The sequence below is a fragment of the Microbacterium aurum genome (assembly GCF_016907815.1).
In the GTDB taxonomy this organism is placed as follows: Bacteria; Actinomycetota; Actinomycetes; order Actinomycetales; family Microbacteriaceae; genus Microbacterium; species Microbacterium aurum.
This window is the reverse complement of record NZ_JAFBCQ010000001.1, coordinates 2,307,827-2,423,169: the sequence shown is the minus strand read 5'-3', so window position 1 is coordinate 2,423,169 and position 115,343 is coordinate 2,307,827. Positions and strand designations below refer to the sequence as shown.

The window sequence follows — 115,343 nt, the reverse complement described above, 5'->3', positions numbered from 1 at the left end:
GGGGCGATCGAATGGTGCCCACGCAGGGAACTGGAGGCGTGATTCGCATGGAGCAGCTCAGAGTCATCGGGATCGAGGAGGGAGTCCTCGTCCTCGCGACCGAATCGGGCGACCGCTTCGCTCTCGCCGTCGACGAGACGCTGCGCTCGCAGCTGCGTCGGGTCGAGCGCGACAGCGAGCCGCGCGGTGCACGCCCGAGCCCCCGCGACATCCAGGCGCACATCCGGTCCGGGCTGTCCGCCGAGGAGGTGGCCGAGCTGCTCGGTGCGCGCCTCGAAGACGTGCAGCGGTTCGAGCGCCCCGTCCTCGCCGAGCGCGAGCACATCGTCGGTCAGGCCCTTGCCGTGCCGGTGCTCGTCGCCGGGGAGATCGACGGCGACGCCCAGCCGACGTTCGGCGTCGCGGTGCGAGCCAAGCTCGCCGAAGCGGGCGCCGTGGGCGAACGCTGGACGAGCTGGAAAGAGGAGTCCGGCTGGGTCGTCAAGCTGGAGTTCACCGCGAACGACGTGGACCACGACGCGCGCTGGAGCTTCGACCCGCGGCGCAGCAGCCTTGCGCCGCAGAACGCGGACGCCACCCAGCTCTCTCGTCAGGGGTCGTTGCCCGAGGGGCTCATCCCCCGCCTGCGTGCCCTCGACGCCTCGCCGCTGAAGGATTCGTCGCGCTTCGACTCCGGAGCCTTCGGACCTCGCCGCCTTGACGTCGAGACCGAGGCGGGCGCTCCCGAGGCCGACATCGTTCGTCCCGAGATGCGCGCGCCGGTCACGGCGGCGGTGCAGGATGCCGCGATCAAGCGCGCGCCGGACCACGCGGTCACCTCCGCCGAGACCGCCGACCTGCTGGAGGCCCTGCGCCGCCGCCGCGGTCAGCGCGAGCCGATGCCCGCCGAAGAGGCCGACGACCGTCCGCACTCCCCCGTGGCGCTGTTCGATGCCCTCGAGCCGGGGTACGACGAAGCTCCCGCCGACGGAGAGGCGGACGAAGAGCCGCTGGAGGACACCGTCATCAGCGAGGCCTCGCGGCGCAAGGGACGCACCTCCATGCCCTCCTGGGACGAGATCGTCTTCGGCGCCCGCACCGAGGATGGTTCCTGAGCCTGTGACCCCCGGTCGTTGAGCGAGCGAGGAACGAGCGAGACGAAACGCGGCTAGCCTCCTGCGAACGCGCCGAGTCGGATGAGGGGCACGATCCGCTCCTGATCGGTGAGCGAGCCGTGCTGGCCGATCATGCGCTGCGGCTTCTTGTCGGCGAGACGATCGTCGTAGTACGCGACGACTCCGCGCGCGGCCACGAGCACATCGCCGATCCGCGGGATCACCTCGGCATCCACCGTCGATCCGTACAGGCCGGCCGCGATCGCCTCGTCGCGCGTCAGCACCCAGGAACGACCGTCCTCCGACGCGTGCCACCGTGCGGCCACGTCGCGGGTCGCACCGTCGCGGACGTACAGCTGCAGCAGCCGCGGCTCGCCGGCGACGAGCTCGACGTCGCGCAACAGGTCGTCGCCGTCCCGCAGCAGCACCTGGCTGTGGGACGGGACGTCGATCATGCCGTGATCGGCGGTGACGACGGCGCCGGTGCCGGAATCCAGCTGGTCTTCGAACGACGACAGCGCGGCATCGAGCCCTTCGAGCGCGGCGATCCAGCCGTCGGACTCCCAGCCGCGCGCGTGTCCGATCGTGTCCAATTCGGGGAGGTAGACGTAGACGAGGGACCCGGGATGCCGCGACGCGAGGTCCGCGGCGATCTCCAGGCGCTCGCGAGGCGATCCCCCGGGAACGAACTCGGCGCCGCGCTGGATGGCACGGGTGAATCCCGTCCCCGCGTAGCTCGCCTTGGAGACCACGAAGCAACGGCGACCGGCCGCGGACTCCCGTTCCAGCAGCGGCTGCGCGCGCTGCCAGGTCAACGGATCCAGGCCGTCGGTCTCCCAGCCCTTCAACTGGTTGGGCGCGGTCCGCGTACCCGGCACCCGCGCACGGTATCCCACGATGCCGTGGACGCCGGCGTCGGTGCCGGTGAGCAGGCTCGTGAGCGCCGTCGCCGTGGTCGCGGGGAACGTGGTGCGGGCGGCATCCTTCTTTCCCATCCGCGACGTGAGGAACCGCGCGTGGCCGGAGCGCGCCGTGAGGTTGCCGCGGCCGAGGCCGTCCACCAGCACGACGATCGCCGACCGCGCGACGGGAAACCAGCCGGGGCGGCCCGTCAGCGCGTCGATCAGTTGCGGCACGACACCGGTGAGGCTCCGGGCCGAAGGAGGGTCCACGGGTAGGCTGAGGGACATCGGGGCCAGTCTCGCACACGGCGGACGAGGCCCTTTCCCGTCGCCGTTACGGCACCCGCCCGACCACAGGGAGCCACGCAGATCCATGGCAGCTTCGCGTACCTCGCCCATCCCCGAGGATCACGGCCGCATCGAGGACGTCGACGTCTCGGCGGAGATGCAGGACTCGTTCCTGGAGTACGCATACTCGGTCATCTACTCGCGCGCCCTCCCCGACGCCCGTGACGGGCTCAAGCCAGTGCAGCGGCGCATCCTGTACCAGATGGCCGACATGGGACTGCGGCCCGACCGCGGACACGTCAAGAGCGCCCGCGTCGTCGGCGAGGTGATGGGAAAGCTGCACCCGCACGGCGACTCCGCCATCTACGACGCCCTCGTGCGGCTGGCGCAGCCGTGGGCGCTGCGTGTGCCCCTCGTCGACGGGCACGGCAACTTCGGCTCGCTCGATGACGGCCCCGCCGCCGCCCGGTACACCGAGGCGCGCCTCGCGCCGGCTGCCCTCGCCCTCACCGAGAACCTCGACGAGGACGTCGTCGACTTCATCCCGAATTACGACGGCCAGTTCATGCAGCCCGAGGTGCTGCCGGCCGCCTTCCCGAACCTGCTGGTCAACGGCGCCTCCGGCATCGCGGTCGGCATGGCGACGAACATGGCTCCGCACAACCTCATCGAGGTCGTCGCGGCGGCGGTGCACCTGCTGGAGAACCCCGACGCCACGACGCGGGAGCTGATGGAGTTCGTCCCCGGCCCCGACCTCCCCGGCGGTGGCATCATCGTGGGTCTCGACGGCATCGCCGACGCGTACGAGACCGGTCGCGGCACGTTCCGCACCCGCGCCAAGGTGGCGATCGAATCGCTCGGCCCGCGCCGCACCGGCCTCGTCGTGACGGAGCTGCCGTACATGGTGGGCGCGGAGCGGGTCATCGAGAAGATCAAGGATGCGGTGAGCTCGAAGAAGCTCACCGGCATCGCGGACGTCAACGACCTGACCGACCGCAACCACGGTCTGCGACTCGTGATCGGCATCAAGACGGGGTTCGACCCGGCCGCCGTCCTCGAGCAGCTGTATCGGCTGACGCCGCTGGAGGACTCCTTCGGCATCAACAACGTCGCGCTCGTGGACGGTCAGCCGCAGACGCTGGGGCTGAAGCCGCTGCTGCGCGTCTATCTCGACCACCGCATCCAGGTCGTGACGCGGCGCAGCCGCTATCGCCTGGCGCGCAAGCAGGAACGGCTGCACCTCGTCGAGGGCCTCCTCATCGCGATCCTCGACATCGACGAGGTGATCCAGGTCATCCGCGGCTCGGACGACACCGAGCAGGCGCGCACGAAGCTGATGAGCGTCTTCGACCTCTCGGAGGCGCAGGCGGAGTACATCCTCGAGCTGCGGCTGCGGCGCCTCACGCGCTTCTCGCGGATCGAGCTGGAGTCCGAGCGCGACACCCTGAAGGCGGAGATCGCGCACCTCGAGGAGCTGCTCGGCAGCGAAGTGCTGCTGCGTGCTCAGGTGGCGCGCGAACTGGATGCCGCCGCGGAGACCTTCGGCACGCCTCGCCGCACCCTGCTGCTCAACGGCGGCCCCGTGGCGCCCCGGTCGCGCAGCGCCTCCCCGGCCGACCTGCAGATCGCGGATGCGCCGTGCCGGGTGTTCCTCTCGGCCACGGGCCGCATGGTGCGCGCCGAGCTCTCCGACGAGGGCGGCGTCGTCGCGCCGACGCGACGCGCGAAGCACGACGGCATCCGCGGCGCGGTCGACGCCACGACGCGCGGTGACGTGGGCGCGATCACGACCGCGGGACGCCTCGTCCGCTTCTCTCCCGTCGATCTGCCGTCTGTTCCCGCCAATGCGGTGCAGCTCGCGGCGGGGATCCGTGCCGACCAGTACCTGGGCTTGAGCGGAGGCGAGCACGTCGTCGCCATCGTGCCCCTCGGCGACCACATCGTGGCGCTGGGGACGGCGCAGGGCGTCGTCAAGCGCGTCGCCACCTCGGAGCTGCCCCCCGGCAAGCACGACGTCGAGATCGTCGCCCTGAAGCCCGGCGACCGCGTCGTGGGTGCGGCGCTCGCTCCAGACGGCGTCGAGCTCGTCTTCGTCGCCGCCGACGCACAGCTGCTCCGCTTCGACGCCGCGAGCGTCCGGCCGCAGGGGCGCGCGGCCGGCGGCATGGCCGGCATCCGCCTCGCGCCGGGCACTGAGGCGATCGCCTTCACCGCGGTGCCGGCCGAGGCGGATGCCGTCGTCGTCACGATCGCGGGGTCGACGCAGGCGATCGCGGGCACCGACGCCGGCAGCGCGAAGGTGTCGGCGTTCGACGAGTTCCCCGCGAAGGGCCGTGCCACCGGCGGCGTGCGCGCGCAGCGGTTCCTGAAGGGCGAGGACGCGCTGACGCTGGCGTGGGTGGGTGTGCACCCGCGGGCGCTGGGGGCGGACGGCTCCGTGCGCCAGCTGCCGGATGTCGGCGCGAAGCGCGACGCCTCCGGTCAGCCGCTCGATGCCGTGGTCGCCGCCGTCGGCACCGTCATCGCCTGACCGGCCTCGCCGGCGTGGCTCGACGCCTCAGGAGAGGGTGACGAGCCCGAGCTGCGCGGCGCGGATGAGCACCTGGATGCGGTCGCGCACGCCCCACTTCGCGGTGATGCGGCTGAGGTGCGACTTCACCGTGGCCTCGGACAGGAACAGTGCGGCGCCGATCTCGGCGTTCGACATGCCCTGCGCCAGCAGCGACACGACTTCGAGCTCACGCTCGGACAGAACCTCCGCGGGGGTCAGGTCGCGCGGCGCGCGTGCGTCGGACTGCTGCACCGAGGCCACGAGCTCCTTCGCGACGCGCGGCGAGAGGACGTATCCGCCCTCGTGAGCGAGACGCGCGGCGTCGAGGATGCGGTCGGGAGAGGTGTCCTTCACGAGGAAGCCTGATGCGCCCGCGCTCAGCATCGGAACGATCACGCGTTCGGTCGAGAACGTGGTGAGCGCGACGATCTTGATGCCGGGGAACTCCTGCGTCATCCGCCGCGTCGCCTCGATGCCGTCCATCTTCGGCATCTGCACGTCCATCAGGACGACGTCGGGCCGCTCGGATCGCACCAGCGCGACGGCGTCGGCGCCGTTCTCCGCCTCCCCGACCAGTTCGAATCCGTCCGCCGACTCCAGAAACACGCGCAGCGCGGCGCGCACCAGCCACTCGTCGTCGACGATGATCACTCTGATCGGGTCACTCACATCGCCATCTTACGGAGCCACCGGATCCGCCCTTGCCGACGCCGCTCGACCGATATAGACGAAAGTCGCAACGCGACTATCCGATAGTCGCTCGTGCGGGATCACCTCTGTCTGAAGAATCGATTCGAGACATTGCAGGAGGTGAATCATATGTGGTACTGGCTTGGACAGGTTCTTCGCATCTGGAAGTGAAAGGGCTCGCGAGATAATCGCGACGTGACTTCTTTACGCGCAACTCTTACGAGATACATGCGCACCCCATTCTGGGAGTATCGACCGCTGAGCCCGTGGGCTCGACGAGCACTCATCGTTCTCATCGCGGTCACTCTCATCCTCGACTCCCTCTTCAGAGCAACCAACGGCGGGGCGACAAGTGTCGTTTCTGCGGTCGTGACGACAAGTGCGACCGTCGCGGTCGCGCTGTTTGCCTGGCGACCGACCATCGCAACGCTGGCGGTGATGGCCGCCAGCATCGCTGCCGCGATCACTGGAGTCTCCGACAGCCTGCTTGCAGGCGCCGCGATCGTGGGACTCGTCGCCTTCACATGCAGTCCCGCACTGACAGCGGTCTATGCCGCTGTATGGGTGGTCTGGCTCATCGTGGTGGTTGCCGGCCATGACGCGACGTTCCAGCCGCTCGGTGCGATCGTCATCGCGGTCCTGAGTCTCGTCAGTCTTCTGATCGGCGTGGCGATCAGACAGCAGTCCGAGAGAGCGAAGACACTGGCTACACAACTCGAAGCGTCAGAACGCGAGGTCGCGGAGCAGCTGCGGCACGAGCGCGACCTCATCGCCGACGAGTTGCACGACATCGTCGCCCATGAGATCACCATCGTCGCGCTGCACGCCGCGGTTCTGGAGCGCACGGAGGACTCGAGCACGCGGACCCAATCGCAGACCGCGATCCGCGAGGCCGCCGTGCAGGCCCTCACCGACATCCGCCGCGTGCTGGGGATGGTGCGCGGCGAGGAGAATCTCTCCCCCGAACGCGTCCCCGCTCCGGACAGCCTCGAAGGCGCGCTGGCCGCGTCGGTCAAGGAACTGCGCAACGCCGGCATCGACGTTCAGGTGGACGTCCCGGAGGAGGTGCGGCTGCCCAACGCTCCGCTGCTGGCGCTGATCCGTGTCATCCGGGAGAGCGCGACCAACGTCCTCAAGCACGCCACGGGCGCCCGACACGTCAGCATCTCGCTGCGCGTCGAGCACGACTGGGTGCATCTGCGCATCACCGACGACTCACCGCCCGCGCACACGGCCGGCCTCCCCTCGTCGGGCTATGGCATCGTCCGTCTGCGAGAACGCTTCCGCGTCTTCGGCGGCTCCTTCGACGCGCGGCGCGAGCCGGAGGGGTGGGTGGTCAGCGCGGCACTGCCGCTGACGGCGTGAGACGGGGACGACGGCGCATATAGACGAAAGTCGCAAGCGAATCATCCGTTCGTCCACGTTGACGCGCCCGTCTCCCGCATATGCTGGGTGCAGCCGAAGAACTGGTCCCCAGTCGGTTCTTCTCTGAGCACGACGCACGATCTCCGTGATTTCGGGGACGAAGGCCGCCATCGCGCGCCGTCGTCATCCGGAGATCATGCGTGCGATGCCGCGGCGATGGCCCGAAATCGAATCCCCCCAGATCGGTTTCGGGCCCCGCGCATTTCTGGGCCTGTTACGCGTCGCCGCGCGGCTCACGCATCGATCGACTCGCGGTCCAGGCGATCGCTGGAAGTGACGATGAAGTCCCGGCGCGGTGCGACGTCGCTGCCCATGAGCAGTTCGAACACACCCGACACCGCCTCCGCATCCTGCACCCGCACGCGGCGGAGCAAGCGTCCTGACCGGTCCATCGTCGTCTCGGCGAGCTGGTCGGCATCCATCTCGCCGAGCCCCTTGTAGCGCTGCACCGGCTCCTGCCAGCGGCGCCCCGACTTCTGCACCTTCGCCAGCAGCGCGTGCAGTTCCTGCTCCGAGTAGGTGTAGATGGTCTCGTTCGGTTTCGACCCCGGATTCACGACGATGACGCGATGCAGCGGCGGGACGGCCGCGTACACGCGTCCGGCTTCGATGAGCGGGCGCATGTATCGGAAGAAGAGCGTCAGCAGAAGGGTGCGGATGTGGGCGCCGTCGACGTCGGCGTCGCTCATCAGGATGATCTTGCCGTAGCGCGCGGCGTCGAGGTCGAAGCTGCGGCCGGAGCCGGCGCCGATCGTCTGGATGATCGCCGCGCACTCGGCATTGCCCAGCATGTCGCTGATCGACGCCTTCTGGACGTTGAGGATCTTGCCGCGGATCGGCAGCAGCGCCTGATACTCGCTGTTGCGGGCGAGCTTGGCGGTGCCCAGAGCGGAGTCCCCCTCGACGATGAACAGCTCCGACTGCTCCACGTCGTTCGTGCGGCAGTCGGCGAGCTTGACCGGCAGTGACGAGGACTCCAGCGCGTTCTTGCGGCGCTGGGTCTCCTTGTGCGTGCGGGCGGAGATGCGCGCCTTCATCTCCGAGACGACCTTGTCGAGCAGCAGTGCCGTCTGCGACTTGTCGTCACGCTTGGTCGACGAGAACCGCGCGCCGAGCTCCTTCGCCACGACCGCGGCGACGATGTTGCGCACCGCGGGCGTGCCGAGGATCTCCTTCGTCTGCCCTTCGAACTGCGGCTCGGGCAGTCGCACCGTCAGCACGGCGCTGAGCCCCGCCATGATGTCGTCCTTCTCGAGCTTCTCGCCCGCACCGACCTTGAGCCGGCGCGCGTTCTGCTCCACCTGGCTGCGCAGCACCTTCATGAGACCCTGCTCGAAGCCGGCCTGGTGGGTGCCGCCCTTGGGGGTCGCGATGATGTTGACGAAGGAGCGGCTGACGGTCTCGTAGCCGGTGCCCCAGCGCAGGGCGATGTCGACGGCGCACTCGCGCTCGACGTCGGTGGGAACCATCGCGCCGCCGGGCTGGAGCACCGGGACGGTCTCGGTGAAGGTCCCGGTCCCGGCGAGGCGCCACGTGTCGGTGATCGCGGCATCCGGCGCGAGGAAGTCGGCGAACTCCGAGATGCCGCCGTCGAACCGGTAGCTGGTGGTGCTCGGCTCCTCACCGCGCTCGTCGGAGATCGCGATCTCCAGGCCCGGGATGAGGAACGCTGTCTGGCGGGCGCGCTGCTCGAGCTCGTCGAGGTGGAAGGCAGCATCCTTCGTGAAGATCTGCCGATCGGCCCAGTACCGGATGCGGGTGCCCGTGACGCCTTTCGGAGCCTTGCCGACCACGCGCAGCTGCGACGAGCGCTCGAAGGGAGTGAAGGGCGAGTCGGGACTGGGCCCGGCGAACTCGCCCGGCTCGCCGCGGTGGAACGACATCGCATACGTCTTGCCGCCGCGGTCGACCTCGACGTCCAAGCGCTCCGACAGGGCGTTGACGACCGAGGCGCCGACGCCGTGGAGTCCCCCGGACGCGGCGTACGAGCCGCCGCCGAACTTGCCGCCGGCGTGCAGCTTCGTGAAGACGACCTCGACTCCGGTCAGGCCCGTCCGTGGCTCGACGTCGACGGGAATGCCCCGGGCGCGGTCGCGCACCTCGACACTGCCGTCGGCGTGGAGCACGATGTCGATGCGACTGCCGAACCCGGCGAGGGCCTCGTCGACCGAGTTGTCGATGATCTCCCACACGCAGTGCATGAGGCCGCGGGAGTCCGTGGACCCGATGTACATGCCGGGCCGCTTGCGGACGGCCTCGAGTCCTTCGAGCACCTGGAGGTGATGGGCGGAATACTCGGCGGTCACAATCTCCAAGCATATGCCGGGCCTGCGACGTCGCGGCGTCGACACACGCGGTCGTCCTCAGCTCGGTATTCCCGAGCCTCCGTCATCGTACGCGCACAGCGAAATGTGACCGGATCGCGGCATTCCACCGGCTTCCGCGTGGTTGTATGTGAAGGACCCGCACCACAGCCGACGCATCGAGGAGGAACCTGAAATGAGCATGTCGACCACTGCAGAGCCCGTCCTCGAGTACCGCCTGACCGCCACCGATCGGTGCGACTCGTGCGGTGCGCAGGCGTACATCGCCGCCGAGGTCAACGGCAGCGAGCTGCTGTTCTGCGCTCACCACGGCCGCAAGTACGAGGAGAAGCTGCGCGAGGTCGCGACCTCGTGGCACGACGAGACGGCACGTCTGGCCGAAGCCCGCTGACCGGGCTCTCCTAGACTGGAGGGGATTCGTCTCCCCTCGGTCCGGAAGGACGCCCCATGTCTTCGCGCGGCCTCGCTGTCACCGATCGCCTCCGCTTCCTCTGGCAGCGAGCCCGCGGCTTCGACGTCGCCTCCGTCACCGAGCGCGCACGCAAGACGGCGCGGATTCACGGTAAGAGCTACCCGCTCGTCCTCACCGACATGCTGTGGTCGGCGGCGCGCCACCGCGTCGGATTCAACGACTACCTCGAGTTCGACTTCGCGATCCTCAGCCGCGCCGAGCGCGCCACCTGGGTCACCAGTCCCCTCGCGCTGGAACTGTCCAAGAAGTACGACGATCCGGCATTCGTGCATCACTTCCACCACAAGACCGAGTTCAACCGGCTCTTCGACCGTTTCCTCGGCCGCGAGTGGCTCGATCTCGAGACGGCGGATGCCGGTGAGTTGCGTGCCTTCGCCGAGCGGCATCCGGTGCTCATCGGCAAGGAGCCGGTCAGCAAATCGGGCTTCGGCGTCAGTCGCTACTACGCCGCCGAGGTGACCGACTGGGAGGCATTCCACGCCGAGCTCGTCCGCAAGGGACAGGTGCTCGTCGAGGAGGCGATCGTCCAGCATCCGGTCCTCGAGGCGATCGCGCCGGGCACGGCGAACACGACCCGCGTCACCACCTTCGTGACCGACGACGGCACGGTCGAGATCATCAACATGGCGCAGAAGTTCGGTCGCGGCCAGGTGAGTGACCAAGGCTCCTTCGGCGGCTTCTACACGGCGCTGCACGAGGACGGTCGCGCGATGGGGATGGGCTACGACATCCACGGCGAGGTGTACGAGGCGCACCCCGACACGGGCGCGCGCATCGCTGATTTCCAGTTGCCTGATATGGACGCGGTGCGCGCGCTCATCACGGAGGTCGCGCTCGTCGTGCCGCAGGTGCGCTACGTCGGCTGGGACATCGTCGCCACGGCATCCGGCCCCGTGCTCGTCGAGGGCAACTGGGGCGCCGGCGTGTTCGAGAACAAGCCCAGCGCCACCGGCATCCGGCACGGGCACCTGCCGCGCTACCGCGCGGCGATGGGGTTCTGACTACGCCGCGCGGATGACGCCGAGCGGCGTGGACTGGTGTCCCTGCCCGAGCGGGTTGTCGCTCAGGATGCGGACCAGACGCTGCTCCCCCGGCTTGTCGAGGGTCGACCCGAGGATGTTGCCGCCGATGTCGTTGATGTCGACGACCGCGACCTCGGCGTCGACGCCCAGGAGTGTCTTCAGGTGGGCGGCGACCTCGGTCGGACGCTCCGGCCCCAGCACGACCGCCTTGTTGTAGGGAGGGATCGTGCCGCTCGTCGGCCCGTCGATGGCGCGGGCCTTGTCGCCCGCGATCCGGTAGAAGTCGCCGCGGCGTCCGAACAGCTTCGTCACGGCGCTGACGGCCGCGGCGAACAGGATGCGGGGCGTCCCGCACTCGCGCAGCGCCATCTCCATGGTCTCGGGCATGCCGAGGCCGATGCCGTAGGACGTACGCGTGACGTACTTCGAGAGGAAGCGCGCGAGCGCGCGCGGCTGGATCTCGTCGAGCGTGTAGGAGCGTCCCTGGGTGATCGCGACGATCTTCTCCGTCACGAACAGGATGTCGCCGTCGCGGACGACCGGTCCGGCGTACTCCGTGATGAACGGATCGAGCTGGTCACCGGGCAGGACGACGCGCGTGCGGATGGGGATCCGCGCGAACGTCGCCCCGTCGACGGTGACCGTGAGGGCCTTGCCGTCGTTCGGGACGTCCGCGCTCATTCGAGGTAGTCCCGCAGCGACTGCGACCGCGACGGGTGACGAAGCTTGGCCATCGTCTTCGACTCGATCTGGCGGATGCGCTCGCGCGTGACGCCGAACGTGTCGCCGATCTGGTCGAGGGTCTTCGGCTGGCCGTCGCCGAGACCGAAGCGCATGCGGATGACGCCCGCCTCACGCTCGCTGAGCGAGTCGAGGAGGGATTCGAGCTGACGCTGCAGCATGGTGAAGCCGACCGCGTCGGCCGGGACGACGGCCTCGGTGTCCTCGATGAGGTCGCCGAACTCGCTGTCGCCGTCCTCGCCGAGGGGCGTGTGCAGGGAGATCGGCTCGCGGCCGTACTTCTGCACCTCGATGACCTTCTCCGGGGTCATGTCGAGTTCGCGGGAGAGCTCTTCGGGCGTGGGCTCGCGGCCCAGGTCCTGCAGCATCTGACGCTGCACGCGGGCGAGCTTGTTGATGACCTCGACCATATGAACGGGGATGCGGATGGTGCGCGCCTGGTCGGCCATGGCGCGGGTGATCGCCTGACGGATCCACCACGTCGCGTACGTCGAGAACTTGAAGCCCTTGGTGTAGTCGAACTTCTCGACCGCGCGGATGAGACCGAGGTTGCCCTCCTGGATGAGGTCCAGGAACTGCATTCCGCGGCCGGTGTAGCGCTTGGCGAGGGAGACCACGAGGCGGAGGTTCGCGCCGAGCAGATGGCTCTTGGCGCGCTGGCCGTCGCGGGCGACCCACTGCAGGTCCAGTCCCAGCTGCGAGGACTTCTCCGCCGCCGACATGTGCGACAGCTTCTCCTCGGCGAACAGGCCCGCCTCGATACGCATCGCGAGCTCGACCTCTTCGGCCGCGTTCAGCAGCGGCACCTTGCCGATCTGCTTGAGGTAGTCCTTGACGGGGTCTGCCGTCGCACCGGTGATCTGCGTCGAGTACACCGGGACGTCGTCCTCGTCGCTCGAGGAGATGACGATCGCGCCAGTGGGCAGCGGTTCGGTGAAGGCGGGCTTGGTCGTGCCCTCCTCGTCCTCGTCGTCGTCCTCTTCGGCGTCGGCCTTCTTCGCGCCCTTCGCGGCGGCCGGGGTCTCCTCGGCGTCGTCGCTGTCGTCCGCGTCGATGTCGGTCTCATCGAGTTCGACGTCGTCGTCGATCTCCTCGTCGTCCTCGTCGGACGCCGTGGCCTTGGAAGCCTTCTTGGGGGCTGCCTTCGCCTTGGCCGGAGCCTTGGCCTTCGCGGGTGCCTTCGCCGCGGTGCGTGCCGTCTTGGCACCCGTGGCGGGCTTCACCGTCGCCTGTTCCGTGGCGGGCTCCGCAGCTTCGGTCTCGTCGACCTTGCGAGTGCGGGTGGTCTTCGTGCCTGAGGTCACGTCTTGCCTTTCACCGGCGGGAGCCGCCGGGTTTTCGGACAGGAGTAAGACCCTTGTCAAGTCCCCAGAGTCTCCCGCGAGGGGGATCTCCTGGTGCTGACAACGGGTCGGACGTCCATTGTCGCATACATGATGGTCCCGACCATGCGCAATAGCTCCGTGCGTCGGACCGTCTGAAGATCCAACGCCGCGGAGCCACCGGGCATTCCGTCAGCGGCGGCCCCACTTGTCGTCCCCGCGCTTGTCGTCGCTGCGGCGGTCGTCGTCGGGACGACGATCGGCGAGGAAGCGCTCGAGCTCGGCCGCGAGCTCGTCGGCGCTCGGCAGGTCGCCGGTGTGGATGATCGGCTGCCCCAGATTGGAGCCGGCCATATAGGAGTCGTACCGTTCCTCGAGCGTGCGCAGCATCGCGGTCAGCTCGGCGTTGCCCTCGACCTGGTCGTCGACCTTGGCCAGATACTCCCGATTCTCCTCGCGCACGCCGTCGGCATCGAAGACGAGACCGGTGGCGACGGACAGGCTGTCCAGGCCCGCCAGGGCGGCCGCCGGATAGTCCGTGTCGGCGAGGTAGTGCGGCACCAGGAGCACGAACCCCGAGACGGCCGCTCCACTCTGCGCGAATCGGTGCTCGAGCAGATGACCGACCGTCGCGGGGACCTGCGTGTGCGGCTGCCACACCGAGTGCGCCTGCGTCAGTTCGCTGCGCGTGCCGCTGACGGTCGTGCCGATGGGGCGGGTGTGCGGGACCGGCATGGGAATGGCGTGCACCCATGTCACGGTGGCGACCTCAAGCCCCTCCGCGAGGCCGACGACGGTCTCGGTGAAGGCATCCCACGCGAAGTCCGGCTCGAAGCCGGCCAGCAGCACGAAGGGCTGGCCGATCGCATCGTGCACGAGGGAGAGCTCCAGCCGCGGCGGACGGTAGTCGGTGAGATGGTCGGCGTCGAAGGTGATGACGGGCCGGCGGGCACGGTAATCGAGGAGCACGTCCGCCGAGAAGGACACCACCGGCGAAGGCGACAGGTCCTCCCGGAACAGTTCGATCATCTGCGACACGGCACCGCCGGCATCCGTGAAACCGGTAAGCACGACCACCATCGGCAGACCGGCCGGAACCGGCGGTGCCGACGCGACACGTTCGTACAGGGGACCGCTCAAGGGCATGGATCAACTGTACGAGCCCGCGGCGACGCCGGCGCCGGGTCGCGCTGACAGCGAACAGCCGCGGTCTCCGGGGGCCGCCGGGGGCGCGTCCGTAGGATGGGACGCATGGCGTTCCCCGAGCTGTCGCACTCCCCTGTTCCCCTGCGCGGGGCCGAAGCCGATGCGCTGATCCTCGCGCTCCCGCCGCTCGCCGACGCCGGAGACATCCTCGCGGACTGGCCGGGACTGCAGGCCGCTCTGGAGGCGGTCGGGTTCACGGGTGCCGCCGGCGCGACCGTGCGCGCGTACGCCCCGGACGCGACCGGCACGCCGCTTGTCGTCGTGGGGACGGGCAGTGACCCGGATGCCGCGACGCTCCGCGACGCCGTGGGCGCCGCCGTGCGGACCACCACTGGGTTCGACGTCGTCGCCATCGGCGCCCCGGCCGTCGCCGGCACCGCCGGTGCCGCGCGCGCCCTCGCCGAGGGGGCCGTCATCGGCGGCTACCGCTTCGACGGCTACAAGACCGCGCCGGGACCGGCGCGCGCCTCCCGCGTCGTTCTGCACGCCGAGGACGCGGCCGACGAACTGGATCGTGCCCGCACGATCGGGGCGGCCACGGCGCTCGTCAAGGACCTCGTCAACACCCCCGCCGAATGGCTGGGACCCCAGGACGTCGCCGACGCGGCCACCGCGGCGGTCGCCGAACTGCCCATCACCGTGACGGTGCTCGACGAGCGCGAGCTCGCCGAGGGCGGATACGGCGGCATCCTCGGCGTGGGACAGGGATCCGACCGGCCGCCGCGTCTCGTCCGCCTCGACTACGCCCCCGACGGCGCCCAGCGTCACGTCGCGCTGGTCGGCAAGGGCATCACGTTCGACACCGGCGGCCTCTCGCTCAAGCCCGCGGCCAGCATGGTCGGTATGAAGTACGACATGTGCGGCGCGGCGACCGTGCTCGCCGTCGTCCGCGCCGCCGCCGAGCGCGCGCTGCCCGTCCGGGTGACGGGCTGGATGTGCCTCGCGGACAACATGCCCTCCGGTCGCGCGATCCGCCCCGGCGACGTGCTGCGGATGCTGGACGGCACGAGCGTCGAGGTGCTCAACACCGACGCGGAGGGCCGGCTGGTGCTCGCCGACGGACTGGTCGCCGCGAGCCGCACCCAGCCCGACGTCATCATCGACGTCGCCACGCTCACCGGTGCGATCTCGGTCGCGCTCGGTTCGCGGCACACCGGCGTCATGGGCGACGAGGAGGCCGTCGCCGAGTACCTCGCCGCCGCGGATGAGGCCGGCGAGCTCGCCTGGCCGCTGCCCCTGCCCGCACACATGGCGGAGGAGCTGGAGTCGCCCATCGCCGACCTGCAGAACGCGAAGATCGGCGACCCCACCGGCGGCGCGCTGTTCGCGGGCCTGTTCCTGCAGCGGTTCGTCGGTCGCGTCTCCGACGACGCCGACGCTCCCCGCATCCCCTGGGTGCATCTCGACATCGCCGGGAGCGGGACCGCGAAGGCGGCCGCCGGTGCGAACGACAAGGGACCCACCGCGGCGGCCGTCCGGTCGCTGCTCGCTTTCGTCGAAGGAGACGCGCGATGACCGACCATGTCAGCGACCTCGTGATCCTGGGCGGCGGGTCCGCCGGCTATGCCGCGGCACTGCGCGCAGCCGAGCTCGGGCGCTCCGTCGTGCTCGTCGAGCAGGATCGGCTGGGCGGCACGTGCCTGCATCGCGGGTGCATTCCGACGAAGGCACTCCTGCACTCCGCGGAGGTCGCCGATCAGGTGCGCGCGGCGGCGTCGGTGGGCATCGGCGCGACGCTCGAGGGGGTCGACGCCGAGGCGGTCGCCGCGTTCCGAGAGCGGATCGTCGCGAAGAAGTTCGCGGGTCTCGAAGGCCTCGTCCGGGCTCGCGGCATCACGGTCGTCGCCGGTGTCGGCCGGCTTGTCGTCGACGCCGACGGGCCGGCGGTCGCCGTCGGAGACGACCGGTACCGCGGCGCCGACGTCCTGCTCGCGACCGGCTCGTACACCCGCACCCTGCCGGGCCTCGAGCTCGCCGGTCGCGTCATCGGCAGCGAGCAGGCCCTCGCGTTGCGGGAGGTCCCGGCATCCGTCATCGTGCTCGGCGGCGGGGTCATCGGCGTCGAGTTCGCCAGCGCGTGGCGCTCGCTGGGCGCCGAGGTCACGATCCTCGAAGCCCTCGACCACCTCGTGCCCGTGGAGGATGTGGCCGCCAGCAAGGCGCTCGAACGCGCCTTCCGCAAGCGCGGCATCACGGCGCGGCTCGGCGCGCGGTTCGCCTCGGTGTCGCAGACGGATGCCGGGGTCACGGTCACGCTGGAAGACGGTGGACAGCTGTCGGCGGACTACCTGCTGGTCGCGGTCGGACGCGGTCCCGCGACCGCCGGAATGGGGTTCGAGGAAGCGGGCATCGCCCTCGACCGCGGCTTCGTCACCGTGGACGCGCGGCTGCAGACCAGCGTGCCGCATGTCTGGGCCGCCGGCGACATCGTCCCCGGCCTCCAGCTCGCGCATCGCGGATTCCAGCAGGGCATCTTCGTCGCGGAGGAGATCGCCGGATTGAACCCGGTGGCGGTGGCCGAGCACACGATCCCGCGCATCACGTACTCGCACCCGGAGGTCGCCTCGGTCGGCGTGACCGAGGAGGCGGCCCGCGCCGAGCACGGCGATGCCGTCGTCGCATACGAGTACAACCTCGCCGGCAACGGGCGCAGCGAGATCATTGGCACCTCCGGCATCGCGAAAGTCGTCCGCGTCGCGGACGGGCCGGTGCTCGGGGTCCATCTGGTGGGCGATCGGGTCGGCGAGCTCATCACCGAAGGGCAGCTGGCCGTCGCCTGGGAAGCGCACCCGGAGGACATCGCCCCGCTGCTGCACGCCCACCCAACGCAGAGCGAGGCGCTCGGCGAGGCATTCCTGGCGCTGGCGGGCAAGCCGCTGCACGCACTGTGAACCGTGCGCTCCGCGTGCCGCCACCGGCGGTCCGGAGGGTCACTAAGCTAGATCAGGACATCGAACTTCTGAAGGAGACACAGTCATGAGCACATCCGTGGTCCTCCCCGCGCTCGGCGAGAGCGTCACCGAGGGAACGGTCACCCGCTGGCTCAAGAAGGTCGGTGACACGATCCAGGCCGACGAGGGCCTGCTCGAGATCTCGACCGACAAGGTCGACACGGAGATCCCCTCCCCCGTCAGCGGCGTCATCGAAGAGATCCTCGTCCAGGAGGACGAGACCGTCGAGGTCGGCGCCGTCCTCGCCAAGATCGGCGACGGATCGGGCCAGCCCACGGGCGACGAGGCTCCCGCCGCGGAGCAGGCCGCGCCCGCCGAGGCCCCCGCCGCTCCGACGCAGGAGGCGGCCCCGGCTCAGGAGGCCGCTCCGGCCGAGGCCCCCGCGGCGCCGGCTCAGGAAGCCGCTCCGGCTCAGGATGCCGTGCCGGCTGCCTCCGGCGATGCCAAGGACGTCGTGCTCCCCGAACTCGGTGAGAGCGTCACCGAGGGAACGGTCACCCGCTGGCTCAAGCAGGTCGGCGACGACGTCGCCGTCGACGAGCCGCTGCTGGAGATCTCCACCGACAAGGTCGACACCGAGATCCCCTCGCCCGTCGCCGGCACGCTCCAGGAGATCCTGGTGGCCGAGGACGAGACCGTCGCCGTCGGTGCGACCCTGGCTCGCATCGGCTCGGGCGCTCCCGCCGCGGCGGCGCCCGCCGCTCCGGCCCCGGCGGCGGAGGCGCCCGCTCCCGCTGAGGCGCCCGCTCCCGCTGAGGCTCCTGCGGCTGCTGAGGCGCCTGCTCCCGCGGAGGCTCCTGCCGCTGCTGAGGCGCCTGCCCCCACTCCCGCTCCGGCTCCGGCCGCTGCTCCGGCCCCGGCCGCAGCGCCTGCCCCGGCGGCGGAGGCGCCCGCCGCGGCTGCGGCAGATGACGACGTCACGACCTACGTGACTCCGCTCGTGCGGCGCCTCGCTCAGCAGCAGGGCGTCGACCTCGCGTCGGTCACGGGCACTGGCGTCGGTGGGCGCATCCGCAAGGAAGACGTCCTGAAGGCCGCCGAGGCGGCGCAGGGTGGCGCGACGCCCGCGGCCGCACCGGCCGCCGCCGCACCGGCACCGGTCGAGGTGTCCCCGCTGCGCGGCACCACGCAGCCGATGTCGCGCCTGCGCAAGGTGCTCGCCGAGCGGGCCGTCGCGTCGATGCAGCAGACCGCGCAGTTGACGACGGTGGTGAAGGTCGACGTCACGAAGGTCGCCGCCTACCGCAGTGCCGTCCAGGCGGACTTCGTCGCCAAGACCGGTGGCAAGCTCTCGTTCCTGCCGTTCTTCGTCCTTGCGGCCGCCGAGGCGCTGCAGGCCTACCCCGTCATCAACGCGACCGTCAACGGCACGGACATCGTCTACCCGCCGACGGAGAACATCTCCATCGCCGTGGACACCGAGCGCGGTCTGCTGACGCCGGTGCTGCGCGACGCGGGCGGCAAGACGCTGGCCGACATCTCCACCGAGATCGCCGACCTCGCCGCGCGGACGCGCGACAACAAGCTGAAGCCCGACGAGCTCGCCGGCGGCACCTTCACGGTGACCAACACCGGTTCGCGCGGTGCCCTCTTCGACACGCCGGTGGTCTTCCTGCCCCAGTCGGCGATCCTCGGCACCGGCGCGGTCGTCAAGGAGCCGGGCGTGGTGAAGGTCGACGGTGTGGAAGCCATCGGCATCCGCTCCTACGTGTACCTGGCGCTGTCGTACGATCACCGCATCGTCGACGGGGCGGACGCGGCTCGGTTCCTGGGTGCGGTGAAGTCGCGCCTGGAGACGGCTGACTTCGAGGGCAACCTCGGCATCTGAGCTGCACCGGTCCACCCGGTCTCAGGGCTGGTCTGCGACGTCATAGACGTCGCGGACCAGCCCTTGCCCGTTCACGGAGACGATGACGAGCACCTGTGAGGGACGGCCGGGGCCGTCCACCCGGTAGACCGCGACGCCGCCGTACTCGTCGAGGAGTGTGACGGTGCGGTCGGCGGTGCCGTCGCTGACGACGCCGACGGGGACCTCGGCCGCGGGATCCTCCAGGATCGGGCAGGCGGACGAGGGATTCTCTGCGCAGGCGGAGAGGGCGGTCAGAACGTCGGCGACGGGGTCCGCGGCGCCGCTGGGCGCAGACTCCGCCGCCGGCGTTTCGGCCGTCGCGGCCGGAACCGCTGTGGGCGTGGCCGATGCCGGAGTGCCGGAGGCGATCACCGCCTCGGCCGGCGACTCCTCCTGCGGCCACGCCATCCCGCCCGCGACGACGACGGCTCCCACCGCCGCAGCGACCAGCAGCGGAGCCCGCCGCCGAGGCGGTCGCGCCGCCGCGTCCGTCGCCACATCCGCTCGGGTCGGTGTGCGGGGGCGGCGCTCCTTCACGGTCGTCCGCCGGTGCGCCACCGACCTCGCGACGTGGCCGGGGAGCGCCGTGAGCGTGCGGATGCCGGCGCCCACCCGCTCCGCGACGTCATCGCCGGTGAACCTCGCGAGCCACGAAGCGGCGGCCTCGTGCGCCTCGGACGTGTCTCGTCGCAGCGTCGCCGCCCGCAACGGGGCAGGTTCGACGGTCGCGACGCTCAGCGCACCGGGACCGCGCAGCGGCGTGCGCACGGCGAGCGGGGCGGGGTCGGCGGCGTCGAAGAGTCCGTCTTCGCAGGCCTCGGCGTCCCTCGGTGTGAGCTCGGCCGCGCAGAGCGCGGCGCTCGTGGCGTCGACGGCCCGCCGCAACGGTCCGGACGACGACGCCGCCATGCGCTCCAGAAGCGCGACCGTGTCGTCGAGCCAGCCGCCGTGGCCGCCCGCGGCGAGAACGGGTCTGCCCTCGGCATCCACCCACCACCGCCCCGCGTCGATCGCGAGAGCGCGCGCCTGCACGGCTCCCCGCAGCAGGCTGACCGCGACGGTGACGACTTCGCCCGCCGACAGGCTCCGCTCGTCCAGGCGGCGGGCGAGGGTCTCGACGCAGTGCGGCAGGATCGCGACGTGGCCGTCCGCGGTCCGCGCGATGTCGCGTGGCGCGAGCACGTGCCCGTCCGGCTCGGCGCGCCAGATCTCCTCGGGAAGGTCCCCGATCTCCACCCAGACGGACGGCGGGTCGTCGGCGCGCAGCGTTCCGGGGTACGGCGCCTCGTCGGCGCGCAGCCGGCGCAGTGCGGGCGGCGGGTCGAGCAGCGGGAGCGGGGTCATGCCCCGAGTGTGGCGCCCCGGAGCGCGGCACGGTGCGTCGATCCCCCGATCTGTGGACAGTCCCGCCGACCGGTCGGTTGTGCAGGAGGCGATGGATGCCGACGCATGGCGCCGCGCGTACGCCGGTAGGCTGGATGCCATGTCCTCCCGCGGTCCCGCCACCGAGAAGCGTCCCGGCTTCTTCTCGCAGCTTCGTTCCCTGTTCACCTTCACGAAGGCCGAGTTCGGCTGGCTGCCGTGGGTGCTCATCGCCGTGCTGGTCGTCGGCATCGGCATCGGCGTGCTCGTCGGGTTCCTCATTCCGCCGGTCGCGGTGTGGAGCATCATCCTGTGGGGCGTCACGGGTCTGATGTTCGGTCTGCTGGGCGCGATGATCTTGCTCACGCGCCTGTCGACACGCGCGATGTACATCAAGCTCGATGGCGTGCCCGGCGCCGCGGGACACGTGCTCTCGACGTCGCTCGGCCGCAACTGGGTCGCCTCGGACATGCCGGTCGGGGTGAACCCGAAGTCGCAGGACGCCGTCTACCGCGTCATCGGTCGCGGGGGTGTCGTCGTCGTGGGCGAGGGGGCCCGCGGGCGCCTGACCCGCCTCATCAACGACGAGAAGATGAAGGTGCAGCGCGTCGCGTCGGGCGTGCCCATCACCGTGCTCTACATCGGGCATGGCGAGGGCGACGTGCCGATCTCCAAGCTCTCCGCCACCATCAAGGCGCTCCCCAAGAAGGTGGACCGCACCACGATGGCCGCCGTCGTGAAGCGTGTCGATTCGGTGTCCCAGTCGGTGACCTCGTTGCCGATCCCGAAGGGGATCGACCCGCTGCGCGCCCGCGCCCCGCGCCCGCGGTAATCCCCCGCATCCGCTGCCGGGTCCCCGCATCCGCTGCCGGAGTCCCCCGCATCCGCTCAGCTGCGGACGAGCACCGTTCCGGCGGCCTTGTCGTGGAGGCCGCGCTGATCGGCGTCCCAGATGACGGCGGGGATGACGAGCACCAGCAGCGCGGTGCGCACGATCGGGCGCCACAGCCCCACCCATCCCCCGCCGACCAGCTGCAGGCGCAGCCCGACGAGGCGGTGCCCCGGGCTGCCGCCGAGCGTCGGCAGAAACAGGATCTGCACGGCGGCGAACACCACGAGCGTGGCGAACGAGTCGTAGGCGAAGAACGCGATGGAGATGATCACGGCCGCGGCCCAGTCGATCGCCAGCGCCGCGATGCGGCGGCCGGGCCGCGCGACGCTGCCGGATCCGACAGCCGGCATCCCCAGACGCTCGCCGGGATAGCTATTGTCGAGAGGGTCCGCCGTCACCGAATCAGCCTATCCGGGCCGCCGTAACATCCCCGAAACATGGGTGATACTGCCGGGCAACCGGCTCCGGATAGCGTCGAGGCGAGCCTGATCCCGTCAGGCGTGTTCCACACCCGATCTTGGAGACTCCATGTTCAAAGATTCATCCGAGGTGCTCAAGTACATCAAGGACGAGGACATCAAGTTCCTCGACATCCGTTTCACGGATCTGCCTGGTGTGCAGCAGCACTTCAACATCCCCGCCTCGACGGTCGACGAGGAGTTCTTCACGGTCGGTCAGCTGTTCGACGGTTCGTCGATCCGCGGCTTCGCGAACATCCACGAGTCCGACATGCAGCTCATCCCGGATGTCTCCACCGCCTACCTCGACCCGTTCCGCGAGGCGAAGACGCTGGTCATGCTGTTCGACATCTACAACCCGCGCAACGGCGAGATCTACGCCAAGGACCCGCGCCAGGTCGCCAAGAAGGCCGAGAAGTACCTCGCCTCCACCGGCATCGCCGACACCGCGTTCTTCGCCCCCGAGGCGGAGTTCTACATCTTCGACGACGTGCGCTACGAGGTGAAGCAGAACTCCTCGTTCTACTCGGTCGACTCCGAGGAGGGCGCCTGGAACACCGGCCGCGTCGAAGAGGGCGGAAACCTCGCCAACAAGACTCCCTTCAAGGGCGGCTACTTCCCCGTCTCCCCCGTCGACAAGACGGCCGACCTCCGCGACGACATCTCGCTGCACCTGATCGAGGCCGGTCTCATCCTCGAGCGCGCGCACCACGAGGTGGGCACCGGCGGTCAGCAGGAGATCAACTACCGCTTCGACACCATGGTGCACGCGGCCGACGACATCCTGAAGTTCAAGTACATCGTCAAGAACGTCGCCGAGCAGTGGGGCAAGGTCGCGACCTTCATGCCCAAGCCCCTCTTCGGTGACAACGGCTCGGGCATGCACACGCACCAGTCGCTGTGGCTCGAGGGCAAGCCCCTCTTCTACGACGAGAAGGGCTACGGCGGCCTGTCGGACGTCGCCCGCTGGTACATCGGCGGTCTGCTCGCGCACGCCCCGGCGGTGCTCGCCTTCACCAACCCGACGCTGAACTCGTACAAGCGCCTGGTCAAGGGCTACGAGGCGCCCGTCAACCTGGTCTACTCGGCGGGCAACCGCTCCGCGGCCATCCGCATCCCGATCACGGGCTCGAACCCCAAGGCCAAGCGCATCGAGTTCCGCGCGCCGGACGCTTCGGGCAACCCGTACCTCGCCTTCGCGGCGCAGATGATGGCGGGCCTGGACGGCATCAAGAACCGCATCGAGCCGCACGAGCCGGTCGACAAGGACCTCTACGAGCTGCCGCCCGAGGAGGCCAAGAACATCCCGCAGGTGCCGAACTCGTTGCTCGACTCGCTCGAGGCGCTGCGCGCCGACCACGAGTTCCTGCTCGCCGGTGGCGTGTTCACGCCCGAGCTGATCGAGACCTGGATCGAGTACAAGATCGAGAACGAGATCAAGCCGCTCGCGGCGCGCCCGCACCCCTTCGAGTACGAGCTCTACTTCGGCGTCTGAGCACCCGGCCCACGGTTCGAAGCCCCGGCATCCTGCATCGGATGCCGGGGCTTCGCCGTGTGTGCCTCACGGAGACAGGAAAAATCACCGAGACAGGACGTGGTGACGTCACCACGTCCTGTGTGCGTGATTTCTCCTGTGCCGGTGATATCCGGCGGGACGGATGCCGGGGTCAGCCGTAGAAGAGCTTCTCGAACGCCCGGCGGGCGCGGCGGGCCGTGCGCAGCCACTCCTCCTCGACGAGCGTCGCCGACCGCGGCGGGTACTCCAGCAGACGGCCGATCCCGTCGAGCTTGCCCCGATCGACCGGCAGCACGTCGCTCGTCTTCCCGGACAGCAGCGTGTTGGCCGAGCGCAGCCGGCTCGCCAGACGCCACGCGTCGCGGAGACGCTCGGCCGCGGCATCCGGAACCAGGCCCGCCTCCCGTGCCGCCTCGAGCGCGTCAAGGGTGGATGTCGTCCGCAGCGCGGGGATGCGGTGCGCATGTGCGTGCTGCAGCAGCTGCACCAGCCATTCGACGTCGCTGAGACCGCCCGGCCCGAGCTTCAGATGCCGCGTGCGGTCGGCGCCCTGCGGCAGCCGCTCGTTCTCGACGCGCGCCTTGATGCGCTTGATCTCGCGAAGATCCTGCAGCTTCACCTCGGCGGGGTAGCGCACGTCGTCGGCGAGGGCGATGAAGCGATCGATCAGCTTCACGCTGCCCGCGACGCCCCGCGCACGCAGCAGCGCCTGCGCCTCCCACGACAGTGACCAGCGGCGGTAGTACTCCGCGTACGAATCCAGCGACCGCACGAGCGGACCGTTGCGCCCCTCGGGCCGGAGGTCGGCGTCGAGGTCGAACGGCACACGGTGATCCTCGGAGTAGGTCCGGATGCCGGCGACCAGCTGCAGGGCGAGTTCGTGGGCGCGCTGCGGGTCCACGCCGTTGGGTTCGTAGACGTAGAGCACGTCGGCGTCGGAGCCGAAGCCGAGCTCGCCACCGCCGAAGCGCCCCATCGCGATCACCGAGAAGTCCAGCGCCGCATCCTCGGGCGGCACGATCTCGCGGCGCACGGCGCGCAGCGTCGCCTGGATGGTGACCTCGCTGACCGTCGTCAGCCCCGCGGCGAGCTCGTCGATCGTGAGGGTGCCGACCACCGCCCCGAACGCGAGGCGCAGCAGTTCGCGCCGACGCAGCGCTCGCACGGCGCGCATCGCCTCCACGACGGTGCCGTGACGCGCCTGGATTGCGCGGGCCTCCTCCTGCAGCAGCACCCCGCCGCGCGGACGCAGCAGCTCATCGGAGTCGAGCCACGCGACCGACTCGGGGATCCACTCCATGAGCTCACCGATGTAGCGCGAACCGGAGAGCACGCGGGTCAGCCGTTCCGCCGCGCCCGAGGAGTCCCGCAGCATCCTCAGGAACCACGGCGTGTCCCCCAGCCGTTCGCTGATGCGACGGAAGGCGAGCAGCCCGTAGTCGGGGTCGACGCCGTCGGCGAACCATCGGATCATCACCGGCATGAGGTGGCGCTGGATCGTCGCCTTGCGGCTGAGGCCGCCGGTCAGCGCGCCGATGTGGCGCAAAGCGCCGGCCGGGTCGCGGAACCCGATCGCCGCGAGCCGGTCGTGCGCCTGCTCGGTGGACAGCTGGTGCTCGTCGGACGACAGCGACGCGACTGCCGAGAGCAGCGGCCGGTAGAACAGCCGGACGTGGATCTCGCGGACCTCCCGTTTGATCCCCTCCCACAGCTCCCACACGCCCGGCCCGCTGTCGGCGAGCCCCGAGGCGCGCGCGAGGACACGGAGACCGTCGGGCTGGGACGGCATGAGGTGCGTGCGGCGCAGATCCCGCAGCTGCACGCGATGCTCGAGCACGCGCAGCACGCGGTAGTCGTGCGCGAACGTGGCGGCGTCGCCGCGACCGATGTAGCCCTCGGCGACGAGCGCGTCGAGCGCGTCGAGGGTCCCCGGCTGGCGGATCGCGTCGTCGCTCAGCCCGTGGACGAGCTGCAGCAGCTGCACGGTGAACTCGATATCGCGGATGCCGCCGGGACCGAGCTTCAGCTGGTACGGGACGTCGGCGGCGGGAATATGCTCGGTGACCCGCTCCCGCATCCGCTGCACGCTATCGACGAAGTTCTCGCGCGCACCGCTCGTCCACACCTTCGGCTGCACCGCCGCGACATATGCCTCACCGAGCATGCGGTCGCCGGCGAGCGGCCGAGCCTTCAGCAACGCCTGGAACTCCCAGCTCTTCGCCCAGCGCTCGTAGTACGACAGGTGCGAGTCCAGGCTTCGCACGAGGGCGCCCTGCTTGCCCTCGGGGCGCAGATTCGCGTCCACCTCCCACAGGGGCGGCTCGATCTCCATCCCCGAGATCCCGCGCATCGTCTGGACGGCGAGTCGCGTGGCGATGTCGATGACGCGGCTCTCGCCGATCTCATCGACGAGCGCGTCGGTGCCGCCGCCGACGAAGATGACGTCGACGTCGCTGACGTAGTTGAGCTCTCGGGCGCCGGTCTTGCCCATGCCGATGATCGCGAGACGCGCTTGCGCCACCTGGTCCCGCGGGAACAGACCGGTGCCGGCTCCCCCGGACGCGACGCGGGTGCGGGCGACGCACAGCGACGCCTCCAGCGCCGCGCCGGCGGCATCCGCCAGGGCGGCCGCGACGTCGGCGAGCACCGCGACGGCGTCGGTCGCGCCCAGGTCGTAGGCCGCGATGCGCGCCAGCAGGCGCCGGTAGCGCACGCGGAGCGCGACCCAGGCCCGCTCCTCGCCGGTGGCGGCGAAACCCTCGGCATCCGCCTCGACGGCCTCGAGAAGCTCCGCGCGCAACTCGTCGGCGGTGGGGAGCGCCTCCCCGGCGCGGACGTGGGCGAGTTCGGCGGGATGCCGCAGGTAGAAGTCACCGAACCCGCTCGAGGCTCCGAGCAGCAGCCAGAGCGTGGCGCCGACGCGTCGCAGTGCCGACCCCACCGCCGCCGGATCGCGTCGCGCGACGCGCACCAGCGACTCCAGTGCCGCATCGGGGTCGGCGGCGCGGTCGGCTCCGACGAGCAGGTCCTCGCGGGCGATGCCGACGAGGTCGGCGAGCTCGGTGAGCAGCCGGTCGGCGTCGCCGAGCTCACTGAAGCCGTCGCGCGCCAGCAGCGTCCGTACCGAGGTGCGCTCGCTGGAGCTCATCGGGCTAGAGCATCTCCAGGTTGCTCTTCAGCTCGAACGGGGTGACCTGGGCGCGGTACTCCTGCCATTCGCGGCGCTTGTTCAGCAGCACGTAGTTGAAGACCTGCTCCCCCAGCGTCTCGGCGACGAGCTCCGAGTCCTCCATGTACTCCAGGGCGTGATCGAGGCTCGCCGGCAGCTGCGCGTAGCCGAGCGCGCGGCGCTCGGAGTCGGTGAGCGACCAGACGTTGTCCTCGGCCTCCGGGGGCAGCTCGTAGCCCTCCTCGATCCCCTTCAGGCCCGCCGCGAGCATGAGCGCGAACGCGAGATAGGGGTTGGCCGCCGAATCCAGCGCGCGGTACTCGACGCGGGTGGACTGGCCTTTGTTGGGCTTGTACATCGGAACCCGGACGAGCGCGGAACGGTTGTTGTGACCCCAGCAGATGAAGCTCGGCGCCTCATCGCCGCCCCACAGCCGCTTGTAGGAGTTCACGAACTGGTTCGTCACGGCGGCGATCTCGTTGGCGTGCGTCAGCAGCCCCGCGATGAACTGGCGTCCCGTCTGGGACAGCTGGTACTGCGCGCCCTCCTCGTAGAAGGCGTTCCGGTCGCCCTCGAACAGCGACATGTGCGTGTGCATGCCGCTGCCCGGCTTGCCCGACAGGGGCTTCGGCATGAACGTCGCGTACACGCCCTGCTCGATCGCCACCTCCTTGACGACGGTGCGGAACGTCATGATGTTGTCCGCCGTGGCGAGGGCGTCGGCGTAGCGCAGGTCGATCTCGTTCTGACCGGGGCCGCCCTCGTGATGGCTGTACTCGACCGAGATGCCGAGGTCTTCCAGCATCCGCACACTGCGGCGACGGAAGTCGTGCGCCGTCCCGCCCGGCACGTTGTCGAAGTAGCCGGCCGAGTCGACCGGTTCGGGACCGTCGGGGCCGAACGACGAGGACTTCAGCAGGTAGAACTCGATTTCAGGGTGCGTGTAGAACGTGAAACCGGCATCGGCCGCCTTCGCCAAGGTGCGCTTGAGCACGTGCCGCGGATCGGCCACGGCGGGCTGTCCGTCGGGCGTGGTGATGTCGCAGAACATCCGACCGGTCGGGTCGATCTCTCCGCGCCAGGGCAGCGTCTGGAACGTCGTGGGGTCGGGGTGTGCCAGCAGGTCCGACTCGTAAGAGCGGGTGAGGCCTTCGATGGCCGAGCCGTCGAAGCCGAGTCCCTCCGTGAAGGCGCCCTCGACTTCGGCGGGCGCGATGGCGACCGACTTGAGCGTGCCGATGACGTCGGTGAACCAGAGGCGGACGAACTTCACGCCCCGCTCTTCGATCGTGCGCAGTACGAAGTCACGCTGCTTGTCCATCGCGTCCTCTCACAAGCGACCGCGCGGGCGCGGCCGGGCCGAAGGCCAGACTATCGGTCCTCTTCGGCTTCCTCTTCCGCCCACGCGCGCGACCGTTCGGCGATCACCTGCGGCGCCTTGGCGGCCTCCTCCGCGGTGTCGAACGGTCCGGCGCGGTCCGGCGCGGGCGACTCGAATCCGCGCTCGACCTCACCGGTTTTGAGGTTGTACCAGTACTTGTCTTCGCCACGGGACATCGCGTGCTCCTTTCCAGAGCGGTCGGTCCGATCCTAGCGAGCCGGGCTGCCGCGCTGGATAGGCTGGGAGCATGACGACGAAGGCGACCCGTGCGGTCGGAGTGGACATCGGCGGCACCGGCATCAAGGGGGCGCTCGTCGACCTCGAAGCCGGGCAGCTTCTCAGCGACCGCGTGAAGGTCGCGACCCCGGCCGGCGCGGAGCCCGACGACGTGCTCGCGGCCGTCCGCAGCGTCCTCGACACCCTCGGCGTGACCGACGCCGACATCCCGCTCGGCGTCGCCTTCCCCGCGATCGTCAAGAACGGACGCACCATGTCGGCGGCGAACGTCGCCGACACGTGGATCGGATTCGATGCCGAGCGCTTCTTCGAGGACGGCCTCGGTCGCGAGATCCACTTCGCCAACGACGCCGACGTCGCCGGCGTCGCCGAGGCGCGCTACGGCGCCGCGCGCGGCGTGAAGGGACTCGCGCTGCTGACGACGCTCGGCACGGGCATCGGCACCGCCATGCTGCACAACGGCGTCCTCATCCCCAACTCTGAACTCGGGCACCTGCAGCGTGCGAATCACGAATCGGATGCCGAGGCGTGGGCCGCCTACTCGGCGATGGAGCGCGAGCAGCTCAGCTGGAAGAGGTGGGCCAAGCGCCTGCAGTGGTACTACGACTACCTGGAGTTCCTGCTCAGCCCCGACCTGTTCATCGTGGGCGGTGGTGTGTCCAAGTACGCCGACGAGTTCCTGCCGCTGCTGACGCTGAAGACCCCGATCGTCCCCGCCGTGCACCGCAACAACGCGGGGATCATCGGCGCCGCGGCGCTCGCCCTCGCGCAGGAGACCGGCACCGACGCGCAGGGGGCCGCACAGAACCTCGTCGACACCACGACCTGACCGGTCGCCCGGTCGTGTCGGCGGTCGAGCAGGCGAATGGGCCGGCCTGTACGCCGGGTTCTGTCCGGGAGCGGAAGCTCCGTGGACGGTCATCTCTCTCGGCGACACGTTGCCGTGCCGCTCCAGCGGTCTACCCGGGGACTCGGCGGGCCGCGTCCACATCCCCTGTCTGACCTTGCTCCGGGCGAGGTTTACCGTGCGGGCCGTGTCACCACGACCCCGGTGGTCTCTTACGCCACCCTTTCACCCTTACCCCGGCTGACGCCGAGGCGGTCTGCTCTCTGTGGCACTGTCTCGCGGATCACTCCGGGTGGGTGTTACCCACCGCCCTGCCCTGTGGAGCCCGGACGTTCCTCGGTGCGGGTGAACCCGCCACGCGACCGTCCAGCCGACCCATTCGCAACGCAATCGTACCAATCGGGGGTGCGGAGCCGCGGCCCGTGGTACCGTGTGCGCAACGGGCCCCTTGGGGAAGAGGCCCGGTAGGGGCTGGGGGGCCCGCATCATGCGCAACATGATTCTGTCGTTCATTGCCGCAGCTGTCCTCGTCGTGGGGGCGCCACTGGCGGCATCCGCCGTCGACGAGCCACCGGGTGCGACCGATTCCGCCGGCACCGGCGACGACGCGCTCGGCTACACGCCGCGCACGCCGCAGCAGCCGACGCTGGCGGGGACGACGGTCGCGCCGTCGTGCTCGGCCGACGCCCCGTGGATCGAGTACTCCGTGCTCCTGGTGGATCCGCAGAACCTCTCCTCCGGTCACACCGCGACGCTCGTCCTCAGCGACGGCACGCACTCGACCACGCTCACGCTCGGCACGGTGACGGCCGGCGTGCCGCTGACCGGTCGCGTGCTGTGGCCCGGGGCATCGGTGGGCGCGGACGGGCGCGGCAACGGGTGGCCGGGCTGGACGTACGCCGGAGGGCAGTGGACCGCCTCCGACGACAACTTCGGGTGGACGCGCGGCGCCATCACCGCCACGGTCGAGGTGAACCCCTCGCTGGCGGTCGCGCTGTCGTATCCGCCGTCGTCGCCGGCCTGCCGCACCGCACCGGCGGAGATCCGCGCCGCCGCGGCCGGAGCCGCACTGCCGGCGACCGGTGGCGACATCGCGCTGGCCGCAGGCGTCGGGGTCGCCGGGGCCGGACTGATCGCCATGGGCGGTGCGCTCGTCGTGCGCCGCCGGCGGTCGTGACCCGGACGGCTCCCCGCACCGATCGCACCCTCTCCACCGTCGTCCTGGCCGCTGTGCTGCTGGGCGTGGCGCTGCTCGTCGCGCTCGGCTGGGCCGCGTCGCGGGTGTGGGTGGCCGCGACCGCGCTTCAGGCGGCGGCCGGCGATGCGCGCGCCGCCGTCGCGGCGGCCGCCGGCGGGGCGCTGCCCGAGGTGAGCGCGAGCCTGGCGCGGCTGGGGACCGCGGGCGAGCGCGCGGGCGGGGCCGCCGCCGACCCGACCTGGTCGGTTGCGGCATCCCTCCCCTTCTTCGGCGACGACATCGCTGCGATCGGGACCGTCGCACGCGCCGCGGCGACGCTCGGGACCGCCGTGGGCGACCCGGCGACGCGTGCGCTGGCGGCGGACGGCGACGGCGTCGGTGACCTGACCCGGCTGGCGCCCGTGCTGGACGAGGCGGTGACCGGCATCCGCTCGGCGCAGGCCGAGCTGGACGCGATCGACACGTCGCGGCTGGTGGCGCCGGTCGCCCAGGCCGTGACGCAGGCGCGTGACGCGCTGGATCAGGCGGCTCCGGCGATGGCGGCCGCTCGCGGAGCCGCCGCGTTCTGGTCATCGGTCGGGACCGGCGACGTGCGCGTGCTCGTGGCCATGCAGAACGGGGCGGAGCTTCGCACCGGCGGCGGCATCACCGGTTCGTTCATCGAGCTGCAGGTCACCGACGGGCGGGTGAGCCTGGGAGCGCAGGCCGATTCGTCCGTCTTCCCGCACCTGTCGACACCGATCCTCCCCGAGACCCCGGCGCAGCAGGCGCTGTACGGCGGCGTGCTGGGCAGGTACGTCCAGAACGCGTCGATGGCGACCGACTTCGCCCAGACTGCTGCCCTCGCCTCGGCGTGGTGGCAGCACATCGGCCATGCTCCCCCGGACGCGGTGATCTCGCTCGATGTCCCGACGATCGGCGCGCTGCTGCAGGTGACGGGGCCGATCGACCTGCCCGACGGCTCGCAGCTGACGAGCGAGAACATCACGCAGAGGCTGCTCATCGACCCCTACCTGAGCCTCGACAGCGCCGCGCAGACCCAGTTCATGCAGTCCGCGGTGACGGCCGCCGCGGCCGAGCTCACGGCGGCGCCGCTGGATCCGCTGCGGCTGCTCGTCGCACTCGCGACGCCCATCGGCGACGGTCGCGTCTCGGTCTGGAGCGCGGAGCCGACGGTGCAGGCCGCACTCGCGGACTCGTTGCTGGGCGGCCCGGCGGCGCGACTGGCCGCGGCCCCGGACACCTTCGGCGTGTTCTTCAACGACGCGACCGGCGGCAAGATGGACCCGTTCCTGCACGTCGACATCCGGACGACCTCGACCGTCTGCCGCGCCGACGGCAGGTCCGACGTCGTCGTCAGCCTGACGATGCGCAGCGACGCTCCGGCGGATGCCGCCGACGCCCTCCCCGGCGACGTGACCGGCCGTGGCCTGTTCGGCACCGGAGTCGGCGACATCGGCACGAGCGTGTCGGTGTCGGCCCCGCCGGGCAGCTTCGCGGGTGGTGTCACCAAGGACGGCGCCCCCGCGCTCTCGGTCGACGTGGCGGACGACGGCCGATTCGTGAGCCTGGTGCGCGTCAACCTGTCGCCGGGCGAGGTCAACGTCGTCGACTTCCATTTCACGATGGCCGCGCCCGGTGCGATCTCACCGGTGATCGTGACGACGCCGATGCTGAACGCGCCGGGGATCACCGTCGATTCCGGCGTGTGCGGTTGACGCCGGCTCAGGCCTTGCCCGCGTCGGCGGTGATGCGCAGATCCAGGGGGAAGTCGATCGGGAACGCGCCGAACAGCAGCCGCGTGGCGCGGTCGGCGCTGCGGCGGACGGCGGCCGCGACGGCGTCGGCGTGGACCGCCGGGGTGTGCACGATGATCTCGTCGTGCAGGAAGAACGCGAGATGCGCGCGACGCCCGAACACCGGCCCGGATGCCGGTGCGCCGGCGACCGGGTCGACCGACGGCAGCGCCGCGAGCTCACCGCGGAGGTCCGCCAGCCATGCCAGCGCCCACTCCGCGGCCGTCCCCTGCACGACGAAGTTTCGGGTGAACCGCCCGCGATCCCGCGCCGATCGGCGCGCATGGGCGCGGTCGGCCTCTGCCGCCTCCGGCGCGGCCGCCACGCCCTGCACGTCGCGCCAGCCGGCACCGGCCGCGGGGCTGGACCGCCCGAGCCAGGTCGTGACGACACCGCCCTGCTCCCCGACGGTCGCGGCCTCGTCGACGAGGGCCATCGCCCGCGGATAGGCGCGCCGCAGCGCCGGGACGAGACGTCCGCTGTCACCGGTGGTGGCGCCGTACATCGCGCCCAGGAGCGCGATCTTGGCCTCCTGTCGTGTCGCGACGACCCCGCTGTCGACGATCCCCTCGTAGAGGTCGCGGCCGCGGGCGGCCTGCGCAAGTGCGGCGTCCCCGGACATGGCGGCGAGCACGCGGGGCTCGAGCTGGGCGACGTCGGCGACGACCAGCATCCACCCGTCGTCCGCGCGCACGGCGGGGCGCAGCTGCCGGGGCAGCTGCAGCGCGCCGCCGCCCGAAGATGCCCACCGCCCGGTGACGACGCCGCCCGGCACGTAGACCGGGCGGAACCGCCCGTCGGGTGCCCATTCGTCGAGCCATGCCCAGCCGTTGGCGCTCAGCAGCCGGGTCAGCTTCTTGTACGCCAGCAGCGGCGCGATGGCGGGGTGGTCGTACTCGGCCAGTTCCCATCGGCTGGTGGAGCGGGCGAGCACGCCCACCCGGTGCAGGCTGCGCAGCAGCTTCGGCTGCGAGTCCAGGCTCGCGGCGGGGTCTCCGAGCGCGGTGCGGACGATGCCGGCGAGCTCCTGCACGCGCGCCGGCGCCGTGCCGGGCGCCGGCCGCGGGCCGAGAGCCTCCTCGAGCAGCGCCTCATGGACGCCGCGGTTCCACGGCAGCCCTGCCGCGTGCAACTCCACCGCGAGCAGCGCACCGGCCGACTCCGCGGCCAGCAGCAGTCGGAGACGGCTGCCTTCGGCAGCGGTGGCGACGGCGCGCTGCTGCCGGGTGAACTCGGCGAGGACCGCGTCGACGTCGTCGGGCACCCCGGCCGGTGCGGCCTCGAGGTCGAATAGGGCGGGGGCGGATGCCGGGGCGGGGTCGGCGACCGCGGCGTCCCAGGGCGCGGCGTCGCGTAGGGCCGTGGCGTCAGGACCGGCGACGAGTTCGCTGCGGCGGAGGATGGCGTGGCTGAGCCGCAGGTCACGGCATCGGGCGACCACGTGACCGGCCGCGAGGATCGCCGGGTACCAGCGGGTCGTGTCACTCCACACCCAGCGAGCGCTCGCCCCGGCATCCGCGACGATCCGTGGCACGTCGTCGATCGCGCAGCGGTCGCGCGCGAGCACGGCGGCATCATCTGTCAACGTCAGGACGACAGCCGTATCTGATTGGCTGGGGTCACGGGCCAGCAGCCGCCAGCGCGACGGACCCGAGGGCGCCGCGCCGGGTGCGGTCACAGCCCGGATTCGTCGGTGCGCACGAGGATGCAGCCGCACTCCGGGCACATCACGACGTCGTCCTCAGCCGCTTGGCGGAGCGCCCCGAGGTCCGTGCCGGAGAGGACCATGTGGCAACCTTCGCACGTGCGGCGGCGGAGGAGACCTGCGCCGACGCCGCGCGCGGCCAGCCGTTCGTACAGCCCCAGCAGATCGGCGGGCACACGGCCTGCGACGGCGGCGCGGTCGCGCGTCGCGGCCTCCCACGTCGCGGTGGCGGCGGCCACGGCCTCCTTGCCCTCCGCGCTCAGGCGGGCGCCCTCGGCGTTGGTGGCGGCGATGAGTGCCTCCTGCGCGGCGACGGCGGCGTCGGCGTCCTCCAGGCGCTCCATGATCTGCAGTTCCGCGTCTTCCAGATCGCTCTTGCGCTTGGCGAGCGAGGCGAGCTCGTGCTCCAGCCCCTGCGCCTCCTTGACGTTCGACGTCGCGGCGAGCCGCTCGGTGTCTCGGGCGGCTCGGGCATCGACCAGAGCGACATCGGACTCGAGGCGCGCCAGTTCCGCGCGGGCATCGTCACGCACTCCCAGGAGTGTCGTGAGCTCGGCCGACTGCGCCTGCCGCTGCGCGATCAGCTCCTGCACGCGCGCGGTCTGCTCGGGGTGACGGCGGGCGTTGTCGGCGTGGCGGATGGTGGCGTCGAGGCTCGCGAGTTCGAGCAGGAGCAGCTGATCGGCGGGTCGGGACTTCACGCTCCCAACCTACCGCGGTGCGGCGCCGACCACTCCCGGCGGGCTCGCGACGCCGCTACCATGTGGTGCCTGACGCCGGGCGTCTCGCTCCGGTGGACCGCGAAGGAGCTGTCATGAGCGTCATGCGAACGAAGTCCGTCGAACAGTCGATCGCCGACACCGAGGAGCCGGAGTTCCGGCTGCGCAAGTCGTTGTCGGCGCTGGATCTCACCGTCTTCGGCGTGGGCGTCGTCATCGGCGCCGGCATCTTCACGCTCACGGGACGCGCCGCGCACGACGTGGCCGGCCCGGCCGTCGTGATGAGCTTCGTCGTGGCCGCCATCGCGTGCGGGCTGGCCGCGATGTGCTACGCCGAGTTCGCCTCCACGGTGCCGGTGTCGGGATCGGCCTACACCTTCTCATACGCGTCGCTGGGCGAGCTGTTCGCCTGGATCATCGGGTGGGATCTCATCCTGGAGATGTTCCTCGGCGCGAGCGTGGTCGCGCAGGGGTGGAGCGCGTACCTCGGCGTGCTGCTGGAGCAGCTCGGCATGCCGATCCCCGCCGCGATCGGCTACGGCGGCACGGTCGATCTCATGGCGATCCTGCTCGTCGTCGTCCTCGGGGGCCTCATGACCCTCGGCATCCGCGAGTCGATGCGCGTGAACCTTGTGCTCGTCGGCGTGAAGCTCTTCATCGTGCTGTTCGTCATCGTCGCCGGCATCCTCTTCATCAACCCCGCCAACTACTCGCCGTTCGTTCCGGATGCCGCGCCGCGCGAGGCTGCGACCGGGCTCACGCAGCCGCTGCTGCAGTTCCTGTCGGGCTCAGCGCCGATGGCGTTCGGCGTCGGCGGCATCTTCGCGGGGGCGGCGCTGGTGTTCTTCGCCTACATCGGGTTCGACGTCGTGGCCACGACCGCGGAGGAGACGAAGAACCCGCAGCGGGATCTGCCCATCGGCATCATCGCCTCGCTCATCATCTGCACCGTCCTCTACTGCGCGGTGGCGTTCGTCGTCACGGGAATGGTCCGCTACGACGAACTCGACCCGGCGGCGGCGCTCGCGAACGCCTTCGCCTATCACGGGCAGGCGTGGATGGCGACGGTCATCTCCGCCGGCGCCGTGGCGGGGCTGACGACCGTCGTCCTGACGCTGATGATCGGGGCGACGCGCATCATCTTCGCCATGTCGCGTGACGCCCTGCTGCCGCACCGACTGGCGAAGGTGCACCCGACGTGGCGGACGCCGTGGGTCATCTCCATCGTCGTCACCGTCATCGTCGCCGTGGTCGCCGGGCTCACGCCGATCGGCGTGCTGGAGGAGATGGTCAACATCGGCACGCTCTCGGCATTCGTGCTCGTGTCGGTAGGGGTTGTCGTGCTGCGGCGCTCGCGCCCCGACCTCAAGCGCGGCTTCCGCGTGCCGTGGAGCCCGGTGCTGCCCATCCTCTCGGCCCTCATCTGCGTGTACCTCATGCTGAACCTGACGGTGGAGACGTGGCTGCGGTTCCTCGTGTGGCTGGTCGTCGGCTTCGTGATCTACTTCGCCTACTCCCGGCGTCACTCCCGGCTGGGGAAGGATGCCGGCACCTATCTCAACCCCGCCGAGCCGAAGGTCGTGGGGCGAGACTCCTAGACTGGAGGCTCCAGGGCCTTTAGCTCAGCTGGTAGAGCGCCACGTTTACACCGTGGATGTCGTCGGTTCGATCCCGGCAGGGCCCACCGTCTGCGAGCTCCGAGCCGTCCGGATGTGACTAGGCTGATCGATGGTGCGTTGTCGCTGCTGAACAAAAGCCGACCGCATCCGAAGCCCCGTCCTGGCACGATCTGCCAGATGAAGAAAGGTCTCCCGTGACTGTCAACGATCAGGATCCGTACTCGCAGGGCCCGCAGGACAGCGATCCTGAAGAGACCAGTGAGTGGGCGGAGTCGCTGCAGCAGCTGGTCGACGCGAAGGGCGCCGGCCGTGGCCGCGAGATCATGCTGAGCCTGCTGAACAAGTCGCACGAGCTGCAGCTGAACGTGCCGCAGGTGCCGGTCACCGACTACATCAACACCATCGCGCCGGAGAACGAGCCCGAGTTCCCCGGTGACGAGGAGCTCGAGCGCCGCTACCGCCGCTGGATCCGCTGGAACGCCGCGCTCACGGTGCACCGGGCGCAGCGCCCCGGCATCGGCGTCGGCGGACACATCTCCACCTACGCGTCGTCGGCGTCCCTCTACGAAGTCGGCTTCAACCACTTCTTCCGGGGCCTCGACGACCCGAGTGGCGGCGACCAGATCTTCATCCAGGGTCACGCCTCCCCCGGCATCTACGCCCGCTCGTTCCTCGAGGGACGCCTCTCGGCCGACCAGCTCGACGGGTTCCGCCAGGAGAAGTCGCGGGCTCCCCTCGGCATCCCCTCCTACCCGCACCCGCGCCTGATGCCGGAGTACTGGCAGTTCCCGACCGTGTCGATGGGCCTCGGACCGATCAACGCGATCTACCAGGCCATGACCAACAAGTACCTCACCAACCGTGGGATCAAGGACCTCTCGAACTCGCGGGTGTGGGCGTTCCTCGGCGACGGCGAGATGGACGAGGTCGAATCGCGCGGTCAGCTGCAGGTCGCCGCCAACGAGGGACTGGACAACCTGACTTTCGTCGTCAACTGCAACCTGCAGCGTCTTGACGGTCCGGTGCGCGGCAACGGCAAGATCATCCAGGAGCTCGAGGCGTTCTTCCGCGGTGCGGGCTGGAACGTCATCAAGGTCGTGTGGGGTCGCGGCTGGGACGACCTGCTGAAGGTCGACGTGGACGGCGCGCTCGTGAAGCTCATGAACACGACGCCCGACGGCGACTTCCAGACCTACCGCGCCGAGGACGGAAAGTTCATCCGCGACCACTTCTTCGGTCGCGACGAGCGCACCGCCGCGATGGTCAAAGACCTCTCGGACGACTACATCTGGGGCGGCCTGCGCCGCGGCGGCCTGGACTACCAGAAGCTCTACGCGGCCTACAAGGCGGCGACCGAGCACAAGGGCCAGCCGACGGTCATCCTCGCCAAGACCATCAAGGGCTATGGACTCGGGCACCACTTCGAGGGCCGCAACGCGACCCACCAGATGAAGAAGATGACGCTCGACGACCTGAAGCACTTCCGCGACTCGATGCGCATTCCGATCACCGACGCGCAGCTCGAGGAGAACCCGTACCTGCCGCCGTACTACAACCCGGGACTCGAGGACGAGACGATCCAGTACATGGTCGAGCGCCGCCGCGCGCTCGGCGGGTTCCTTCCGGAGCGCCGTACTCACCACTTGCCGATCACCCTCCCCGACGACAGCGCCTACGCGCTGCCGAAGAAGGGGTCGGGCACGCAGGAGGTCGCCACCACGATGGCGTTCGTGCGACTGCTGAAGGACCTGCTGCGCTCGAAGGACTTCGGGCACCGCATCGTGCCGATCATCCCCGACGAGGCGCGCACCTTCGGCCTGGACGCGTTCTTCCCGACCGCGAAGATCTACAACCCGAACGGACAGAACTACACGTCCGTCGACCGCGAGCTGCTCCTGGCCTACAAGGAGAGCCCGCAGGGCCAGATCATGCACGTCGGCATCAACGAGGCCGGTGCCGTCGCCGCCTTCACCGGCACCGCCACGTCGTACTCCACGCACGGCGAGCCGCTGATCCCGGTCTACATCTTCTACTCGATGTTCGGCTTCCAGCGCACCGGCGACGCCCAGTGGGCGGCGGGCGACCAGATGGCGCGCGGCTTCATCATGGGCGCCACGGCCGGTCGCACGACGCTGACCGGTGAGGGCCTGCAGCACGCCGACGGCCACTCGCACCTGCTGGCCTCGACCAACCCGGCCACCGTCTCCTACGATCCCGCCTACGGGTACGAGATCGCGCACATCGTGCGCTCGGGCCTGGAGCGGATGTACGGCGGCAACCACCCCGACCCGAACGTCATGTACTACATCACGCTCTACAACGAGCCGCTCGTGCAGCCCGCGGAGCCGGAGAACGTGGATGTGGACGGCATCGTCCGCGGCATCCACCGCATCTCGGAGGGCTCCGGCGACGGGCACCGCGCGCAGCTGCTCGCCTCCGGCGTGGGTGTGCCGTGGGCCCTCGAGGCCCAGCAGCTCCTCAAGGACGACTGGGGCATCGTCGCGGATGTCTGGTCGGTGACGAGCTGGACAGAGCTCCGCCGCGACGGCCTCGCCGCCGACGAGCACAACTTCCTCAACCCGCTCGCCGAGCCGCGCACCGCGTACGTCACGCACAAGCTGCAGGACACCGCCGGTCCGGTCATCGCCGTCAGCGATTACATGCACGCCGTGCAGGACCAGATCCGCCCGTGGATCCCGCGTCGCTACGCGACCCTGGGCGCCGACGGCTTCGGGTTCTCCGACACCCGCGCCGCCGCGCGCCGCTTCTTCAAGATCGACGGCCCGTCGATCGTGGTGCGCACGCTCCAGGCGCTGGCCGAGGAGGGGCTCGTCGACCGGGCCCTTTCGGCGCAGGCGATCGAGCGCTACCGTCTGCACGACGTGACGGCGGGGACGACCGGCAACGCCGGCGGCGAAAGCTGATCCGCTCGATGCCGGCCCGGCCCACGCCGCAGGAGAAGGCGGAGACGCTCGCGTGGCTCCGCCGCATCTCCGGCGACCTGGCGACGGCCACGATCAAGAGGCTCGAGGAGTCGCTGCCGTGGTACGCCGACATGCCACCGGCCCGCCGCTCCGCGGTGGGCCTGGTGGCGCAGGCGGGCATCGCGTCGTTCATCCAGTGGTACGAGGACCCGCAGTCGACGCCGTGGATCGCGGCCGACATCTTCGCCGCGGCTCCCCGCGAGCTGCTGCGCAGCGTCAGTCTCACCCAGACGCTGCAGCTGATCCGGGTCACCGTCGCTGTGACCGAGGAGCGGGTCGCCGGCCGCGCGGAGGACCTTCGCGAGAGCATCCTGCTGTTCTCCCGGGAAGTGGCCTTCGCGTCGGCGGACGTGTACGCCCGGGCCGCCGAGGCGCGGGGACTGTGGGACGCGCGCCTGGAGGCGCTCGTCGTCGACTCGATCCTCACCGGAGAGGCCGACGAGGAGCTGCCGAGCCGGATCGCGGCCCTCGGCTGGCACGGTCACGGCGAGGTCGCGGTGCTCGTCGGCACGACGCCGCCCCAGTTCGACGTCGACCAGTTGCGGCGTCTCGCCCGCAAGCTCGGCGTCGACGTGCTCATCGGGGTGCAGGGGTCGCGCCTCGTGGTCGTGATCGGCCGCGCCGAACTGCCCGGTCGCGACACGACCGCCGAGGAGCTGCCGTTCCCGGAGATCGCCCGCCGGCTGGAGCCCGGGTTCGGCGCGGGGCACCTGGTGGTCGGCCCGACCGTCCCCGCCCTGGTGGATGCCGGTCTGAGCGCCCGGGCCGCCCTCGCCGGGTTCTCCGTCGCCGGCGCGTGGCGCAACGCCCCGCGCCCGGTCGAAGCGGACGATCTGCTGCCCGAGCGCGCCCTGGCCGGCGACACCGTCGCCAAGGCCACGCTCGTGGAGCGCATCTACCGCCCGCTGCAGGCCCACTCCGCGGATCTCGTGACGACGCTGTGGAGCTACCTCGACAACGGCCGGTCGCTGGAGGCGACCGCGCGTGAGCTGTTCGTGCACCCGAACACGGTGAGGTACCGCCTCAAGCGCGTGTCGGATGTCATCGGCTGGGATGCGACGGGTCCGCGTGAGGCGCTGATCCTGCAGACGGCGCTCATCATCGGCTCGATCGGCACGGAAGTGACGCGCCGCCGCAACGCGGGGATGCGTCGACCGGGGAACGCCTGACGACCCACGCCGTCCTGTAGGGCACGCACAAAGCAATCCACGTTTGTTGTGACGGGTTCGCCACCGTCGACGCGCAGAAGTTGGGAGGATAGGCAGGTGATCATCACCGTCTTCCCTGGACAGGGCTCGCAGACGCCCGGTTTCCTCTCCCCCTGGCTGGACCTTCCCGGCGTCCGCGAGCGACTCGAGGAGTTCTCCGCGGCCGCCGGCGTGGACCTCGTCGCCGCCGGCACCGTGGCGGATGCTGACGAGATCCGCGACACGAGCGTGGCTCAGCCACTGATCGTCGCGGCGAGCCTCGTCTCGTACGACGCGCTGACGGATGCCGCGGGCGTCCGCCCCGGCGGCGTCGCCGGTCATTCGGTCGGCGAGATCGCCGCGCTCGTCGCCGCCGGTGTCGTCACCGCGGAGGACGGGATGCGGCTGGTCGGACTGCGCGGACGCGCGATGGCCGAGGCCGCTTCCCGCAAGGACACGGGCATGGCCGCCGTGCTCGGCGGCGACCGCGATGCGGTGCTCGCGCTGCTCGACGAACTGGCGCTCACCCCGGCGAACCACAACGGCGCCGGTCAGATCGTCGCCGCGGGCGCCCTCGACGCCCTCGCCGAACTCGCCGCGCATCCGGTGCCCGCCAGCCGGGTCCTCCCGCTGCAGGTCGCCGGAGCCTTCCACACCTCCTACATGGCGCCCGCCGTCGAGACGCTGCGCGTCGCCGCGGCGGAGGTGACGGCATCCGACCCCGCGGTGTCGCTGTGGACCAACCGCGACGGATCACTCGTGACCGACGGTCGCACGGCCCTCGACCTGCTGGTCGACCAGGTGTCGTCGCCGGTGCGCTGGGACCTGTGCATGGACTCCTTCGCCGCGGCGGGGGTCACCGGCATCATCGAACTCTCCCCGGCGGGCACGCTCGTCGGCCTCGCCAAGCGCGCGCTGCGCGGCATCCCCACCGTCGCGGTGAAGACCCCCGACGACCTCGCGGCCGCGGCCGCCCTGCTGACAGGAGGCGACGCGTGACCGACGCGCCCACCAACGCCGCGCCGACCCGGCGCCCCACACTCACCCAGCCCACCGGACCCGCCCACACGCGCATCTACGCGTACGGCGCGGCGCGCGGCGAGAACGCCGTCCCCAACGACGACCTCGTCGGCCCGATCGATTCCAGCGACGAGTGGATCCGGCAGCGCACCGGCATCGTCACGCGATCCCGCGCGGACAAGCAGACCACGGCGATCGATCTGGCCGCCGACGCCGCGGCGGAGGCGATCGCCCGCTCCGGCGTGGACGCGTCGCAGGTCGACGCCGTGATCGTCGCCACGATCTCCAACCCCAAGCAGACGCCCTCTGTGTCGGCCATCGTCGCCGACCGGGTGGGCGCGAATCCCGCCGCCGCGTACGACGTCAACGCCGCCTGCGCCGGCTTCGCGTACGGCGTGGCGCAGGCCGATGCGCTCATCCGCGCCGGTGCCGCGCACTATGCGGTCGTCGTGGGCACCGAGAAGCTCAGCGACGTCGTGGACCCCACCGACCGGTCGATCTCCTTCCTCCTCGGCGACGGCGCCGGCGCCGTCGTGATCGGACCGAGTGACTTCCCCGGCATCGGACCGACGGTGTGGGGCTCGGACGGGTCGAAAGCCGACGCCGTTGGCATGAACCACACGCTCGTGGAGTTCCGCGACGGCGAGGCGCCGTGGCCGACGTTGCGCCAGGAGGGACCCACTGTCTTCCGGTGGGCCGTGTGGGAGATGGTGAAGGTCGCCCGGCAAGCGCTCGAAGAGGCCGGCGTGCAGCCGGAAGACCTCGCCGCCTTCGTTCCGCATCAGGCCAACATGCGCATCATCGACGAGTTCGCCAAGCAGCTGAAGCTGCCCGACACCGTCGTGATCGGCCGTGACATCGAGACCACGGGCAACACGTCCGCGGCATCCATCCCCCTTGCCACGCACCGCCTGCTCGCCGAGCATCCGGAGCTGTCGGGCGGACTCGCGCTGCAGATCGGCTTCGGCGCCGGGCTCGTCTTCGGCGCTCAGGTGGTCGTCCTCCCCTGACGGCCCGAGATACCCTGGCGCGGCGGTCGCCGCACCTAGACTGAACGTCGGCCCCGCAGGGCCGGTGAAACCCCGATAAACAAGGAGAATCCCATGGCATTCAGCAACGACGAGGTCCTCGCAGGGCTCGCCGAGCTCATCACCGACGAGACCGGCATCTCGGCCGACGAGGTCGCTCTCGAGAAGTCGTTCACCGACGACCTCGACATCGACTCCATCTCGATGATGACGATCGTCGTCAACGCCGAGGAGAAGTTCGGCGTCACGATCCCCGACGAAGAGGTCAAGAACCTCAAGACCGTCGGCGACGCCGTCACCTTCATCACGACCAACCAGGCCTGACACGGGTCGGCCACCTGCACCCCGGTGGGGGCCCACGCCCCCACCGGAGCATCTGAGGAGACCATGAGCATTCCCCGAATCGTCGTCACCGGCATCGGCGCCTCCAGCCCCATCGGGGGGACCGCGCCCGAGAGCTGGTCCGCGTTGCTGGACGGTGCCTCCGGCGCCCGCACGCTCGAGTACGACTGGGTCGAGCAGTACCAGCTGCCGGTGACCTTCGCGGCGCAGGCCGCGGTGCGTCCCGACACCGTCCTGGAGCGCCCGATCGCCAAGCGCCTGGACCCCTCGTCGCAGTTCGCGCTCGTCGCGGCCATGGAGGCGTGGGCGGACGCCGGGAGCCCCGAGGTCGACCCCGAACGTCTCGGTGTCGACTTCGCGACCGGCATCGGGGGTGTGTGGACACTGCTGGACGCGTGGGACACGCTGCGCGAGAAGGGACCGCGTCGGGTCATGCCGATGACGGTGCCGATGCTCATGCCCAACGCCGCGGCCGGCAACCTCTCGCTGCACTTCGGTGCCCGCGCGTATGCGCGGACCGTCGCCAGCGCGTGCGCCTCGAGCACCGAGTCGATCGTCAACGCCGTCGAGCACCTGCGCGACGGCCTGGCCGACGTGGTCATCGCCGGCGGTACCGAATCGGCGATCCACCCGATCACGATCGCGTCGTTCGCCTCGATGCAGGCGCTGTCCAAGCGCAACGACTCCCCCGAGACGGCGTCGCGCCCCGGCAGCATCGACCGTGACGGGTTCGTCATGGGCGAGGGAGCCGGCGTGCTCATCCTCGAGACCGAGGAGCACGCGAAGGCTCGCGGCGCGAAGATCTACGCCGTCGTGGTGGGCGGCGGGGTCACCGCCGACTCGTACCACATCACCGCCAACGACCCCGAGGGCACGGGCGCGGCGCGCGCGGTCTCGATGGCGCTGGCGATGGCGGATGCCTCCCCCGACGACGTGACGCACGTCAACGCCCACGCGACGTCCACCCCGGTGGGCGACCCCAACGAGTACGTCGCGCTGAAGAGCGTCTTCGGGGACCGGATCGACGAGATCCCGGTATCCGCCACGAAGGCTTCGACCGGCCACCTGCTCGGCGGGACGGGCGCGCTGGAGGCCATCTTCACGGTGCTCGCCATCCGCGACCGCGTCGCGCCGCCGACGATCAACATCACCGAGCAGGACCCGGCGGTCCCTTTCCGCATCTCCGGCTCCGCGCAGCCGCTGGGCGACGGTCCGCAGCTGGCGATCAGCAACTCGTTCGGCTTCGGCGGACACAACGCCGTCGCTGCGTTCGCCTCGGCCTGACCGGCCGCGCGACCAGCGGGTCTCGGGTTTCCGACGGCCGACCACGACGCGAAGAACCCCCTCCGCCACGCGGAGGGGGTTCTCTCGGGTGAGGCGGCCGACACGCGATCCCAGTCCCCGGGAAGCCGTCCGAGGCCGGTACGAGCGCTTCCGCGCCGCCTGGTCTGTGAAGTTGTGTCAGCCGACCTTGTGCAGCCAGACCACCGGGGCGTCGTCGCTCGCGTGGCGGAAGGGCTCCAGCTCTTCGTCCCACGCCGATCCGAGCGCGACCTGCAGTTCACGCTGCAGGTCGAACGCGTCGCCCGCGGCGATCTCGAGGGCGTAGCGGATGCGATCCTCGCCGATGACGACGTTGCCGGCGGTGTCGGTCTGCGCGAAGTGGATGCCGAGGTCAGGGGTGTGCATCCACCGGCCGCCGTCGCTGCGGGGAGTCGGATCCTCGCTCACTTCGAAGCGCAGGTGCTCCCAGCCGCGGATCGCGGTCGCGAGGGCCGCGCCGGTGCCGGCGGGACCTTCCCAGTAGAACTCCGCCCGGCGGCTGCCGGCGAGGACGGGCTGATCGGCCCAGTCGAAGCTCACCGCACGCCCCAGGGCGCGACCGACCGCCCACTCGAGGTGGGGACACAGCGCGCGCGGCGCGGAGTGGATGTAGATCACTCCGCGCGCCAGGGTCGACGTGGTCGCCATCGCATTCTCCGTTTCTTCAGGTACGTCTTCCCCTACGACCTGAGTGCCGGAGCATGGCGGGCTCTGCAGTTATGCGCCCATTATCGCCGATGCGCCCCCGGAATGACAAGCGTGTGATTCCGGGCGCGCCGGCCTGTCACAGCTCGAGCACGAGGCGCGGGCATGCCGCCCGCGAGACGCACACGAACATCGTGTCGTTGCGCGCGCGCTGGGCGGGCGTGAGGATCGAGTCGCGATGGTCCACGGCCCCCTCCAGGACGGGGGTCTCGCACGTCCCGCACGTGCCCTCGGTGCAGCTGGAGAGGACGAGCGCCCCCGCCTCCTCCGCGACCTGCAGGATCGAGCGGTCCGGCGGCACCTCGACCGTGACGCCCGTCAGCGACAGCTCGACCTCGAACGCCCCCTCCCAGACGGGCGCGGCGAGCGGCTCCGCCTCGAAGCGTTCCAGGTGCACGCCCACCCCGCGCGCCGCGCCCGCGATCTGCAGGGCGTCCAGCAGGCGTGCGGGCCCGCACGTGACGATCTCCGCGCCCGCGGCGGCGGCATCCTCGATGAGCGCGTCGACGTCGAGCCGCTCACCGCGTTCGCTGACGTGGAGGCGGAGGCGGTCGCCGTGCGTGCGCGCCAACTCGCCGAGGAAGGGCATGCGCTCCTCGTGCCCGCAGTAGTGCACCGTCACGTCACGCCCGCTCGCCGCCGCGGCGGCGGCGAGCGGCAGGACCGGCGTGATGCCGATGCCCCCGGCGACGAACACGAGCGGAGCCGCGGCGGCGCCGTCGCCGGCGCGGCCGGGCGGAAGCGCGAAGTGGTTGCGCGGGCCGGCGGCGCGCAGGACCGCCCCCGCCGTCAGCCGGTCGGCGATCCACCGCGAGCCGCCGCGTCCCTCGGCCTCCCGCAGCACGCCGAGCCGCCACGTCGCTGCGGCGGGGTCCCCCGCCAGGGAGTACTGCCGCACGAGGCCGTCCGGCAGGATCAGATCGATGTGGGCGCCGGGCTCCCACGCCGGCAGGGGCGGTCCCGATCTGCGTGCGAGCTCGATCTCGACGACGTCTGCGGCCGCGGCCCGGACGGCGAGGACCTCGAGCTCGAGTTCTCCCTGGGGTGCGCTCATACGTTCGACTCCTTCACGAGGATCAGGCGGTAGGGGCGGCCGTCGGGCGAGCGCCAGCGATGGCCCGCTCCGCCCGAGGTGTAGGCCGAGTCGCGGGGGCCGAGCGTGTGCACGACGCCGTCGAGCTCGAGTTCGATGCGGCCGTCGATGACGTGGAGGAACTCGTCCTCCGCGTGCACGACGACCTCCCCCCACACGGCCGTGTCGCCCGTGTACTCGATGGGCAGGAAGGGGTGCCGGCCGCCCACGACGAGCGCACGTCCGAGGCCGCTGCCGAACGGTCCGACGACGCCGTCGGCGGCGCGGACGATGCCGACCGAGGGGCTCGCGGCGTCGAGGCGATCGTCGGTGAGCAGCTCGACCACGCTCGTGGCCAGGGCCGCGGCGATCTTCTCCAGCGACGCCATCGAGGGGCGGGCGAGGCCACGCTCGAGCTGACTCAGGAACGGATGCGAGAGGTCCGACAGGGCGGCCAGCTGCACGAGGGTCAGGCCGCGCTGCGTGCGCAGCGCGCGCACCCGCGGACCCAGCCAGTCCACGCCGGTGCTCGGCTCTGCAGCCATGGGTTCCTCCTGCCTGGTCTCCCGCGCGTGCGGACGGTGTGTCGTGTGCGGGCGCCGGAAGGACGCCCGCACGGCCCGGCGCAAGCGACGGACGCCGTGATTAACAGAGAGACACGATCGTGTCACTCGTTGGAAACACGGCCCCCGTAGCGTCACCGATGTTGAGGCTATCAACATCGCACCGCGTCAGCACACCCGACAGAACGCGACGTCACCAAGGAGTCCCGTGCACCTTCCGCGCCCCCTGCGCCTCCTGCGCAACGCCACGCTGCCCGACGGCACACGCGCTGACGTGGTGCTGGACGGCGAGGTCGTGGCGCGCGTCCGGCCGGCCGGAACGGCACCGGCCGCCGCCGCGGACGAGGTGCTCGACCTGACCGGCTTCGTGCTGCTGGCGGCCGCGGCCGACCCGCACGCCCACCTCGACAAGTCGCGGACGTGGGAGCGCATCTCCCCCGTGTTCGGCGATCTGCCGTCCGCCATCGCCCAGTACGCCGCCTACGCGGACGCGGAGACGCGGGAGTCGATCGCCGACCGGTCGCGCACGACGGCGCTGGAGATGCTCGCCCACGGCGTGACGGCGGTGCGCTCGCACGTCAACTTCCTCCCCGGCCCCGACCCGCTGCGCGGCGTCGACGCCCTGCTCCAGGTGCGCGAGGAGCTGCGCGACCTCATGGAGATCGAGCTGTGCACGCTGGGCGACGACACCGTTGCCGACGAGCTCCACGAGGAGGCCGTCCGGCGCGGCGTCGACCTGATCGGCGGTGCGCCGCACCTGGCGGCAGACCCCCTCGGCGAGCTCGACCGGCTCCTGCGCCTGGCCGAGCGGCTGGGCTGCAGCGTCGACATGCACACCGACGAGGCCCTCGACGGCCCCCTGACGATCGTCGAGCTGGCTCGGCGCACGGCGGGGTGGACGGATGCCTCAGCATCCGCCGGCCACTGCTCGCGCCTGGGCACCCTGCCCCCGGCCGACCTGGCGCCCGTCGTCGAGGCGGTCCGCGCCGCGGATCTCGGGATCATCACGCTCCCCATCACCAACCTCTACCTGCAGGGTTGGGACGCACCGGTCGCGACGCCGCGCGGCATCACGGCCGTGCGCGCCCTGCTCGACGCCGGCGTGCGGCTCGGTGCCGGCGCCGACAACGTGCGCGACCCGTTCAACCCGCTCGGCCGCTGCGATCCGCTCGAGACGGTCGCGCTGCTGGTCACGGCCGCACACGTCACGATCGACGAGGCGCTCGCGCTCGTCTCCCACGGCGCGCGATCCGTCATGCGCCTGGAACCCGCCGGCCCCGTCGCGGGCGCCCGCGCCGAGTTCCTGGCGGTGAAGGGCACGAGCCCGGCCGATGTGGCCGCCACCGCCGACCCGAACCGCCGGGTCATCCACCGGGGGCGCCTGGTGTCCTCGACCGATGCCACCGTGACCACCGCTTCCTGGTCGCGGATCACTGAAAGGCAGGTGTCCGCGTGACGGAGACCCTCCTCGACTTCCGAAACGTCGAGATGACCTTCCCGGACGGGACCGTCGCCCTGCGCGGCGTGGACCTCGTCGTCGACCGCGGCGAGTTCGTGACCGTCGTCGGCCCCTCCGGCTGCGGCAAATCGACGCTGCTGCGCATCGCCTCCGGTCTGGAGACCGCGAGCGACGGCACGGCCACCGTCAGCACCTCGCGGATCGGCTACGTGTTCCAGGACGCGACGCTGCTGCCGTGGCGCGACGTGCAGGCGAACGTCGAGCTGCTCGCCGAGCTGAACTGGCAGACGAAGGCGGTGCGGTCCAAGAAGGCGGCCGAGACGATCGAGCTCGTCGGGCTGTCGGGGTTCGAGAAGCATCTGCCCCGCCAGCTGTCCGGCGGCATGCGCATGCGCACATCGCTCGCGCGTTCGCTCACGCTCGACCCCGAGCTGTTCCTCTTCGACGAGCCGTTCGGAGCGCTCGACGAGATCACGCGCGAGCACCTCAACGACGAACTGCTGCGCCTGTTCGTCGAGACGCAGTTCGCCGGCCTGTTCATCACCCACTCGGTGTCCGAAGCGGTCTACCTGTCGACGAAGGTCGTCGTGATGTCCGGTCGCCCCGGCCACATCGTCGACACCTTCGAGGTCCCCTTCGACATGCCCCGCGACCCCGAGATCCGCTACACGGGAGCCTTCGCCGAACTCGTCGGCAAGGTCTCGCACGCACTGAGAGAGGGGCACCACTGATGTCCGAGACCGTCCGCGACGCGCCCGCTGCGTCCGCTCCGCCCGTGCACACGGTGGCCGATCCGGCCGAGATCGCGCAGGAGCAGGCGACCGTGCCCCGTCGGCGCCGCCCCCTGTGGATGAAGCCGACCTACTGGGTGCCGCCGATCCTGCTGCTCGCGCTCATCGTCGGCGTGGTCTACCTCGTCAACGTGCTGCTGGGAACGCGCGGCTACCTCATGCCGCAGCCGCACGTGATCCTCGCCGTCTACTTCGACCCGAAGAACGGCCCGGAGATCTTCGAGGCGCTGTGGAACACCGCCCAGGTCGCCCTCGTCGGTCTGATCATCGCGATCGTGATCGGCGTGGTGTGGGCCGTCGCCATGAACCTCGCGAAGTGGGTGGAGCGCACGACGTTCCCCTACGCCGTGATCCTGCAGTCGATCCCGATCCTGGCCGTCGTGCCGCTCATCGGCTTCTGGTTCGGCTACGACTTCATCGCCCGCACGATCGTGTGCGTGCTGATCGCGCTGTTCCCGATCGTCTCCAACACGCTGTTCGGGCTGCAGTCCGTCGACCGCGGGGCGCGCGAACTGTTCCAGCTGCAGAAGGCGACGCGCTGGATCGTGCTGCGCAAGCTCGAGCTGCCGACGGCGCTGCCGGCGATGTTCGCAGGCATGCGCATCTCGGCCGGCCTGTCGATCGTCGGCGCGATCGTGGGCGACTTCTTCTTCCAGCGCGGCACCCCCGGCATCGGCGCCCTCATCGCGAAGTACCAGTCGCGACTGCAGAGCCCCGAGCTGTTCGCCTCGATCCTCGTGGCGTCGCTGTTCGGCGTCGTCATCTTCCTGTTCTTCGGCTGGCTCGCCCGACGAGCCGTCGGCAAGTGGTACGACTTCGGCTGATCCGCCGGGGTTCGTCCGTCACGCACCACAGTCCCGTCCGCACCACCCACATCACTAGGAGAACCATGCGAATTGCACGCAAGAGCGGCTACGCCGCGGCCGGCCTCGTCGTCGTCGGCGCCCTGACGCTCGCCGGCTGCTCGTCCTCGTCCTCGTCCTCGTCCTCGTCCTCGCCCGAGGCCTCCTCGTCGGACGCCCTCGAGATCGGGTCGATCGATCTGGCCGCGGCCGGCTGCCCCGCCGACATCCGCATCCAGACCGACTGGAACCCGGAGTCCGAGCACGGACACCTGTACGAGCTCGTCGGCCCCGGCTACACGGTCGACTCGGACGAGAAGTCCGTGACGGGCCCGCTCATGGCATCTGGCGAGTACACCGGCGTCGACGTGACGGTGCTGTCCGGCGGACCGGCGACCGGCTTCACGCAGCCGAACGCCCAGATGTACAACGACCCGTCGATCTTCCTCGCGTACGTCGGGACGGACGAGGCCATCGCTCACTCGGACGACCTCCCCACCGTCGGCGTCTTCGCGCCGTTGCAGAAGGACCCGCAGATGATCATGTGGGACCCGGAGACCTACCCGGACGTCGAGGGGATCGCCGACCTGGGTGCCGAGGACGTGACCATCCGCGTCTTCCCGGGCGGCACCTACATCGACGCGTTCGTCGGCCAGGGCATCCTCTCGGCCGACCAGATCGACTCCACCTACGACGGCACGCCCGCCGTGTTCGTCTCGGAGGGCGGCAAGATCGCCCAGCAGGGCTTCGCCTCGGCCGAGCCGTACATCTACGAGAACGAGGTGTCGGAGTGGGGCAAGCCGGTCGGCTACCAGCTCATCAACGACGCCGGATACCCGAAGTACGCGGCTGTCATGAGCGTCATCCCGGAGAACATCGACACCTACAGCGAGTGCCTCACGGCCCTCGTCCCGGTGCTGCAGCAGGCGACGGTCGACTTCTACGCCGCCCCGCAGGCGACCATCGACCTGATCCTCGAGCTCGTCGACGCGTACGACACGGGCTGGGTCTACAGCCAGGGCGTGGCCGAGTACTCCGTCGACACGATGCTGAAGGACGGCATCGCGGGCAACGACGCGGACGGCGCCATGGGCACCGTCGACGACACCCGCATGAGCGACCTGTTCGAGCTCGTCACCCCGATCTACACCGAGCAGGGCCTGCCGGTGAAGGACGGCGTGACCGTCGACGACATCTGGACGGACCAGTTCCTGGACTCGTCCATCTCCTTCTGATCACCGCTCCCTGAGAACCCCGAGGTCCCTCCGATGACGACATCCCCCGCCCGCCTCACCGGCATCACGGCCATCGTCACCGGAGGGATCGGCGGGATCGGCGCGGCGATCGTGCGGCGCCTGGTCGACGAGGGGGCCGAGGCCGTCGTCCTCGACCTCCCCGTCGACGGCGCGCAGGAGCGCGCCGCCGACCTCGGCGCGCGCTTCCTGCCGCTCGATCTGGCCGACCCCGACCAGACCCGCGCGGCGATCGCCGACGCGACCGCGGCGCTCGGCGGCGTGGACGTCCTGGTCAACTGCGCCGGCGTGTTCCGGCTCGTCCCGTTGCTGGAGATCGACGCGGCCGAGTGGGATCGCGTGATGGACATCAACGCGCGCGGCACCCTCACCGCGATGCAGGCGGTCGCCCCGGCCATGATGGCCCGGGGCGGCGGCCGCATCGTCAACCTCGCCAGCATGGCCGCCAAGTCCGGCGGCGCCATGGAGGCGCACTACGCGGCATCCAAGTCGGCCGTCGTCGCCCTCACACGGGCCGCGGCCATCGAATGGGGCCCGTTCGGCATCACCGTCAACGCGATCTGCCCCGGCTACGTGCTCACCGACATGGGCGCCGCGACGCGCTCCGAGGAGCAGGTCGCGCAGTGGACCGCCCGCTCGCCGCTTGGACGTCTCGGACAGCCCGACGACGTCGCCGGGCTCGTCGCCTACCTGGCGACCGACGGCGCCTACGTGACCGGGCAGGCACTCAACGTCACCGGCGGCATGGTCATGCACTGACCGCCGCCGGCACCCCATCCACCCCCAGAGAGGAACCCCATGTCCCACGAGGTCGTCGACCAGGACACGATCGAGGCGCTCGCCGCCGAGCTGCGCGAACTGCTCGGACCCGACGCCGTCAGCGACGAGTCCGCGGCGCTGGATCGCGCGTCGATCGACGGATCGCACCTGTCCCCCGTCATCGCCGAGCAGCTCCCGCTCGGACGGGCGCAGCTGGTGGCCTACCCCGCATCGGCCGAGGACATCGCGACGACCGTGGCCGCCGCCGTGCGGCACGGCGTGCCGATCACCCCGCGCGGCAAGGGCACCGCCAACTACGGGCAGACGCTGCCGATGGCGGGCGGACTGGTCCTCGACACCTCCAAGGCCCGGCGCATCCTGGAGGTCGGCGAAGGCTGGCTGCGCGCCGAGGCCGGGGCGACCATGATCGCGATCGAGCAGGCGGCCAACCGGGCCGGCCAGCAGGTGCTGCAGTATCCGTCCACGGCGCAGTCCACCGTCGGCGGGTTCGTGTCGGGCGGCTCCGGCGGCACCGGATCGATCGCGCACGGCATGATCCACTCCGGGTTCGTGACCGAGCTCGAGGTCGTGCACGCGGTGCCGGACGCGACGCTCGTCCACATCGAGGGCGCGGACACCGAGCCCTACCTGCACAAGTACGGCACCGTCGGCGTGATCGCCACGGTCACGGTACGGCTCGAGCCGCTGCAGGAGTGGCGCGCGTTCTTCGCGAGCTTCGACGACTTCCACGACCTGCTGAAGGTCATCCGCGCCTTCCCCGAGATCGAGCCCACACCGCGCCTGGTGTCCGGCGATCTGCCGACCCTCGCCGAGGCGCTGCCCGCCGATCCGGCGATCCAGCCCGGCCGGGCGAGCCTGCGGGCGATCCTGGACGTCGCGAGCATCGATGCCGCCACCGCGCTCATCGAGGCCGCCGGAGGGCGCGTCGACGAGATCCGCGAGGGTGCGCAGGCCTGCATCAAGCTGTCGATGACGAGCTACAACCACCCCATCGAGTGGCTGCAGAAGGCCTACCCGGACACCTACTTCCACGTCGAGGTCTGGGGCGACGCGATCATCGACCGCATCGACGAGCTGCACGACGTATACGAGGGCGGCATGCTGCACATCGAGGCGCAGCAGGGGCGCCCGATCGGCATGCTCGCGGGCGTCTACCGGGGGGCGGATGCCGTGTACGCGGGCCTGCCGAAGATCGAGGCGCTCGGCGTCGGCTGGCACAACCCGCACCAGTGGTACGTCGACTACGAGCCGGCCGAGACGATCGCCCTCGCGCGCGACACCGACCCCCAGGGCCTCATGAACCCCGGGAAGCTCGTGGCACCGGGCACCTTCCAGACCGGGAGCCAGATGTGAGCGCCCCCGCCTCCCGCCGCTGGGCCGACCAGCCGGGCCCGGCCCTCGCATCCGCGCTGACCGAGGCATCCATCCTCGTCGTCCCGGTGGGCGCCGTGGAGCACCACGGCCCGCACCTGCCGCTGGGCACCGACCTCGTGATGGCGCAGGAGATCTCCGCGCGGATCGTGGATGCCGCCGTCGCGGCGGGCCACGACGTGTGGCTGCTGCCCGCCCTCGGCGTGACGAAGTCCGACGAGCACGCGTGGGCGCCCGGCACGCTGTGGATCTCGGCGGACACGTTCGCGCGGGTCCTGGCCGACCTCGGGCGCTCCATCGCCGCGACACCCGCGCGCACCGTCCTGTTCTACAACGGGCACGGCGGAAACATCGCCCCGCTCACGGTCGCGCTGCGCGAGCTGCGGCGCCGCTTCGGCCTGCGGACGTTCCTCGACGGCGTGCAGGTGCCGCCCGGTGCGACCGAGCGCGGGTTCGGCATCCACGGCGGCCAGGGCGAGACCTCGCTGCTCCTGCACCTGCGGCCGGAACTGGTCGACGAGGCCGCGTTCACGCGGGCCGTGCCGGATGCGATCGCGGAGTTCGCGCGCATCGGCTTCGCGGGACGCCCCGTGCAGTTCGGCTGGTGCTCCGACGACTTCGGCACCGGCGGGGTCATCGGCGATCCGACGGCGGCGACGGCGGCCGAGGGCGCCGCGCTGGCGGCGCAGCTCGTCGCCGACGGGGTCGCCACGATCGAGGAGATCGCGCGGTGGCCGCTCGGTGCGAGGCACGTGTGAGCACGCCCGTGACGATCGAGCCCGACGAGTGGGCCGAGATCCCCGACGACCCGACGGCGCTGCTCGAGCGCTGGCTCCCGGGCAACGACGATCCCCAGCGGCCCCTCATGACGCTCGCCACACTGGACGAGGACGGGGCTCCGGATGCCCGGTCGCTGCTGCTGTCGGAGTGGGATGCCGACGGCTTCTACTGGCACACGGACTCCCGCTCGCGGAAGATCGCCCAGGTGACGCGGCGACCCGCCGTTGCGCTGTGCGTGCCCCTGCTCGGCATCCCGTCCCCCGACGTGCGGCACCAGCTCGTCGTCCAGGGGCGCGCCGAACCGGCATCCGACCTCGAGCAGCGACGCGCCTACGCGGCGCGTCCGCCGTACCTGCAGCAGCTGGCCTGGCAGAACACCCCCGGGTTCGCGGCGCTGCCGCAGCACGAGCGGGTGTCAGCCTGGCGGAAGTTCGCCGACGCGCGCCCGGACGCTCTGACGCCGCCGGCCACGTGGGTCGGGTATCTCGTGCGCCCGGACCGCCTGACCTTCTGGTTCGGCAGCGCCGACACGGCCAGCCGGCGGCTGGAGTACACGCGCCGCGGTGAGGGATGGGAGCGTCGGATCCTTGCCGGCTGACGTGCGCGCGGCGCGGACGGCGTGCCCCAAGCACATGGAGTACGGGCCCTGCGGCGGCGTGGGGTTCGACGGCTCCTGCGAGATCGACGAGGCGCTGCGCTGCCCGTTCGTCGATGGCGCCGCGATCGCCTGGCACGGAGTCGTCGCCGAGACAGGCGGCGGGCCCTCCCGCGGGGCCGATCCGCTCCCGGACCCCACGCCCTCCCCGGGAGCGGCACGCGTACGGGACCTCCTCGCGACACGGCGCATCGTCGTCGCAGACTTCCCCGCGCGCGCCCTCGACGCGCGTTCCCTCGCGGCGTGCGTGGCCGCGATGTCGGGCCCCGTCGACGCCGTACTGTCGGGCGATGCCGGCCCCGCGCGCGTGCAGTTCGCACCGAGCTACCGCGCCCGGCTCATCGCCGATGAGGGCATGCTGCCGTTCATCGGCGTCAACTGCCGGGACCGCAACCGCGTCGCGCTCGAGGGCGAGCTGGCGGGCCTCGCCCACGCGGGCGCCGGCGTCGTGCACTGCGTGACCGGCGACCACACCGAGACCGGCTCGCGCCCCGACGCGAAGCCCGTGTTCGACATCGACTCCACGCAGCTGGCCGCGCTCGCCCGCGCCGCGGGACATCTGGTGTCGGTCGGCGAGTCGCCCACGACCCCGCCGGTCGGGCAGCGCGCGGCGCGACTGCGCGAGAAGGAGAAGGCCGGCGCCGACCTCTGCTTCGTCAACCACTGCGGGGGCGCGCAGCCGGTCGCGCGGTTCATCGCCGAAGCGCGTGCGCTCGGCTCGACGTCGGGCTTCATCCCCTGCATCCCGATCGTGCTCGACGAGGGCTCGGCCCACCTGCTGCGCACCTTCACGACGCTCGTGCTGCCGCCGGGCTACCTCGACGGCATCCTGCGTGCCGCCGACCCGCGCGCAGCGGGCATCGTCGCCGCCGTCGAGCTGTCGCGCGCGATGCTCGCCCTCGACGGCGTCGTCGGGATCGACCTGTCCGGCGGTGCGGCACCCGGGCGCGAAGTGGAGCACGCACGCGACCTCGCCGAGATCGCACGACGACTGGAGGACGAGCTGTGACCGAACGCGGATACCGCTTCACGGGGGCCGTCGCGATCGTCGCCGACGGCCGCGCCGAGGTCGGCGGCGACGGCGACGAGGCGCGGGAGCTCGTGATCCGCGACGGCGTCGTGCAGTCGGACGCGCGCGGCGACGAGATCGAGATCGACGCGACCGGGTGCGTGCTGACCCCGGGCCTCGTGAACGCCCATCATCACCTGCTGCAGAGCGCGTTCCGCACGCTGCCCGGGACGCGCGGCGTGCCCATGGCGACCTGGCTGCCGACGATGGCGGCCGCCTATGCGCGGGTGGGGGTGGATGCCGAGCTGGCCGCCGCCGCGGCATCCGTCGGCGTCGCCGAGGGGCTCCTGTGCGGTGTCACGACGGTCGCCGACCATCACCTGACCTGGCCCGCGGGAGCGGACGATGTCGCGATCTCAACGGCCGTCGCCGATGCCGCCGGGGCGCTCGGAGGACGCCTCGTGTTCGTCCGCGGTGCGGCGCGCGACGACCCGCAGGCCGCAGCCGCCGGGGCCGAGGCGATCGCGGCGGCGTGGTCGGCGGACGGCGAGGCCGCCGGCCTCGCGCGGGACGGGATGCTGCAGCTGGCCGTCGGGCCTGCCGGCGTGCACTCCGACCCGCGCGAGACGTTCGAGCTGCTGGGCGAGGTCGCCGCGCGGCACGGCCTGCGCCGGCGCACGCAGGCCAACGAACAGGTCGACGTCGACATCGCGCGGGAGCGCTACGGGCTGCGGCCGATCGATCTGCTCGATGAGTGGGGCTGGCTGGCGCCCGACGTCACGCTCGCGCACCTGTGCGCCGTCACCGACGCGGAGATCGCCCGTCTCGCGGCCGCCGGCGTCTCTGCGACGCACGCGCCCGGGTGCGATGTCCCCATGGGCTGGGGCGTCGCGCCCGTGGCGGATCTGCTCGCGGCGGGCCTCGCGGTGGGGCTGGGCACGAGCGGCGGCGGCTCCAACGACGCCGGCCATCTGCTCGCCGACGCGCGACTGGCGATGCAGGTGTCGGGCCTGGTCGGCCCGGCGCTGCCGGCCCGCACCGTGCTGGCACTCGCGACGGAGGGCTCGGCGCGGGGTCTCGGACGTGACGAGCTCGGCCATCTGCGGGTGGGGGCTGCCGCCGACGTGTGCGTCTGGGACGTCTCGGGCGCCGCGGACGCGGGCGTGGCGGATCCGGTGGCCGGACTGCTGTGGGCCTCCCCCGGTCGACGCCCCCGCGACGTGTTCGTCGCCGGCCGGCCCGTCGTGCGCGCGGGCACGCTGCTCACCGCGGACGAGCACGCCGTCGCGACCCGCCTGCGCCGCACCCTCGCCGCGCGCGAACGCTGAGGCGTGCACGATCGCGGCGCAGGGGCATCGAGAGCGTGCGCGTGTTGTAGGGCGGGTGGGACTTGAACCCACGATCGTCGGGTTATGAGCCCGCTGCCTTGACCAGCTTGGCCACCGCCCCCTGCGGCATCGAGCCTACCGGGCGGCGGGGTCGTCCTTGTCGCGGATCGGAGGTTCGGGCCACACCTTCGCGACCGCCTCGGTGATCCGCACCGATCCGTTCTTGGGTGGGGCGCCGCCCGGCGCGCCGCCGCTCCCGCGTGTGATCGGGATCTCCTGGCTGTCGCTCACCACCTGCGGGTGGTAACGCGCCAGCTGGAAGACGCCGGCGATCGCGAGGGCGCCGGCGATGACGAAGCCGACGTACGCGCCCCACGGGGCGTGCTCGGCCTCGCGCAGCACCGCCAGCCCGATGACGATCGCGACGATGGGGTCGATCACCGTGAGGCCGGCGATCACGAGATCGGGCGGCCCCGACGAATACGCCGTCTGCACGAAGTAGGCGCCGATCGCGGTGCCGGCGATGAGACCGACGACGCAGACGACGGTGAGCCACTCGAAGTCACCGGTCTGGATGCGGCTGATCACGACCTTCGCGAGGGTCGCTACGAAGCCGTACATGATGCCGGCGGCGACGATGTAGAACAGGGCGCCCACGCGGGACCGCAGCCACAGCCAGGTCGACGTCAGCACGATCGCCACGACGAGCAGGATGACCAGCACGGTGATGAGCTGGCCGTCGCTGATCGGCGTCTCGGTGGCGTAGAGCGCGGCGATCGTCACGAACACGAAAATGCCCGCCACGCACAGCGCGATCGCGCTCAGCGAGCGTCGGGTGGGCCGGTGGCCGCTGATGCGGGCGTTCAGCAGCGTCGTGATGACGAGCGAGATCGCCCCCAGGGGCTGGACGAGGATGAGCGGAGCGAACGACAGCGCAGACAGCTGGCAGACGATCGCCAGACCCAGCATGACGGTGCCGACCACCCATGACGGCCGCCGCAGCAGGTTCCACAGCTGGCCGCCGGTGAGGCCCGCGCCGCCGTCGGTGGCGGTGAGCCGCTCGACTTTCTGTACACCGCGGTGCTGGTACTGCGCGCCGAACGACATGAAGACTGCGCCCAGCAGCGCCAGCGGAATGCCGATGAGGATGCCGGGGTCAGCGAACACGCCGACCAGCTGGTCGGCGACGTCGTCGAGCGAGGGGGCGGCATCCACCCCTCGACACTAACCGCCGGGCGCGCTCGATAGGCTCAGGACGTGGCTGTTCTTCCGATTCGCATCATGGGCGACCCCGTCCTGCACTCCCCCGCCGAGCCCGTGGCCGAGATCACCGACGAGGTCCGCCAGCTGGTCGCCGACATGTTCGAGACGATGGACGCAGCTCCCGGTGTCGGGCTCGCCGCCCCGCAGGTCGGCGTCGGGCTGCGCATCTACACCTACAGCTATCAGGACGATGACGGCCAGCCGTGGCGGGGTGTCATCGTCAACCCGGAACTGTGGATGCGCCCGCTCGTGCCCGGTGCGCCCGACCCCGACGACGAGTCGGAAGGATGCCTGTCCTTCCCCGGCGAGCGGTTCCCGCTGCGCCGCTCCGACGAAGTGCTGGTGACCGGGATCGACCTCGATGGGGAGCCGGTCCGCATCCAGGTGGACGGCTGGCGCGCGCGGATCATGCAGCACGAGTTCGACCATCTCGACGGCATCCTCTACATCGACCGGCTGGACGACGGCGACTGGAAGACGGTGCAGAAGCTCGCGCGCAAGCGCGGGTGGGGCCGCCCCGGCGCCGCGTGGACGCCGGGCGTGGACGAGATCGACGCGTAGCCCCGGCGCGCTGAGATGAGCACGAGAGCGCACCGCCGCGCCGCCGTGACCGCCGCCGTGGCCGGCGGCGGGGTGGGCATCGCCCTCGCGTTCGCCAGCGCCTTCACCCCACCGGCGCTCATCACCTCCATCCCGACGGCGGAGCCGCGCGAGATCGACCGTCCCGTCGTGACCGAGAGCCCCGGCGCGGCCGAGATGGGACCGTTGCCGACGCTTCCGCCGCCGAGCTCCGGCGTCGACCTCAGCGCGGTGATGAACGTGCTGGGTGCTCTGCTCGCGGTCGCCGTCGGGGTCATCGTGATCCTCCTCGCGGTCCGCGTGGCACGCGCCGTCGCGGCCCGCCACGCTCCCCCGGAGATCGGCGACGCCGTGCGCGAGAGTGCCGTGGATGCCGACGAGGTGCGCGACGTGCTGCGGCGCGCCCGCGAGCAGATCGCGCTCGAGGAGGACGCCGATCTGGCGGTCATCCGCTGCTGGGAGTCGCTGGAAGCGCTCGGCGCGGCCGCCGGCGCGCCCCGGTGCGACAGCGACACGGCGGCGGAGTACGTCCTCGGCATCCTCACCGCCTTCGCCGTGCCCGCCGACGCGGCCACGCGGCTCTCCGGCCTCTACACGCGGGCACTGTTCTCCGCGGAGCGACTGCCCTCCGCCGCGGCCGCCGAAGCCCAGGCCGATCTGGCACGGCTGGAGGCGGCGCTCGCGGCCCGCGCGTCGACGCCCGCGCCGGCACCGGGGGCCGCGCCGTGACGCACCGCCCGGAGCGCGGCCTGGTCGTCGCGGTCATCGCCGGCGCTGCCATCGGCACGGCCGCAGCCGTCGTCGGGCTCGTGCTGGGGTTCGGTCTCCCGCTCCCGCTGTGGACGCTCGGCGGGATGGTCGTCGCGGCGGCGTGGTGGGGGCTGCGCCAGCTGCTGCCGGAGATCGAGTCCGAGACCGTGCCCGAACCGCAGCATCCACCCCAGCACTGGTCGACGGGCGTCGATCGGCGCACCCGCGTGCTGGAGACACGCCTGCGCGGCGCGCAGGGCGGCCGGTCCACCACCGCGGGTGCGCTCCACGACACCATCGCCGAGCTCGTCGCGGCGCGCTCCTCCACGGCCCCGCTGCCGGAGGGGCTGAAGACCTACCTCCGTTCCGAACCGCGATCGCTGGGCCGGGCTCAGCTGCGCACGATCCTCCGGGAGCTGACCAGACCGTGACCACCTCACCCGACCGCGAGACCACCCTGAGCCTCACCGACGCGGGCGATGCCTGCCGGCGCGTCATCGACGAGGTCGAGCGCGCCGTCGTCGGCAAGCGACAGGCGCTCGAACTCGTTCTCACCGCCGTCGTCGCAGGCTGTCACGTGCTGCTGGAGGACTACCCGGGCCTCGGCAAGACGCTCGCGGCGCGCAGTTTCGCCCGCGCTCTCGGGCTCGACTTCCAGCGTGCCCAGTTCACCCCCGACCAGCTGCCCGCAGACCTCACCGGCAGCTACGTGTACGACCAGTCGCGGGGCGAGTTCACCTTCCGCGCCGGTCCGCTGTTCGCCGGGTTCCTCCTCGCCGACGAGATCAATCGCACGCCGCCGAAGACCCAGGCCGCCCTCCTCGAGGCGATGCAGGAGCATCAGGTCACCGTCGAAGGGCGTACGCATCCGCTCCCCCGTCCCTTCCACGTCATGGCGACGGCCAACCCGGTCGAGACGGAGGGGACGTACCCGCTCCCCGAGGCGCAGCTGGACCGCTTCCTGCTGCGGCTGCGTTTCGGCTACCCGGACGAAGCCGACGAGTGGGAGATCCTCTCCCGCCGCATCGCGCGGCGCACCGATGACATCGAGACGGCCCAGGTGCTCGACGCCGAGACCCTGATGGCGGTGCAGCGCGCGGCGGAGGACGTCTTCGTCCATCCTGCGGTGGGCCGGTATGCGGTCGCGGTGACCGCCGCGACACGGAGCGACGCGGCCGCATCGGTGGGCGCGTCGCCGCGCGGCAGCCTGGCCCTCCTCACCTGTGGGCGCGCTCGTGCGCTCATCGAAGGTCGTGACTTCGTCACGCCCGACGACATCAAGGCGCTGGCGCCGGCCGCCCTCGCTCACCGGGTCACGATCCGTCCGGAGCTCTGGCTCAGCGGCGTGTCCGGCGAGCAGGTCGTCCGCGCCGCCGTCGACAGCGTCCCGGTGCCGGCCGAGTACCTCCCGGATGCCGGGTGAGCAGCGCCGGGCAGACCTTCCGCCCCACGGCGGCGCTCGTGCGCGCCGTCGTGCTGGCCGCGGGGACGGGGGTCCTCGCCCTGTTGAGCTCCCAGCCGGCCCTTGCCGTGCTCGCCGCGCCGTTCGTCGTGTGGAGCGTCCTCGGCATGCTCCGTCGGCCGCCCGTCGACAGTCCCCCGCCCGTCGCTGAGCTGTCGGCACGGGCGATCGCGGCCGGCGACGCCGTCGACGCGACCGTGCGGGCGACGGCGGCGGATCGGGTCATCGACCTCGCGCTGCCACCGCACGCCGGCGCGGATCTCGCGCCCCCGTGGGGCGCGGTCTGCGGCGTGGAGACGGCGAGCGTTCGAGTGCGCCCCCAGCGGTGGGGACGACTGGACCTCGTCGACGCCGTCGTCCGGGAGAGCGACGAGGTGGGGCTGTGGCATCGCGACGTGCGGCTGCGTCTCGGCCCGATCGAGGTGTCGCCGTCGGCGATCGTCCCCGGACGCGGCGACGCCATCCCTCATCCCATCGGCACCGCCGGCATCCACCCGTCCCGGCGTGCCGGGGACGGAAGCGCCCTCGCCGACATCCGCCGCTACCTCCCGGGCGATCGGCTGAGTCGCATCAACTGGCGGGTGACCTCGCGCACCGGCATCCTGCACACCAACGCGACGACCGCCGACCGCGACACCGACGTGCTCATCGTGATGGACACGCTGGCCGACGTCACGACGGCCGAGCTGTCCGGGCCGTTCGCGTCGAGCCTCGACGCCACCGTCGTGGCGGCGGCGTCGCTGGCCGAGCACTACCTGCGGCTGGGCGACCGCGTCGGGGTGCACGACCTCGGCGGCGTGGTGGGCGACCTGCCGCCGCGCAGCGGCATCCGCCAGTTCTCGGCGCTCACGACGCGACTGGCGCGCGTGAGCCGTGCCGACGTGGGACGGCGGGATCTGCGCCGGGTGCAGCGACTGCGCCCGGGCACCTTCGCCGTCGTGTGCTCGCCGCTCCTCGACGACGATGTCCTCACCGAGATCGCGGTGCTGGCGCGCCGCGGCGCCGCCGTGCTCGTCGTCGACACGCTGCCGGATCGGATCGGCCGGCTCGAACGCGGCCCCGCCGATCGGTCGGGGCCGCTGGCACATCTTCTCGATCCGGCGCCGGGCTCGTTCTGGGAGGAAGCCTGGGTGCTGCGCCGGCTGCAGCGCGATGCCGACGTCGCACGGCTGCGCGAGGTCGGCATTCCCGTCGCGCCCTGGCAGGGCGTCGGCGGGGTCGCGACGCTCGCGGCCGCCCTCGCCGCCCAGCGACCGACCGCACGCGCGGGCGGTGCCCCGCGATGAACGCGCTGTCGGAGTCGATCGTCGAGCTCCTCGATCGGATGCGGCGGCGCCCGCCGTCGCGCTGGGCGCTGCGCGGCCTGCTCGTTCTGTGCGGGGCCGCCGCGGAGATCTGGCTGCTGCTCGTCGCGGGCGCATCGCCGTGGGCCGTGGTCGCGTCGATCGCCATCGTCGCCGGCGCGGTGTTCGCCCGCGGGGTCGTGCCGCTGCTGACGGCGGCGGTGATCGTCGTGCAGGCGGCGCTGGCCGCGCTGCCGGTTCTCGAACTGGTCCCCCTCGCGCTCGCGCTGCTCGGATGGCACCTCTGCGCGTCGCTGCTGGCGACCGGGCGCCCGTGGGCGGCCGTGGACGGCGCGGTGGTGCGTGCGCTGCGGATGCCGGTGCTCGGCGCCGTCGCCGCGACGCTCGTCGTCGCGGCCGCCGCGGTCATCGCCGGAGGCCTGGCGTGGGGTGAAGCCGGCATCGTCACGCTGCTGGTCGCACTCGCACTGGTGCTCGGGGCGATCGTCGTGCTGTGGCCGGGGACCGGCTCCCGCGACCGCTGACGCGGAACCAATGAAGAACGCCCCAGGGGTGGAGCCCTGGGGCGTTCGCTCCCCGGCTTGGACTCGAACCAAGAACCTGCCGGTTAACAGCCGGCTGCTCTGCCAATTGAGCTACCGAGGATCAGTCACCCGCGAGCGGGCAACCCGTCCATATTAGCAAAGCCGCGAGGGTGCTCGTGACGCTCGGCGGTCAGGAGGCGATGCGTGTTCCGCCGTCAGGCGTCCAGAGCAGATCCGCCGTGCCGTGACCGTAGGCGACGGGTCTGCCGGCGCGCAGCACCAGCACGTCGGCGTCGATCTCCCGCACCGCGTCGGCGTCGTTGGTGACCATGACGATCGCCATCCCGGTCTCATCACGCCGTCGCACGAGCGCGTCACGGGCGGTGCGACGCACCTCGAGGTCGAGGTTGGCGTACGGGTCGTCCCCCACGAACACCCGCGGCTGCAGCACGAGGGCGCGGGCCAGTGCGACGCGCTGGCGCATGCCGGAGCTGAGCTCGTACGGATAGCGGGCGGCCGCTCCCAGCGGCAGCTCGAACTCATCGAGCAGCCCCGCGACGCGGATGGCCAGGGCGCGCTGGTTGACGCGACGGTCGCGGCTCGTGATCGGCTCGCCGATGACCTCGCCGACGGTCATCCGGGCGGGCAGCGTCGCCCCCGCTCCCTGAGCCAGATATCCGGTGTGGTACGCCCGTACCCTGCCGGCCCTGCCGCGCTTGCGGATGGGGATGCCCGCGACCTGGGCGTCGCCGCCCGCGATGGCGATCGCGTCGCTCTCCCCGCCGGCCAGCAGCGCCGCCAGCGTCGACTTGCCCGACCCGGTCGCGCCCATCACGGCGAGGGCGCGGCCGGGCGACAGGCGGAAGCTCACGCCCTCGACCACACGCACGCCGCCTCGGGCGATCGACAGATCGTCGCAGAGCACGGCGAACTCTGTTGCGGAGCGACGGGGCATGCGCTCATCCTGCCCTCATCCTCGCGTCGACGCCAGCGACCGCGCCGCTGCCCTGCCCATCGCCGTGCCGAAGGACGCCGTCCGCCGGGTTACGCCGGCTCTTCCGTGAGCGTGCGGCGGCGCGCGTCGAGATCGCGCAGGGCGACGCGCACCGCCCGGCCCTCCTCCGAATCGGCCGGCACGCGCTGGATCGCGCCCAGCAGCTCGTTCTTCTCGGCATCCACCGCGCGCACGCGCAGGCGCCGCGCGAGCGAGCGCGTCGAGGCGGCGGCCTCGGCCTCGGTGAGGGCGGGGAAATCCGCCGTGAGCAGTTCCACCGCCAGCGACCGGTACGGCTCGCGCGTGGACTCGGCCGCCGTCGACGCCCACCCGATGCGGGTGCGATCCGGCTGCGCCGCGACAGCCTGGCGCACCGCATCCAGCGCCGGCGTGCGCATCGGCAATGCGAGGGCGGCATCGAGTTCGGCCGCGTCGACGACATGACCGTACTGCAGAATGCCCATCAGCGCGTCGCGTTCCAGCGCGACGTCGGCGGTGCGCGGCAGCGTGCGCAGGGTGACACGGACGGCGGGCTCACCGGCATCCGGGCCAGCCGTCGCTGCCGTCGCCGCCGGCGCGGTGTCGCGGCGGGCACCCTCCCGCCCTGCGCGCTCGACTTCGCGTCGCACCGACTCCGTGTCCATCCCGAGGCGGCGCGCGAGCACGCGCACGTACTCCGGCTGCAGCAGCGGATCGCGCAGTTCCGCGACGACGGGTGCCGCCGCCCGCAGCGCCCCGACCCTGCCCTCGACGCTGGCCAGGTCGAACCCGGCCAGGCGCTGATCGATGACGAACTCGAACATCGGCACCTTGCGATCGAGCATGCCCCGTACCGCCGCGTCACCGCGTTCCAGGCGCAGGTCGCAGGGATCCAGGCCCTCCGGGCCGGTCGCGACGTAGGTCTGCGCGTTGAAGCGCTTCGCGTCGGCGAAGGCGCGCAGCGCCGCCTTCTGCCCGGCGGCGTCGGGATCGAAGGTGAACACGACTTCGCCGGCAGTGGAGTCGTCGCCCATCACGCGGCGGAGCACCGTGATGTGGTCGGCGCCGAACGCCGTGCCACAGGTCGCGACAGCCGTCGTCACGCCGGCGAGGTGGCAGGCCATGACGTCGGTGTACCCCTCGACGACGACGACGCGGTGCGAACGGGAGACGTCCTTCTTGGCCAGGTCGAGGCCGTACAGCACCTGCGCCTTCTTGTAGATCGTCGTCTCGGGGGTGTTGAGGTACTTCGGTCCCTTGTCGTCGTCGTAGAGCCGGCGCGCCCCGAACCCGATCGTCTGCCCGGTGACGTCGCGGATGGGCCAGACCACCCGTCCGCGGAAGCGGTCGTACACGCCGCGCTGCCCCTGCGAGACGAGACCCGCCGCCGACAGCTCCTCGTCGCTGAACCCCTGCGCCCGCAGCGCGTCACGCAGCCCGTCCCAGCCCTTCGGCGCGTAGCCGACGCCGAAGTGCGCGGCGGCACCCGCGTCGAAGCCGCGCTCCCCCAGGAAGCGGCGCCCTGCGTCGGCCTCGGGGCTCGACAGCTGCGCGCGGAACCAGTCCGCAGCTGCCGCGTTCGCCTGGTACAGCCGCGTGCGTCCGCTCGTCTCCGGAGCCGCGCCGCCGTCCTCGTAGTGCAGCGCGTAGCCGATGCGACCGGCGAGGCGTTCGACGGCCTCGGTGAAGGTCAGATGGTCCATGGCGCGCAGGAACGAGTACACGTCGCCCGACTCGCCGCATCCGAAGCAGTGGTAGTAGCCGACCTGCGGTCGGACGTGGAAGCTGGGGCTGCGCTCGTCGTGGAAGGGACACAGCCCTTTCAGCGACCCCACGCCCGCCGACTTCAGCGCCACCCGCTCGCCGATGATGTCGCCGATGTTGGTGCGCGCCTTCACCTCGTCGACATCGGCCTGCCGGATGCGGGCCATCAGAGCCCCTCGATGGGCTCGGGCAGCGCGAAGCCGCTGTGCGCGACGGCGCGGCCGTCGCTGGACCACAGACCGAGTTCCCGCAGGTCGACCGGACCGATGAGGCGCGCGTGCCACTCGATGGCGAACCGATCGGTGAGGCTCGCGACCTGATCGACGACGACGCGCTTTCGCTGCGCGTCGGTGGATGCCGCGGCGAAATCCTCCGCGTGCAGGCGGTCCAGCCGTTCTGGCCGCTCCCAGAGCGCCGTCGCGAGGCGCTTGAGCACGCGACGCTGCTCCTTGTAGAGCCCGCGCCGGCCGTCGATCGTCACGACGAAGGCGCCGATGATGCCCTTCAGCACCGCCATCTCGGCCTCGATGATCCGCGGCACCACGACGCGGCCGCGGAAACGCGTGAGCACCGGTACGTCGTAGTGCTCGCGGGTGGCCGCCGTCGCGGCACGCGCGAAGCGTCCGATGAGATCGGAGGTGAGGTTCTTCAGGCCCGCCACCGCGGCCCGCGAGCCGTCGAACGAGGTCAGCCACTCGGGCATCCGGGTGAGGCGGTAGAGGGCGTCGGCGAGCTCGTCGCGGCCGAAGCCGTAGCCGACCCAGGTCTGGATGGCGCTCAGCAGCGCCTCGTGCTCGCGGGCGTCGGCCAGTCGGGCCGGATCGAGGTAGCCGTTGAGCACGGCGTCCTCGAAGTCGTGCACGGAGTAGGCGATGTCGTCGGACAGATCCATGACCTCGGCTTCGATGCAGCGCACCCGCCCCGGCGCCCCCTCGCGCAGCCACGCGAACACGGCTTCGTCTTCCGCGTAGACGCCGAACTTGTCGCGTCCGCCGGGATCGGGAACCGCGTGCTCGGACGTCCACGGATACTTGCACGTCGCGTCGAGGCTCGCGCGGGTGAGGTTCAGCCCGACGCTGCGGCCGTCCGCCGCGATGACCTTGGGCTCGAGCCGGGAGAGGATGCGGAGGGTCTGCGCGTTGCCCTCGAACCCGCCGATGTCCTCGGCCCACTCGTTGAGCGCCCGCTCGCCGTTGTGGCCGAACGGCGGGTGTCCGATGTCGTGGCTGAGGCACGCGGTGTCGACGACGTCGGGCGACAATTCCAGCGCGATCGCGAGTTCGCGACCGACCTGCGCGACCTCGAGCGAATGCGTCAGGCGGTTGCGGGCGAAGTCCGCGGGGCTGGCGGGGCTCAGCACCTGCGTCTTGGACGCGAGGCGTCGCAGCGCCGCGGAGTGCAGGACGCGGGCCCGGTCACGAGCGAAACTGTCGCGCTGAGAGCGGTGCTGCTCCGGTGCGAACCGCTCCGCGTCGTGCGCGTCGTACCCGGCAGGGCGCCCCGGGGCGACCTCGATGCCGGCCGGATCAGCCACCGCTGCTGTCCACTTCGGCTTCGGCGAGCGTGCGGCTGGCCTCGGCGCCGAGGTCGCGGCTGGCCAGCCAGCCATCCGGCAGCGCGGGACGTTTGGGCGTACCGGCACGGCCGCGCTGGCCCTCCGCGGCGGCACCCGGGTACGGCGCGTCCAGGTCGAGGGTCGCCAGCAGCGCATCGATCTCGGCGAGGCTCGACACGGTCGCGAGCTGCGCGCGCGTCTCGCCGCCGACGGGATAGCCCTTGAAGTACCAGGCGACGTGCTTGCGGATGTCGCGGCATCCCCGGTCTTCGTCCTCGAAGAACTCGACGAGAAGCTCGGCGTGGCGGCGGAAGGCGCGGGCGACGAAGCCGAGCGTCGCGTCCACCGGCGCGCCCGCCGCAGCCCCCGGCCCACCCAGCGCCCGGGCGAGGTCGCCGAACAGCCACGGGCGACCGAGGCACCCACGGCCGACGACGACACCGTCGCAGCCGGTCTCCGCCATCATCCGGACGGCGTCCTCCGCCGACCAGATGTCGCCGTTGCCGAGCACCGGGACGCTCGTGACCGCCTCTTTCAGACGCGTGATGGCGTCCCAGTCCGCCGTTCCGGAGTAGAACTCCGCCGCGGTGCGGGCGTGCAGCGCGACGGCGGCGACCCCGGCATCCTCCGCGATGCGGCCGGCGTCGAGGTAGGTGAGGTGGTCGCCGTCGATGCCCTTGCGCATCTTGACGGTCAGCGGGACCTCCCCCGCGGCGCGCGCCGCGCGCGTGACGATCTCGCGGAACAGGCCGAGCTTCCAGGGCAGCGCCGCTCCCCCGCCCTTGCGGGTGACCTTCGGGACCGGGCAGCCGAAGTTGAGGTCGATGTGGTCGGCGCGGTCCTCCTCGACCAGCAGCCGCACGGCCGCCTCGGTCGTCGCGGGGTCGACACCGTACAGCTGGATCGACCGCGGCGTCTCGGACTCGTGGTGGGTGATCAGCCGCATCGTGGTGGCGTTGCGTTCCACCAGCGCGCGCGTCGTGATCATCTCCGACACGTACAAACCCGCGCCGTATTCTCGGCACAGCCGCCGGAAAGCGGTGTTGGTGATGCCCGCCATCGGCGCGAGCACGACCGGCGCATCCAGCGCGATGGGGCCGATGCGAAGCGCGGCGGGGGTGACGAGGGTGGACATCCTGTCCATTCTCCCAGACTCGGGTGCCGACGAAGGCGGATGCCGGGCCTATCGTGGACAACATGCCCGACACCCAGACTGTGGACATCCGCGACATCCCCTTCGTCGACGCCGACGGCACCGAGCACACCCTCGCCGAGTACGCCGGCAAGACCGTCCTGGTCGTCAACGTCGCCTCCAAGTGCGGGCTGACGCCGCAGTACGAGCAGCTCGAAGAGCTGCAGCGCACCTACGGCGACCGGGGATTCCAGGTGGTGGGCTTTCCCTGCAACCAGTTCATGGGTCAGGAGCCCGGCTCGATGGAGGAGATCCTGGAGTACTGCGCGGTCACCTGGGGTGTGAGCTTCCCGATCATGGAGAAGGTCCGCGTGAACGGCTCGCACGCCGCTCCGCTGTACAAGGCGCTCAAGAAGGCGAAGAACGCCGAGGGTGCGAAGGGACCGATCATGTGGAACTTCGAGAAGTTCCTGCTGACGCCCGAGGGCACCGTGCACCGGTTCCGCCCGCAGACCAAGCCCGACGCGCCGGAGATCGTCGCCGCGATCGAGGCGAGCCTGGCGTCCTGACGCTCGGCCCCGCGCCCCGGGTGCCGTTCGCCGTCTACGGCGTCGCCCTCACCGCGATTGTGGCCCTGCTGCTCGGCAATCGGCGGCTGCGCACCCTGTCGCTGCGCAGCGCCGCCGACGACCGTTGAGCCGCTACGCCTGCTGCGGCGCGGTCTGCTGCTTCTCGGCCCAGACCTGGCGGGCGATCTGCGCGAAGGCGTCCGCCGGCTGGGCGCCCGACACGCCGTACTTGCCGTCGATGACGAAGAACGGCACGCCCTGGATGCCGTATGCCTGCGCCTGCGCCTGATCGGCGTGGACGTGGGCGAGGTAGCGTCCGGACTGCAGCGCGTCGCGCGCCGCGTCGGCATCCAGCCCCGCCTCCGTGGCGAGTTCCACGAGGTCGTCGATGCGGCCGACGTGGCGTCCTTCGGTGAAGTACGCCGACATCAGGCGCTCGGCCATCTCGTGCTGGCGGCCCTGCGCCTTCGCGAAATGCAGCAGTTCATGCGCCTTCACCGTGTTGGTGTGCTGCAGCAGGTCGAACCGGTACTCGAGGCCGGCCTTCGCGGCGACCCCGGTCACGTTGTCGAGCATCTCCTTGACGCGCTCCCGCGGCATCCCTTTGTGTCCCGCGAGGAAGTCGATCTCATCGCCCTCGAAGTCCACCGGCGTATCCGGCGACAGCTCGTAGGAGTGGAAGGTCACCTCCACCTGCGGGGCATCCGAGTCGGCAGCTGTCTGCGCCAGCCCGTTCTCGAGGTTCCGCTTGCCGATGTAGCACCACGGGCAGGCGATGTCGCTCCACACGTCGATCTTGATCTTCTCCGTCACATCGGGTGCAACGGCGAGCGGGCCGGGTTCTATTCCGCAGCGGCCGTCGGCGCGTCCACGGCGCCGCCGAAGCGGCGGTTGCGGCCGAGGTACAGCTCGATGGCGCCCCACAGGTCGGTGCGCGAGAAGTCGGGCCACAGGGTGTCGAGGAACACCATCTCCGCATAGGCGGATTCCCACAGCAAGAAGTTCGATGTGCGCTGCTCGCCGCTGGAGCGCAGGAACAGGTCGACATCGGGCATGTCCGGGACGTACAGGTGCCGCCGCAGCGTCTTCTCGGTGATCGCCGCGGGCTTCAGATGACCGGCGGCGATCTGCTCCCCCATCGCGCGCATCGCGTCGATGATCTCGTGACGTCCGCCGTAGTTGATGCACATCGTGAGCGTGAGCGTGTCGTTGCCCGCCGTCAGCTGCTCGGCGAACTGCAGCTCCTTGATGACCGATCCCCACAGGCGCGGCTTGCGTCCCGCCCAGCGGATCCGCACCCCCCACTCGTTGAGCTGATCACGTCGACGGTGCAGCACGTCGCGGTTGTAGCCCATGAGGAAGCGCACCTCCTCGGGCGAGCGCGCCCAGTTCTCCGTGGAGAAGGCGTACACGCTGAGGTGACGAACGCCGGCCTGGATGGCGCCCGCGACGACGTCGAGCAGCACCTCCTCGCCCGCCCGGTGTCCTTCGATGCGCGTGAGCCCGCGACGGTTCGCCCAGCGGCCGTTGCCGTCCATCACGATCGCGACGTGGTTCGGCACGCCGCCCTTCGGGAAGGCCGGCGGATGGATGCCGGTCCAGTCCAGCGGCCGGTAGGCGACGGCGTCGCGGTGGGTATACGGCTTGGGGCTCATCGGGCAGGCCCCGCTCGGTGGTCCACCAGCGACAGGGAGCGGATGCCGCGCTCCAGATGCCACTGCGTGTAGGCGGCGACGAGACCGGATGCGGCGGCGGTCGCCGCTTCGGCGGCGGCATCCACCTCGTCCCACTCGCCGGCGATGAGGGCGCGCAGCAGCGCGCCGGTCTCGGGGCGGATGCGGGCCGAGCCCGCCGGGGCGCAGTCGCCGCAGACGACGCCGCCCAGCTGCGCGACGAACCAGTCGTGCGGACCTACGGTGCCGCAGCGGGCGCACTCGTCGAGCGCGGGAGCCCAGCCCGACAGCGCCATCGCGCGCAGCAGGTAGGAGTCCAGGACGGAGCGCGGCGCGTGACCGCCTTGCGAGAGGGTCCGGAGGCCACCGACCAGCAACAGGTACTGCTGCGGTGTCGCCTCAGCCTCGTTCAGCCGGTCGGCCGTCTCGACCATGGCGTGCGCGGCGGTGTAGCGGTCGTAGTGCGTGGCGATCTGCGCACCGTACGCGCCGAGCGACTCGGCCTGCTGCACGATGTCCAGCGTTCGCCCCTGGTACAGCTGGACGTCGGCGACCATGAACGGTTCGAGCCGTGCGCCGAACCGCGATGAGGTGCGACGCACACCCTTGGCGACGGCACGCACCTTACCGTGACGGCGGCTGAGCATCGTCACAATGCGGTCCGCCTCCCCGAGCTTGTGGGTACGCAGGACCACGACTTCGTCGCGGTAGGTGGGCACTTATCGATTATCCCTGCCACCGGGGACAATGGAGGCGTGACGGAGCCGCTGTTCGTGATCCCGCTGTGGGCCGACCTGACCGCCGTGGGCCTGGGCGGGGTGCAGGGGGCGCTGTTCGCGTCCGGCTTCGTCGGCCAGCGACGCCTGGACTTCCTCGGGGTCGCGATCATCGGCATCCTCGTCGGCATGGGCGGCGGTCTCATCCGCGATCTGCTGCTGAACACCGAACTCGCGACGCTGCAGAGCAACTGGTACCTGCTGACGGCTCTCGGCGCGTCGCTGGTCGGGATGCTCCTGGCGGGGCTCTTCCAGCGGCTGAACGCCGTGATCGTCGCCCTCGACGCGCTCGTGATCGGCATGTTCGCCGCGTTCGGCACCGCCAAGGCGCTGGGGCTCGGGATGCCGGCGGTCCCCGCGGTGTTCGTCGGCGTGTGCGCGGCGGTGGGCGGCAGCATCCTCCGCGACGTCATCATGGGTCTGCCGGTCGCGATCATGCACGTCGGGTCGCTGTACGCCGTCGCCGCCGGCGCCGGGTGCGTCGTCCTCGCCGTCGCGCATGCCCTCGGGGCGCCGCTCGTGGCGGCGGCCATCGCCTGCGTCGTCGTCACGACCGTCATCCGGCTGCTCGCGGTGATGTTCGACATCTCCCTGCCCGAGCAGCGCGCCCTGCACCGCCGGAAGGTCGCGATCGAGACGAGCGCGATCCGGATCATCAAGCCCTGACCCGGGTGGTGCGGCGCGCGTCGTCCAGGCGCCGAGATCTCGTCCCGGCGCCGAGACCCCGCGTTGCGACGCGGGGTCTCGGCGCGCAGGCGGGGTCTCGATCAGCGGCCGCGCCGCGGCGGCCGCACGCGATCAGACGGCGGCGAGCTCGCCGGAGCGCTCCCGCGTGCGGATGGCGCGGTTCACGCACGACACGATCGCCTTCAGGCTCGCGGTCGAGATGTCGCCGTCGATCCCGACGCCCCACAGCCGCACGTCGTCGACCTGCAGCTCGACGTACGACGCGGCCTGCGCGTCGCCGCCGGCGGACAGGGTGTGCTCGACGTAGTCGTACAGCGTGACGTCGAAGCCCTGTGCCCGCACGATCTCGAGGAACGCCGACACCGGGCCGTTGCCGATCCCAGTCGTCGCGATCGAGGTGTCGCCGTCACGGAGGGTGACCTCCAACGACACTTCACCCGACATGTCGCTCTGGGTGCGCGTGGACAGCAGTTCGAAGCGGCCCCACTTGTGCTCGTCGACGGATGCCGGCAGGTACTCGTCGGTGAAGATCGCCCAGATCTGGTCGCTGGAGACCTCGCCGCCCTCGGCATCCGTCTTCGCCTGCACGACCCCGGAGAACTCGATCTGGAGTTTGCGCGGCAGATCCAGCGCGTGGTCGGTCTTCAGCAGATAGGCGACCCCGCCCTTGCCCGACTGGGAGTTGACGCGGATGACCGCCTCGTACGACCGGCCGAGGTCCTTCGGATCGATCGGCAGGTACGGAACCGCCCACTCGATCTCGTCGACCGTGACGCCGGATGCCGCGGCCCGGGCCTCCATCGCCTCGAAGCCCTTCTTGATGGCGTCCTGGTGCGATCCGCTGAACGCCGTGAACACGAGGTCGCCGGCCCAGGGGCTGCGCTCGTGCACGGGCAGCTGGTTGCAGTACTCCGCCGTGCGCTTGACCTGGTCGATGTCGCTGAAGTCAATCTGCGGGTCTATCCCCTGCGTCAGCATGTTGACGCCGAGCGCGACGAGGTCGACGTTGCCGGTGCGCTCCCCGTTGCCGAACAGACATCCCTCGATGCGGTCCGCGCCGGCCAGGTAGCCGAGTTCGGCGGCGGCGATCGCCGTGCCGCGGTCGTTGTGCGGGTGCAGTGACAGGATCACGTTCTCACGGTGCGCGAGGCGGCGGCTCATCCACTCGATCGAGTCGGCGTAGACGTTCGGCGTGGCCATCTCGACGGTCGCCGGCAGGTTGATGATGACCTTGCGGTCGGGCGTCGGCTCGAAGATCTCGATGACCTGGTTGCACACGTCGACGGCGAACTCGAGTTCGGTGCCGGTGTAGCTCTCCGGCGAGTACTCGTAGTAGACCTTCGTCTCGGGAACGCGCTTCTCGAACTCGCGGCACAGCCGCGCGCCCTCAAGGGCGATGTCGATGATGCCCTGCTTGTCGGTGCGGAACACGACCTCGCGCTGCAGGACGCTCGTCGAGTTGTACAGGTGGACGATCGCCTGCTTCGCACCCGCGATCGCCTCATACGTCCGCTCGATGAGGTGCTCGCGCGCCTGCGTCAGCACCTGGATCGTGACGTCGTCGGGGATGAGGTTCTCCTCGATGAGCTGCCGCACGAAGTCGAAGTCGGTCTGGGATGCCGAGGGGAAGCCGACCTCGATCTCCTTGTAGCCCATGCCGACGAGCAGTTCGAACATGATGCGCTTGCGCTCGGGGCTCATCGGGTCGATGAGCGCCTGGTTGCCGTCGCGCAGGTCGACGGCGCACCAGCGGGGCGCGGTCGTGATGCGCTTGTCCGGCCACGTGCGGTCGGGCAGGTCGACGCGGATCTGCTCGTGGAACGGGCGGTACTTGTGGGTCGGCATTCCGGACGGCTGCTGCGTGTTCTTCATGATGGTTCGCTTCTCTTCGCCAGATGATGCGGGCCGGTGTCAGCAATGACGAGCTCCGCGACGAGGAAGGCCCTAGAACGAGGTCTCGTCGCGGCGGCTAAGAAGAAGGAGGCCGAACGCGCGCATGGGGACAGAGTACACCCGTCTCGGGGGCCGAAGCGAAAAGCGGCCCGGTTGCAGGGAAATCCGGCGGCGTCCGCGGCGTTCGTCAGTGTCGCGGCGCGCGTCGACGGGGTGGCCAGGGCACGAGCATCGACGTCGTCCGCTGGTAGTCCCGGTATGCCGGGTACTTCGAGGCCGAGATCGACTCGGTGAAGATCGTCGAGCCGATGAAGAGGACGGTCAGCAGCGCTGCTCCGGCGATCAATCCGTTGAGCGCCCCTCCCCACAGGCCGGCGCCGGCGGAGACCGCCGCCGCGGTGCCCAGGCCGTAGAACGCCCACCACTGCGCCTGTTCGAAGAAGAAGTTGGGGTGCCGGCTGTAACGGAACAGCAGGATCGCCCACCGGTAGTCCTCCATGCCCGTGTAGCCGCCTTTGCGGGCGAAGTTGAAGGTCAGCCGGGCCGCCCACAGGGTCACGAGCACTGCCATGAGGAACAGGCGCGCGTCGGGCCGCCCGACGACGACCGCGTCGATGGCGAAGATCCACACGTAGATCGCCGGCACGATCGACCACAGGCGGTCGACCACGACGTGTCCTTCGTGACGAGCGACGCGATCCAGCAGAAGGCGCTCGCGACACCGGCGACGATCAGGACGAGGGACAGCGGATCCACGGTGACAGCCTACGGACCCGGCGCCGCCACCGGTCAGAAACCCAGTCGGCCCAGCTGCTTCGGGTCGCGCTGCCACTCCTTTGCGACCCGGACGTGGAGCTTGAGGAAGACCTTCGTGCCCACCAGGGGCTCGATCTGCGCGCGGGCACGCGTGCCGACGTCGCGCAGGCGTGAGCCCTTGTGCCCGATGATGATCGCCTTCTGGCTGTCGCGCTCGACGACGAGGTTCGCGTGGATGTCGGTCATCGACCCGTCCTCACGCTCGGCCAGGTCCTCGATCGTGACGGCGATGGAGTGCGGCAGCTCGTCGCGGACGCCCTCGAGCGCGGCCTCGCGGATGATCTCCGCGATCCGGTCCTCCAGCGACTCGTCGGTGACGACGCCCTCCTCGTAGAGCGCCGGCCCTTCGGGCATGAGCGCGAGCAGCTCGTCGGCGAGCACGTCGAGCTGTTCGCCCGCGACCGCGGACAGCGGGATGACCGCGGACCAGTCCTCGCGGAGGGAGTCGACCTCCAGCAGTCGCTCGGTGATCTCCTCCCGGGAGGCGACGTCAGTCTTCGTGACGATGGCGACCTTCTTCGCCCGCGGATAGCCGTCGAGCGAGGCGGCGATCCGGCGGTCGCCGGGACCGACCTTCTCGGTGGCCGGCACGAGGAAGCCGATGGCGTCGACGTCGCCGAGCACCTGCTCGACGAGATCGTTGAGCCGCTGACCGAGGAGGGTCCGAGGCTTGTGGATGCCCGGCGTGTCGACGATGACGAGCTGCCCGGCAGGCCGGTTCAGAATGCCGCGGATCGCGCGGCGGGTCGTCTGGGGCTTGTCGGAGGTGATCGCGACCTTCTCGCCGACGAGGGCGTTGGTCAGCGTCGACTTGCCGACGTTCGGGCGCCCCACGAACGTCACGAACCCGGATCGCGTCTCGGTCATCGTTCCTCGTTCCTCTCCGCGAACGCCGCGTCGACGGCGGCCAAGCGCTCGGTCGGCTCGACGAACACCGTCGCCAGTCCCCGGCCGCGGCCGCGCGAGGTGCCGCCGGTCAGGCGCAGCCCGGAGTACTCGGCGGACGCACCCGGCAACGGAACGCGCCCCAGCAGCTTGCCGAGCAGGCCGCCGATGGAGTCGACGTCGTCGTCCTCGAGTTCGAGGCCGAACAGCTCCCCCACCTCGTCGAGCCCGAGGCGCGCGCTCACCCGATAGCGCCCGTCGCCGAGATCCACGACCTCACTCGAGCGCGGATCGTACTCGTCGGCGATCTCACCGACGAGCTCCTCGATCAGATCCTCGAGGGTGACGAGGCCCGAGACCCCGCCGTACTCGTCGACGACGAGGCACACGTGCACGGCATCCCGTTTCATCTGCTGCAGCAGCGTCTCGGCCTTCATGGACTCCGGGACGAACACCGCCGGGCGCGCGATCTGCGCGACGGGCGCATCGCGCCAGGCCGACTCGTCGCGGAACGCGAACTGCACGAGGTCTTTCAGGTAGACGACGCCCGTGATGTCGTCGGCCTCGCCGTCGGCGACGGGAATGCGCGAAACGCCCTTGTCGAGGAAGAGCTGCATCGCCTCCTGGGTCGTCGCAGCGGCATCCACCGTCACCATGTCGGTGCGCGGCACCATGACTTCGCGCACGAATGTGTCGGTGAAATCGAAGACCGAGTGGATGAGCTCGCGGTCGTCCTCTTCGATGAGATCCTGCGAGGCCGCCTCGTCGACCATGCTGAGCAGTTGCTCCTCGCTGGCGAACGATGTGCCGCGTTGGATGCCGGGGGTCACCCGATTGCCGACGATGACGAGGAGGTGCGCGAGGGGGCCGAGGACGATACGCGCGCCGCGGATGAGCGGGGCGCAGGCGGTGATGAGCCCTCGCGCGTGCTGACGCCCGACCGCGCGCGGGCTGGCGCCCACGAGCACGAACGAGACGATCGTCATGAGGATGGCGGCGGCGAGCATCGCCCACCAGATGCTGTCGAACAGCACGGTGAAGGCGACGGTGACGAGAACCGCCGCGGTCGTCTCGGCGAGGATCCTGATGAAGACGACGGCGTTGCCGTGCGCCTCAGGGTCGGCGGCGATGCGCGCGAGCGCGCTGCCGCGGCGGGCCGTCAGCGACATCTCGACGAGGTCGGCGCGCGAAGTGACGCCCAGGGCGGCGTCGAGGGCCGCCATGAGACCGCCGAGGGCGACGAGCAGGACGGCGGCGACGAGCAGCAGAATCTCGGTCATGCGCGTCGTCGGCGCTCCGAGGCGTGGAACGCGGCGATGAGCTCGCGCTGCAGCCCGAACATCTCGCGCTCCTCGTCGGGCTCCGCGTGGTCGAAGCCGAGCAGGTGCAACAGGCCGTGCGTGGTGAGCAGGATCAGCTCGTCGAGCGTGCTGTGCCCGGCCGCCTGTGCCTGCGTCTCGGCGACCTGCGGGCAGAGCACGATGTCGCCGAGGAGACCCGGCGGCGTCGGCTGCTCCTGCGTGCCGGGACGCAGCTCGTCCATCGGGAAGCTCAGAACATCGGTGGGCCCCGGCTCATCCATCCACTGGACGTGCAGTGCCTCCATCGCGCCCTCGTCGACGAGGAGGATCGCGACATCGGCATCCGGGCTGACGTTCACCTCGGCGAGGTTGTGCGCGGTCAGCCGAAGCAGGACCGTCTCGTCGATGTCCACGCCGGACTCGTTCGTGATCTCGATGGTCATGCGCGGCCACGCCCTTTCAGATGGTCTCGGGGACCGTTCGGGCGCCCGGATCGACGCGGGTCCTGAGCTGCCCGGCGCTCGGCGCGATTGGCGAACTCCGTCGCCTCGTCGCGCTCGCGGCGCGAGGCGAGGCGCTGCTCGTCGTACTCGGTGTATGCGTCGACGATGCGGCCCACCAGCGTGTGGCGCACGACGTCGTCGCTCGTCAGGTAGGTGAAGTGGATGTCGTCGATGTCCTTCAGCACCCGGGTGACCAGGCGCAGCCCCGACGCGCCCTGCGGCAGGTCGATCTGCGTGATGTCGCCGGTGACGACCATGCGCGTGCCGAAGCCGAGGCGGGTGAGGAACATCTTCATCTGCTCGGGCGTCGTGTTCTGCGCCTCGTCGAGCACGACGAACGAGTCGTTGAGCGTGCGCCCGCGCATGTACGCCAGCGGCGCGACTTCGATCGTGCCGGAGGCCATGAGCTTCGGGACGATCTCCGGATCCATCATCTCGTTGAGGGCGTCGTAGAGGGGGCGCAGGTAGGGGTCGATCTTGTCGGTCAAAGTCCCCGGAAGGAACCCCAGCCGCTCCCCCGCCTCGATCGCGGGCCGGCTGAGGATGATGCGGCTGACCTCCTTGCGCTGCAGCGCCTGCACCGCCTTGGCCATCGCAAGGTAGGTCTTGCCGGTGCCGGCCGGGCCGATGCCGAACGTGATGGTGTTCTCGTCGATCGCGTCGACGTAAGCCTTCTGACCGAGGGTCTTCGGGCGGATCACGCGGCCGCGCGAGGACAGGATGGCTTCGCCCAACACCTCGGAAGGGCGCGGCCCGCCCTCCGTGCGGAGGATGCGGTCGCTGGCGACGACGTCCGAGGGGTCGAGTCCGTGCCCGGTGCGCGAGAGCGCCATGAGCTCCTCCACGAGGTCACGAGCGCGCGCCACAGCATCCGCCGGACCGGTCAGGGTGATCTCGTTGCCCCGGACGTGCACCTGCACATCGCGGTGCTCGCGCTCGACGACGCGCAGCAGCCGGTCCTGCGGGCCGAGCAGCTGCACCATGGCGACGCCGTCGGCGTAGAGGTGCTCGGTGACCGGCTCGGCCGGCGATCCGGATGCGTCGTCAGCCACCGAGGCTCCCTTCGGCCAGCCCGCCGGCGAGGACGTGCGCGTGCACGTGGAACACGGTCTGCCCGGCACCGGCGCCGGTGTTGAAGACGAGGCGGAAGTCACCGTCGGCGTGCTCGGCGGCCAGGGTGTTCGCCAAGCCGATCAGCTCGGTCAGCAGGGCGGGGTCGCCGGCGGCGAGCTCGACGACGTTGCGGTACTCCTGCGACTTCGGGATCACGAGCAGGTGCACCGGCGCCTGCGGGGCGATGTCGCGGATCGCGAAGGCGTTCTCGGTCTCGGCGATGATCTCCGCGGGGATCTCGCCCTGCAGGATGCGCGTGAAGATCGACGGTTCGCTCATACCCCGAGTCTAGCCAGCGCCCGGCGCGTCAGGCCGGGGCGCTGCCGCGCGCTGCGGAGCTCGCCTCACCAGCGCCCGAGGCGGGCATTGAGGACGGCGAGGGCGGCGGGGCCGGCGGTCGAGGTGCGCAGCACGGTCTCCCCCAGGCGCGCGGCGGTGGCTCCGGCATCCGCCAGGGCCACGAGCTCTTCCGGCGCGATCCCGCCCTCGGGGCCGACGACCAGCACGAGATCGCGCGCGTCATCGGGGGCGAGGGCGACTCCTGACAGCGGGACGGATGCCGTGGGCTCGAGCACCAGCATCCGACTCGCAGCGCGTGCGGCCAGCTGCGCGGTGGAGACGGGCGCGGAGACGACGGGCACCCAGGCGCGGTGCGCCTGCTTCGCCGCCTCGCGGACGATCGTCTGCCAGCGGGCGACGCCCTTCGCGGCCTTCGCCTGATCCCACCGCGAGACGCTGCGGGCGGCCTGCCACGGCACGATCTCGTCGACGCCGAGCTCGGTCGCCGCCTGGATCGCGAGTTCATCGCGGTCGCCCTTGGCGAGGGCCTGCACGAGGACGAGCCGGGGTGCGGCGGCGGGATGGCTGGTCCGCGCCGTCACGGCGGCGACCACGCGCTTGGGCGCGACGTCGGTCACGACCGCTTCCAGCCACAGTCCGCGGCCGTCGCCGACGGTGACCTCCTCGCCGACCCGCACCCGCCGGACGGCGGCCGCGTGGTGCGCTTCGGCGCCGGTGATGACGATCTCCGCGCCCACCGGCGCATCGAGGGGAACGTCGTCGACGAGGAAGTGCAGCGCCATGTCAGCCCCGGAAGCGGTCGCGCAGCTTCGAGAACATGCCCTGATGGAACTGGGCGAGCCGGGGCGGCGGCGACTTCGACTTCTTCGCGAAGTCCTCGATCAGCGCCCGCTCCTTGGCATCCAGACGCGTCGGCGTGACGACCTGCACCGCGACCCGCAGGTCGCCGCGGGTGCCACCGCGCAGCGGCGTGATGCCGCGTCCCTTGATCGTGAGCACGTCGCCCGACTGCACCCCGGGGCGCACCTCCAGCTCGACGTCGCCGTCGAGGGAGGTGATCGTGGTGTGCGCGCCGAGGATGGCGTCGGGCATCGACACGTCGAGCGTCGCGAGCAGGTCGTCGCCGTCCCGGCTGAAGGTCTCGTGCGAGGCGACCGTCACCTCGAGGTACAGGTCGCCGTGGGGGCCGCCCGCGGGGCCGACCTCACCGGAGCCGGGCAGCTGCAGCCGCAGACCGGTCTCCACACCGCCGGGGATGTCGACCGAGACCGTGCGGCGGGCGCGGACGCGTCCCTGGCCCTGGCAGCCGGCGCACGGGTACGGGATCGTGGTGCCGTAGCCCTGGCACGCCGTGCAGGGCTGCGAGGTCACGACGTTGCCGAGCAGACTGCGCACCGTGCGCTGCACCTGGCCCGAGCCGTGGCAGATGTCGCATGTCGCCTCGCCGGTGCCCGGCTGGCAGCACGAGCCCTGGCAGGTCTCGCACAGCACGGCGGTGTCGACCTCGATGTCGCGGTGCGTGCCGAACACGACGTCGCCGAGGTCCAGGGTGACGCGCACGAGCGCGTCCTGGCCGCGCTCCCGGCGCGACCGGGGGCGTCCGGCGCGACCACCGCCGCCGCCGAAGAACGTCTCGAAGATGTCGCCGAACCCGCCGAAGCCGCCCCCGGCGCCGCCGAATGGCGAGCCGTCGCCGCCCATGTCGTAGCGCTGGCGCTGCTCGGGGTCGCTCAGGACGTCGTAGGCGTGCGTCACGAGCTTGAAGCGCTCGGATGCGTCCTCGCCGGGGTTGACGTCCGGGTGGAGCTCGCGCGCGAGACGCCGGTACGCCTTCTTGATCTCCTCGGGGCTCGCATCGCGCGAGACGCCCAGGACTTCGTAGTGGTCGGCCACAATCGCCTTTCCTGCCCTTCCGGGCGCGGTGGGGTTCGTTCTGTCGGCTGCCGCTCAGCGGGACTGGTCGTCCTCGTCGAGCAGCCTGCTCAGGTAGTGCGCGACGGCGCGGACCGCCGCGAGGTTGGTGGGGTAGTCCATGCGCGTCGGACCGAGCACGCCCACCCGGGCACGGGATCCGGTCGCGTCGTAGTCGCCGGTGACGACGGATGCCTCCGCCAGCCCGAACGGCTCGTTCTCGCGACCGATGCTCGCCGCCAGGCCTTGATCGTCGGCGACCATCTCCCCCATGAGCCGGAGCAGCGTCACCTGCTCCTCGATGGCCTCCAGCAGGGGGTAGATGCTGCCGCGGAAGTCTCCCTCGCGTCGCGCGAGGGTGGCGCTGCCGGCCATCACGAGGCGGTCCTGACGGAACTCGTCGAGCTCCTCCCCGACGATCCGCGCGACCGTGCGCACGGCCTCGTCGACGGGTCCGCCGGAGGGTTCGGATGCCGCCAGCTGCGCGATCGCCGAGGCGGCCTCCGCCACGGGCTTGCCCGTGACCAGGCGCGCCACGGCGTGCTTGATGGCCGCGGCATCCTGCTCGGTGAGCTCGGCCTGCAGGAACGCGACGCGCTGCGAGACCCGGCCCGTGTCGGTGACGACGATGACCACGACGCGCGTGCCGCCGAGGTGCACGAACTCCACGTGCGAGACGCTGGCGCGCGCGAACGAGGGGTACTGCACGATGGCGACCTGACCGGTGAGCCGGGTCAGCGCGCGGACGGTGCGCACGAGGAGGTCGTCCAGGTCCACAGGGTCGGCGAGGAACGACGAGATCGCCGAGCGCTGCGCCGTGGACAGGGGCCGGAGCTCCGCGAGATGGTCGACGAAGACGCGGTACCCCTTGTCGGTCGGGACGCGCCCCGACGACGTGTGGGGGGCCGCGATGAGCTCCTCGTCCTCCAGCAGCGCCATGTCGTTGCGGATGGTCGCCGCCGACACGCCGAACTGATGACGCTCGACGATCGCCTTGCTGCCCACCGGCTCATGCGTGTCGACGTAGTCCTGCACGATCGCGCGGAGGACCTGAAGTCCGCGTTCCGAGACCATCAGCCCTCCTTGTTGGCACTCACGGTTGCTGAGTGCCAATCTTATCGCGCCGCCCCTACGGTGAGTCGGCGCGGAGGGGTTCTCGGTGCTCGAGGGCGCTCCGCGCAACCTGGGACTCGCCGACGCCGCTGCAGGCCTCCGCTGGGTGCAGCGCGAGGTCGCCGCCTTCGGGGGCGACCCCGCGCGGATCACGATCGTCGGCGAGTCGGCGGGTGGCGCGCTTGTGGCGGCACTGCTGTGCTGGCCCGACACCGCCGCGATCCCCCGCGTTTCCCCGGATGCCGAGTGCGCCCGTTCTCGCCGAGTGCGCCCGCTCTGGGGCGGGCGCAGGGGGCACGCTCGGCGAGAACGGGCCCGGTCGGCGAGGTCGCTCGGCGAGGTCGCGAGGCGAGGACCGCGGTGGTGCTCAGGCGGTGAGGGCGCGGACGACGGCGTCGGCCAGCAGGCGTCCGCGCCGGGTGAGCACGACGCGGCCGCGGACGGCCGCGGCCCCGTCGATGAGGCCGTCGGCGATGAGGGATGCCACGGCGTGACGCCCCTCGCCGCTGAGCTCCGAGACGGCGAGCCCGTCCGCGATGCGGGAGCGCAGCAGCACATCCTCCAGGCGTCGGGCGGCGGCATCCGGTCGCTCCCGGCCGGCAGCGGGCGACTGCGCCGCGGCCAGGCGCTGGGCGTACGCGGCGGGATGCTTCACGTTCCACCACCGCAGCCCGCCGACGTGGCTGTGGGCTCCGGGACCGTACCCCCACCAGTCGGTGCCGCGCCAGTACGCCAGGTTGTGGCGGGAGCGCTGGGCCGGCGTCCGCGCCCAGTTCGACACCTCGTACCAGTCGAATCCCGCCGCGGCGAGCGTCTCATCGACGAGTTCGTACATGTCGGCCTGCAGATCGTCGTCGGGTTCGGGCACCTCTCCGCGGCGGATCTGTCGGGCGAGCTTCGTGCCCTCCTCCACGATCAGCGCGTACGCCGAGACGTGGTCGGGGGCGAGCGCGACAGCCGTCTCGACCGATGCGCGCCAGTCCTCGAGCGACTCCCCCGGTGCGCCGTAGATGAGGTCGACGCTGACGTCGAGCCCCGCGCTCCGTGCCGCGGCGACGGCGGTCGCCACTCCCGCGGGGTCGTGGGTGCGGTCGAGCGCGGCGAGGACGTGCGGCACCGCCGACTGCATGCCGATCGACATCCGGGTCACGCCGGCCGCGGCGAGTTCGGCCGCCATCGGCGCCGTGACGGTGTCGGGATTCGCCTCGACGGTGACCTCAGCATCCGGAGCGAGACCGAACGCGTCGCGCACGCCCGCCAGCATCCTGCCGAGGTCCCCCGCCGGGAGAAGCGTCGGCGTCCCGCCGCCGAAGAAGACGGTGGATGCCGGGCGCAGCGGCCCCCGGTCGGCCAGCACACGGCGCGACAGGGCGATCTCGCGGATCACCTCGTCGGCGTAGGCGTCCTGACGGGCGCCGCGCAGTTCGCCGGCGGTGTAGGTGTTGAAGTCGCAGTACCCGCACCGGACGCGGCAGAACGGGACGTGAAGATACACCCCGAAGTCGCGCTGGGGGTCGATGACGAGATCGTCCGGCAGAGCGCCGTCGAGCGGCGCGGGGTCGCCGAGCGGGAGGGCGGAGCCCATCAGGACGGCGTCGCGTACAGCGGCGACAGGGCGCGCAGGTACCCCTGGAACAGTTCGCGGCGGCGGCGCTTCACGAGCGGCGGCAGCAGGCGGTACAGCGGCGACACGGGGCGGTCGAACGCGCGTACCGTGAACCGCACCTCGTCGCTGTCGTCCCACGTCACGACGAAGGACTCCTCGCCGCTGACGACGGAGTCGCCGACCGTGCCGAGCCCGAAGCCGACCCGCCGCGGCTCCTCGATGGCGTAGATGACCCGCAGCTCGCCGTCGGCGCTCATCCCCTTGATGCGCCCGCGCACCCGGATCGTCGTCCCCGAGGCGACGAATGGGGTCCCGTCGGCGTCGAAGCGCTGATCGGCCTCGAGGCGGCTCGCCACGAGGGGGTTGCCGTCGGCGTCGAATCCGACGCCGGAGTACATGGGGCCGGATGCCGGGCGCACATCGCTGATGTGCAGTCCCGCGCCCCGCAGCGGAGCCCACGACAGCAGCGCTTCGGCGGAGCTGTCGAACCGGGCCTGGCCGCTGCCGATGCGCCACGACGACTCGGCCGGGATGCTCCGCTCGGGCGGGTAGCCCATGAGGTCGTGCGCCTGCGTGGCGCCCACGGCGGCATAGTCGACCGTGCCCTCTTGGAAGTTCGCGCGGCGCATGGCCACCAGCCTACCCAGCCGCTCCGGTCGCGGGCGGCGATCGGGATGCTGTCGGCAGCTCATGTGAGAATCCGAGGATGCGAGGACAACCCGTCGAGCGGGCCGGAACCCGTGTTCCACGAGATGAGTCACGGGGCGAGACGCGGTGGGAAGACCTCGAACTCGTCCACCACTGGCGCACCTACCTGGATTCGCCGCGCCGGTATCTGCGGCACCTGCTCGAGTGACCCGCGGCGGTCGCTACTTCTTGGTCTCGACGTCGCCGGACAGGGCGGCGATGAACGCCTCCTGCGGGACCTCGACGCGACCCACCATCTTCATGCGCTTCTTGCCCTCTTTCTGCTTCTCGAGGAGCTTGCGCTTGCGGGTGATGTCACCGCCGTAGCACTTGGCGAGCACGTCCTTGCGGATCGCGCGGATGTTCTCGCGCGCGATGATGCGCGCGCCGATGGCGGCCTGAATGGGCACCTCGAACTGCTGGCGCGGGATGAGCTTGCGCAGCCGCTCGGTCATCATCGTGCCGTAGGCGTACGCCTTCTCGCGGTGGACGATCGAGCTGAAGGCGTCGACCTTCTCGCCCTGCAGGAGGATGTCGACCTTCACGAGATCGGCCGTCTGCGACCCGGCGGGCTCGTAGTCCAGGCTCGCGTATCCCTGCGTCTTGGACTTCAGCTGATCGAAGAAGTCGAAGACGATCTCGCCGAGGGGCATGTTGTAGCGCAGCTCGACGCGGTCCTCGCTGAGGTAGTCCATGCCCAGGAGCGTCCCGCGGCGCTGCTGGCACAGCTCCATCACGGTGCCGACGTAGTCCTTCGGCAGGAGGATGCCGACCTTGACGACCGGCTCGGCGACCTCCGCCACCCGTCCGTCGGGGTATTCGCTGGGGTTGGTGACGGTGACCGACTCGCCGGTGTCGGTGGTGACCTCGTACGTCACGCTCGGGGCCGTGGTGATGAGGTCGAGGCCGAACTCGCGGGAGAGGCGCTCCGTGATGATCTCGAGGTGCAGCAGCCCCAGGAACCCGCAGCGGAAGCCGAAGCCCAGGGCGACCGAGGTCTCCGGCTCGTACTGCAGCGAGGCATCGGAGAGCTTCAGCTTGTCGAGGGCCTCGCGGAGGTCGGCGTAGTCGCTGCCGTCGATCGGGTAGATGCCGCTGAAGACCATGGGCTTGGGGTCGGTGTAGCCGGGAAGCGGGTCGGATGCCGGCTTGCGATGGTTCGTGATCGTGTCGCCGACCTTGGACTGGCGCACGTCCTTCACGCCCGTGATGAGGTAGCCCACCTCCCCCACGCCGAGGCCTCGGGTGGGGACCGGCTCCGGACTGGAGACCCCGATCTCGAGGAGGTCGTGCTGCGCCTTCGTCGACATCATCTGGATGCGCTCGCGCGGCTCGAGCTTGCCGTCGACCATGCGGACATAGGTCACGACACCGCGGTAGGAGTCGTAGACCGAGTCGAAGATCATCGCGCGGGCGGGTGCGCTCGCGTCGCCGGTCGGGGCGGGGATCTGTGCGACGATGCGGTCGAGGAGTTCCTCCACGCCCATGCCCGTCTTGCCCGACACCCGCAGCACGTCCTCGGGCGAGCCGCCGATGAGGTTCGCGAGTTCCGCCGCGTACTTCTCCGGGTCGGCGGCGGGCAGGTCGATCTTGTTGAGCACCGGGATGATCTGCAGGTCGTTCTCGAGCGCCAGGTACAGGTTCGCGAGCGTCTGCGCCTCGATGCCCTGCGCGGCGTCGACGAGGAGGATCGCCCCCTCGCACGCGGCGAGTGAGCGCGAAACCTCGTAGGTAAAGTCGACGTGGCCGGGCGTGTCGATCATGTTGAGCGCGTACACCTGGTCGGGTGCGGAGCCGGTCGAGACCGCCCACGGCATCCGCACGGCCTGGCTCTTGATCGTGATGCCGCGCTCGCGCTCGATGTCCATACGGTCCAGGTACTGCGCGCGCATGTCGCGGTCGGCGACCACGCCGGTGATCTGCAGCATGCGGTCGGCGAGGGTCGATTTGCCGTGGTCGATGTGGGCGATGATGCAGAAGTTGCGGATCAGCTCTGGAGGGGTCGCAGACGGCTCGAGAGGCTTCAGGGCGCGCGGGGACATGTCCCGGGAAGTCTACCGGGGACCGGACCATAGCCGAGCCGACCGGGACACGCCAGAGAACCGGTCGATGAGAAAGAGTTAACCGATCTGCCTCTTGTCGAACGGTGCCGGTGCCAAGAATGCTCAATGCGGCGGCTCCTTTCTGCGCACCCCGTTACTTTCTTCGTGACCCGCTCGGCGGCCATGCTGGGCGGTGACGGCCTGCCGGGCCCGGCATGATTGCTGCCCCCTGTCCCTTGATGATCTGGGGGGTGTTGTCACCGGGCCTGGTTGGCGGTGTGTGATCGCTGATAGGGGCTGGACCCGAGCATGCTCGAGGCCGTTCGTAACGTGGATGCCGAGACGCGCCGCCGCGGACGCCGTCACGAGTGAAGCGGAGGACGAAGTGGTCACCAGCATCGACAGATACGACGAGGTCGACGTGTTCGTTGGGCTCGACGTCGGCAAGGGCGAGCATCACGCGGTCGCGCTCGACCGGGAAGCCAAGCGACTATTCGACCGAGCACTCCCGAACGACGAGCGCCAATTGCGGGCGGTGATCGACCAGCTCGCCTCGCATGGCGTGGTGCTGCTGGTCGTAGATCAACCCGCGACGATCGGTGCACTCCCGGTCGCGGTCGCGCAAGCCGCAGGTGCTCTCGTTGGTTACCTGCCGGGGTTGGCGATGCGGTGCATCGCGGATCTGCATCCCGGTGAGGCGAAGACCGACGCGAGAGACGCGGCGATCATCGCCGAAACGGCCCGCACCATGCCGCACACGCTCCGGTCGATCCAGGTAGCCGACGAGAAGGTCGCGGAGCTGAGCATGCTCTGCGGGTTCGACGACGACCTCGCCGGTCAGATCGTCCAGGTCTCCAACCGGATCAGGGGTCTGCTCACCCAAATCCACCCGGCGCTGGAACGCGTGCTCGGGCCGCGGCTGGATCACCCCGCGATCCTGGACCTGCTGCAGCGCTACCCGTCGCCGGCGGCGATGAAGACTGCGGGTGAGAAGCGGCTAGGGAACCGGCTGCTGAAGAACGCGCCCCGCAAAGGTCGTGTCTGGGCGGCAGAGATCATGACCGCGCTCGGCGAGCAGACCGTCGTGGTGACCGGCACCGACGCCGCCGCGCTGGTGCTCCCCAGGCTCGCAGAGCAGCTCCAGGCGTTGCGACGGCAGCGTGATGAGATCGCCATCGAGGTCGAGAAGATCGTCGACGCTCACCCTCTTCAACCGGTCCTGACGAGCATGCCCGGAGTCGGCGTCAGGACCGCAGCCCGGCTCCTCACCGAAGTCACCACCAAGACCTTCGCCACTGCCGGGCACCTCGCCGCCTACGCCGGCCTCGCACCCGTGACCCGACGATCCGGCACCTCGATCCGCGGCGAGCATCCCTCCCGGCGCGGGAACAAGATCCTGAAACGGACCATGTTCCTCTCCGCGTTCGCCGCACTCCGAGACCCCGAATCACGCGCCTACTACGACCGCAAGATCGCCCAAGGCAAACGCCACAACCAGGCCCTCATCGCCCTAGCTCGACGCCGCTCCGACGTCCTCTACGCCATGCTCCGCGACGGCACCCTCTACCAACCGCGACCAGCCCAACCCGCCCTCGCCGCTTGACAGAGGACATAGGGGCACCCCCCACAGCGCAGTCCTCTCGGCCGCCGACGCACCGCGCCTCGAAGATCCGATGGACCTTGCACGATGACTGGAGTGAAGACCGTGACGCACGCCGCACCCTCCCCCCGCCCTCCGGCCGGCCGATCCCCGCGTGCGCGCGGGGCTCTCGCCCTCGCCACGGCCTTCGCCACCGCCGCCGCCGGGTTGGTCGTGGCGCCGGCCGCGCAGGCGGCCGTCTCGGTCGACGCGCCGATCGTGATCTCCGAGGTGTACGGCGGCGGCGGCAACACCGGCGGCGCGTTCAACCGTGACTTCATCGAACTCGCCAACGTCTCCGGCGCCGACATCGACCTCTCTGGATACAGCGTGCAGTACGCCGCCGCGGCGGGCTCGTCGTGGCAGGTCACCGCGCTCAGCGGGGTGCTCCCCGCCGGAGCGCAGCTGCTGATCGGCGAGGCGACCGGCGCCGATGCCTCGCTCCCCGGCTTCGTCGCCGACGTCGAGGGCGCCATCGCGCTGTCCGGCTCGCAGGGCAAGGTCGCCCTGGTGTCCACGCAGACCGCACTCAGCGGTGCCACGGGCATCTCGAACCTCGACCAGGTCGTCGACCTCGTCGGCTGGGGCGGCGCCACCCACTTCGCCGGCACGGCGCCCGCGCCGGCGACCTCCAACGGCACGAGCGTGTCGCGCTCGGCCGACTTCGCCAACACCGGCGACAACGCCGCCGACTTCACCGCCGGCCCGCCGACCCCGACCGGCCTCGGCGGCACCGATCCGACAGATCCGACGGACCCCACCGACCCGACAGACCCGACCGACCCCGGCACGCCCGACACGGTGACGATCGCGGAAATCCAGGGCTCTGGCGACGCGTCGCCGCTGGCCGGACGCACGGTGACGACGGAGGGTGTGGTCACCGCCCACTACCCCACCGGCGGGTTCGACGGGTACGTCATCCAGACCGCCGGCACCGGCGGGGCCCTCGACCTGGCCGCCCACACGGCATCCGACGCCGTCTTCGTCTATGCACCCGGCGCCGTCGGCGAGGTGAGCCCCGGCGACACCGTCCGTGTCACCGGCGTCGTCTCGGAGTGGAACGGGTTGACCGAGCTGACCGTCGCCGCCGGCGGTGCCGTGCGCATCGACGCGCAGCCGGCGCCGGTCCCGGCATCCGTCACCTGGCCCGCCGACGCCGCGCAGCGCGAGAGCCTGGAGTCGATGCTCGTCGCGCCGCAGGGTGCGTTCACCGTGTCGAACACGTACGCGACCAACCAGTACGGCGAGGTGGGCCTCGCGTCCGGCGCGACTCCGCTCCGCCAGCCGACGGATGCCGCGCGCCCCGGTTCGGCGGAGGCCGCGGCGATCGCGGCCGACAACGCCGCCCGCGCCGTCGCCCTCGACGACGGATCGAGCACGAACTACCTCAGCGCGACCGGCAGCGCCCTCACCCCGGCCTACGTCTCCCTCACCGAGCCGGTCGTCGTGGGTGCTCAGGTCTCGTTCACCGCCCCGCTGATCGTCGACTGGCGCAACTCCACCTGGAAGCTCAACCCCACCGCCTCGCTCGTGGGCGACGGCACCGGCACCGACGAGGTCGTCTTCGCCAACCCGCGCACGTCCGCCCCGGCGGCCGTCGGCGGCGACCTGAAACTCGCGTCCTTCAACGTGCTCAACTACTTCACGACCCTCGGCGCCGGCGCGCCCGGATGCGTGGCCTACACCGACCGCCTCGGCGACGGCGTCACGGTCCGCGAGGGCTGCGACCAGCGAGGGGCGTGGGACGCGGACGACCTCCAGCGCCAGCAGGCGAAGATCGTGAAGGCCATCGAGGCCCTGGATGCCGACGTCGTCGGCCTCATGGAGATCGAGAACTCCGCCGCCCTCGGGGAGACCGCGGATGAGGCGACGGCGACCCTCGTGGATGCGCTCAACGCCGCCGCAGACGCCCCCGTCTGGGCGTACGTGCCGTCTTCGGACGAGCTGCCGGCGGCATCCGAGCAGGACGTCATCACCAACGCCATCATCTACCGCACCGCCGCCGTGCAGCGTATCGGGGACGCCCGTGCGCTCGGCGACCAGAGCGGCGCCGGCGAGGCGTTCGACAACGCCCGCGAACCCGTCGCGCAGGTCTTCGAGCCCGCGGCCGGCGGCGCGCCGCTGCTGTTCGTGGTCAACCACTTCAAGTCGAAAGGATCGGCCGGCCCGTGGCCCGGCGACGCCGACACCGGCGACGGTCAGGGTGCGTCGAACGAGTCGCGCGTGCGCCAGGCCCAGGCCCTGCGCGACTGGGTGGCCCAGATCCGCGGCGACGTGGACGCGGTGGCGCTCGTCGGTGACTTCAACTCGTACACGCAGGAGGACCCGCTGCAGGTGCTCTACGACGCCGGCTACGCCGACGCCGCGACCGCGTTCGGCGTGGACACCGCCTCCTACAGCTTCCAGGGGCTGTCGGGCTCGCTCGACCACGTGCTGCTGAACGAGGCGGCGACCGCCCGCGCGACCGGCGCCGACATCTGGAACATCAACTCGGGCGAGTCTGTCGCGTTGGAGTACAGCCGGTTCCGTTCGCACGCGACCGAGTTCTACGCCGACGACGTGTACCGATCGAGCGACCATGACCCGGTCGTGGTCGGGCTCGCTGCCGACGCCGCACCGATCGAGCTCACGCTGCTGGACATCAACGACTTCCACGGTCGCATCGACGCCAACACCGTCGCGTTCGCGGGAACCGTCGAGGAGCAGCGCGCCGCGGCATCCGGTCCCGTGCTGTTCCTGTCGGCCGGTGACAATATCGGCGCGTCGCTGTTCGCCTCGTCGGTCGCGAAGGATCAGCCGACGATCGACGTGCTGAACGCGCTCGGCCTGCAGGCGTCCGCCGTCGGCAACCACGAGTTCGACCGGGGCTTCGCCGATCTGGCGGGCCGTGTCAGCGAGGCCTCGGACTATCCGCAGCTGGGCGCGAACGTGTATCTGAAGGGTACGCAGACGCCGGCCCTCGACGAATACGCGCTTCTGGAAGCGGGTGGACTCACCGTGGGTGTCATCGGCGCCGTCACAGAGGAGACGCCCTCGCTAGTGTCGCCGGCGGGCATCGCCGACATCGAGTTCGGCGACCCGGTCGCCGCCGTCAACCGCGTCGCGGCGCAGCTGAGCGATGGCGACGAGTCCAACGGCGAGGCCGACGTGCTCGTCGCGCTGTACCACGAGGGCGCCGGGGCCGGAACGCCCGACGGCGCCACCCTGGAGCAGGAGCTCGCCGCCGGGGGCGCCTTCGCCGCCCTCGTCAACGACACCTCGGCGGACGTCGACGCCATCTTCACCGGCCACACCCACAAGGAGTACGCCTGGTCCGCGGCCGTCCCCGGCACCGACCGCACCCGCCCCGTCGTACAGACGGGCTCGTACGGGGCCAACATCGGCAAGATCGTCCTGACGATCGACCCCGACAGCGGCGAGGTCGCAGCACACACCGAGCAGAACGTCCCCCGCACGAAGACGGCCCCCGCGACGCTCGTGGCGACCTACCCGCGGGTCGCGCAGGTGAAGACGATCGTCGACGCCGCCCTCGCCGCAGCCGCCGAGATCGGCAACACCGCAGTGGGCGAGGTCTCGGGCGACATCACCACCGCCTTCGCCGGCGGATCGTTCCAGAACGGGGTGTGGACCGGCGGAACCCGGGATGACCGGGCGAGCGAGTCGACACTCGGCAACGCCGTGGCCACCATGCTGCGCGACTCGCTGAGCGCCCTGCCGAACGGCGCTGACATCGGCGTCACCAACCCCGGCGGTCTGCGGTCGGACCTGTGGGACACCCAGGCCGAGTTCGGGTCGACGGCGGTGCCCGGCCTCGCCGACGGGACGATCTCGTTCTCGCAGGCGAACGCGGTGCTGCCGTTCAACAACACGCTCGGGCTCATCACGCTCACCGGCGCGCAGTTCCGGACCATGCTCGAACAGCAGTGGCAGCGCAACCCCGACGGCACGGTGCCGTCGCGCCCGTACCTGCAGCTCGGCCTGTCCGACAACGTGTCTTACACGTACGACGCGACCCGCCCCGAGGGCGAGCGCATCACGTCGGTCACGATCGACGGCGCGCCGCTCGAGGAGGAGGCCGCCTACCGCATCGGGACGTTCTCGTTCCTCGCCAGCGGCGGCGACAACTTCCGCGCCTTCACCCAGGGCACCGACTACGTCGACACCGGCCTGCTGGACTACGAGGCCTGGGTCGACTACATCGCCGACGGCTCCCCGCTCGCGCCGGACTATGCCAAGCACGCGGTGCAGGTCACGGGCGTGCCGGAGACGGTGACGGCCGGGGATGCCGTGGCGTTCCGCGTGAGCGGCCTCGACCTGACGAGCCGCGGCGCACCGCAGAACACGGCGCTGCGGGCGAGCCTGAACGGCGCCGACCTCGGTGAGACGGCCGTCGTGGACGGCGCGGCCGAGGTGACCGTCACCCTCCCCGCGGACCTGGCCTCCGGCGACGTCGTGCTGACGCTCACAGCGCCGGTCTCGGGCACGGTCGTGCACGTCCCGCTGACGGTGGAGGCGGCGGTGCAGCCGGTCGCGACGACGACACGGCTGGCGGCGCTGCTGCCGGTGCACCTGAACGGCCTCCTGCCGACGACGCTCATCGCGACCGTCCGGCAGGAGGACGGCGCCCGCGCCGAGGGCGTCGTCGTGTTCCGCGAGGGTGAGAAAGTCGTCGCGACGGTCGAGGTCAAGGGCGGTGTCGCGACGCACCGACTCGGCCGGCTGAGCCGCGGCGTGCACGCGTACACCGCCTCGTTCCAACCGGCCGACCCGGCGGTCGCCGCCCCGTCGACCAGCGACACGGCCCGCGTGTGGGTGCTCTTCTGACGCACTGACGCGGCGAGGGCGGTGCGAGGGTCATCCCCCGCACCGCCCTCGCGTCACGGGTCGGCGTCTGCATAGGCTGAGGCGATGACGACGACGGTGGTAATGGTGCACGGCATCCGCACGTCCGCCACCATGTGGCGCGCGCAGCGTGAGCACCTCGCCGCGCGGGATGTCCCGTCCATCGCCGTCGACCTTCCCGGCCACGGCACCCGCATGGCGGAGACCTTCACCCTCGAGGCGGCGTTCGCGACGATCGACGACGCCGTGCGCCGCGCCGCCGAGCGCGGGCGAGTGCTCCTCGCCGGGCACTCGATGGGCGGACTGCTGTCGATCGAGTACGTCGGCGGCGAGGAGCGGCCGCCCGTGGACGGCTTCATCGCGGCATCCTGCACCGCGATCCCGCGGGGCCTCGGGCTGCGCACCTACCGGACGCTCGCGCTCGGGTTCGATCGCCTGCCGGGCCGCGGCGCGCGGATCTCGGAGTGGGTGCTCGACCGCACCCTCCCCGCAGAGACGCGGGCCGACTTCGGCGCCGGCGGTTACGCCTACGACGCGCAGGATGTGGCGCTGCGGTCGCTGTCGGTGCTCGACCTGCTCGCGGCGCTGCGCCGCATCGAGGTGCCGACCTGGTTCGTCAACGGACAGTACGACCAGTTGCGCCTGAACGAGCGCTTGTTCGCGTCGCTCGTGCCGCACTCCGAACTCATCGTCGTGCCGCGCACGTCCCATCTGGTCACGGCGATGCGGCCGCGTGTGTTCAACGCTGTGCTGGATCTGGCGCTGGCGACACTCGAGGCCGCACCGCCAGCGTCATGACGCCACCCAGGATCGACAGCACCCCGCCGACGGCGAACAGCAGCCAGAACCCGCCGACGAACGCCACCAGTCCTGCGCCGATGAGGGGTCCCAGCAGCTGACCGAGGCTCGCCGAGACGTTGCGGGGCGCGCCGCGCGGACCTGGTAGACTCGGTGTTTGGCTTGCGTGTGGGTCCCACCCCGCACGCCGCCGGAGGCGCCCCTCTACCGCTGCTCCGGTACATCCAACGAAAACTCCGAACGAAAGAGCCGTCGAACGTGGCCAACATCAAGTCGCAGATCAAGCGCAACAAGACCAACGAGAAGGCGCGCGAGCGCAACAAGGCCGTCAAGAGCGAGCTGAAGACCCAGGTGCGTCGCACCCGCGAGGCCATCGCCGCCGGCGACAAGGCCGCAGCCGAGAAGGCTCTCGCCACCGCGACCCGCAAGCTCGACAAGGCCGTGAGCAAGGGCGTCATCCACGAGAACCAGGCCGCGAACCGCAAGTCGGCGATCGCGAAGCAGGTCGCCGCTCTCTGAGCCACGGCATCCTCTCGACGAGCCCGTCCCCCGCTGGGGGCGGGCTCGTCTGCGTTAGGCGGGCGTGGGCTTCGTCCGTCGCGAATTGCGGGTACGGGCCCGTGTAGCCGCAGTTTGCGTCGGTTGAGCGGCCGCGTGAAGCGGGCGGGGCCGGATCGGCCTCAGGCGCCGTACGGCGCGCGGGTCGCGATGACCGTCACGAGACGCTCGACCGCGAAGACGGGGTCACGCGACGCGCCCTTGACCTCGGCATCCGCCCGCGCGGCGGCCTGAATGGCCATGCCGAGCGACGTCTCGTTCCACCCGGTCAGATCGCGCCGTGCGCGATCGACCTGCCAGTCCTTCATCCCGAGCCGCGCCGCCAGTGACGCCGACGACTCGCGGATGCCGGCCACGCGCGCCATCGTCCGCAGCTTCGAGGCGATCGCCGCGACGAGCGGCACCGGGTCGGCGCCGCTGGCGAGGGCGTGGCGCAGCGCGACGAGCGCGTCGCCGTAGCGCCCCGCGATCGCCGTGTCGGCGACCGTGAACGCGCTCGTCTCCACACGACCGCCGTAGTAGCGCTCCACGACCTGCTCGGAGATGTCGCCCGGCACGTCGGCGATGAGTTGCTGGCACGCCGCGGCGAGCTCGGTGAGGTCGTCCGCGAACGCGCCGACCAGAGCGCGCAGCGCCACGGGGGCGATCTTCTTCTGCGCGGCCTGGAACTCTCCGGCAGCGAAGTCGAACCGGTCGGAGTCGCGCTTGACCGCCGGGCACGCGATCTCCACGCCGCCGCCGGTTCCCGAGCGGATCGCGTCGAGCAGCTTCTTGCCCCGCACGCTCGCGCCGGTGTGACGCAGCACGACCGTCGCGCCCTCCTGCGGATTCTCGAGGTAGGACAGCGCCTCGGTGAGGAAGGCGTCGGAGCACTTCTCCACTCCCCCGACGCGCACCAGGCGCGGCTCGCCGAACAGGGACGGCGAGGTGAGGGTGAGCAGGCTCCCCGACGTGTAGTCGTCGGCGCGGAGGTCGGAGACCTCCAGGCTCGCGTCCTCCGCGCGCAGGAAGTCGCGGATGCCGGCGATCGCCCGCTCGGCGCAGACGTCCTCCGGGCCCGAGACGAGCACGATGGGCGCCGGCTGCGGTGCGCGCCAGGAGATCTGCGGGATGGCCGACGCGCTGCGTGCGCCCGCACCGCGGGCGGCGGGGCGACGAGCGGCGGGTGGCATGCAGCCAGCCTACCCACCGGGTGCGACAGCGGCCGGTGCCCGCTCCCGCCAGAAGTGGATGCCGGCGGCATCGGCCCACGCGACGACGAGACCGTCCTGGTCGGTGCGCGCCGTACGGACGCCGAGCGCGGCAAGAAGGTCGAGGGTCTCCCGCCGGGGATGGCCGTAATCGTTCTCGCCCACCGACACCAGCGCGAGCGCCGGCGCGAGCCGCTCGTACAACCGCGGATCCTGGTCAGCGCTGCCGTGATGGGCGACCTTGACGACGGCGTACCCGGACCGCAGCACCGCCCCGCCCGCCATCGCCTGCTGTCCCGCGGCCGACAGATCGCCGAGGTAGATCCCGCTCGGCAGGCCGCCGCCGGTGATCTCGACGACGACGCTCGCGTCGTTGCCCGGCGGGGTGTCCGGCCGGGGCCACAGCACACGCCAGCGCGCGGCGCCGATCGTCCCGCTCATGCCGCGGACCGCCGCGGTCACCCGCGCCCCGCCCTCGGCGAGATCCCGGAGTCTGCGCTCGTCCTCCGGGCCGTCGACGGGGCCGTGCAGCACGGCCGCGGTGCGGCCGAGGACGGCGCGCACCCCGCCACGATGGTCCAGATCGAAGTGCGTGAGGACGAGGAGGTCGATCCGCTCGACGCCCAGCTGTCGCAGGCAGCGCGCGAGCGGCTCGGGCTCGGGGCCGGTGTCGATCAGCAGCACCGCATCGCCTGAGCGCACGAGTACCGCATCGCCCTGGCCCACGTCGCACGCCGCGATCGCCCAGTCGGGCGGGACGGCGGCGCGGGCGACGGCGTCGGCGACCGGACCCGTGGCGAGTGCGGTCGTCACGGATGCTGCGAGCACCAGGACCGCGGTCACCCGTGCCCACCGGCGGGCACCGATGATGAGCACCGCGACGGCGGCGCCGACGACGCCGAGGGCGACGAGCCCCATCTCACCCTGCGGCCAGGCGAGGGTGGCGCCCGGCAGCCGCGTGACCTCATCGGCGGTGGCGGCGATCCACGAGGCCGGCAGCCACGCGAGGGCCGCCAGCCCCGATCCCAGGTACGGGATGCCGGCGCTCAGGCACGCCGCGAGCCCGATCACCGTGCCGAGCGGCGCCGCGGGCGCCGCGAGGATGTTCGCGAGCACGCCCAGCACCGACACGGTCGGAGTGATCAGCACGATCAACGGTCCGCACGCGAGCTGTGCCGCCAGCGGCACCGAGATGAGCAGGGCGAGCGGTGCCGGCATCCATCGGCCGAGTCCATCGGCGAGCGGGCCGGCGAGCACGAGCAGCGCTCCGGTGGCCGCCACCGAGAGCGCGAACCCGAGCGAGCCGGCCAGCCACGGATCGGCGATCAGCAGGATCGCGACCGACGCGGTCAGCAGCGACAGGCCGGCGCCGGTCCGGCCGAGCAGCAGGCCGAGCATCGCGATCGCCGCCATCGCCGCCGCGCGCACGACGCTCGGCTCCGGCGAGACCAGCACGACGAACGCGATCAGTGCGCCGAGGCCCGCCGCCACGCGGATGCCGCGACGGAGGCCGCACAGGGCGGCGAGGGCGTAGGCGATTCCGACGACGAGCGCGCAGTTCGCCCCGCTGACGGCGGTGAGGTGGGACAGCGACGACGCCTTCATGGCGGCATCCAGCTCCGTCGTCACGGCGCCGGTGTCGCCCACGGCCAGTCCCGCGATGAGCCCGCCGCCGGGCGGCGGCAGATCGGCCGTCAGCGCGACGAGACCGCGACGCAACGCCGCCGCGGCGCCCAGGATGCCCGTGGGTGGCGCGAGCAGTTCCGGGACGGCGGTCGCGTCTACGACGAGCACCTCACGGGATCCGGCGTCGGGTTGCCAGGCCGTCGCGCTCAGGCGCACGCGCCCGCCGAGATCCAGTCCGGCGGGAACCTCCGCGGTGCGGATCACGAGCGGCACGGGTTGCGTGAACCGGGTGTCGCCGACCCGCAGGTCCTCGAGACGCGCATCGAAACGCCAACCGGTGGTGCTCCGCTCGATCTTGCCCACCGCCGTCGCCTCGATGGTCAGCGCGCGGCCGCCGGCGGTGGGCAGGTCGGCGGCGGCGGTGCGTGCGGGCTCCGCCGCCGCGACGTGCGCACAGACCCCGGCCGCGCACGCCAGCACGACGGCGGCGATGCCCGGCGCGACGCCCGGTGCCAGCCGCATTCCCATCCCGGGGCGCCCCCGCGCCGCGACAACGGCCACCCCCACGGCCAGCACCGCCGCCATCCACAACACCAGCGCGACGGCCCCCGCCTGCGCGGGTTGGGCCGTCGACCACGCGGCGGCGATCCATGCCGCCGCGGCGACCGGGACGAGACGGGCGTCGCGCCGCCGCGCCCGCCTGCCGCTCACCGCCACAGCCTCACACCGTCACCAGGTCGCGGAGCCCCGCCAGCATCTTCTCGCCGATGCCCGGCACCGACAGCAGGTCGTCGACGCTGGTGAACCGGCCGTTGCTCTCGCGCCAGTCGATGATCCGCTGCGCGATCGCCGGCCCCACCCGCGGCAGGGTGTCGAGTGCGGTGACGTCGGCGGTGTTGAGGTTGACCCGGCCGTCACCGGCGTCGACCGGGGCCTCAGCGGGGCTCTCGCCGACCGCTGGCACCTGCAGCTGCTCACCGTCGCTGAGCGGTCGGGCGAGGTTGATCGCGTTCTCGTCCGCCTCCGGCGTGAGTCCCCCGGCGGCGGCGATCACGTCGACGACCCGGGCCCCCTCATCGAGCCGGTACAGGCCCGGGTTCGCGACGGCACCGAACACATGCACGTAGACCGTCGGCACCTGCGCCTCGTCGACGGCGATGGTGTCGACGTCGGGCCGTGCCGCGGCATCTGCCGCTCCGCGGATCATCCCGATGACGACGGATGCCGCAGCGATCGCCACCACGAGCACGACGACGGCTCCCACGCCCAAGCGGCGCCGGGGCGTGCGCTCGGGGAGGGACGCCGTGGGAGAGCTCACCCCGACACCCTGGCAGGGTGGTGCGTGCCCGCGGAGCCCGCGAGCCGGATCGGTGGACGGATCGCCGGATCGGCCACCTGGGGAGGAGGCGATGACACGCGCCCGCCACGCCCCTGGGACCGCGCCCGCGGGCGCGGTCCCGGAGCGGACTCAGGCGGTGGTGAAGCTCACGACCTTCGGCGCCCGCACGACCGCGCGGGCGATCTCACGGCCGGCGAGCGAGCGGAGCACCTTCTCGTCGGCGCGCGCGAGCGCCTCGAGGTCGTCGGCGGAGATGCGCGCCGGCACCGTCAGGGTGCCGCGGACCTTGCCGTCGATCTGCACGACCGCGGTCACCGATTCCTCCACCAGCAGGGTCGGATCGGGCTGGCGCCACGGCACCACGCCGACGAACGGCTCATAGCCGAGCGCCTCCCACATCTCCTCCGCCGTGTGCGGGGCGAACAGGTCGAGGATCATCGCGATCGCCTCGGCCGCTTCGCGCACCGCGGGGTCGGCCGGGCCGGGGGCGCCGTCGATCGCCTTGCGCGTGGCGTTGACGAGCTCCATCAGGCGCGCGACCACCACGTTGAACTTCGTCTGCTCGATGAGCGACGGCGCGTCGGCCCAGAGCCGGTGCGTGACGCGGCGAAGGCTCTCGTCGCCGTCGGCCCACGTGACCTCCGGCGCGCTGGTCACGTCGTGCGCGACGCGCCAGGCACGGGCGAGGAACTTCTGCGCGCCGGTGGTCGACACGTCCTCCCAGTTGATGTCGTCCTCGACGGGGCCGGCGAACGCGATCGCGACGCGGACCGCATCGGCGCCGGGGTCGACCATGCTGGAGGCGAACTCGACGAGGTTGCCCTTGCTCTTGGACATCTTCGACCCGCCGAGCAGCACCATGCCCTGGTTGACCAGGCTGGAGAAGGGCTCGGTGAACTCCACCAGGCCCATGTCGAAGAGGACCTTGGTGATGAAGCGCGCGTACAGCAGGTGCAGGATCGCGTGCTCGACGCCGCCGATGTACGAGTCGACTGGCGCCCACCGGTCGGCCTCCGCCGGCGAGAACGGCTGGGTCGCGTCGTTCGGGTCGAGGAAACGCAGGTAGTACCAGGAGCTGTCGACGAACGTGTCCATCGTGTCGGCGTCGCGCAGCGCCGCCTCGCCGGTGTCGGGGTCGACGGTCTGCATCCACTCGGTGGCCGCGCCCAGCGGAGATGTGCCCTTGGGGGCGAGGTCCAGGCCCCGCGCGTCGGGCAGGGTCAGCGGCAGCTGGTCCTCCGGCACGGGCACGACCCGGCCGTCGGCGGTGTGGATCATGGGGATCGGCGTCCCCCAGAAGCGCTGCCGGGAGATGAGCCAGTCGCGCAGCCGGTACGACTTCGCCGCGCGGCCGGTGCCGGCGGTCTGCAGCTGCTCGATGATGCGGACGATCGCGTTGCGCTTGCTCAGCCCGTCGAGCGGGCCGGAGTTGATCATGCGCCCCTCACCCGTGAGGGCGACGCCCGTGCGCGCGGGGTCGAGTTCGTCGAGGGATGCCGTGTCGGCGCCCGGATCGATCGGGACGCCGTCGTCGTCCAGTTCGATGACCGGGATCGCTCCGGTGACCGGTGCGGTCGTGTCCACGACAACCTTCACCGGCAGGTCGAAGGCACGCGCGAAGTCGAGGTCGCGCTGGTCGTGGGCGGGCACCGCCATGACCGCGCCGTGACCGTAGTCGGCCAGCACGTAGTCGGCCGCCCAGATCGGCAGCCGGTCACCGGTCACGGGGTTGATCGCGTAGCGGCCGAGGAAGACGCCGGTCTTGGGCCGGTCGGTGCTCTGACGCTCGATGTCGGTCTGCTTCTGCACCTCGTCGAGGTACGCCTGGAAGCGCATGCGCACGTCGGCATCCGCGCCGGCGACGAGCTCGGCGGCCAGGTCGCTGTCTGGGGCGACCACGAAGAACGTCGCGCCGTAAAGCGTGTCGGGACGGGTCGAGAACACCGTGATCTTCTCGTCGCGACCCTCGATCTCGAAGTCGATGTCGGCGCCGACCGAGCGGCCGATCCAGTTGCGCTGCATCCGGATGACCTTCTGCGGCCAGAAGCCCTCGAGCTGGTTGAGGTCGTCGAGCAGCCGGTCGGCGTAGTCGGTGATCTTGAAGTACCACTGCGTGAGCTTCTTCTTCACGACCTCGGCGCCGCACCGCTCGCAGTGACCGTCGACGACCTGCTCGTTGGCGAGCACCGTCTGGTCGTTGGGGCACCAGTTGACCGGGCTCTCCTTGCGGTAGGCGAGGCCCCGCTCGTACAGCCGCAGGAACAGCCACTGGTTCCAGCGGCTGTACTCCGGGTCGCTGGTGTGCAGCACGCGGCTCCAGTCGTACGACGACCCGAACTCACGGAAGCTCTTCTTGTGCTGGTCGATGTTGCGGTAGGTCCACTCCCGCGGATCGCTGCCCGCGCCGCCCTTGATCGCGGCGTTCTCGGCGGGCAGCCCGAAGCTGTCCCACCCGATCGGGTTCAGCACGTTGTACCCACGGTGGCGCCAGAAGCGCGCGACGACGTCGACGTAGGCGTAGTTCTCGGCGTGACCCATGTGCAGGTCGCCCGACGGGTACGGGAACATCCCGAGCACGTACTTGCGCGGGCGCGTGTCGTCCGCGCCACCGGCACGGAACGGGTCGGCGTCGCGCCAGCGCTCCTGCCACTTCTGCTGGATCGCGTACGGGTCGTACGCGTCGGCCGCGCCGGTTTCTGCCGTCGTGTGGGTCGTGGACACAGGTCACCTATTCGTGGAGTTCGGGAACGCGCGAACGCGTCTTCCCAGGTTACCGGACCGCCCCGCCGCCGTCGGCGGGAGCAGCACCTCAGGCCGGCTGGTGCGCGGGCGCCCACGCGTCCGGCAGCGCCGCACCGAGCGCGGCCAGCGGGCCGCGGGCCTTCACCGCGACCTCGGCGACCTCGGCGTCGGGGTCGGACAGCCACGTGATGCCGCCCCCGGCACCCACGTACGCACCGCCGGGATGGGTGACGATCGACCGGATCGTCATCGCGAGGTCGGCGCGCCCGTCGTCGCCGACCCAGCCGAAGCACCCCGCATAGATGCCGCGGGGGGCTTGCTCGAGCCCGTGCAACAGAGTCATCGCCGACAGCTTCGGGGCGCCCGTCATGCTGCCGGCGGGAAACGCCGCCTGCAGCAGGTCGACGAAAGTCGTGCCCGGCCGCAATCGCCCCGCGACGGTGCTGACGAGCTGGTGCACCGCCGAGAACGACTCCACCTCCAGCAGCCGCTCCGCGGCGACGGTGCCGGGCAGGCACACCCGCTGCAGGTCGTTGCGCATGAGGTCGACGATCATGACGTTCTCGGCCTGCTCCTTCACGCTCCCCCGCAGTTCCTGCGCCAGTGCGGCGTCGGATGCCGGGGTGGCGCCCCGCGGCCGGGTGCCCTTGATGGGGCGTGTGCGCACGATGCCGTCCGCCACCTCGAGGAACCGCTCCGGGCTCGCGCTGAGCAGCGCGTGCTCCCCGATCCGGATGAACGCGCCGTGATGGGCGGGCAGCTCCGCGCGCAGCCGCAGGTAGGTGTCGGCCGGATCGACGGGGGCGGGCACGGTGAACCGTGTCGTCAGACACAGCTGATAGGCGTCGCCGGCGCGGATGGCGTCACGGCACCGCGCGATGAGGTCGCGGTACTGAGCGGGAGTGTGGCGGGCGGATGCCGCGGCCCGCTCGCCGGCGCCGGCAGCAACGCCCGCAGGGGCCCCGCCCGCAGCGTCGGCGGTCCGCGCGGCGGTGGTCGCGGCGTCCCGCCATGCGGCTGCTTCGGCGACGGCATCGTCGATGTCGGTCTCGGTCGCGATCACCCACGCCGAGCGCGCGGCGTGGTCGAACGCGACGACGCGCTCGACCCGCAGCCACGCCTCCTGCGGGCCGTCATCGGGGTCAGCCGTCGCCGGCGCGCTGGCCTCCGCTGCGCCGGCGTCGTAACCGAGCCAGCCGACGTGACCACCGCGGAACGGACCTCCCACAGCGGCCGCGCCCGCCGCCCCCGCCGCGAGCGCGATCCCCCGCGGGGTGCCCTCACCGGGGCATCCGGTCCCGATCCAGCTCCAGCCCGAATCCGCATCCGGGCCGGCGTCGAGCCAGAACGCGTGCGGCAGCCGCGCCGGACCCGCGGCGAACAGCACGGCAGGATCCGTCCACGGCAACGGGACGGCGACGGAGCGGGGCGGCACTCACTCAGGCTAGACCGCGCACCTAGGCTGGGAGCGTGAACGAGTTCCTGTCATGGCTGCTCGATGCCGTGCAGAGCGTGGACCCCGTGCTGCGCACCGTGCTCGCGGGAGTCGCCATCCTTCTCGAGACGAGCGTGCTGATCGGCTTGGTCGTCCCCGGCGACACCGTCGTGATCGTCGCTGCCACGGCGGTGGGCTCGGTCCCCGAGGCGCTGATCCTCATCCTCGTGGTGATCGTCGGCGCCCTCATCGGCGAGAGCATCGGGTTCTGGCTCGGCCGGTGGCTGGGCCCCCGCATCCGCTTCTCGAAGCTCGGCGCTCGCATCGGCGAGCACAACTGGGCGCGGGCGGAGCTGTACCTGCGCCGGCGCGGCGGGCCGGCCATCTTCCTGTCGCGGTTCCTCCCCGTGCTGCACTCGCTCGTCCCGCTCACGGTGGGAATGAGCGGCTTCGCCTACCGACGCTTCCTCGCGTGGACCGCGCCGGCGTGCACGGTGTGGGCGATCGCGTACGCCAGTGTCGCGGCGGCCGCCGCCGGCACGTATCGCGAGCTGGCCGACCGACTGCATTTCGCGGGGTACCTGTTCGTCGGCGTGATCGTCGTGTTCCTCGTGCTGGCGTACATCGCCAAGCGCATCATCGTGGCCCGCGAGGCCCGCCACATGAGAGCGGATGCCGCGGAGCACAGCGTGACCGGCGGCGAGCACTCCCAGGACGGCATGGGAGACTGAATCGATGCCCGCCGAACCCGCACCCCGCGCGAAGGTCCTCTGGCTCGCTCGTCTCGAATACCGCTTCCACGCCTGGCGCGAGCGCCGCGCGCGGGCCCGCGGTCAACGGGCGACCGTGGCCGGCTACCCCGGCTACGGCGGGGAGGACTGGGTCCGCGTCCTCGGACGGGTGCTCATCGTGCCGCCGGTCCGAACGCGCTCCGGTGGCGAGTACGCCGGCGTGCGGGGCTGGCGCAGCTTCGCCGCGGTGCCCGTGGGCTTCGCGCAGGTCACCGTGATCGTGGACGGCGTCAGCCACGAGGTGGTCGCCGACCGCGGCGGGGTGATCGACACGGTGCTGCCGGCGACGCTCCAGCCCGGCTGGCAGCCGGTGACGATGAGCGTCGAGGGGTCGGAGCCCTTCGAGACGCGCGTCTTCATCGTCGGCTCGGACGTGAGGTTCGGTGTCGTCTCCGATGTCGACGACACCGTCATGGTCACCGCGCTCCCCCGCCCCTTGGTCGCGGCGTGGAACTCGTTCGTGCTCAACGAGCACGCCCGCCAGCCGGTCCCCGGGATGGCGGTGCTGCTCGAGCGGCTCGTGCGCGATCACCCCGGCGCGCCCGTGGTCTACCTCTCCACGGGAGCCTGGAACGTCGCGCCGACGCTGCAGCGCTTCCTCCGGCGGCACCTGTTCCCGCCCGGTGCTCTGCTGCTGACCGACTGGGGCCCCACGCACGATCGGTGGTTCCGCAGCGGTCGCGCGCACAAGGAGGAGAACCTCCGGCGCCTCGCGCGGGAGTTCCCTCACGTGAAGTGGATGCTGATCGGCGACGACGGCCAGCACGACGACGACCTGTACACGTCGTTCACGAGCGAGTTCCCCGACCACGTCACCGCCGTCGCGATCCGGCGGTTGTCGCCGACCGAGGCCGTGCTGGCCGGCGGTCGCACGGCCGTCAACGACCACTCCGCCGCCGGGGTGCCGTGGGTGACGGGCGATGACGGTGCGGGCCTGCTCGACCGACTGAGTGAGATCGGCGTGGTGGACCGCGACGCCGACGGTGTCGGAGGCGGCGCGTAGGCTGGCCGCATGTGCGGACGCTTCGTGGTGGCAAACGCCGGTTCCGAGCTGGTGGGGGTGCTCCGGGTCGACATCGAGGGCGATGATCTGCCGGCCCCGTCGTACAACATCGCGCCGACCGATCGCGTGGCGATCGTGCTCGACTCCGCCAAGACCGAGCCGCCCACGCGCCGGCTCGAGGCGGCCCGATGGGGTCTCGTCCCCGCCTGGGCGAAGGATCCCGGCATCGGGTCGAAGGCCTTCAACGCCCGTGCCGAAGAGGTCGAGGACAAGCCAATGTTCCGGCAGGCGCTCATCAAGCGGCGCGCTGTGGTGCCGGCATCCGGCTACTACGAGTGGAAGACCGAAGACGGTGTCAAGACGCCGTACTACATCCACCCGATCGATGACGGGCCGCTGTTCTTCGCCGGCCTCTACGAGTGGTGGAAGGATCCCGCGAAGAGCGACGACGATCCGACGCGCTGGCTGCTGAGTTTCACGATCCTCACGCGCGACTCGATCGGCGCCCTCGGCTCGGTGCACGACCGCATGCCGCTGTTCATCGACGGCGACTACGCGGATGTCTGGCTCGACCCGACCACCGAGAACGTCGGCGACCTGCTGGACGCGGCGATCGACGCGGCACCCGCACTCGTGGATTCGCTGTCGATGCGGGAGGTCGACCGCGCCGTCGGCAACGTGCGCAACAACGGGCCCGAGCTCATCGAGCCGGTCTCCTGACACGCCGCTGCGGCGGGCGCCTTCCGGCCCCCGCCGCAGCGATCGGTCGATCAGGTGAGCTCGACGGTCGCGCTCTCGTTGTTCAGGACGATGATCGGCGTGACGGCGGAGTGACCGGCGGCGCGGATCTTCGCCGCGTCGAACCGCAGCAGCGGCGTGCCCGCGGTCACGATGTCGCCCGCCTTCACGAGGGTCTCGAACCCGTCGCCCTTCATGTCGACGGTGTCGATGCCGACGTGGATCAGCAGTTCCGTGCCGTCGGCGAGGGCCAGACCGATCGCGTGCCCGGTCGGGAACACGGAGGCGACGGTCGCGTCGGCGGGCGCGACGATCGTGTCGCCGGTGGGATCGATCGCGGTGCCCGGGCCCATCGTGCCCTGCGCGAACATGGGATCGGGGACCTCGGACAGCGGAACGACCGTCCCCGCCACCGGCTGACGGAGGCGGACGATGGCGGGCGTGTCGGTGGCTGCGCGCTCGTGCTGTTCGATGGCGGCGCCTGCGGCGATCGCGGCCCCGCCGACGCCCGGCGCGAGCATCCCGGCTACCGCGCCCGTCTCTGCCGCGCTCGCCCCCCGGAACGCCTCGATCCGCTCGGTGCGGTCGTTGATGATGTCCTCCATGGCATCCTTCACGAACTGCACGTTGAGGCCATAGACCACCTGCACGCTGTGGCCGCCGGGCTTGATCGTGCCCGCCGCGCCGGCGCGCTTGAGGGCGTGCTCGTCGACCTTCGAGGTGTCCGCGATCTCCATGCGCAGGCGCGTCGCGCAGTTGTCGACGTCCATGATGTTGTCCTTGCCGCCGAGCGCGGCGATGAACTTCTCGGCGGTGCCGTGGTAGCCGGTGAGGCTGGTGCCGACATTGTCGGCATCCTGCTCGTCGAGCTCATCACCGCGACCCGGCGTCTTCAGGTTGAAGCGCTTGATCAAGAAGTAGAACGTGCCGAAGTAGATGAAGAACCACCCGACGCCCAGCAGCAGGAGGATCCACGGGTTCTGGGTCATGGGGTTCGTCCACTGCAGGACCATGTCGATGAAGCCGGCCGAGAAGCCGAATCCGAGGCGCGTGGGCAGCATCGCCGCCACCATGACCGAGATTCCGGTGAAGACGGCGTGGATGAGGTACAGCCACGGCGCGACGAACATGAAGGAGAACTCGAGCGGCTCGGTCACGCCGACGAAGAACGAGGCGATCGCCGCGGAGAGCATGATGCCGTAGGTGACCTTCTTGCGCTTGCTGTCGGCGGTCAGGTACATCGCGAGCGCCGCGCCGGGCAGACCGAACATCATGATCGGGAAGAAGCCCGCCATGTACTGTCCGGTGACACCGTAGGTGCCGGTGCCGTTGAGGAAGTTCACGAGGTCGTTGATGCCGGCGACGTCGAACCAGAACACAGAGTTCAGCGCGTGGTGCAGCCCCGTCGGGATGAGGAGGCGATTCATGAAGCCATAGAGCCCGGCGCCGAACGGTCCCATGGTCGAGATCCACTCACCGAACGTGACGAGCGCGCCGTATACGACCGGCCACACGAACATGAGCACGACCGCGGCGACCAGCGAGACCCCGGCGGTGAGGATCGCGACGGAGCGCTTGCCCGAGAAGAACGACAGCGCGTCGGGGAGCTTGGTGTCTTTGAACTTGTTGTAGCACCAGGCGCCGATGAGACCGGCGAGGATGCCGACGAACACGTTCTGCACCTTGCCGAAGGCGGGGTTCACGTCGGCGACGTCGTCAAGGCCGAGCAGGTTCTGCATCGTGGCGGGCGAGAGCAGGGTCGTGATCGTGAGCCATGACACGAGGCCCGCGAGAGCCGACGTGCCATCGGTCTTGTTCGCCATCCCGATCGAGATGCCGACCGCGAACAGCAGGGGCATGTTGTCCAGCAGCGCACCACCGGCCGCGCCCAGGAACGCCGAGACGATGTTGGCGCCACCGGCGGCCGAACTGATCCAGTACGAGATGCCGGAGAGGATCGCCGCGACCGGGAGGACCGCGACCGGCAGCATGATCGATCTGCCGAGTCGTTGGAAGAACTTCATGGGTGAACTCCATCCTGAGGAACGTGCCGTCGTCATCGACGGCCCATAGGCCGACGCTACTACCGAATGTCGGACGCGCCCAGCATTCACTCAGGAATGGCGGATCCGGGCGTCCCCGGCGCATCGCGCGGCGGCAAAAGCAAAAGCCCCCGGGTGTCCGGGGGCTTTCTCGTGGTGGACCTGAGGGGACTCGAACCCCTGACCCCCTGCATGCCATGCAGGTGCGCTACCAGCTGCGCCACAGGCCCATTCTCTGGGTTGTCACCGCTGTCGCGGCAACCCTTCGATGCTACTACATCTCCGGAGAGGCCATGACCAACCGCTACTCCGTCGCGGCCGATGCGGTGCTCTCGATCGGGACGATCGGGCAGTCCTTCCACAGCCGCTCCAGGCCGTAGAACACCCGCTCCTGCTCGTGGAAGACGTGCACGACGAGGTCGCCGAAGTCCAGCAGCACCCAGCGCGATTCTTGACGACCCTCGCGACGCAGGCGCTTCACGCCCTGCTCCAGCATCGCCTCCTCCACGGCATCCGCGATGGCGGCCACGTTGCGCTCGCTCGACCCGGTCGCCAGGAGGAAGACGTCCACGAGCGGCAGAGGCTCGGAGACGTCGAACGCCAGCAGATCCTCGGCGCCCTTGCTCTCCGCGGCGGCGGCCGCGATCTGGACGAGCTCGCGTGTGCGCGCTGCGGCGGTCATCCGATGGCTCCCGTCACGAGCGCGACGATCAAGACGCCGGTCAGCGCGAGCGCGAGGGCACCGGCGGTGATGACGAGGGCGAGCATCAGGCGGCTGCCCTTCTCGGGCGCCGGCGGCTTGATGATGTCTTCCGCGCTCTTGATGGTGCTGATCGCCGAGCTCGCCGCGATGGGAGTCGGCGACGACGATGCGGGCAGCTCGCCGTCGACGAGGACCGCGTCGGTCTCCTTGTTGTCGGCGGCGCCGGGCATGGTCCCCGTCGCCCCGAACGAGTCGGGCAGCGAGAAGGTGCCGGTGATCAGCACCTCACCGGTCGACGCGATCGGCGACGTGAATGAACCGGTCTCCGGCGTCTGCGAGAGGATCAGCGCATTCGGCGCCGACAGTGCGCCCGTCGCCGTGCTCCCCCGGCCCAGCAGCTGGTCGAAGGATGCCGGGAGTTCGAGCTCGACGCCTTCTCCCGACAGCAGGCCGGAGCCGAAGGTGGGGGCGACGACGGGACGCTCGGTCTCGCGGTCGTCTTCACCGTCCGCCTCGTCTTTCGGGCGGAACAGGGCGTGCGCGTCGTCGGCCGGGCTCTCGTCGGAGGCGGGACCGGCGTCAGCATCCGCGTCGGCGTCATCGGCCTCGTCGGCGGCGACATCGTCGACGGCGGACTCCGCAGGAGCATCGAACACGAGCTCGGCATCGACAGTGGGTTCGGCCGCAGATTCGGCGTCGGCCGCGGGCACCTCATCGATGACGACCGGCTCCTCGGCGGCGGGCGCCTCCTCGTCGATCGTCTCCTCGGCGGCGGGTGTCTCCTCGATGACCGGCGCCTCCTCGGCGGCGGGTGCCTCCTCGATGACCGGCGCCTCCTCGATGACCGGCGCCTCCTCGATGACCGGCGCCTCCTCGATGACCGGCGCCTCCTCGATGACCGGCGCGTCGTCGGTGGCGGGCGCGTCGGCGTCCTGCGCCTCGGCGGCATCGTCGGGCGTCTCCGCCGGCCCGTCCGCGTCCGCCGGGGCATCGGCCTCGTCCTCACCGATGACGGGTACGGATGCCGTGCGCAGCCGCTCCTGCTGTCGCTTGGCGCGTCGGGTCAGCGCGGGCGAGCCCAGGTCGACGTCCGCGGCGGCGGCCGGGACCTCGGCGATGATCGGTTCCGCCGCGCGCGGCAGCGGCGCGACAACGGCTGGTGCCGGCTCGGCGGTCTGGCTCTGCTCGATGTCTTCGGGCGTGATGATCGGCGTCGATGCGGTGTTGCGCAACTCACGCAGCTGACGACGCGTCAGCTGCGGAGTGTCGGGCTGGTCGGGTGTGCTCATGCCTCGCTCCGATAAAGGTGGTGCTTCGCAATGTATTGGACGACCCCGTCGGGAACGAGGTACCACACCGGGTGTCCGTTCTTCACGCGGGCGCGGCAGTCGGTGGACGAGATCGCCAGCGCCGGGATCTCGAGCCGGCTGACCACCTCTTCGGGCAGTCCGTCCGTGGACAGGATGTGACCGGGCCGCGACACCGCGACGAAGTGCGCGAGGTCCCACAGCTCGCCGTGGTCACGCCATCCGAGGATCTGTGCGATCGCGTCGGCCCCGGTGATGAAGAACAGCTCCGCGTCGGGACGCGCCGTCTTCAGGTCGCGAAGCGTATCGATCGTGTAGGTCGGGCCGTCGCGGTCGATGTCGACCCGGCTGACCGTGAACTGCGGGTTGGATGCCGTCGCGATCACCGTCATGAGGTAGCGATGCTCCCCCGCGGTGACCTTCTCCTTCTGCCACGGCATGCCCGTGGGGACGAACACGACCTCGTCGAGGTCGAAGGACTGCGCGACTTCGCTCGCGGCGACGAGGTGGCCGTGGTGGATCGGGTCGAAGGTACCGCCCATGACCCCGATCCGCGGGGCGCGCGCCGTTGTCATACCGCGGCCTCAGTGGTGGCCGTGCCCCACCTGCGCCTGGTCGACGGGGTGAGCCTTCGCATAGGCCTCGGCCTTGTGCGCGTGGCGGTTGGCCACGTTGCGGTACGACATGGTGACGAGCCCGATCGCCATGAAGACGATGAACGCGATCAGGCCGAAGATGAAGGTCTCCGCCTGCACGTTGCCGTGGTGCTCGGCCTCCTCCGCTGCGAAGGCGAGGATGGTGGCGAAGGTCATGCGGACTCCGTTCGTTTTCGGGTGGTCTCAGTTTAGGCGGTCAGGCGCGGATCTGCCCGGACCCGCGCGCGAGCCACTTGGTACTGGTCAGCTCCGGCAGGCCCATGGGGCCGCGCGCGTGGAGCTTCTGCGTCGAGATGCCGACCTCGGCGCCGAAGCCGAACTCACCGCCGTCGGTGAACCGTGTCGAGGCGTTGGCCATGACGACGGCCGAGTCGACCTCGGCGAGGAAGCGCTCAGCGCGGGCGTCATCGGCCGTGACGATCGACTCGGTGTGATGCGTGGAGTACCGGCGGATGTGCGCAAGCGCCTCATCGAGGTCGTCGACCACGCGCATCGACAGGTCGAGGCTCATGTGCTCGGTGGCCCAGTCGGCGTCGGTCGCGGGGAGGGCGTCCGCCACGAGCGCCCGCACCTCGTCATCGCCGTGGATCGTGACCCCGGCATCCTGCAGGGCCGCCGCGACCGGCGGGATGAGGCGCTCGGCGGCGTCGCGCAGCACCAGCACCGTCTCGACCGCGTTGCAGACGCTCGGGCGCTGCACCTTCGCGTTCACGACGATCTGCTCGGCCCACTCGAGCGGCGCGGAGGAGTCGAGCACGATGTGGACCACGCCGGCGCCGGTTTCGATGACGGGGACGGCCGATTGCGTGACGACCGTCTCGATGAGCTCGGCGCTGCCGCGGGGCACGAGCACGTCGACGAGGCCGCGCGCCTGCATGAGCGCGTGCGCGCCGTCGCGACCGAAGTCGTCGACGGTCTGGATCGCTTCGGGGTCCACTCCGAACTCCGCGAGCGCATCGCGCATGACGTCGACCAGGGCGGCGTTGGTGGACTGCGCCGCCGTGCCACCGCGCAGCACCACGGCGTTGCCCGAGCGCAGCGCCAGCGCAGCGATGTCGACGGTCACGTTGGGGCGGGCCTCGTAGATCGAGCCGACCACGCCGAACGGCACCGATACCTTCTGCAGCGCGACGCCGTTCGGGAGCGTGCGCTCCTCGAGCACGCGCCCGACCGGATCGGGCAGGGCGGCGACGTCGCGCACCGCCGACGCGAGAGCCGCGACGCGTGCCGCGTCGAGCCGCAGGCGATCGAGGAGCCCGTCCGACAGGCCGTTCTCGCGGCCGCGGGCGAGATCGTCGGCGTTGGCGGCGACGATCTGCGGCGTCGCGGCCTCGATCGCATCGGCGATGGCGCGCAGAGCGTCGGCCTTCGCGGCATCCGGCAGCAGCCCCACTCCGCGAGCGGCGTCGTGCGCCCGCTCCAGGCGCTCCTGCACGGTCGTGGCGATCGTCGTGGTCATCCGGTCAGTCTACCGAGCGGGGTGCGCTCGCCCGGTTGCAGCGCTCAGGCGCCGGTGCGGACGGGAGCCGTGGCGGACGACGGCGTCACGGCGGGATTCGGCGCGAACCAGGTGCCGATCGACGCCCCCGAGAGGGCCTCGTCGACGAGGTCGGCGCTCGTGACGAGCACGCCGATGCCGGATGCCGCCGCGAGCCGCGCGGCAGAGGCTTTCGTCGCCGCTCCCCCGGTGCCGACGCTGTTGACGACGGTCGCGCCGAACTCGAACCCGCTGAGGTCGTCGTCGTGCGCGACGGTGTCGATCGGCCGGGCACCGGGCTCGGACGGCGGCCGGGTGTACAGCGCCTCGATGTCGCTGAGCAGCACGAGCGCGTCCGCGCCGATGAGCTCGGCGACCATGGCCGCCAGGCGGTCGTTGTCGCCGAAGCGGATCTCGTGGGTGGCGACGGTGTCGTTCTCATTGACGATGGGGAGGATGCGCAGGCCCAGCAGGCGCTCCATCGCCCGGCGGGCGTTGGAGCGGTGGGTGGCGTTCTCCAAGTCGCCGGCGGTCAACAGCACCTGGCCGGCGACGATCTGGAAGGGGCGCAGCGCGTCCTGGTAGCGGTAGATCAGCACGTTCTGCCCGACCGCGGCGGCCGCCTGCTGCGTCGCGAGGTCGACGGGTCGCTCATCCAGCGACAGGTACGGCATGCCGGTCGCGATGGCGCCGGACGAGACCAGCACCACCTCGGTGCCGCGCGCGTGGGCGGCGGCGAGCCCGTCGACGATCGTGGCGATCTTGTGGGCGTTCTCGCCGCTGATCGACGACGAGCCGACCTTCACGACGATGCGTCGCGCTCCCGCCAGCTCCGCCCGTTCCCTCACGCTCACGTCTCCTCGTCGTCCTCCAGCTCGTAGCCGGCGCCGCCGGCGCCCAGGCGCTCCGCCTCGAGCTCGGCACGCGCTTCGGCCTTGGCGTCCATGCGCTCGTGATAGCGCTCACGGCGCTGCGACGTCGTGCGCCGCGGGTTGAGGTCCAGGCGCGGGTCGGTGCCACGCGGCGCGGTCATGAGTTCCGCCGCCGAGGAAAGCGAGGGGTGCCAGTCGAAGACGATGCCGTCGCCGGGACCGATGACCACAGTGGAGCCGGCCACGGCACCGGCGCGGTACAGCTCGTCTTCCACGCCCAGTTTCTCGAGCCGGTCGGCGAGGAAGCCGACGGCTTCCTCGTTCTGGAAGTCGGTCTGCTGCACCCAGCGCACCGGCTTGTCGCCCAGGATGCGGTAGACGTTGCCGTACGTGCCGCCCTCGACGCGGATCTCGAAGTCGCGCTCGGCACCCCGCGGCCGGATGACGACCCGCTCCGGGGCCGGCGCCGCGGCCTGCTCAGCGCGGTGCCTGGCCACGATGTCGCCGAGCGCGAACGTCAGCGGGCGCAGGCCCTCGTGGCTGACGGTGGAGATCTCGAACACGCGGTAGCCGCGGTCCTCGAGGTCGCCGCGCACGAGGTCGGCGAGGTCCTTCGCCTCCGGCACGTCCACCTTGTTCAGCGCGACGAGTTGCGGGCGCTCCAGCAGCGGGACCTGCCCCTCGGGGACGGGGTAGTTCGCGAGCTCTTCGCGGATCACCTCGAGGTCGCTCAGCGGGTCGCGACCCGGCTCGAGCGTCGCGCAGTCCAGCACGTGCACGAGCGCGGTGCAGCGCTCGACGTGACGGAGGAACTCCAGACCGAGACCCTTGCCTTCGCTGGCGCCCTCGATGAGACCCGGCACATCGGCGACGGTGAAGCGCGTCTCCCCCGCCTGCACGACCCCGAGGTTGGGGTGCAGCGTCGTGAACGGGTAGTCCGCGATCTTCGGCCGTGCCGCGGAGATCGCCGCGATGAGGCTGGACTTGCCCGCGGAGGGGAAGCCGACGAGAGCGACGTCGGCGACGGTCTTCAGCTCGAGCTGGACATCGCCCTCCCAGCCGGGCGTGCCGAGCAGCGCGAACCCGGGGGCCTTGCGCTTGGGGTTGGCCAACGCGGCGTTGCCGAGCCCGCCTTGGCCGCCGGGGGCGACGACGAAGCGCGTCCCCGGGACGATGAGGTCCGCGAGGGGCTCCCCCTCGGCATCCTTCACGACCGTGCCCACCGGCACGGGCAGCTCGAGACTCTCACCGGCCGCGCCGGAGCGGTTGTCGCCCATGCCGAAACCGCCGTTGCCGGCGGCGCGGTGCGGCGAATGATGGTACGACAGCAACGTCGTCACCTGCGGGTCGGCGACGAGAACGATGTCGCCCCCGTGCCCGCCGTTGCCCCCGTCGGGGCCGGCCAGCGGCTTGAACTTCTCGCGGCGCACCGAGACGCACCCGTTGCCGCCCTTGCCGGCGCGCAGATGCAGCGTCACCCGGTCGACGAAGGTCACCATGTCGGTCTCCTGACGAGAAAACAGCAAGGGGCGAGCCGAAGCCCGCCCCTCACTTCACTGTGAACCTCACGGTTCCTGAACGTGCCGAAGGATCACTCCGCGGCAGCGACGATGTTGACGACCTTGCGGCCGCCCTTGGTGCCGAACTCAACCGCGCCCGCGGCGAGGGCGAACAGCGTGTCGTCGCCGCCCCGGCCGACGCCGGTGCCCGGGTGGAAGTGCGTGCCGCGCTGGCGGACGAGGATCTCGCCGGCGTTGACGGTCTGGCCGCCGAAACGCTTCACGCCCAGTCGCTGGGCGTTGGAGTCACGACCGTTGCGGGTGGAGCTTGCGCCCTTTTTGTGTGCCATGTCTGTGTCTCCCCTGGCTTACTTGATGCCGGTGATCTTGACGCGCGTGAGGTCCTGACGGTGGCCCTGGCGCTTCTTGTAGCCGGTCTTGTTCTTGAACTTCTGGATGACGATCTTCGGACCGCGCTCCTCGCCGAGCACCTCGGCGGTGACGGTCACCTTCGCGAGCTTGTCGGCGTCGGTCGTGACGGTGTCGCCGTCGACGAACAGCACGGCGGGAAGCTCGAGCTTGTCGCCGACCTTCGCCTGCTGACGGTCGAGAACGACGATCGTGCCGACCTCCACCTTCTCCTGCCGGCCGCCGGCGCGCACAACTGCGTAAACCACTTCACACCTGTTTTTCTTCTGCGGAGCACACGGCTCCGGCTGTCTTCATGGGACGAGCACGCCCCGAAAGTCCGTGCTTCACTCTCGATGCGGAGGCGGAACTCGACGCACCAAGGGTCCACTTTACCGGATGCCGCGGTGATGGGCAAAAGCGGGCGAGGGCGTGTCGCGGCGCGACCTAGACTTCCGTCATGGCCATCCTGATCGACGATCCGCGATGGCCGGCACACGGCCGGTTGTGGGCGCACCTGGTCAGCGACACCGATCTGGCCGAACTGCACGCGTTCGCGCGCGCCGGCGGCATCCCGTCTCGCGCGTTCGACCTCGATCACTACGACGTTCCGGAGGACGCCGTGCCGCGCCTCATCGTCGCCGGCGCCCAGCACGTGAGCGGGCGCGAGCTCGTCACCCGCCTCATCGCGTCGGGGCTGCGGGTGACGGCGCGGGAGCGCCGCGGACTCTAGGAGTCCGCGCCCTCCGGCGTCGCGGCGACCGGCGTTCCGCTGAGCGCGGCCGTCGTGACGCGTCGCCGGCCCCTCCCCTGCCCGGGCGCCTTCGGCTCGGGCAGCGCGTTGAGCACGGAATCGAGCAGGAGGTCCTTCTCGGTGCGCTCGGCGGGCTTGCCGCCCTCACCGCGCTTCTTGCGGGGCTTCTTGGGGCGCTCCGCGGTCGGCTCCGCCGCGGGAGCGACCGCGAGGTCGCCGAGCGGCAGCGTGACGTCAGCGGTGGGCTCCTCGTGGGAGTGGATGGTCGACGCCGCGATCTGCGCGAGCGCGGACTTGGCGCTCTCGGTGATCACGTGCGTGCCGCCGCCCGCACCGGCCGGGGCGGAGGGTCCGTTCTGCCGGGTGCGACGCCCGCCGGAGGACTGCTGCTGCGGGCCGCGGTGCTTGACCACCGGGTCGTGGTGCACGATGACGCCGCGACCGGCGCACACCTCGCACGGCTCGCTGAAGGTCTCCAGGAGCCCCAGGCCGAGCTTCTTGCGCGTCATCTGGACGAGGCCGAGCGAGGTGACCTCGGCGACCTGGTGCTTCGTCCGGTCACGGCTCAGGCACTCGACGAGACGTCGCAGCACGAGGTCGCGGTTGGACTCCAGCACCATGTCGATGAAGTCGACGACGATGATGCCGCCGATGTCGCGCAGTCGCAGCTGGCGGACGATCTCCTCGGCCGCCTCGAGGTTGTTCTTGGTGACGGTCTCCTCGAGGTTGCCGCCGGAGCCGACGAACTTGCCGGTGTTGACGTCGACGACCGTCATCGCCTCGGTGCGGTCGATGACGAGCGAACCGCCCGAGGGCAGCCAGACCTTGCGGTCCAGCGCCTTCTCGATCTGCTCGGTGACGCGGAAACGGTCGAATGGATCCTGATCGTCCTCGTACTTCTCGATGCGCTCGAGCAGGTCGGGGGCGACGCCGGTCAGGTACGACGTGATGGTCTGGTACGCCTCTTCGCCCTGGATGAGCATCTTCGAGAAGTCCTCGTTGAAGACGTCGCGGACGATCTTGACGAGCAGGTCGGGCTCGGAGTGCAGCAGCGCGGGGGCCGGGATCGACTCGACTTGGCTGGAGATGTGCTCCCACTGCGACGTCAGGCGCTGCACGTCACGGGTCAGCTGGTCTTCGGTCGCGCCCTCGGCCGCGGTGCGCACGATGACGCCACTGGACTCCGGGAGCACCTCCTTGAGGATGCGCTTCAGGCGCGCGCGCTCGGTGTCGGGGAGCTTGCGGGAGATGCCGTTCATGGCGCCGCCGGGCACGTACACAAGGTAGCGGCCGGGGAGCGAGATCTGGCTCGTGAGGCGCGCGCCCTTGTGGCCGACGGGGTCCTTCGTCACCTGCACGAGCACGCGGTCGCCGCTCTTGAGTGCGAGCTCGATGCGCCGCGGCTGGTTGCCGGTCTCGACGGCATCCCAGTCCACTTCGCCCGAGTACAGCACGGCGTTGCGGCCCCGGCCGATGTCGACGAACGCCGCCTCCATCGACGGCAGCACGTTCTGC

The 115,343-nt window shown here is 71.1% G+C and carries 100 protein-coding genes, 4 tRNA genes, 1 other RNA gene and 1 pseudogene (1 of these 106 cut by a window edge); 49 read left to right on the top strand and 57 right to left on the bottom strand.

Going from position 1 to position 115,343, the window contains the following annotated elements; genetic code table 11:
• Nucleotides 1-47 precede the first annotated feature (47 nt).
• Nucleotides 48-1,094 (top strand): septation protein SepH, encoded by a 1,047-nt coding sequence (sepH, locus tag JOD60_RS11935; protein WP_076690810.1) that lies wholly within the window; start codon nt 48-50, stop codon nt 1,092-1,094.
• A 53-nt stretch (nt 1,095-1,147) separates the two neighbouring features.
• Here sepH and JOD60_RS11930 read toward each other — a convergent pair whose 3' ends face one another.
• Nucleotides 1,148-2,284, bottom strand: a complete 1,137-nt coding sequence (locus JOD60_RS11930) for an alkaline phosphatase family protein (protein ID WP_198159046.1) — start codon at nt 2,282-2,284, stop codon at nt 1,148-1,150.
• Nucleotides 2,285-2,369: 85 nt separating this feature from the next.
• Here JOD60_RS11930 and JOD60_RS11925 point away from each other — a divergent pair, with 85 nt between their 5' ends.
• On the top strand, nt 2,370-4,814 hold the full coding sequence (locus JOD60_RS11925; protein ID WP_076690809.1) for a DNA gyrase/topoisomerase IV subunit A: 2,445 nt from the start codon (nt 2,370-2,372) through the stop codon (nt 4,812-4,814).
• Nucleotides 4,815-4,841: 27 nt separating this feature from the next.
• Here the strand turns inward: JOD60_RS11925 and JOD60_RS11920 are convergent, their stop codons facing one another.
• The gene (locus tag JOD60_RS11920) at nt 4,842-5,504 is read right to left on the bottom strand and encodes a response regulator (protein WP_084202000.1); all 663 of its coding nucleotides are present in this window, start codon (nt 5,502-5,504) and stop codon (nt 4,842-4,844) included.
• A 249-nt stretch (nt 5,505-5,753) separates the two neighbouring features.
• On the opposite strand from JOD60_RS11920, the gene JOD60_RS11915 reads away from it, so the two are divergent.
• Nucleotides 5,754-6,890, top strand: coding sequence for a sensor histidine kinase (locus JOD60_RS11915; RefSeq protein WP_076690808.1), 1,137 nt, complete (start codon nt 5,754-5,756; stop codon nt 6,888-6,890).
• Between the two features lie 293 nt (nt 6,891-7,183).
• Here the strand turns inward: JOD60_RS11915 and JOD60_RS11910 are convergent, their stop codons facing one another.
• Complete coding sequence (locus tag JOD60_RS11910) at nt 7,184-9,256, bottom strand: DNA gyrase/topoisomerase IV subunit B (protein WP_076690807.1); 2,073 nt, start codon at nt 9,254-9,256, stop codon at nt 7,184-7,186.
• Nucleotides 9,257-9,449: 193 nt separating this feature from the next.
• Here JOD60_RS11910 and JOD60_RS11905 point away from each other — a divergent pair, with 193 nt between their 5' ends.
• Both JOD60_RS11905 and JOD60_RS11900 read left to right on the top strand, forming a co-directional pair.
• Nucleotides 9,450-9,665, top strand: a complete 216-nt coding sequence (locus JOD60_RS11905; RefSeq protein WP_076690806.1) for a DUF7455 domain-containing protein — start codon at nt 9,450-9,452, stop codon at nt 9,663-9,665.
• Between the two features lie 56 nt (nt 9,666-9,721).
• Nucleotides 9,722-10,747, top strand: a complete 1,026-nt coding sequence (locus JOD60_RS11900) for a sugar-transfer associated ATP-grasp domain-containing protein (RefSeq protein ID WP_076690805.1) — start codon at nt 9,722-9,724, stop codon at nt 10,745-10,747.
• On the opposite strand, the gene JOD60_RS11895 is transcribed toward JOD60_RS11900, so the two are convergent.
• The 3 genes from JOD60_RS11895 to JOD60_RS11885 form a co-directional block, all read right to left on the bottom strand.
• Entirely contained in the window at nt 10,748-11,449 is a 702-nt protein-coding gene (locus tag JOD60_RS11895) for a coenzyme F420-0:L-glutamate ligase (RefSeq protein WP_076690804.1), read from the bottom strand. It lies immediately after the preceding gene.
• Entirely contained in the window at nt 11,446-12,813 is a 1,368-nt protein-coding gene (locus JOD60_RS11890) for an RNA polymerase sigma factor (RefSeq protein ID WP_076690803.1), read from the bottom strand. The genes JOD60_RS11895 and JOD60_RS11890 overlap by 4 nt, the downstream gene beginning before the upstream one ends.
• Nucleotides 12,814-13,023: 210 nt before the next feature.
• Nucleotides 13,024-13,977 (bottom strand): proteasome assembly chaperone family protein, encoded by a 954-nt coding sequence (locus tag JOD60_RS11885; RefSeq protein WP_076690802.1) that lies wholly within the window; start codon nt 13,975-13,977, stop codon nt 13,024-13,026.
• 105 nt (nt 13,978-14,082) lie between these two features.
• Between JOD60_RS11885 and JOD60_RS11880 the strand changes: the two genes are divergently transcribed.
• The 3 genes from JOD60_RS11880 (at nt 14,083) to sucB (ending at nt 18,816) form a co-directional block, all read left to right on the top strand.
• Entirely contained in the window at nt 14,083-15,552 is a 1,470-nt protein-coding gene (locus tag JOD60_RS11880) for a leucyl aminopeptidase (RefSeq protein WP_076690801.1), read from the top strand.
• Entirely contained in the window at nt 15,549-16,928 is a 1,380-nt protein-coding gene (lpdA, locus tag JOD60_RS11875) for a dihydrolipoyl dehydrogenase (protein WP_076690800.1), read from the top strand. The genes JOD60_RS11880 and lpdA overlap by 4 nt, the downstream gene beginning before the upstream one ends.
• Before the next feature lie 85 nt (nt 16,929-17,013).
• Nucleotides 17,014-18,816: a 2-oxoglutarate dehydrogenase, E2 component, dihydrolipoamide succinyltransferase gene (gene sucB, locus JOD60_RS11870; RefSeq protein WP_076690799.1), complete on the top strand. Its 1,803-nt coding sequence runs from the start codon at nt 17,014-17,016 to the stop codon at nt 18,814-18,816.
• Between the two features lie 21 nt (nt 18,817-18,837).
• Here the strand turns inward: sucB and JOD60_RS11865 are convergent, their stop codons facing one another.
• A complete protein-coding gene (locus JOD60_RS11865) occupies nt 18,838-20,181 on the bottom strand; it encodes a hypothetical protein (protein ID WP_076690798.1) in 1,344 nt (447 codons plus the stop codon).
• Between the two features lie 139 nt (nt 20,182-20,320).
• Between JOD60_RS11865 and JOD60_RS11860 the strand changes: the two genes are divergently transcribed.
• Nucleotides 20,321-21,031, top strand: coding sequence for a DUF4191 family protein (locus JOD60_RS11860; protein WP_076690797.1), 711 nt, complete (start codon nt 20,321-20,323; stop codon nt 21,029-21,031).
• A gap of 56 nt (nt 21,032-21,087) precedes the next feature.
• On the opposite strand, the gene JOD60_RS11855 is transcribed toward JOD60_RS11860, so the two are convergent.
• Entirely contained in the window at nt 21,088-21,441 is a 354-nt protein-coding gene (locus tag JOD60_RS11855; RefSeq protein WP_232321778.1) for an RDD family protein, read from the bottom strand.
• Between the two features lie 178 nt (nt 21,442-21,619).
• Here JOD60_RS11855 and glnA (JOD60_RS11850) point away from each other — a divergent pair, with 178 nt between their 5' ends.
• Entirely contained in the window at nt 21,620-23,044 is a 1,425-nt protein-coding gene (gene glnA / locus JOD60_RS11850; protein ID WP_076690795.1) for a type I glutamate--ammonia ligase, read from the top strand.
• Nucleotides 23,045-23,216: 172 nt separating this feature from the next.
• Here glnA (JOD60_RS11850) and JOD60_RS11845 read toward each other — a convergent pair whose 3' ends face one another.
• The 3 genes from JOD60_RS11845 to JOD60_RS11835 are packed head-to-tail and all read right to left on the bottom strand — an operon-like array spanning nt 23,217 to nt 27,791.
• A complete protein-coding gene (locus JOD60_RS11845) occupies nt 23,217-26,213 on the bottom strand; it encodes a bifunctional [glutamine synthetase] adenylyltransferase/[glutamine synthetase]-adenylyl-L-tyrosine phosphorylase (protein WP_076690794.1) in 2,997 nt (998 codons plus the stop codon).
• A 4-nt stretch (nt 26,214-26,217) separates the two neighbouring features.
• Nucleotides 26,218-27,555 carry a type I glutamate--ammonia ligase gene (gene glnA / locus JOD60_RS11840; protein ID WP_076690793.1) on the bottom strand — a complete coding sequence of 446 codons (1,338 nt, stop codon included), beginning with the start codon at nt 27,553-27,555 and terminating at the stop codon, nt 26,218-26,220.
• 50 nt (nt 27,556-27,605) lie between these two features.
• Entirely contained in the window at nt 27,606-27,791 is a 186-nt protein-coding gene (locus tag JOD60_RS11835; RefSeq protein WP_076690792.1) for a hypothetical protein, read from the bottom strand.
• A 71-nt stretch (nt 27,792-27,862) separates the two neighbouring features.
• Between JOD60_RS11835 and ppgK the strand changes: the two genes are divergently transcribed.
• Nucleotides 27,863-28,681, top strand: coding sequence for a polyphosphate--glucose phosphotransferase (gene ppgK, locus JOD60_RS11830; protein WP_076690791.1), 819 nt, complete (start codon nt 27,863-27,865; stop codon nt 28,679-28,681).
• Between the two features lie 33 nt (nt 28,682-28,714).
• On the opposite strand, the gene rnpB is transcribed toward ppgK, so the two are convergent.
• Nucleotides 28,715-29,077, bottom strand: an RNA gene (gene rnpB / locus JOD60_RS11825) — RNase P RNA component class A.
• Nucleotides 29,078-29,195: 118 nt separating this feature from the next.
• On the opposite strand from rnpB, the gene JOD60_RS11820 reads away from it, so the two are divergent.
• Together JOD60_RS11820 and JOD60_RS16800 are read left to right on the top strand one after the other, a co-directional pair.
• Complete coding sequence (locus JOD60_RS11820) at nt 29,196-29,876, top strand: LPXTG cell wall anchor domain-containing protein (RefSeq protein ID WP_232321605.1); 681 nt, start codon at nt 29,196-29,198, stop codon at nt 29,874-29,876.
• On the top strand, nt 29,873-31,615 hold the full coding sequence (locus JOD60_RS16800; RefSeq protein ID WP_084201999.1) for a DUF4012 domain-containing protein: 1,743 nt from the start codon (nt 29,873-29,875) through the stop codon (nt 31,613-31,615). Before JOD60_RS11820 ends, JOD60_RS16800 begins: the two co-directional genes overlap by 4 nt.
• Before the next feature lie 7 nt (nt 31,616-31,622).
• Here the strand turns inward: JOD60_RS16800 and JOD60_RS11810 are convergent, their stop codons facing one another.
• Nucleotides 31,623-33,371 carry a bifunctional 3'-5' exonuclease/DNA polymerase gene (locus tag JOD60_RS11810; protein ID WP_269746931.1) on the bottom strand — a complete coding sequence of 583 codons (1,749 nt, stop codon included), beginning with the start codon at nt 33,369-33,371 and terminating at the stop codon, nt 31,623-31,625.
• Nucleotides 33,368-34,099, bottom strand: a complete 732-nt coding sequence (locus tag JOD60_RS11805) for a zinc ribbon domain-containing protein (protein ID WP_076690788.1) — start codon at nt 34,097-34,099, stop codon at nt 33,368-33,370. Before JOD60_RS11805 ends, JOD60_RS11810 begins: the two co-directional genes overlap by 4 nt.
• Before the next feature lie 113 nt (nt 34,100-34,212).
• On the opposite strand from JOD60_RS11805, the gene JOD60_RS11800 reads away from it, so the two are divergent.
• From JOD60_RS11800 to JOD60_RS11765, 8 genes are all read left to right on the top strand, one after another.
• A complete protein-coding gene (locus tag JOD60_RS11800) occupies nt 34,213-35,715 on the top strand; it encodes an amino acid permease (protein WP_076690787.1) in 1,503 nt (500 codons plus the stop codon).
• Between the two features lie 13 nt (nt 35,716-35,728).
• Nucleotides 35,729-35,801, top strand: a tRNA-Val gene (locus JOD60_RS11795).
• A 129-nt stretch (nt 35,802-35,930) separates the two neighbouring features.
• Complete coding sequence (aceE, locus tag JOD60_RS11790; RefSeq protein ID WP_076690786.1) at nt 35,931-38,660, top strand: pyruvate dehydrogenase (acetyl-transferring), homodimeric type; 2,730 nt, start codon at nt 35,931-35,933, stop codon at nt 38,658-38,660.
• A gap of 8 nt (nt 38,661-38,668) precedes the next feature.
• The gene (locus JOD60_RS11785) at nt 38,669-39,889 is read left to right on the top strand and encodes a PucR family transcriptional regulator (RefSeq protein WP_076690785.1); all 1,221 of its coding nucleotides are present in this window, start codon (nt 38,669-38,671) and stop codon (nt 39,887-39,889) included.
• Between the two features lie 96 nt (nt 39,890-39,985).
• Nucleotides 39,986-40,906: an ACP S-malonyltransferase gene (locus JOD60_RS11780; RefSeq protein ID WP_076690784.1), complete on the top strand. Its 921-nt coding sequence runs from the start codon at nt 39,986-39,988 to the stop codon at nt 40,904-40,906.
• Nucleotides 40,903-41,937 carry a beta-ketoacyl-ACP synthase III gene (locus JOD60_RS11775; RefSeq protein WP_076690783.1) on the top strand — a complete coding sequence of 345 codons (1,035 nt, stop codon included), beginning with the start codon at nt 40,903-40,905 and terminating at the stop codon, nt 41,935-41,937. Before JOD60_RS11780 ends, JOD60_RS11775 begins: the two co-directional genes overlap by 4 nt.
• 93 nt (nt 41,938-42,030) lie before the next feature.
• The gene (locus tag JOD60_RS11770; protein ID WP_005049448.1) at nt 42,031-42,279 is read left to right on the top strand and encodes an acyl carrier protein; all 249 of its coding nucleotides are present in this window, start codon (nt 42,031-42,033) and stop codon (nt 42,277-42,279) included.
• A gap of 63 nt (nt 42,280-42,342) precedes the next feature.
• Complete coding sequence (locus JOD60_RS11765) at nt 42,343-43,581, top strand: beta-ketoacyl-[acyl-carrier-protein] synthase family protein (protein ID WP_076690782.1); 1,239 nt, start codon at nt 42,343-42,345, stop codon at nt 43,579-43,581.
• A gap of 177 nt (nt 43,582-43,758) precedes the next feature.
• Here the strand turns inward: JOD60_RS11765 and JOD60_RS11760 are convergent, their stop codons facing one another.
• From JOD60_RS11760 to JOD60_RS11750, 3 genes are all read right to left on the bottom strand, one after another.
• Nucleotides 43,759-44,268: a DUF3145 domain-containing protein gene (locus tag JOD60_RS11760; RefSeq protein ID WP_076690781.1), complete on the bottom strand. Its 510-nt coding sequence runs from the start codon at nt 44,266-44,268 to the stop codon at nt 43,759-43,761.
• A gap of 136 nt (nt 44,269-44,404) precedes the next feature.
• Nucleotides 44,405-45,379 carry a PDR/VanB family oxidoreductase gene (locus tag JOD60_RS11755; protein WP_076690780.1) on the bottom strand — a complete coding sequence of 325 codons (975 nt, stop codon included), beginning with the start codon at nt 45,377-45,379 and terminating at the stop codon, nt 44,405-44,407.
• Nucleotides 45,376-45,942, bottom strand: a complete 567-nt coding sequence (locus tag JOD60_RS11750; protein WP_076690779.1) for a helix-turn-helix domain-containing protein — start codon at nt 45,940-45,942, stop codon at nt 45,376-45,378. The genes JOD60_RS11755 and JOD60_RS11750 overlap by 4 nt, the downstream gene beginning before the upstream one ends.
• Before the next feature lie 226 nt (nt 45,943-46,168).
• On the opposite strand from JOD60_RS11750, the gene JOD60_RS11745 reads away from it, so the two are divergent.
• The 10 genes from JOD60_RS11745 (at nt 46,169) to JOD60_RS11700 (ending at nt 56,228) form a co-directional block, all read left to right on the top strand.
• A complete protein-coding gene (locus JOD60_RS11745; RefSeq protein ID WP_076690778.1) occupies nt 46,169-47,416 on the top strand; it encodes an amidohydrolase family protein in 1,248 nt (415 codons plus the stop codon).
• Nucleotides 47,413-48,150 carry an ABC transporter ATP-binding protein gene (locus JOD60_RS11740; protein WP_076690777.1) on the top strand — a complete coding sequence of 246 codons (738 nt, stop codon included), beginning with the start codon at nt 47,413-47,415 and terminating at the stop codon, nt 48,148-48,150. Before JOD60_RS11745 ends, JOD60_RS11740 begins: the two co-directional genes overlap by 4 nt.
• Nucleotides 48,150-49,034 (top strand): ABC transporter permease, encoded by an 885-nt coding sequence (locus tag JOD60_RS11735; protein WP_076690776.1) that lies wholly within the window; start codon nt 48,150-48,152, stop codon nt 49,032-49,034. Before JOD60_RS11740 ends, JOD60_RS11735 begins: the two co-directional genes overlap by 1 nt.
• 65 nt (nt 49,035-49,099) lie before the next feature.
• The gene (locus JOD60_RS11730) at nt 49,100-50,287 is read left to right on the top strand and encodes a nitrate ABC transporter substrate-binding protein (protein ID WP_076690775.1); all 1,188 of its coding nucleotides are present in this window, start codon (nt 49,100-49,102) and stop codon (nt 50,285-50,287) included.
• Nucleotides 50,288-50,320: 33 nt separating this feature from the next.
• Nucleotides 50,321-51,064, top strand: a complete 744-nt coding sequence (locus JOD60_RS11725) for an SDR family NAD(P)-dependent oxidoreductase (RefSeq protein WP_076690774.1) — start codon at nt 50,321-50,323, stop codon at nt 51,062-51,064.
• 39 nt (nt 51,065-51,103) lie between these two features.
• On the top strand, nt 51,104-52,438 hold the full coding sequence (locus JOD60_RS11720) for an FAD-binding oxidoreductase (RefSeq protein ID WP_076690773.1): 1,335 nt from the start codon (nt 51,104-51,106) through the stop codon (nt 52,436-52,438).
• Nucleotides 52,435-53,214 (top strand): creatininase family protein, encoded by a 780-nt coding sequence (locus JOD60_RS11715; RefSeq protein WP_076690772.1) that lies wholly within the window; start codon nt 52,435-52,437, stop codon nt 53,212-53,214. Before JOD60_RS11720 ends, JOD60_RS11715 begins: the two co-directional genes overlap by 4 nt.
• Nucleotides 53,211-53,834: a pyridoxamine 5'-phosphate oxidase family protein gene (locus JOD60_RS11710; RefSeq protein ID WP_084201998.1), complete on the top strand. Its 624-nt coding sequence runs from the start codon at nt 53,211-53,213 to the stop codon at nt 53,832-53,834. The genes JOD60_RS11715 and JOD60_RS11710 overlap by 4 nt, the downstream gene beginning before the upstream one ends.
• Nucleotides 53,824-54,900 carry a methylenetetrahydrofolate reductase C-terminal domain-containing protein gene (locus JOD60_RS11705; RefSeq protein ID WP_076690770.1) on the top strand — a complete coding sequence of 359 codons (1,077 nt, stop codon included), beginning with the start codon at nt 53,824-53,826 and terminating at the stop codon, nt 54,898-54,900. The genes JOD60_RS11710 and JOD60_RS11705 overlap by 11 nt, the downstream gene beginning before the upstream one ends.
• Nucleotides 54,897-56,228, top strand: a complete 1,332-nt coding sequence (locus JOD60_RS11700) for an amidohydrolase family protein (protein WP_232321604.1) — start codon at nt 54,897-54,899, stop codon at nt 56,226-56,228. The genes JOD60_RS11705 and JOD60_RS11700 overlap by 4 nt, the downstream gene beginning before the upstream one ends.
• Nucleotides 56,229-56,275: 47 nt before the next feature.
• Here JOD60_RS11700 and JOD60_RS11695 read toward each other — a convergent pair.
• Nucleotides 56,276-56,349: transfer RNA gene (locus JOD60_RS11695), tRNA-Ile, on the bottom strand.
• A gap of 14 nt (nt 56,350-56,363) precedes the next feature.
• On the bottom strand, nt 56,364-57,443 hold the full coding sequence (locus JOD60_RS11690; protein WP_076690769.1) for a DMT family transporter: 1,080 nt from the start codon (nt 57,441-57,443) through the stop codon (nt 56,364-56,366).
• Between the two features lie 42 nt (nt 57,444-57,485).
• On the opposite strand from JOD60_RS11690, the gene def reads away from it, so the two are divergent.
• Genes def through JOD60_RS11670 form a run of 6 tightly spaced genes read left to right on the top strand, consistent with a single transcriptional unit; the run spans nt 57,486 to nt 62,110 of the window.
• Nucleotides 57,486-58,052: a peptide deformylase gene (def, locus tag JOD60_RS11685; protein WP_076690768.1), complete on the top strand. Its 567-nt coding sequence runs from the start codon at nt 57,486-57,488 to the stop codon at nt 58,050-58,052.
• Nucleotides 58,053-58,067: 15 nt separating this feature from the next.
• A complete protein-coding gene (locus JOD60_RS16795; RefSeq protein ID WP_076690767.1) occupies nt 58,068-58,799 on the top strand; it encodes a DUF4129 domain-containing protein in 732 nt (243 codons plus the stop codon).
• Nucleotides 58,796-59,251, top strand: coding sequence for a hypothetical protein (locus JOD60_RS16790; RefSeq protein ID WP_076690766.1), 456 nt, complete (start codon nt 58,796-58,798; stop codon nt 59,249-59,251). Before JOD60_RS16795 ends, JOD60_RS16790 begins: the two co-directional genes overlap by 4 nt.
• Nucleotides 59,248-60,243, top strand: coding sequence for an AAA family ATPase (locus JOD60_RS16785; RefSeq protein WP_076690765.1), 996 nt, complete (start codon nt 59,248-59,250; stop codon nt 60,241-60,243). The genes JOD60_RS16790 and JOD60_RS16785 overlap by 4 nt, the downstream gene beginning before the upstream one ends.
• A complete protein-coding gene (locus JOD60_RS11675; RefSeq protein WP_084201996.1) occupies nt 60,240-61,568 on the top strand; it encodes a DUF58 domain-containing protein in 1,329 nt (442 codons plus the stop codon). Before JOD60_RS16785 ends, JOD60_RS11675 begins: the two co-directional genes overlap by 4 nt.
• A complete protein-coding gene (locus JOD60_RS11670) occupies nt 61,565-62,110 on the top strand; it encodes a hypothetical protein (protein WP_076690764.1) in 546 nt (181 codons plus the stop codon). The genes JOD60_RS11675 and JOD60_RS11670 overlap by 4 nt, the downstream gene beginning before the upstream one ends.
• 48 nt (nt 62,111-62,158) lie before the next feature.
• On the opposite strand, the gene JOD60_RS11665 is transcribed toward JOD60_RS11670, so the two are convergent.
• From JOD60_RS11665 to dusB, 5 genes are all read right to left on the bottom strand, one after another.
• Nucleotides 62,159-62,231: transfer RNA gene (locus tag JOD60_RS11665), tRNA-Asn, on the bottom strand.
• Nucleotides 62,232-62,300: 69 nt separating this feature from the next.
• Entirely contained in the window at nt 62,301-63,065 is a 765-nt protein-coding gene (locus tag JOD60_RS11660; RefSeq protein ID WP_076690763.1) for an ATP-binding cassette domain-containing protein, read from the bottom strand.
• An 89-nt stretch (nt 63,066-63,154) separates the two neighbouring features.
• Nucleotides 63,155-65,014 (bottom strand): DNA primase, encoded by a 1,860-nt coding sequence (gene dnaG, locus JOD60_RS11655; protein WP_076690762.1) that lies wholly within the window; start codon nt 65,012-65,014, stop codon nt 63,155-63,157.
• On the bottom strand, nt 65,014-66,381 hold the full coding sequence (locus JOD60_RS11650) for a deoxyguanosinetriphosphate triphosphohydrolase (RefSeq protein ID WP_076690761.1): 1,368 nt from the start codon (nt 66,379-66,381) through the stop codon (nt 65,014-65,016). Before JOD60_RS11650 ends, dnaG begins: the two co-directional genes overlap by 1 nt.
• On the bottom strand, nt 66,374-67,546 hold the full coding sequence (gene dusB, locus JOD60_RS11645; protein ID WP_372431054.1) for a tRNA dihydrouridine synthase DusB: 1,173 nt from the start codon (nt 67,544-67,546) through the stop codon (nt 66,374-66,376). The genes JOD60_RS11650 and dusB overlap by 8 nt, the downstream gene beginning before the upstream one ends.
• Before the next feature lie 53 nt (nt 67,547-67,599).
• Here dusB and JOD60_RS11640 point away from each other — a divergent pair, with 53 nt between their 5' ends.
• Nucleotides 67,600-68,103 carry a glutathione peroxidase gene (locus JOD60_RS11640; protein WP_076692196.1) on the top strand — a complete coding sequence of 168 codons (504 nt, stop codon included), beginning with the start codon at nt 67,600-67,602 and terminating at the stop codon, nt 68,101-68,103.
• Nucleotides 68,104-68,235: 132 nt separating this feature from the next.
• Here the strand turns inward: JOD60_RS11640 and JOD60_RS11635 are convergent, their stop codons facing one another.
• Genes JOD60_RS11635 through recO form a run of 3 tightly spaced genes read right to left on the bottom strand, consistent with a single transcriptional unit; the run spans nt 68,236 to nt 70,495 of the window.
• Nucleotides 68,236-68,916 carry a DsbA family oxidoreductase gene (locus tag JOD60_RS11635; protein WP_076690759.1) on the bottom strand — a complete coding sequence of 227 codons (681 nt, stop codon included), beginning with the start codon at nt 68,914-68,916 and terminating at the stop codon, nt 68,236-68,238.
• Nucleotides 68,917-68,945: 29 nt separating this feature from the next.
• Nucleotides 68,946-69,758, bottom strand: a complete 813-nt coding sequence (locus JOD60_RS11630; RefSeq protein ID WP_076690758.1) for an isoprenyl transferase — start codon at nt 69,756-69,758, stop codon at nt 68,946-68,948.
• Nucleotides 69,755-70,495, bottom strand: coding sequence for a DNA repair protein RecO (gene recO / locus JOD60_RS11625; RefSeq protein ID WP_076690757.1), 741 nt, complete (start codon nt 70,493-70,495; stop codon nt 69,755-69,757). Before recO ends, JOD60_RS11630 begins: the two co-directional genes overlap by 4 nt.
• Before the next feature lie 36 nt (nt 70,496-70,531).
• Between recO and JOD60_RS11620 the strand changes: the two genes are divergently transcribed.
• Nucleotides 70,532-71,218 (top strand): trimeric intracellular cation channel family protein, encoded by a 687-nt coding sequence (locus JOD60_RS11620; protein ID WP_076690756.1) that lies wholly within the window; start codon nt 70,532-70,534, stop codon nt 71,216-71,218.
• A 132-nt stretch (nt 71,219-71,350) separates the two neighbouring features.
• Here the strand turns inward: JOD60_RS11620 and leuA are convergent, their stop codons facing one another.
• From leuA to hrcA, 10 genes are all read right to left on the bottom strand, one after another.
• Nucleotides 71,351-73,111, bottom strand: a complete 1,761-nt coding sequence (leuA, locus tag JOD60_RS11615) for a 2-isopropylmalate synthase (protein ID WP_076690755.1) — start codon at nt 73,109-73,111, stop codon at nt 71,351-71,353.
• 208 nt (nt 73,112-73,319) lie between these two features.
• Nucleotides 73,320-73,802, bottom strand: a complete 483-nt coding sequence (locus JOD60_RS11610; protein WP_232321603.1) for a DUF1295 domain-containing protein — start codon at nt 73,800-73,802, stop codon at nt 73,320-73,322.
• Nucleotides 73,803-73,921: 119 nt separating this feature from the next.
• Nucleotides 73,922-74,815 carry a GTPase Era gene (gene era / locus JOD60_RS11605; protein WP_076690754.1) on the bottom strand — a complete coding sequence of 298 codons (894 nt, stop codon included), beginning with the start codon at nt 74,813-74,815 and terminating at the stop codon, nt 73,922-73,924.
• The gene (locus tag JOD60_RS11600; RefSeq protein ID WP_076690753.1) at nt 74,812-76,113 is read right to left on the bottom strand and encodes a hemolysin family protein; all 1,302 of its coding nucleotides are present in this window, start codon (nt 76,111-76,113) and stop codon (nt 74,812-74,814) included. Before JOD60_RS11600 ends, era begins: the two co-directional genes overlap by 4 nt.
• On the bottom strand, nt 76,110-76,577 hold the full coding sequence (ybeY, locus tag JOD60_RS11595) for an rRNA maturation RNase YbeY (RefSeq protein WP_076690752.1): 468 nt from the start codon (nt 76,575-76,577) through the stop codon (nt 76,110-76,112). The genes JOD60_RS11600 and ybeY overlap by 4 nt, the downstream gene beginning before the upstream one ends.
• Entirely contained in the window at nt 76,574-77,620 is a 1,047-nt protein-coding gene (locus JOD60_RS11590; RefSeq protein WP_084202164.1) for a PhoH family protein, read from the bottom strand. The genes ybeY and JOD60_RS11590 overlap by 4 nt, the downstream gene beginning before the upstream one ends.
• Nucleotides 77,621-77,681: 61 nt before the next feature.
• Nucleotides 77,682-78,029 carry an HIT domain-containing protein gene (locus JOD60_RS11585; protein ID WP_076690750.1) on the bottom strand — a complete coding sequence of 116 codons (348 nt, stop codon included), beginning with the start codon at nt 78,027-78,029 and terminating at the stop codon, nt 77,682-77,684.
• Nucleotides 78,030-78,094: 65 nt separating this feature from the next.
• Nucleotides 78,095-78,832 (bottom strand): 16S rRNA (uracil(1498)-N(3))-methyltransferase, encoded by a 738-nt coding sequence (locus JOD60_RS11580; RefSeq protein ID WP_076690749.1) that lies wholly within the window; start codon nt 78,830-78,832, stop codon nt 78,095-78,097.
• Between the two features lies 1 nt (nt 78,833).
• Complete coding sequence (gene dnaJ, locus JOD60_RS11575; RefSeq protein WP_076690748.1) at nt 78,834-79,943, bottom strand: molecular chaperone DnaJ; 1,110 nt, start codon at nt 79,941-79,943, stop codon at nt 78,834-78,836.
• A gap of 54 nt (nt 79,944-79,997) precedes the next feature.
• Nucleotides 79,998-81,035 carry a heat-inducible transcriptional repressor HrcA gene (hrcA, locus tag JOD60_RS11570; protein WP_076690747.1) on the bottom strand — a complete coding sequence of 346 codons (1,038 nt, stop codon included), beginning with the start codon at nt 81,033-81,035 and terminating at the stop codon, nt 79,998-80,000.
• 85 nt (nt 81,036-81,120) lie between these two features.
• On the opposite strand from hrcA, the pseudogene JOD60_RS11565 reads away from it, so the two are divergent.
• Nucleotides 81,121-81,276 (top strand): annotated as a pseudogene (locus JOD60_RS11565) (carboxylesterase family protein); the annotation flags it as partial.
• Nucleotides 81,277-81,441: 165 nt separating this feature from the next.
• On the opposite strand, the gene hemW reads toward JOD60_RS11565, so the two are convergent.
• Nucleotides 81,442-82,659: a radical SAM family heme chaperone HemW gene (gene hemW, locus JOD60_RS11560; RefSeq protein WP_076690746.1), complete on the bottom strand. Its 1,218-nt coding sequence runs from the start codon at nt 82,657-82,659 to the stop codon at nt 81,442-81,444.
• On the bottom strand, nt 82,659-83,309 hold the full coding sequence (locus JOD60_RS11555; protein WP_076690745.1) for a DUF1990 domain-containing protein: 651 nt from the start codon (nt 83,307-83,309) through the stop codon (nt 82,659-82,661). The genes hemW and JOD60_RS11555 overlap by 1 nt, the downstream gene beginning before the upstream one ends.
• A 77-nt stretch (nt 83,310-83,386) precedes the next feature.
• Here JOD60_RS11555 and JOD60_RS11550 point away from each other — a divergent pair, with 77 nt between their 5' ends.
• Nucleotides 83,387-83,536 carry a hypothetical protein gene (locus JOD60_RS11550; protein WP_198159045.1) on the top strand — a complete coding sequence of 50 codons (150 nt, stop codon included), beginning with the start codon at nt 83,387-83,389 and terminating at the stop codon, nt 83,534-83,536.
• Between the two features lie 13 nt (nt 83,537-83,549).
• On the opposite strand, the gene lepA is transcribed toward JOD60_RS11550, so the two are convergent.
• A complete protein-coding gene (gene lepA / locus JOD60_RS11545; protein WP_076690744.1) occupies nt 83,550-85,409 on the bottom strand; it encodes a translation elongation factor 4 in 1,860 nt (619 codons plus the stop codon).
• Between the two features lie 334 nt (nt 85,410-85,743).
• On the opposite strand from lepA, the gene JOD60_RS11540 reads away from it, so the two are divergent.
• From JOD60_RS11540 to rpsT, 4 genes are all read left to right on the top strand, one after another.
• Entirely contained in the window at nt 85,744-87,012 is a 1,269-nt protein-coding gene (locus JOD60_RS11540; protein ID WP_239541912.1) for an IS110 family RNA-guided transposase, read from the top strand.
• 102 nt (nt 87,013-87,114) lie between these two features.
• Nucleotides 87,115-91,872, top strand: coding sequence for an ExeM/NucH family extracellular endonuclease (locus JOD60_RS11535; RefSeq protein ID WP_372431348.1), 4,758 nt, complete (start codon nt 87,115-87,117; stop codon nt 91,870-91,872).
• Between the two features lie 84 nt (nt 91,873-91,956).
• Entirely contained in the window at nt 91,957-92,688 is a 732-nt protein-coding gene (locus tag JOD60_RS11530; RefSeq protein ID WP_076690743.1) for an alpha/beta fold hydrolase, read from the top strand.
• A gap of 258 nt (nt 92,689-92,946) precedes the next feature.
• Entirely contained in the window at nt 92,947-93,207 is a 261-nt protein-coding gene (gene rpsT / locus JOD60_RS11525; protein ID WP_076690742.1) for a 30S ribosomal protein S20, read from the top strand.
• 161 nt (nt 93,208-93,368) lie between these two features.
• Here rpsT and holA read toward each other — a convergent pair whose 3' ends face one another.
• The 5 genes from holA to pabB form a co-directional block, all read right to left on the bottom strand.
• Complete coding sequence (gene holA, locus JOD60_RS11520) at nt 93,369-94,418, bottom strand: DNA polymerase III subunit delta (RefSeq protein WP_076690741.1); 1,050 nt, start codon at nt 94,416-94,418, stop codon at nt 93,369-93,371.
• A gap of 9 nt (nt 94,419-94,427) precedes the next feature.
• Nucleotides 94,428-96,773 (bottom strand): ComEC/Rec2 family competence protein, encoded by a 2,346-nt coding sequence (locus JOD60_RS11515; RefSeq protein WP_076690740.1) that lies wholly within the window; start codon nt 96,771-96,773, stop codon nt 94,428-94,430.
• Nucleotides 96,774-96,783: 10 nt separating this feature from the next.
• Nucleotides 96,784-97,380, bottom strand: coding sequence for a ComEA family DNA-binding protein (locus tag JOD60_RS11510; protein WP_076690739.1), 597 nt, complete (start codon nt 97,378-97,380; stop codon nt 96,784-96,786).
• 150 nt (nt 97,381-97,530) lie between these two features.
• Nucleotides 97,531-100,122: a leucine--tRNA ligase gene (leuS, locus tag JOD60_RS11505; RefSeq protein WP_076690738.1), complete on the bottom strand. Its 2,592-nt coding sequence runs from the start codon at nt 100,120-100,122 to the stop codon at nt 97,531-97,533.
• 88 nt (nt 100,123-100,210) lie between these two features.
• Nucleotides 100,211-101,578, bottom strand: coding sequence for an aminodeoxychorismate synthase component I (gene pabB / locus JOD60_RS11500; RefSeq protein ID WP_076690737.1), 1,368 nt, complete (start codon nt 101,576-101,578; stop codon nt 100,211-100,213).
• A 35-nt stretch (nt 101,579-101,613) separates the two neighbouring features.
• Here pabB and JOD60_RS11495 point away from each other — a divergent pair, with 35 nt between their 5' ends.
• The 3 genes from JOD60_RS11495 to JOD60_RS11485 are packed head-to-tail and all read left to right on the top strand — an operon-like array spanning nt 101,614 to nt 104,092.
• Complete coding sequence (locus JOD60_RS11495; RefSeq protein ID WP_076690736.1) at nt 101,614-102,309, top strand: DedA family protein; 696 nt, start codon at nt 101,614-101,616, stop codon at nt 102,307-102,309.
• 4 nt (nt 102,310-102,313) lie between these two features.
• Nucleotides 102,314-103,372: an App1 family protein phosphatidate phosphatase gene (locus JOD60_RS11490; RefSeq protein ID WP_076690735.1), complete on the top strand. Its 1,059-nt coding sequence runs from the start codon at nt 102,314-102,316 to the stop codon at nt 103,370-103,372.
• Between the two features lie 9 nt (nt 103,373-103,381).
• Nucleotides 103,382-104,092: an SOS response-associated peptidase gene (locus JOD60_RS11485; protein ID WP_076690734.1), complete on the top strand. Its 711-nt coding sequence runs from the start codon at nt 103,382-103,384 to the stop codon at nt 104,090-104,092.
• Between the two features lie 50 nt (nt 104,093-104,142).
• Here JOD60_RS11485 and nagE read toward each other — a convergent pair whose 3' ends face one another.
• The 11 genes from nagE to rplU all read right to left on the bottom strand — a co-directional run bounded on the left by nagE (nt 104,143) and on the right by rplU (nt 113,343).
• A complete protein-coding gene (gene nagE / locus JOD60_RS11480; protein WP_076690733.1) occupies nt 104,143-106,134 on the bottom strand; it encodes an N-acetylglucosamine-specific PTS transporter subunit IIBC in 1,992 nt (663 codons plus the stop codon).
• Between the two features lie 172 nt (nt 106,135-106,306).
• Nucleotides 106,307-106,382: transfer RNA gene (locus tag JOD60_RS11475), tRNA-Ala, on the bottom strand.
• Nucleotides 106,383-106,456: 74 nt separating this feature from the next.
• Nucleotides 106,457-106,834: a ribosome silencing factor gene (rsfS, locus tag JOD60_RS11470; RefSeq protein ID WP_076690732.1), complete on the bottom strand. Its 378-nt coding sequence runs from the start codon at nt 106,832-106,834 to the stop codon at nt 106,457-106,459.
• Entirely contained in the window at nt 106,831-108,144 is a 1,314-nt protein-coding gene (locus JOD60_RS11465) for a ribonuclease E domain-containing protein (RefSeq protein WP_076690731.1), read from the bottom strand. Before JOD60_RS11465 ends, rsfS begins: the two co-directional genes overlap by 4 nt.
• A complete protein-coding gene (gene nadD, locus JOD60_RS11460; protein ID WP_076690730.1) occupies nt 108,141-108,737 on the bottom strand; it encodes a nicotinate-nucleotide adenylyltransferase in 597 nt (198 codons plus the stop codon). Before nadD ends, JOD60_RS11465 begins: the two co-directional genes overlap by 4 nt.
• Before the next feature lie 9 nt (nt 108,738-108,746).
• Nucleotides 108,747-108,974 (bottom strand): hypothetical protein, encoded by a 228-nt coding sequence (locus JOD60_RS11455; protein ID WP_076690729.1) that lies wholly within the window; start codon nt 108,972-108,974, stop codon nt 108,747-108,749.
• 40 nt (nt 108,975-109,014) lie between these two features.
• Entirely contained in the window at nt 109,015-110,277 is a 1,263-nt protein-coding gene (locus JOD60_RS11450; protein ID WP_076690728.1) for a glutamate-5-semialdehyde dehydrogenase, read from the bottom strand.
• Between the two features lie 44 nt (nt 110,278-110,321).
• Complete coding sequence (gene proB / locus JOD60_RS11445) at nt 110,322-111,149, bottom strand: glutamate 5-kinase (protein WP_076690727.1); 828 nt, start codon at nt 111,147-111,149, stop codon at nt 110,322-110,324.
• Entirely contained in the window at nt 111,146-112,666 is a 1,521-nt protein-coding gene (gene obgE / locus JOD60_RS11440) for a GTPase ObgE (RefSeq protein WP_076690726.1), read from the bottom strand. The genes proB and obgE overlap by 4 nt, the downstream gene beginning before the upstream one ends.
• A gap of 92 nt (nt 112,667-112,758) precedes the next feature.
• A complete protein-coding gene (gene rpmA, locus JOD60_RS11435) occupies nt 112,759-113,016 on the bottom strand; it encodes a 50S ribosomal protein L27 (RefSeq protein WP_076690725.1) in 258 nt (85 codons plus the stop codon).
• 18 nt (nt 113,017-113,034) lie between these two features.
• On the bottom strand, nt 113,035-113,343 hold the full coding sequence (gene rplU, locus JOD60_RS11430; protein ID WP_076690724.1) for a 50S ribosomal protein L21: 309 nt from the start codon (nt 113,341-113,343) through the stop codon (nt 113,035-113,037).
• A gap of 191 nt (nt 113,344-113,534) precedes the next feature.
• Here rplU and JOD60_RS11425 point away from each other — a divergent pair, with 191 nt between their 5' ends.
• Entirely contained in the window at nt 113,535-113,807 is a 273-nt protein-coding gene (locus tag JOD60_RS11425; protein WP_076690723.1) for a DUF4031 domain-containing protein, read from the top strand.
• Here JOD60_RS11425 and JOD60_RS11420 read toward each other — a convergent pair.
• Nucleotides 113,804-115,343, bottom strand: the 3' portion of a protein-coding gene (locus JOD60_RS11420) for an Rne/Rng family ribonuclease (RefSeq protein WP_232321602.1). 971 nt of this gene lie beyond the right edge of the window; the window shows 1,540 of its 2,511 coding nt (coding positions 972-2,511); its start codon lies off the right edge, out of view; the stop codon is at nt 113,804-113,806. The two genes, JOD60_RS11425 and JOD60_RS11420, sit on opposite strands and share 4 nt — an antisense overlap.

Bases quoted from the DNA above. Each gene is read 5' to 3' on its own strand.
- JOD60_RS11670 (WP_076690764.1), top strand. From the start codon at position 61,565: ATGAACGCGCTGTCGGAGTCGATCGTCGAGCTCCTCGATCGGATGCGG.
- ppgK (WP_076690791.1), top strand. From the start codon at position 27,863: ATGACGACGAAGGCGACCCGTGCGGTCGGAGTGGACATCGGCGGCACC.
- JOD60_RS11550 (WP_198159045.1), top strand. From the start codon at position 83,387: ATGCGAGGACAACCCGTCGAGCGGGCCGGAACCCGTGTTCCACGAGAT.
- JOD60_RS11765 (WP_076690782.1), top strand. From the start codon at position 42,343: ATGAGCATTCCCCGAATCGTCGTCACCGGCATCGGCGCCTCCAGCCCC.
- JOD60_RS11900 (WP_076690805.1), top strand. From the start codon at position 9,722: ATGTCTTCGCGCGGCCTCGCTGTCACCGATCGCCTCCGCTTCCTCTGG.
- nadD (WP_076690730.1), bottom strand. From the start codon at position 108,737: ATGACAACGGCGCGCGCCCCGCGGATCGGGGTCATGGGCGGTACCTTC.
- JOD60_RS11930 (WP_198159046.1), bottom strand. From the start codon at position 2,284: ATGTCCCTCAGCCTACCCGTGGACCCTCCTTCGGCCCGGAGCCTCACC.
- JOD60_RS11865 (WP_076690798.1), bottom strand. From the start codon at position 20,181: ATGACCCCGCTCCCGCTGCTCGACCCGCCGCCCGCACTGCGCCGGCTG.
- JOD60_RS11720 (WP_076690773.1), top strand. From the start codon at position 51,104: ATGTCCCACGAGGTCGTCGACCAGGACACGATCGAGGCGCTCGCCGCC.
- glnA (WP_076690793.1), bottom strand. From the start codon at position 27,555: ATGGACAAGCAGCGTGACTTCGTACTGCGCACGATCGAAGAGCGGGGC.
- JOD60_RS11590 (WP_084202164.1), bottom strand. From the start codon at position 77,620: ATGGTGCAGCTGCTCGGCCCGCAGGACCGGCTGCTGCGCGTCGTCGAG.
- JOD60_RS11915 (WP_076690808.1), top strand. From the start codon at position 5,754: ATGCGCACCCCATTCTGGGAGTATCGACCGCTGAGCCCGTGGGCTCGA.
- era (WP_076690754.1), bottom strand. From the start codon at position 74,815: ATGACCGAGACGCGATCCGGGTTCGTGACGTTCGTGGGGCGCCCGAAC.
- JOD60_RS11660 (WP_076690763.1), bottom strand. From the start codon at position 63,065: ATGCCCCGTCGCTCCGCAACAGAGTTCGCCGTGCTCTGCGACGATCTG.
- JOD60_RS11555 (WP_076690745.1), bottom strand. From the start codon at position 83,309: ATGCGCCGCGCGAACTTCCAAGAGGGCACGGTCGACTATGCCGCCGTG.
- JOD60_RS11730 (WP_076690775.1), top strand. From the start codon at position 49,100: ATGCGAATTGCACGCAAGAGCGGCTACGCCGCGGCCGGCCTCGTCGTC.
- JOD60_RS11640 (WP_076692196.1), top strand. From the start codon at position 67,600: ATGCCCGACACCCAGACTGTGGACATCCGCGACATCCCCTTCGTCGAC.
- JOD60_RS11425 (WP_076690723.1), top strand. From the start codon at position 113,535: ATGGCCATCCTGATCGACGATCCGCGATGGCCGGCACACGGCCGGTTG.
- JOD60_RS11450 (WP_076690728.1), bottom strand. From the start codon at position 110,277: ATGACCACGACGATCGCCACGACCGTGCAGGAGCGCCTGGAGCGGGCG.
- obgE (WP_076690726.1), bottom strand. From the start codon at position 112,666: ATGGTGACCTTCGTCGACCGGGTGACGCTGCATCTGCGCGCCGGCAAG.
- JOD60_RS11835 (WP_076690792.1), bottom strand. From the start codon at position 27,791: ATGTCCCGTGGCGAAGACAAGTACTGGTACAACCTCAAAACCGGTGAG.
- JOD60_RS16795 (WP_076690767.1), top strand. From the start codon at position 58,068: ATGAGCACGAGAGCGCACCGCCGCGCCGCCGTGACCGCCGCCGTGGCC.
- JOD60_RS11540 (WP_239541912.1), top strand. From the start codon at position 85,744: ATGCCGAGACGCGCCGCCGCGGACGCCGTCACGAGTGAAGCGGAGGAC.
- JOD60_RS11885 (WP_076690802.1), bottom strand. From the start codon at position 13,977: ATGCCCTTGAGCGGTCCCCTGTACGAACGTGTCGCGTCGGCACCGCCG.
- JOD60_RS11855 (WP_232321778.1), bottom strand. From the start codon at position 21,441: ATGCCGGCTGTCGGATCCGGCAGCGTCGCGCGGCCCGGCCGCCGCATC.
- glnA (WP_076690795.1), top strand. From the start codon at position 21,620: ATGTTCAAAGATTCATCCGAGGTGCTCAAGTACATCAAGGACGAGGAC.
- holA (WP_076690741.1), bottom strand. From the start codon at position 94,418: ATGCCACCCGCCGCTCGTCGCCCCGCCGCCCGCGGTGCGGGCGCACGC.
- JOD60_RS11600 (WP_076690753.1), bottom strand. From the start codon at position 76,113: ATGACCGAGATTCTGCTGCTCGTCGCCGCCGTCCTGCTCGTCGCCCTC.
- JOD60_RS11800 (WP_076690787.1), top strand. From the start codon at position 34,213: ATGAGCGTCATGCGAACGAAGTCCGTCGAACAGTCGATCGCCGACACC.
- lpdA (WP_076690800.1), top strand. From the start codon at position 15,549: ATGACCGACCATGTCAGCGACCTCGTGATCCTGGGCGGCGGGTCCGCC.
- JOD60_RS11760 (WP_076690781.1), bottom strand. From the start codon at position 44,268: ATGGCGACCACGTCGACCCTGGCGCGCGGAGTGATCTACATCCACTCC.
- JOD60_RS11530 (WP_076690743.1), top strand. From the start codon at position 91,957: ATGACGACGACGGTGGTAATGGTGCACGGCATCCGCACGTCCGCCACC.
- dnaG (WP_076690762.1), bottom strand. From the start codon at position 65,014: ATGGCCCGCATCCGGCAGGCCGATGTCGACGAGGTGAAGGCGCGCACC.
- JOD60_RS11880 (WP_076690801.1), top strand. From the start codon at position 14,083: ATGGCGTTCCCCGAGCTGTCGCACTCCCCTGTTCCCCTGCGCGGGGCC.
- JOD60_RS11490 (WP_076690735.1), top strand. From the start codon at position 102,314: ATGCCCGCCGAACCCGCACCCCGCGCGAAGGTCCTCTGGCTCGCTCGT.
- JOD60_RS11785 (WP_076690785.1), top strand. From the start codon at position 38,669: ATGCCGGCCCGGCCCACGCCGCAGGAGAAGGCGGAGACGCTCGCGTGG.
- hemW (WP_076690746.1), bottom strand. From the start codon at position 82,659: ATGGGCTCCGCCCTCCCGCTCGGCGACCCCGCGCCGCTCGACGGCGCT.
- nagE (WP_076690733.1), bottom strand. From the start codon at position 106,134: ATGAAGTTCTTCCAACGACTCGGCAGATCGATCATGCTGCCGGTCGCG.
- JOD60_RS11465 (WP_076690731.1), bottom strand. From the start codon at position 108,144: ATGAGCACACCCGACCAGCCCGACACTCCGCAGCTGACGCGTCGTCAG.
- dusB (WP_372431054.1), bottom strand. From the start codon at position 67,546: ATGGACAGGATGTCCACCCTCGTCACCCCCGCCGCGCTTCGCATCGGC.
- JOD60_RS11750 (WP_076690779.1), bottom strand. From the start codon at position 45,942: ATGGCTGCAGAGCCGAGCACCGGCGTGGACTGGCTGGGTCCGCGGGTG.
- JOD60_RS11895 (WP_076690804.1), bottom strand. From the start codon at position 11,449: ATGAGCGCGGACGTCCCGAACGACGGCAAGGCCCTCACGGTCACCGTC.
- JOD60_RS11455 (WP_076690729.1), bottom strand. From the start codon at position 108,974: ATGACCTTCGCCACCATCCTCGCCTTCGCAGCGGAGGAGGCCGAGCAC.
- JOD60_RS11770 (WP_005049448.1), top strand. From the start codon at position 42,031: ATGGCATTCAGCAACGACGAGGTCCTCGCAGGGCTCGCCGAGCTCATC.
- sepH (WP_076690810.1), top strand. From the start codon at position 48: ATGGAGCAGCTCAGAGTCATCGGGATCGAGGAGGGAGTCCTCGTCCTC.
- JOD60_RS11485 (WP_076690734.1), top strand. From the start codon at position 103,382: ATGTGCGGACGCTTCGTGGTGGCAAACGCCGGTTCCGAGCTGGTGGGG.
- JOD60_RS11925 (WP_076690809.1), top strand. From the start codon at position 2,370: ATGGCAGCTTCGCGTACCTCGCCCATCCCCGAGGATCACGGCCGCATC.
- JOD60_RS11820 (WP_232321605.1), top strand. From the start codon at position 29,196: ATGATTCTGTCGTTCATTGCCGCAGCTGTCCTCGTCGTGGGGGCGCCA.
- ybeY (WP_076690752.1), bottom strand. From the start codon at position 76,577: ATGACCATCGAGATCACGAACGAGTCCGGCGTGGACATCGACGAGACG.
- sucB (WP_076690799.1), top strand. From the start codon at position 17,014: ATGAGCACATCCGTGGTCCTCCCCGCGCTCGGCGAGAGCGTCACCGAG.
- lepA (WP_076690744.1), bottom strand. From the start codon at position 85,409: ATGTCCCCGCGCGCCCTGAAGCCTCTCGAGCCGTCTGCGACCCCTCCA.
- JOD60_RS11755 (WP_076690780.1), bottom strand. From the start codon at position 45,379: ATGAGCGCACCCCAGGGAGAACTCGAGCTCGAGGTCCTCGCCGTCCGG.
- leuA (WP_076690755.1), bottom strand. From the start codon at position 73,111: ATGAAGAACACGCAGCAGCCGTCCGGAATGCCGACCCACAAGTACCGC.
- JOD60_RS11905 (WP_076690806.1), top strand. From the start codon at position 9,450: ATGAGCATGTCGACCACTGCAGAGCCCGTCCTCGAGTACCGCCTGACC.
- rpmA (WP_076690725.1), bottom strand. From the start codon at position 113,016: ATGGCACACAAAAAGGGCGCAAGCTCCACCCGCAACGGTCGTGACTCC.
- hrcA (WP_076690747.1), bottom strand. From the start codon at position 81,035: ATGGTCTCGGAACGCGGACTTCAGGTCCTCCGCGCGATCGTGCAGGAC.
- JOD60_RS11860 (WP_076690797.1), top strand. From the start codon at position 20,321: ATGTCCTCCCGCGGTCCCGCCACCGAGAAGCGTCCCGGCTTCTTCTCG.
- JOD60_RS11585 (WP_076690750.1), bottom strand. From the start codon at position 78,029: ATGAGCGAACCGTCGATCTTCACGCGCATCCTGCAGGGCGAGATCCCC.
- JOD60_RS11580 (WP_076690749.1), bottom strand. From the start codon at position 78,832: ATGGCGCTGCACTTCCTCGTCGACGACGTTCCCCTCGATGCGCCGGTG.
- JOD60_RS11725 (WP_076690774.1), top strand. From the start codon at position 50,321: ATGACGACATCCCCCGCCCGCCTCACCGGCATCACGGCCATCGTCACC.
- rsfS (WP_076690732.1), bottom strand. From the start codon at position 106,834: ATGACCGCCGCAGCGCGCACACGCGAGCTCGTCCAGATCGCGGCCGCC.
- JOD60_RS11845 (WP_076690794.1), bottom strand. From the start codon at position 26,213: ATGAGCTCCAGCGAGCGCACCTCGGTACGGACGCTGCTGGCGCGCGAC.
- JOD60_RS11735 (WP_076690776.1), top strand. From the start codon at position 48,150: ATGTCCGAGACCGTCCGCGACGCGCCCGCTGCGTCCGCTCCGCCCGTG.
- JOD60_RS11630 (WP_076690758.1), bottom strand. From the start codon at position 69,758: ATGAGCCCCAAGCCGTATACCCACCGCGACGCCGTCGCCTACCGGCCG.